The organism is Legionella sp. km535 (genome assembly GCF_003990085.1).
Lineage (GTDB): Bacteria > Pseudomonadota > Gammaproteobacteria > Legionellales > Legionellaceae > Legionella > Legionella moravica.
Window position 1 is genome coordinate 1 of the sequence record NZ_RZGU01000018.1, and the last position, 95,004, is coordinate 95,004.

Below are 95,004 nucleotides of genomic sequence, written 5' to 3' on the forward strand. Positions count from 1 at the left end.
TGCTTCATGCTCTGTGCTATCCTGCTGACACCTGGTCGCTCCTGTTTCAACAGTGCCTTCCCAAACTGCTTGAATTCATCCGCAACCGATGCAATCAGGAGCAGAACACCGCAGGCGATGCACTTTCACGAGATTCCTGGCCCGAAGCGCTGCTTGCTCAGGTTGAACGTATTGCTGCACCTGACTCGACAGGAGAACCTTCCGTTCCTGTGCTGCTCACACCCGGCACTATCACGCCCGCATCCAGCCTTGATATTGCGATACTGCTAGCGGCGTCTACCGATGTGTCCGAAACTGTTCTACGGAATATAGTCAAACATCAAGGTTTTGAGCCTAATGCTACCAGCAACGAAGGATTAGCTCCGTTTCATCTTGCCGCAACGCGAGGAAATACACGTTTTGCTGCAGCACTGCTTGAAAGAGGCGCAAACTATAAAGTGAACTACAAAAATTTCTACACCCCACTTAATCTCGCCCTCAATAACAAACACATGCTCTTTGTCCAATGGTTTCTCCAGACACTATCCGAACATGAACGAATCAACGTACTTATTACAACGAACCAATATGGCACGAACCTCATGCACCAGGTGGCATCAATACGCCCCAAACTCCTTAAACAGATTTTAGACTGCTTGCCTGAAGGAGCAAGAACAGGAACCGTGATGGAAAAAACACCATTTAATAATACCGTACTGCATTTAACTGCAAAAAAATGTCCCAAAACTCTGAAAACGCTTCTGGACCGCCTGCCCGAGGCAGAAAGAGCTGACGCATTGATGATAAAAAACGGTGATGGCCATGCAGTGCTGCACCAGGTTATGGAATATGACCCAGAACTACTGGAACAACTGTTCGATTGCCTTCCCGAAACTTCACGAATTGGTGCTGCTATGGTACAGAACAATGATGGAAATACCGTTCTGCATCGAGCCGTACAATGTAGTCCCCAAACCCTGAAACAGCTTTTGGACCGACTGCCCGAAACAGAAAGAGCTGACGCATTGATGATAAAAAACGGTGATGGCCATGCAGTGCTGCACCAGGTCTTAAAATTTTGCCCAGAGCTCTTGGAGCAACTACTCAATTGCATTCCTGAGGTAGCGCGAGCTGGTCTCGTAATGATACAAAACAATGATGGAAATACCGCGCTGCATCTGGTCGCAAACAACTTCGCATACCTGAAGCTACTTCACGATTGGTTGCCCAAGACATCAAGAGCTGACGCTTTGATGATAAGCAATAGATATGGTTATTCGGTGCTTGACTTTGTCTCAGGCCATTTCGAATCACTGAATCTGCTTCTGGATTGCCTGCCCGAAACAACAAGAGTTAACGTTATAATGAAATGCAACAAAGATGGCGATACCATCCTGCATCGAGCAGTAAAAATTAGTCCCAATATAGTGAAGCAGCTTCTGGACAAACTCTCTTTGCCAGCAAAGGCTAACGCTGTGATGGCGTGCAGCCGATATGGCTCGACCGTACTGCATCATGCAGCACATTATCCCGAATCGCTAAAACTGCTTCTGGACTGCCTACCCGAGGTAGCAAGGACAAACGCTGTGATAAAAAGAACCCATAATACCGAACCCGTGTTGCAATGGGCTGCAGGCTATCCCGAGTCTCTAAAACTGCTTCTGAACTGCCTACCCGAGGGAGTAAAAACTGATGCTGTGATGGCAAGGAACCGTAATGATGAAAACATGCTGTACCTGTCTGCAAAGTATCCCGAATCCTTAAAACTGCTAATAGACTGCCTGTCCGAGACAGCAAGGGCTGAGGCCGTAATGATACGCAACAAGAATGGCAATAGCGTGTTGCACGAGGCCGCAAATAACCCCGGTTCTCTGAATCTGCTTTTGACCTGCTTGCCCGAGACAAAGAGAGCTGGTGTCATAATGACAAAGAACGATGATGGCAATACCGTATTACACTGGGCCACAAAATCTCCAGAAGCACTGAAACTGCTTCTGGACTGCCTGCCTGAAACAACAAAAGCTGACGCCGTCATGGCAAGAAACAATTACCATGAAACCCTGTTGCACTGGGCCGTAGACTATCCAAAATCACTAAAACTTCTTCTGGACTGCCTGCCGATGACAGCACGAGCTGACGCTCTAATGACAAAGGACTGCGATGGAAATACCGTGTTGCACCATATATCAAACCAACCCGAATCTCTAAAACTGCTTCTAGATTGCCTGCCTGAGACAGCAAGGGCTGGAGCACTACTGGTAAAGAGCCGCGATGGCGATACCGTTATGGATAAAGCGAAACGCTTAGAACAGTACCAATCCGTACGTTTTCTTGAAGAAGTATTGGAACAAGCGAAACAACAAACAGCCAATCAAACTAGCCCGGATTCAACCATACCCAGCAATGATGCTGGCCCTGGTTTATCAACACCCACATCTTCATCAGATATCGGTACTTCTACCCTCCTTGGCTCATATTCAATTTTTAGCCAGGGTTCAGTAACTCGGCCAGATCCAGTCAGTTCGGGCGAAGAAAGAGTATTAAAAAGATGAGTCTTGTGAACAGGATAGCAAGGTCAGTCGCTATGCCCATATCTGGCAGGCTAAGGAATTAAAATTCACTCTCCCCCACGCTTCACGTGGAGGAGAGGTGGTATTGAGCCAGATGAAATAGGTTTAAAAAATGCCGAGATTCACTCTTCATATCTCAACGCGTTGGTAATAATTAATAGCTTATAAACACAAACTGAATTTAACAGCAATCTCAAGCAGTTCCCATTCAATTAATGATCGATTTTAGGCCGGACAATTAATACGTCACATTCAGCGCCATGCAATATTGCATTTGCAGTAGAGCCTAACAATAAAGACAAACCATGTTTACCATGACTGCCTGTTACGATTAAATCGATTTTATGTTCTTTCGCTACTCTTAATATCTCATTTTTAGTAGAACCGAATTCAATAAACCGGTGTTTCGCATCAACGCCTAATTTATCCGCCAGCTCATCCAATTCTTTCTCAGCTTGTTCACGAATGGACAACTCGACTTCAGCAAATCCAGCAAATCCAGGATATGCATAAGCCGGGATGGGTTCAACAACATGAACCAGTATCAGATCAGCGCTGTTTTCATCTGCAATTTTCTTTGCTTTCTCAGCAGCCCTGATCCCTACCTCATCAAAGTCCGTAGCAAATAGTACCCTCTTATACATCATGTTCTCCTTAAAAATCCGTTATCTGAGTTAAGATTAGCAGATCCCGACTAAATTTCCCATAATTAGACTGAATTGATTGTCCAAGATTTTAAGTTTGTACTTCATTATGATTGTTAATTTCATGGTATTTATGATATAGATCCCTGACTTATTCATGTGCTAAACACAGTCGAAGCAGAATGTAATTCGGCCTTTATCAGGGTACGTCCCATGTTATTTGATTTAGTTGGTGCTTTAACATCCCTGCTCTCAACTTATTTTTTTATTCGCCTGAATAATAAAGCTTGGCCGATTGGAATTTTAGCCACCATCCTGAATGGATGGCTCTATTGGCATAAAGGAATTTATGCCGACATGATGCTTGAAATAGGATACTTCCTCAGCATGTGTTATGGTTGGTCAATATGGTATAAGCAATCCTTAATTAAAGATAACTCAACGCAAAAACCATTAGGAACACTGACCATGACTCAATGGTTATTGTTGATGCTAACTTTGGTAGCTGTGTTTCTCTTCATTTTTTATATTTTACACACCTTAACTCACTCTACTGTTGCAATCCTTGATGCGGCAACGACATCATTGAGTCTTGTAGCGCAATGGTTAATGTGCCACAAAATCATAGCAACCTGGGTATTATGGTTTATAACGGATGCTCTTTTTGCCGTAATGTATCTCAATAAAAACCTACCCTTTCACTGTGTATTGATGCTGATTTATACCGGTTTGGCAATTGCTGGATATTTAGTATGGGCAAGAAAGTCCAAAGTATTTTCTAATAATGACAGTACTTATAAAGAACACTTTTTCTCAGTTTAAACTCATAACATCAAGATGATTCATTTAAACAGTATAAAAAAATTAAAACCTCAGAACAGTTAAGCACGCATCAATGCCCCGTCATCCCGAGTGAAACGAAGGATCTCCTGGATTGTGCGGGAAGTCGAGTGCGGTGCCACTTGAGGGGAGATCCTTCACTGCGTTCAGGATGACGTGTACATTCTGAATGACGAATAAAAAACCGTCATCCCGAGTGAAGCGAGGGATCTCCTGGATTGTGTTGGAAGTCGAGTGCGGAGCCACTTGAAGGGAGATCCTTCACTGCGTTCAGGATGACGTGCACATTCAGGATGACGTGTACATTCTGGATGACGAATGCATTCTGAATGACGAATAAAAAACCGTCATCCCGAGTGAAGCGAGGGATCTCCTGGATTTTTCTGGAAATCGAGTGCGTTGCCACTTGAAGGGAGATCCTTCACTGCGTTCAGGATGACGTGCACATTCTGGATGACGTGTACATTCTGGATGACGTGTATATTCTGAATCACGAATAAAAAACCGTCATCCCGAGTGAAGCGAGGGATCTCCTGAATGAGGCTGGAAACAGAGCTTAAGATTATACGACATTAAAGTATGCTACGTTTCAGGTTATTTCCTCTGATATTATATTTATCCCCTAATAATCATAATCAGGGTAAAAAGTCCACACCAAAAAGGAACATTTTATGCAAAACCAATCGTATATGTACTTTGTAGCAAATGCTTATAACACTGTTTTATATGTTGGTGTCACCAATAATCTGATACGTCGTATTTATGAACATAAAAATAAATTGATAAAAGGTTTTACCCAAAAATACAATGTAGATCGGCTTGTCTATTATGAAATTTTCGACACAATTGTTTTAGCTATTGAACGTGAGAAACAGATAAAAGGTTGGTCACGAAACAAAAAGAATGATCTTGTTAATTCATTCAATTCTAATTGGAACGATTTATACCAATCGATACTTTAAAAATTACGCCACTGCGTGGAGATCCCTCGCTATGCTCGGGATGACGAGTAATCCTTTAAGTGCAGGTTTAAGCGAAAAGACCCGATAAAAAGCGCAACATACATCAATATGTGAGCATTTTTCAATCTATTGATACGCCAAAGATTTAACCCAGCAAGACGGTCAGATTTGAGTGCAGGTTAAGCGAAAAAGCCCGAGAAAAAGCGCAGCATACATAAGTATTTTGAGCATTTTTCTCGGGCTTTTTCGCTTAAGATGCGCCAAATATGACCGTCTTAGGGATCAACCGATATTGGAGAGCCCAGCTACCGGCCTGATCCAGGGTTTTAATTTAGCCAACTCAGGCGGTAATTGATTAGTCGTACGTTGAGCCAATGTTCTACTGTCATATTCACCATAAGTCAGTATATACCAGCTGCCTTTTGCATTTTTAAAATGCCTTATCTTTGTATTGGCAAACAATTTATTATTTGTTCTAAAGCGATGTATATCACTTTCATTATGACTTGCTACTAATTGAATGGTATAAAGGTTACTGCCTGATTTTTGATCTTCTGGTTTGCTCGCCAGCGTTGCTGGTTCAGGCTTTTTGAACTCAACCAGTTTTGACTCTTGTACAGCAGCTACCTGCGCTACAGGAAGTTGCATTTCTATCAATTCTTTTCTTGCTTTTACAGTAGGAATAACAACAACCTTATCGACTAATGCTACAGTATTCAATTCCTGTTCGCCCTCTTCCAAATCATCCAGAATCTGCTTTTTAGGAAGAGCATAATGCATCAATTGATGTGTTGAAGAATCCTGCCATGAGGCGATATAACTTATGGGTGTTTCAATCCGGGCGACTTTAATTTCACGCACTACTGATGATATTGACGGCAAGGTTGTTAATTGCGCCATCTGTGGAAATCGTTCCTCATTAGAGATGCCACTAAAATAAACATAAGATAGTCCCGCTACTGCAACAGCACCTAAAGCCATACTGGTGCGCTTCAAGATGGCCATCTTGTTAGTGTCTTTTTGAGTTGAGCACTTATGAATGTAGGATTCAAGATTCGAGTTTATTTTTGCCAAACTGCCTTTTGTGAACTGATAAAACTGTTTAAATTGCACATCAGTAAGTGGTTTGTTAATTAAACGACCCGCCATTGCACGCTGCAACATATAGGTTCTTGTCTCACTCTCATTCAATGGACCCAATTCAATGGTATGAATTAAATTATTATATTGATCGACCGCTAATTGATTAAGCGCAGCGACCAATGAATAATCAGAAACCAGACACAGATGAAAAAAGCCAAAATCTTCCTGGCTTTTAATCGCGGTCATTGCCTCTTTGATAAAAGACTCTGGCAAATTTTGCGCATCATCGATAATCAGCAAAACATGAGCCTTACGTTCATTAATTTGGGTTACTATAGACGCAAAACTGGTCTCTGAACTTGCATTTAAATGCAATTGCGCAGCAATATCACTGATGATTTCTTGTTCATTGCATGGAGGCTTTATCGACATAAAAACAGGTTTTATCTGTTGATCCAGATTTTGTTGTAATAAAGAACTGAAGGATGTTTTTCCACCCTCTTTCTCGGAAAGTAAAGTAATCAAAACATTGTTAAAAAGAACCAAATGATTAATGAAATCGATCTTGGCTAACCATGATCCGGGTTTAAAAAGCATTCTAGGTTGATTTCCAGCACCAGTATCAGGCTGAATCTTTCCATCTATCATTTTTATTCTCCTTCTACAGCATTCATAAGCGTATTATGCAAACAGTTAGCAGTTACTTTATCATCAAGATAACAATAACCAGGCTCTTTAATCACTACAAATCGTAAACAGTTGTTTTTAATTTTTTTATCAAGACTCATTAAATCCGTTAATTGTTTCAAATCAATTGATTTAGGTATTTTGTGAGGTAAATGAGCATATTCCAGCATCTGCTCAACCAATTCAACTACTTTTGCATCAAGCAATCCCATATTGCAGGATAAAATGGAGGAGCAATACAACCCTATTGCTACAGCTTCGCCATGTAGCCACCTTTGATACTGTGTGTAAGCCTCAAGTGCATGGGCAAAAGTATGGCCAAGATTTAGAAGCGCGCGTTGGCCTGATTCCCTCTCATCTCCAGCAACAATCTCAGCCTTGATTTTACAACAATGAGCAATCAAGTCAGGAAGTTCTGAACTGTTTTGAGTTAACCCGGATTTCAAAGCATCCAAAAGACGGTATAAAAAATCACCACCTACCAATAATGAATATTTTATCATTTCCGCCAAACCCGAACGAAACTCTCTGTCCGGCAAAGTTTCAAGGGTATTTAAATCGATTAATACAGCATTAGGCTGATAAAAACTGCCTATCAAATTTTTACCAAGTGAATGGTTAATGGCTGTTTTACCCCCAACTGAAGCATCAATCTGCGCTAACAATGTAGTAGGAATCTGAGTAAAGGGTACGCCTCGCTGATACGTTGAGGCTGCAAAACCTGCGACATCACCAATTACTCCACCACCAAGAGCAACAATTGTCGTGTCTCTATGATGCTTGTTTCGAATTAATGCATCATAAATGGTAAATAAACTCTGTTGATTTTTAAACTCTTCACCGTCTTTTAAAATAACTGCATCGCATTGAATTGATGCAAAAGCAGATTGTATGAGCGACAAATAAAGCGGCGCGACGGTATCGTTAGTGACTATCAGTACCTGTTGTGAGGGAATCCAATGCCGCAATAATGAAGCGTCATTAAGACCCTTGCGACAGATGATGATAGGGTACTGATATCCCGGCAAACAGACATCAACCTGAGAATAAGCCTCAAATTTCGCCATAGATATATTTTATAATGTTATTCGCTACAGCCTTCACCGTTAATTTATCAGTTTCAAAGCTCACATCAGCTAACTCATCATAAAATGGCTCGCGTTCGTCTCTTAAGGACTCTAATCTGCCTTCCAGATCTTCAGTTTGCAATAAAGGACGCTTGGTATCACGCTTGGTTCGTTCAAATTGTTGTTGCAAAGATGTTTTTAGGTAGATAACGGTGCCTCGACCAGCCAGAGCATTTCTGTTTTCCGGAGTGATGACGACTCCACCACCAGTTGCTAATACTATGTTGGTTTTTTGAGTTAACTCATCAATAACTTTCTGCTCTCGACGTCTGAATCCTTCCTCCCCTTCAATATCAAAAATCCATGATATATCGGCACCAGCACGCTCTTCAATGACCTCATCCGAATCAAAGAATTCTAATTTGAGCTCCTTTGCCAAAGCACGGCCTATTGTGCTTTTTCCAGCACCCATGGGGCCAATGAGAAAAATATTTCGTACTTTAACTATGCTCATTTTTTCTTACATACCTCATTAACTGTTGTGTCATAATTAACAAATCCATTATAACAACAAATTAGATACACGTCTTAGTTGATTTTATGATATTAAACAAATTCCATAGGCCATTTTCAATAAAACAGCATCTGAAGTGCCTTAAATTTAACGCATATTCGTTTTGAATATGTTTTTAAAACTACTGACTACGAATTTATATGACCTATTCTACAACGAATAGATACTAAAATCCTCTATAATTATAGTTTATCAGATCTATAGACTTAATTGAGATTATTTATAGACCTCTTTTTCACGCCCTTGAATCGTTGTAATCGATAAGGAATTCGTTATTATCCTCGGAGTGATGAAAATGAGCAACTCCTCATTGTCCAATCTTATCTGTTTGTTACTGAATAAAATCCCTACAACGGGTAGCTCGCCCAGAAAAGGAATTCTTTTAATGGCTTTATTTTTATCTTGTTTGTAGATTCCACCGAGCACTATCGTCTGCCCGTTATTCACCAAGACATTGGTCTGTATCTGTTTTGTCAGAATAATAGGAACTCCAAGTACTCGCTCACCAGAATCAGCATCCTGATTAATCTGCAAATCCATCAGGATTTTATTATCTGGTGTAATTTGTGGGGTAACTTTCAAACTCAACACCGCTTTTTTGAATGCCACTGCGGTTGCTCCACTCGAAGTAGATTCCTGATAAGGTATTTCTTTACCTGATTCAATAACAGCAGCCTGTTGATTGGTAGTAATAACACTGGGACTTGAAATCAGTTCTGCTTGCCCTTGACTCTCCAAAGCGGATAACTCCAAATCCAATAAGATGTTATCTCCCAACCTTGCCAAGGCGATACCAACAGATGCAGGTATGGCATTATTTGGAGCGGCAATCAAATCCAGGTTTAAACGCTGAGCTATTGGCACGTTTGCCGGATTGGCTATACCCTGAGGCAATTGCAACTGATTTGCCCCCTCCAAAGTACCGCTTAAATGAGTTGGCTTGGAAACCCCCCATCGAATACCAAGATCCTGACTGAAATTTTTATTTACCTCTACAATTCGAGCTTCAATTTGGACCTGTTTAACAGCGACATCCAATTGCTTGATTAACTCCCGGACCTCTTCAATTTTAAGACCTGTGTCCTGAATCCAAAGGGTATTTGTCCTGGCATCAACACTGATTTTACCTCTGGGAGATAAAAGTGAGTTTGTTTTGTCTTTAATCAAGATTGCAATGTCTGAAGCTTTTGCATAATTAATTTGAATCAAATCAGATCGAATCGGTTCAAGTTTCTCGATAGTCTGTTGGCTTTTAAGCTCATCCTCTTCCATTTTATCCAAGGACGCTTTGGTATCTATCAACATGACATTACCAGTTTTACGTTTATCCAATCCCTGAGTGGTCAATATAATATCCAAAGCCTGATCCCAGGGAGTATCATTCAAGCGAAGGGTAATATCCCCCTGGACTTTATCGCTCACCACCATATTAATCCCAGTAAAATCAGCGAGTAACTGCAGAACGGCACGAATATTGATGTTCTGGAAATTCAGGGAAATCCGCTTACCAGTAAACACTTGCTTTTTAAGCTTTGCCTGCTGAACTTCTTCCGCAGTCAAAGGGAATATATCAACCATGAATTGCTTGTTCACCTGATACACAAAATGTCCATAGTCCCCTTTGTTCAGAATGGTCATACGAACATTTTTACCGTCCTGTTGCATCGTAATCACCTGAGCCGGGCTATGAAAGTCAGCAACATCAAATCGTTTCATTAAATTAGTGGGGATTTTGGTATTAATAAAATTAACAACCACTTCCTTGCCAACCTGAGTTACATCAATTGGAATACTGGCGTCGGAAACGTCTATAAGCACTCGTCCGCCCTGCTTTTCTATGCCGCGAAAATCAATGCGATTGATTTGATGCTTTGCATTCACAACCTGGTTGGTGATGAATACTTCTTTATTACCCTGATATATTTCATTACTCTTGCCGTTTAAAACCAGGCTATAAATATTCCCGGCAGAACTACCGGAATAAGAAACAGTACGTTGCAGATCCAATATTGCTCTCACTCTATCTGCCACAGCAACAACAGTGTAGGATTTTAAAGATCCCAACTCCACTTTTTTCATCTTCTGATCGGAAGGTAGTTGCATATCAGTCTTAATAAAATCGAGTACTATCCGCGCTGGTTTCTGCGTGATGAAACTTGCAGGAAGCTGCTTTAGGGGATGAGTAAATTGAAAATCGATACGTACCCTATCTTCGGGCAATGGAATTAGTTTGACTGAGGTCAACGAATTTTCCTGGGAAAATGCCACACCGAAACCAGCACCTAACATAATCAAAATAGCGATAATCTTCCGCACCCTGCGCTCCTACTTGCCAGTATCCAATTTAATTGTGGTTATTTTTTTTTCCCACGACCCTGTATCTTTTACAGTTTCTTCAAGTTTAATCAATTCTTGTGTGATAATAATTATCCGGCCGTAATTTTGTCCCATATAATCCCCAACTCTGACTCGAGTTATTTGCTGATCGGGTTGTTTTATCAAGGCCCAGATAACAGAATCTCGTTCTAATATCCCGACAAATTTTAATGCATCCAGAGGATATGCTTCCAGCGGCTGTTTTAATCTCTTTTGATCAGGAGCATACAAATCGGCATTTTTCTTCAAAACTACGGGTTTAAACGGACTGCGCCGTTGATCATTGTCAGGAAATTTAAAAACGGGCAATGGGGCGAATTTGGGTATAGGTTCTATCGGTTTGCTAGGGCGCGATTTTATGTCATTGATGTACTTCACCAAATCACTATTATCACCCGAACAGGCACTGAGCAGCAATGATAAGGCTCCTAGTAGCACTGCATGTCTACACTCTTTATATTTGATCATTGTGCTCGGTATCGATATATTTTAGCTGTGATGTTCATCACTAATTCATCCTCTGAAACGGTTTTACTGTCTTTAGAAGATTCCCCTTGAATAGTAAATTCATGCAAAGTCACAATTCTGTTCATTTCTGCTACGCGGCTTAAAAAAATGGCCAACTGCATGTAAGTACCCACTACTGTAATTTTAATCGGCAATTCAATATAGAAATCATGAACTACTTCAGCTTGCGGTGCAAATAACTCAAAATTTAATCCCGAGGTCACACCGGTTTTAGAAATTTCTTCCAACAATCCGGGCATCTCATTCTTTGCAGGTAATTGCCTCAGCATAGTACCAAAACGTTCGTTCATAAGTTGCAATTGATTTCTGTACGCTTGTAAATTGGAGGCTTGATGCTGTTTCTTTTCAAACTCTTCCCTTAAGGTTGCCTCCTGAGTCTGCAGAGTCTCATACTGTTCAAAATTAGCTTTAACTACTAACCAATAGCCTAATGCAATGATCAAAAAACTCAGTCCGGCAATTACCCCAATTTTAACCGCCGTAGGCCATTGACCTACATTTTCCAGTGTGAGTTCGCTTATATTGACTGTATTCATAATAGGGTTACCAGTCTAGTATTTAGATTTAAGCATAAAGCTTAATTTAAATTCATTATCTGCCGCTTGCTTGGTATCATCCATTTTCTTAATCTCTGTTAACACTGGTGATTGAATCCAGGCATTATTTTCTATACTTCGCATGAGAATGGAAATATTAGTATTTGATTCAGCATATCCCCATACTGTTACGATATCATATTGTCGCTCCAGTTTGGTAACATAAATCCCGGAGGGCATCACTTTAATTAATTCATCAAATAAATGAACCGTAAGAGTTCGTGTCGATTGTAAATTCTGAACAATGGACATTCGGGAGATTAATCCCTCACGGATTTGTTTTAATACTTTAATTTCCTTTATCTGTTCATCTAAACTGGAAATTTCCTTTTGTAGCATTTGATTCCGTGCTGTTTGATTGTTTACCAGATGAACCGCGTACGAATTAATTAAAAAGACAATGACTGCTGCACACACTATCCCTATCAGAGACATGGTTGTAAAGAGCTTCTTTTCTTGCTCTCGCTTGTGTTCACGCCATGGTAGCAGATTAATTTCAGTCATGGTTCACTCTAAATGCCTCAGTGCCAGCCCGCAAGCAACCATTAAGGCAGGAGCATCGTTATTTATGGATTCCAAATTGACCATTTTACCAAATGACATATGTGATAATGGATTGGCCACTGTGGTGGATACGCCTAGTTGTTCTTGAATCAGAAGAGCTAATCCCGGCTGACGAGCCAAGCCCCCTGCCAACAAAATGTGATCAACAAAACCATGTTGGCTGGTAGAATAAAAAAACTGTAGAGTTCGCTTAATTTGCAACAAAACCATGTCTTTAAATGGTTCAAGAACCTCTGTATCAAAATCAGGAGGCAATTTCCCTTCTTCTTTTGCAATTAACGCCTGTTCAGAAGACATATTATAATGTTCAGCTATTGCTTCGATTAACTGCATGCCACCAAATTTTTCTTCTCTTGAGAAGATCAGTTTCATCCCATGCAATACAAAAAGGTGAGTATAGTTAGCACCAATATCGATGATCGCGACTATCTTATCTTGTCCTCCGGCGGGTAATTCCGATGACAGTTGTTGAGCAGCCCGTTCTACTGCATAAGATTCAACATCGACAATTTTTGCTTCCAGGCCCGCACGAGTTACGGCCTCGACGCGGCTGTTCACATTTTCAGCCCGAGAAGCAACAATCAATACGTCCAACATTGCGGAATTTTTTGCAGAGTGCCCTAAAATCTCAAAATCAAGGTTAATTTCATCAATTGGATAGGGAATGTATTTATCGGCTTCAATGACCACCAGTTCTTCCATTTCCATATCAGTCAAGCCATCGTTAATTTGAACTATTTTACTGATCACGGCCGAGTCGGGAACGGCAAGAGCTACCTGTTTACAATTCAACCTGGCACTGCTAATCAATTTTTTTATAGTACTGGCGACGGCGTCTACATCCTTGATTACGTTACCATCAAGAGCGTTGGGGGGAACTAATTGTCGTCCATATCCCTGCACGCACAGTTCATCTCCAGAACCTGAAATTTCCAGTATTTTTACCGCTGAAGAACTGATATCAATGCCAAGAATCGAACGATGTTTAGGTTTAAACAGTTTGAGCACCAGATTTATCTCCCTGTATCTCCTTTGTAGCCCCAAAAGCGCTCTGATTTAACAACCTTTTACCGCCACGTTACTTCTTAAGATGTTAACGTATGCGGCTGGAAATTGGAATCGTTTAGAATCAGTTATTTTTTCTTTAGATTAAATGGGTTATGTTGATCATTCATCATCATCCTATTAAGCACCACAGGAAGTCGAAATCAGATTGGTCAAAACGCCCCAAGGTTGAGAGCCAATATTTTTTAATCCAACTATTGAACATTAGATTGATCGGTGATAGGCTGAAAGAACAAATTATAAACACCACACAAATTAAATGACCAATTCCACCACTAACAACACAATTAATTTGTTGCCTGCCTTGGTAATTGGTCTAATTTTATCTTTATTAATCGTTATCCTCTTTGAGTCTATCGCCTAGTAGGGTTTATTTCTGCGCCTGCTGGGCGTGGATCACCTGCAGAACAAACACTCAGTTTTTAATTCATTATGAGGTACGATTATGCAATCAAAAAAAGACATGTTTGAACAGCCTATCTGGAAACGATACCTACAACTTCCCTTTGTACAAGGCCCCTTGCTGGGCGCTGGAGTAATGACCCTGGTCACCCCAGGATTAAACTGGACAAATCATGTTTTGAATGGAAAAACGATGCAATGGCGATTTGCCATGTCAGGATCATTTGAATATGCAAGTTCAGCAATCCCATCCTATGCCGTAGTCTTTGTACTTAAAAGACTGATGCAACCCGAAAGCCAGCAGGTTTCTCCTTTGTATGAATTTGCCACTTCATTTACCGCAGGGGCATTTTCAGGATTAGCAAGCACACCCTTTGAAGGGATAGCCCAAAATAAACAACTGGCAAAACTTCCATCATCACGGGAAACACGACAGAAAATAATCGAACATAATGGTTATCGTGCCCTGTTTCAGGGAGGGGGTAGCATCATGATGAGAGAAGGACTTTGGTCTACTGTATACTTGACTGCCATACCTACACTTGCTCAATATTTTCAATCAAAAGGAATTAAAAAAGAACAGGCGGAAGGCATGGCATTGGTGTTAACTGCTGGATCATATGGCTTTTTTAGCACGCCCTTGTATCAACTGCGATTCAGAAAACAACAGGGACTTACTGAACCTGTTAATGAAAAAAGTTATCTGCAGCATGCCAAAGCCATCTGGAACCAGCCGAGCATTGGAGGTGCAGTTCAGCGGCTTGGATTTTTCTTCAAAGGAGCAATACCTCGGACAATAACGACGACAATCGCCGGGGCATTGTTGTACAAAGGACAGGAGGTACTGCAAGAGTTGATTAAGCCCTCTAAATCTTAGCAAGTTCATAAGATAATCTGATACCCCCTGTTTTATTCTCAATGGATGTCATGCTCTCACTCTGACATCCATTTCTTTATCTATTCAGGAAAAATAACACAAAATCATCAACGGATACACGCACACTGAACCCCTATGTGTTTATAAGAATTAAAAACTTGCACTGGGGCAAATCATTAAATATAGTGAACAATCAATGTGTATGGGATTACCACAAATACCTTGCTTTTTTGCATTTAAAGGGAGTTTTAAATGACAAGATCTGAAGATTTACTCTACTCATTAGCCACCGTAATAATAAGATATCATGACAAACAATCCGGTGTGAAAATTCTGATAAATGAAAGTGACGAATCTCTTGTAAGGAAAAAATCGCGTATTTTAGCGAAAAGAATAATCAACGACAGTAAGACCGATTTTAAAGAACGCTTTGATTCTTTAATTACAGAGTGTCCCAAACACCACCCGGATAGACGACAATTTCTCTCATTTATATTGAATGAACTTAGTTCCCTGAAACTCATCATTGATCATCAAAACTCATTCAGCCCGAGTCAGTTAGAGGAATACAAGCAGCAGATAATAGAAATGCTAAAGGGGTTTAAGGGGTTATTATCAACCTCCAAGGGAACAACGTCCATAATCACCCAGCATAAAACAGCAACAAGACCCGGAGGAAAAACCTCTCTGGAAGGATTAATTGACACCAGTTATCTAAACAGCGGGCAATTATGTAACTCCGGTATTTTTTTGAAAGAAGAACTGATGGATAGGTACAATCTGGATTTGGATTCTACTGATATGGAACTTAATGAATTTGCTCAACAACTCTGTCAAGAACATCAAAATACCTTATTAGTTACTGAGTTAACTGCCCCAAAAGAAGCACACAGTGTTCTATCAGATACTGAACATCATGAAATAAAAGTGCAACTCGAAGAATCCAAAGAGATTGAAAAAAAATTAAAATCAACCATTTCAAAACAGCAATTAGCCCTATATTTGCTCTTTCATCAATACAGCATGCTCAAATCCAGCGAATCGCATCTAAAAAAAACCATTCAGCGGCATGAAGAAACCATTGAGTACCTGACTCAAAAGGTTGATGATTTAAAGATATTGTCGTCAAATGATACCAGTAGCCCAGTGACTCCCGGATTTGGGTTTTTTGGCTTGAATTTATAATGGCTTATTGGCCTGAGGCTATTGCTGTATTTACAGTTAGTTCAGAGCGCTCAGGTGCGATGGATGACCGGGATTAATGCTAAGTCATCGGGTTTCTATTTAAGCCATTAGCATAGATTTGACTATATCCGTATCAAATAACTCGTACTGCCAACAAAAAGTACGTGATAGCAGTAAAATTACCATTCTTTTTGTATTAATTTTACTTTTAATGTACTAGCAAACAAACACTTGCGCTCAAGCAAAACATTTAATATAGTGAAAAACCAAGCTGTTATTGATTTTCACATTTAGAGTATAGATTTATGTTTTAAAAGGAGTTTTAAATGATTAGACTAGAAGAGTTGCTTTATTCTTTAACAACAGTAATTATCCGCTATCACGACAATTTAATGGGAAAAAAACTCATTGATGCTAAAGATATACCCGACGCACGATTAAAATCCAGAGCATTGGCAATAAAAATTATCCAGAATCAGGATGATCCGCTTTATTTCTCAACAAGGTTAAAAGAAATAATTACTACTTGCACTACAGGATATCCCGATCGAAGGCCATTTCTTTCCTACATTTTAAATGAGATAGTGCTAATCAAATCCTTTCTAAGCAAAAGCGAGGCTTTTTCCGAAGAAGAGTTTGCCGACTATAAAAATCAAATATTCAAATTGCTTATCGATATTAAAGGCCTTTTATCCACAAAAAAAAGCGGTAGCTATGAAGTGACTCAGCATCAGACCGATATAGCTCCTGGAGGAAAAATTGCCCTATCCGGTTGTATTAATGAACGTTATGTTGGCGATTATTTTTGTAATTCAGGTATTTTTTTAAGAGAGGAAGTTTTAGAAACGCTGAATATTTCCTATGCATTCCCTAATGAACTATATGATGAATTCGCTTATCGAATCTGTTCAGAACATCAAAATGCCTTGTTAGTCCCTGAATTACTGGCAAAAAATCGGCGTTTGGAAGAAGAAAACACTTGTTTAAGACAGATCAGCGACCAGAGTGCATTAAAAGAGGAAGAAATACAATCCAGTTCAGCGCAACAAACAGCCCTGATCAAACAACACGAGGAAACCATTCGACAACTTCTCGAAACGATTGAACAGCAAAAAGCACAGATTCAAACGCAGGAAGAAAAAATAGAGGAGCAAAGCAAAACTCTTGCCGAACCACTCCTAAGACCAAGACCATTCTTTGGTGCATTTGGCTATAGTCCTGCATTATTTGCCTTGGGAAGATTTCCAAGAGTTCTTGATAATCCGGACTCTTCAACGCCAAGCGCGCCAAGTCCGGGTGTAATTGAATAGTTCGTTATAGATTCATTGGTTTTATGACAAAGCCAATGAATCACACTCTCAGTTAGAGTACTACCACATTTCCTGAAAAATTGTTCTGGAGCTGATATCCATTGATTTATAGGCCCTGAGTGGTGCAGCTTTTAGCAGAATCTTCTACACAGCTTCGAAAATCCAGCCTAGCTCTAGTCTCTAGATCCTGCGGTCATAGCAGCGGGAACTCGAAGTTATGCCTGTTTGCTCGCAACCAGGATTTTATGCACAAACTATAAGCTTCGATTTAGAAGCTTGAGAAACCATGATCCTGTTTGCGAGCAAACAGGCTACAAGCCCTACAAGTCCTGGATCCCGCGGTCACGGCCGCGGGAATTCGAAGTCTGGCATTTAGTCATCTCTCAAAAGAATTCTCTTGGCCGTAATCGCCGAAGCCAATGCTTTAGCGCTGCTATCCTTTCAATATCAAGGCAGCGGAAATAGAAAGTAAACTATTTGCTCACACCTCAAACAAATTCCCGCGGCATTGACCGCGGGATCCACTGGCTTAGCGCTACTATCCTTGCAATATCAATACAGCGGAAATATAAGATAAACTATTTGCTCACACCTTAAACGAATTCCCGCGGCATTGACCGCGGGATCCACTGGCTTAGCGCTACTTTCCTTGCAATATCAATGCAGCGGAAATATAAGATAAACTATTTGCTCACACCTTAAACGAATTCCCGCGGCATTGACCGCGGGATCCACTGGCTTAGCGCTGCTATCCTAGCATTATCAATGCAGCGGAAATATAAGGTAAACTATTTGCTCACACCTTAAACGAATTCCCGCGGCATTAACCGCGGGATCCACTGGCTTAGCGCTACTTTCCTTGCAATATCAAGGCAGCGGAAATATAAAGTAAACTATTTGCTCACACCTTAAACGAATTCCCGCGGCATTGACCGCGGGATCCACTGGCTTAGCGCTACTATCTTGGCTCCGCATTCAAAGCTAGGGAAATCCACGGAGCCCCCCGCCATAGTTAGTGCTCACGGCAAAGAGAAACCGCTGTACGTAGGCGTTTGCAACTTATTAAACAAGTCAATTATAAACAGACCTTAAAATAAACATTGTTACGCCCGATTTTCGAATTTTTCAACGCGCCATAACCAATATTCATTGAGAATTCCAGCCATTTTGCAACAAAACTCGCAATATGATAAAGAATCGCTGTATAATGCATGATTATTCACCTTCAAAGATAACATAATTCTATGAAAAAAATGGCATACTTCTGGCGTAAAGGTCTTTGGGCGCTGATGAGCCTGTTTTTTCTTTTATTAGTGGCTGGCAGTCTTTTATATCTTTATCTTGAAAGTCAGCTCCCTAATGTAGATTCGCTCAAAACAGTTCAATTACAAGTTCCTTTGCAGATATTCAGTAAAGAAGGCTTGTTGATTCAAGAATACGGTGAAAAAAAACGTATTCCTCTAACTTATGAAGAAATCCCGCAAACCCTGGTTCATGCCCTGATTGCAACAGAAGATCAGCGGTTTTTTGAACATCCTGGCGTTGATGTAATGGGGTTGGGACGCGCTGCAGTGCGTATGCTAAAAACCGGTACAAAATCTCAAGGTGGCAGTACCATCACCATGCAGGTAGCTCGTAATTTCTTTTTAAGCCGCAAAAAAACCTTTTTGCGTAAGTTCAATGAAATCATGCTAGCGATTAAAATCGATAGAGAACTCAGTAAAGAGAAGATTTTAGAGCTTTACCTGAACCGAATATATCTGGGTAATCGTGCCTATGGTGTAGGTGCTGCTGCCATGGTGTATTTTGGCAAGCCACTTAATGAACTGAATCTAGCAGAGCTGGCAATGATAGCCGGTCTTCCACAAGCCCCTTCGACTCAAAATCCTATCGCTAATCCTTTGGCAGCTAAAAAGCGGCGAGACCATGTATTGGAACGCTTATTGGAAGAGCACTATATTAATGAAGAGCAATACCAAAATGCGATAAACCAACCCATTACTGCAAAATACCATGGTACCAACATTGAAGTAAGCGCCCCCTATGTTGCAGAAATGATCCGTCAATCCCTATATGACAATTTTGGCCCTGATGCTTATACCAAAGGGTACAAAGTATACACTACCATTGATGGCAAACTACAAAATAAGGCCAACGAAGTTGTTGAAAAGAATTTGATTGCCTATGATCATCGGCACGGTTATCGAGGCCCGGTAGCGACTATAGGGGAAAAAGACAGCCAAACCCCCGAAATGAGACAAAAATACTTAAGGCAGTACCCAGAACTGAATACTCTGGTACCTGCTGTTATTACGGAAGTCGGTGAAAAGGAAGCTACCGCGGGCCTTCTGAACGGTCAGACAATCATCATTCCATGGGAAGGCTTGTCCTGGGCACGCCCTGCCCTTAAACGAGGCTGGGTAGGTAAATCACCTGTCAAGGCGCAGCAAGTCGTTGCGGTTGGTGATATAGTTTATGTCCACTCAACTGAAAAGCACTGGGAACTGGCTCAAATTCCAGAAGCCGAATCCGCATTGGTTGCTCTTAATCCTAAAAATGGAGCAATAGAGGTTCTGGTTGGCGGCTTTAATTTCCAAAAGAGCAAATTCAACCGGGCAACACAATCCAGCAGACAACCAGGCTCCAGTTTCAAGCCTTTTGTTTATGCTGCAGCCTTAAATAATGGCTATAATCTGGCAACATTAATTAATGATGCCCCTATCGTTGTAGATGACCCAAGCCAGCCGAATCTCTGGAGACCACATAATGTCAATCTTAAATTCAATGGGCCAACTCGTCTAAAACAAGCACTGGTTCAATCTAAAAATCTGGTGTCCATCAGAATCCTTGATGATATTGGCATAGATTACACGATTGATTTCCTGACCCGATTTGGCTTTACTAAAAAATCCCTACCCAAAGGTCTATCATTAGCCTTAGGCAGCTTATCCATTAGCCCTATGGAGCTGACTACAGCCTATGCGGTCTTTGCCAATGGTGGTTATAAAGTAGAACCGTATCTCATTGATCATATTACTGATGCAGACGGTAAAATTTTACTGCAAGCAAAGCCAACAGTAGTATGTGATCCTTGCGATAAGGAACAAGTAGATACGTCGATGCTGGCACCACGTGTGATACCTGAAGACATTGCCTTTTTAATGAATTCAGCCCTCAAAGATGTCATACAACACGGTACAGCAAGGGCAGCTCGAGTACTCAATCGTCAGGATATCGCGGGTAAAACCGGAACAACCAATGATCAGGTCGATGCCTGGTTTGCAGGATTTAACTCTGATTTGGTCGTTACCACTTGGGTTGGTTTTGATAATCCCAAATCCTTGCATGAATATGCCGCAAATCTCGCCCTGCCCTTATGGATAGATTTCATGCGAGAAGCGCTAAAGGGCAAACCTGAAAGTGAATTAAGACAACCCGAAAATGTAGTTGCTGTTCGTATTGATCCTGTGAGCGGTCTCCTGGCCAAGCCCAATCAGGACAATGGTATTATCGAGTATTTCCGCGACAAGGAAGTACCTGCAGAGGAAGATCCTACTCCGGTTTATAATGCTAATAACAGCAATTCTGATGAACATCTGGCTCCAGTTGAAGAAAATTTATTTTAAACCCATTCAGTTGATCTCCTGCGCAGTCAGGAGATCCCTCATTGCATTCAAGATTAAATGCTTTTCATTTATTGTGACACTGCAATAAAAAGGTCTTCTTAATTTTCCCTTAATTTACTCTTAACTTTCTCTTAATGATTAACTGATATAATCTGATTCCAGCAAGACCAAATTGATCTAATTTCGGTCAATTAAAAAGCCATCAATATCGGGAGTGTTAAATGATCAGTAATCGTGTAATTCAAGAAATGTTAGATACAGAAAAAACATACCAAACTTCACTAGAGCAATTTAGCCAAGCTACTGAGCAAGCATTTTATGCTGAAGGCCCAGAGATCTTCCAGAAATTGGCAACTGCTACACAAAAATTTAATGAACTATCTGAAGCTCTACACTTTAATGCCAGTGTAGAAATGACACAGTCATTGGGTAACGCTGAACTTACTCAGCTTCGTGCAGAACGGATGAATTTGATTGGACAATTTTTTGCTGAATTTAAATCATATATGTCTGTTTATGAAGAATTTCTGAAAATTAAGTACGCCTCAAATGAAACCTCTGAGCAATTAGCCTTTAAACAGCTGGATACATTTCTTAGAAGAATCTCTACCCTTGACTCTGCTTCATTATTAATTCAGCCGCTACAGCGTGGCCCTCGCTATGAATTACTCATAAAAGATGTATTAAAGCGAGATGACGAGCTTTCACCGGACGCCCCTAATAAATTAAGCGATGAAGCAAGAGGGCAATTAGAAATTCTTCTAAACACCACAAAAAGTTATTTATCTGAAGCAGCCAAACGTGAAGCAACACCTGGCTATAAATTTGGGGATATAACCAGAAGCTTGGTACGTAAAGGAAGTGAACTTCTTTCTGCAGCAAAATCTGCCCCATCAGCACCTGAAAACACGAGCACTCAAGCATCTGGCTACAAATTTGGTGATATAACTCGTGGTTTTGTGAGTAAAGCGTATCATTCATTCTGGGCTCCTGCTCCAGTTGCAGAAATTAGCACTCCAGTGTTAGTGAGTTCCAGCTATAGTGATACACCCGAAGCTCAAATTCCATCAGCAGAACCAGCTGTTAGAACTCCACCTGCGATTCCTCCTCGTGACATGTCTCGAGTCAGTGTAGTTGTTTCAGAGACAAGCTTACATGATAGTGACGATGATTTTGAGAGCGACGACGAGCAAACGTTCACGTTTAAATAATTATCTTCTTTCTTGAACTGTCTAATAGATAATAAGCAGGATGTAAATTCCTGCTTATGCTGCTTATCAATAAAGGATATCGAGACAGACGCAGTAAGTCCTTCAGGAGATCCTTCATTGCATTCGGAATTACCTTATTGAACTTCCCGCAGACAACAAGTGTCGTACGGGTTGAAAAAATTTTCAAATCAACTAGTGGCTGTTGATATTTCATTATGTTCAAGCCTACTTTCCGCGACTTGTTCGCGGAATCGATAGATCGTGCGCAAAACAAGAATACATTGCGCCTATAAAGAGTGAATTGGATCCCGCGAACAAGTCGCGGGACGTCGAAACTTGAATTGTCAACAGACCCTACTTTCCAGCCAAAGCAATATTGGCAGGAACATAATCAAATCCCAAATCCCTTGCCACAGCTTCATAAGTAATTTTACCTTGATGAACATTAAGACCGTTCAACAGATGATGATCGCTTAATAATGCCAATTTGGTACCTTTAGTTACAATACTTAAAACAAAGGGTAAGGTTGCATTGTTTAAGGCAAATGTTGATGTTCTGGGCACTGCTCCTGGCATGTTTGCCACACAGTAATGCACAACATTATCAACCACGTAGGTAGGTTCCTGATGGGTAGTAGCACGACTGGTTTCAAAACATCCCCCTTGATCGATAGCCACATCAACAAGAACTGAACCTGGACGCATTGATTTCAACATCGCCCTGGTCACCAGTTTAGGCGCTGCCGCGCCAGGCACCAACACTGCCCCGATAACCAAATCAGCACTGGCCACGTATTTTTCTATGGCATCAGCTGTAGAATAAACGGTATTCAGTTTAGAGCCAAATTGAAAATCCAAATCATTCAAACATCGTAAAGAACGATCAAGAACAATAACCCGTGCCTCCATACCCATAGCCATTCGAACCGCATTGGAGCCGACTACACCGCCTCCAATCACAACGACATTAGCGGCTGCGACACCTGGAACGCCACCTAACAAGACCCCGCTGCCACCTTGTGCCATCTCAAGGCAATGAGCTCCAGCCTGAATGGACATTCGGCCTGCGACCTGAGACATAGGAGTCAATAAAGGCAAGCCGCCATCATCCTGAGTTACTGTTTCGTAAGCGATTGCGGTTACACCAGATTCTTTTAGCAAACGAGTTTGCTGTGGGTCGGGAGCCAAGTGCAAATAAGTAAATAAGGTTTGACCTTCACGTAGTCTTTTACATTCAATGGGTTGAGGTTCTTTTACTTTAACGATTAACTCGGCATTAGCAAATACTTCATCAGCGCTGTCAACGACTTCTGCGCCAGCATTTCGGTAGTCATCATCAGAAATACCAATACCAAGTCCTGCTCCGCGCTCCACTATAACAGAACTGCCTACACGAACAATTTCCCTTACACTGGAGGGAACAAGGCCTACGCGATTTTCTTGTGGTTTAATTTCTTTTGGAACACCTACTAACATAACAACTCTCCCTAACGGTTCTTTAATTGTTCAATTAATTGAGGAACCAGTTCAAACAAATCACCCACCAAGCCGTAATTAGCAATTTGGAAAATGGGGGCATCTTCATCCTTATTGATTGCAACAATTACTTTAGAGTCTTTCATACCGGCCAAATGCTGCACTGCTCCAGAAATACCTACTGCGATGTAGAGCGAAGGAGCAACTACCTTACCGGTTTGTCCTACTTGATAATCATTCGGTACAAAACCTGCGTCAACAGCTGCGCGCGAAGCACCTACTGCAGCACCCAGGCAATCAGCCAAATCTTCAATTAATTTGAATTTTTCAGCGCTTTGCAATCCTCTTCCACCAGAAACAACAATTTTGGCACTGCCCAGCTCAGGTCGTTCTGACTTACTGAGTTCATGCTTGATAAATTGACTGTTTTGGGGCAAAAACTCCTGACTCATCGTTTCAATGCAGCAAGCAGCCTGATTGCCGGTTACTGGATTAAAAGCTGTTGGCCTGATGGTCATCACTTTTTGAGCATCCAACACTCGAACCGTTTCAATCGCATTACCAGCGTAGATCGGATGTTCAAAGGTATTCGCGTCAATGATTCGGGTTACATCAGAAACCTGAGCTACATCCAAAAGAGCGGCAATTCGAGGGCTTATGTTTTTACCGTATGTGCTGGCAGGAGCCATGATTACATCAAAAGATCCTGCAAACGATACAACCAGTTCACTGATTTGTTCTGCCAGTTGATGTTCATAACAAGGATTATCAACATACCAGACAGCATGAACTCCTTCTAATTGAGCGGCTTGTTCTGCGACGGTTTTACATTGATGACCAACAACAAGAAGTGTCGGTTGACTATTCATCTCCAATGCAGCAGCCAATACATTTCGAATTGATGGATGCACAGTCTGATTGTTATGTTCCACAAGTACTAAAGTGCTCATCTCGTCTCCTTATCAAAGCACTTTGGCTTCATGTTGTAATTTATCCAACAATGCGGCTACTGACTCAACCTTGACTCCGCCACTGCGAACAGCAGGCGCATTGACTTTTAAGATTTCAATATGTTGCTTCAGGGAAAGCCCTAATGAATCAAGCTCTCGCACGTCCAGGGGTTTGCGCTTTGCTTTCATGATATTAGGAAGGCTTGCATATCTGGGCTCATTAAGACGCAGATCAGTACTTACGACTGCTGGTAATTGCACTTTTATCGTTTCCAATCCACCATCAATTTCCCGAGTTACTTCAAGACTGTCACTATTGGAATTCAAGTTGGAAGCATAGGTCGCTTGAGGCCAACCCAGCAATGCAGCCAACATTTGCGGTGTTTGATTATTATCACCATCTATGGCTTGTTTACCCATCAAGATTAAATCGGGCTGTTCTTCGTCGACAATTTTTTTCAGAATTTTTGCTACATTCAGGCTTTCCAATGCCTGTTCGCTTCGCACCAGAATGGCTCTGTCTGCGCCTAAAGCAAGAGCATGGCGCAAGGTTTCCTGAGAACTGTCGTCGCCTATACTGACCGCAACCACTTCAGTCGCCCAATTGTTCTCACGCAAGCGTAAGGCTTCTTCAACAGCGATTTCATCAAAGGGATTCATCGCCATTTTTATGTTTTGCGTTTCGACTCCTGAATTATCCGATTTGACACGAATTTTTACATAAGGGTCTATCACACGCTTCACTGCCACGAGTATTTTCATGGTTCCTCACTGGAAAAATCAAAACAATCCGCATCTTGCCAGAGATACGGGTGTAAATTCAAGAGGTTAATTTCATTTTCAATTTCGTTAAAAAAACCTCTATGTATCATATGCTATCTTGGTGTATATAAAACCAACTGCCGGTCTGAAACATCGGAATCCTTTAACAAATCAATTATTCGACTTGCACGATCTACAGCAGTGGCGGTTTTGCTGTTATAAACCTCTGGGTTATCTTTAATTTTACGTAGCTCTTCTTCTGCCTGGGTTAGTTTTGCCTCAATAGGATCTGAGCACTCATCCAATATTCTCATCCGAAATAAAAAGGCCTCTAATGCTCGAAATTTCGCTTGACCTGACCGTAGGCCACGGAAAAATTGCTGTTCATTTAATCCCATATAAGACTCAAGGGGGGCTGAAATAACCTTTAACTCAGGCGTCTTGAATTGCATGCCATCTTGCATGTTCTGACTTGCGATAATCATCTCCCTGCACAACTCGGCATCAACATCTTCTGGACTATCCTGTCTTGATGAAGCAGCAAGTACGGGTGTGAAAAGAGAAGTACCTATTTGTAAACTCATATCCAGGCATTGGTGGGAAGCCCAAAATATCATCTCAAGCAAACGCACCATAAACGTTGTAGTCGCTGTGGCGGTGATAGTACTCAACTCCTGCAGCGTTTTACCTATACTTTTTAATTCTGATGAATGACAGCTCTCCAAGTATTGGCCACTCTTTAACACAATCAAATAAAGCGCGTAAACGGCAAATAATTCTTCAGCAAATATAAAGGTTCCATAGGTAGCAAAAATAACCGGAATGGATTTGATTAATACTCTTAAACCAGTTGGTTTAATCTTTCCGGCATGATCAAAAAAATCACCGGATTGATCAAGCAAGTCTTGTAAACTTTCATATAAGCTGCGCCCAGAATAAGTGGTCGATTGATTTTTTAAATCATCCAGCCATGCCTTACAGTCTTCTTTGGTTTTAATATCAGCAAATTTAGGTTCTTTAAATTTCTCCGGATTAATAAATTTATCATGGCAAAAATTCAAAACCTTGAAGCAGGCACCATCATTTTTTCCTTCAGATAGAATCTGTTCAAGCCAACTGATTTCAGGGGAGTAATTCAAATGTCGGTCAGGATGAAATTTTACACTGATTTTTCTGTACTGACTGGTTATGCTCTCTTTGGATGGTCCATTTTCCAGGAGCTGTTGATTCACCACTTTAACAAAATCACGCTCTAAACGTAATACAATTTGTTTATCCAGTTGCGGTACATAGCAATTGTGCTCTGAATCAAATATCGCGTAGAACTTTACCAGTCGTTTCAATTCCGCTTCTATCGTCATAATTACTCCTTTAATCAGACTGACTCATCAGGCTCATCTCATTTTACTAAGATAATGCTTCCCTTTAAGAAATTCAGTAAAATAACCAACTATTAAAATACTCAAATAACATCCGGTCATGACATCACTTAAGTAGTGATGGTATAGAAATACACGGGAAAGCACCACAAGCACAGCAAAACCCAGGAATGAAAAGAAATACTTTGGAAACAGGACCCCTAAGCCGGAAGCCAGGCCAATTACAGTAAGTGAATGGCCAGAAGGAAACGACCAGTACAAATCTTTAGTCTGAAACCAGTAGAAACCGAACAGATTGTCAGAAAAGAATAAATCGGGGCGAGCTCGACTCACACAGACTTTCACTATAAAACCAATGAGATTAGGGATAAAAACACAACCTAAAAGATACCAGACGCGGGCCTCAAAACGATCATTTTTATGAATGTATCGAGAATAAAAGCCCAGAAACACAAACAGTATGATATAGGCTTTCCATTGCCCGAAAGCAGTCAACACATTCAGGGCAGGAAACGTATTTCGGAGCTCTAGTTGATGAAAATAAATAGCAACAGGAATATCTACATAGAAGTAACTTAACACCACTAGAACAACGTAAAGCACTATTACCCAAGGTTTTTTCATTAAATTAAAAGTTCGTTCAAATTGAGTCATTCACAAAATCCATTAAAAATAATACGTGATAAAGCATCATATAAGATGGAACTGCTTTAGCCAAGACCAATGCATAAAATCAACAGTGAAGTTTAACTCATGCATATTATCAAGGGGAATTTATCCAATACTATTTATCGCACGGCTGTCCCATTAAAAATATGACGTCTTTCCGAGCTAGCGAGGAATCTCCTGCAAGGTTGCACCATCCCATTATAATGCGACCATTAAAATCATATCCAGAGTTGAGTCTGCCCAGCCAGCCTTTTTCTGCAGGCGCCTAATGCTCATATCCTTAAATTTCTTTTTGGTATTTTGTAACCTGTTCAAAATAATAGTTCCGTTAAAGGATACAATTTCTTTCTATCAATTCTTGGATCTTCGAGCCTGTCGAAATGATATAAAAATCCAGGTACATCTTCTGATGACATCATTAAATTCCTTGTAAAAAAAAAGAGTTTAAAAGGTAATGATAATTAATGTATTAATTCAGATTGTGCCAATTTGTAGGAGATTCCTCGCTACGCTCGGAAAGACGTCACATTTTTAATGGGACAGCCGTGCTATTTATCGGCTTATGCCTTGTTAATCACATGAAGAATTGGATAGAATCAAATCCTGAATTTTATATATAGAACGATTAATGCACCAATTTACCCTAATCCAACAAATCTGTATTTGGGCTCTCCCTGTTTTATTGGCAATTACCTTGCATGAAGCAGCTCATGCCTATATAGCGTTCAAATGTGGTGATAATACAGCAAAAATGTTCGGTCGATTAAGTTTAAATCCCGTCAGACACATTGACCCCATAGGCACAATTCTGTTACCCATTCTGGCAGGAGTGCTCACTCATTTTAATTTTGTCATAGGTTATGCGAAACCTGTACCGATAAACTGGAATCAATTACGCAACCCCAGAAGAGATATGATTCTGGTTACTTTGGCAGGTCCGTTTTCTAATTTTCTTATGGCTTTTTTATGGGCTGGATGCTTTAAAATCGCCACATTTTTGCATCCTGAATCCTCCATGCCAGGGCTCTTCTTGTTAGTTACTGCCCGAGCCGGCATGATGATCAATCTGGTGTTGGCATTTTTAAATCTCATACCCATCCCCCCTCTTGATGGCAGCAGGGTAGTCAGCAGTTTATTGCCTCCCAGACAAGCCATGGTCTATGAAAAAATTGAACCTTATGGATTCTTGATTCTTGTCATTTTGATATTCACTAATATCCTAGGCTATGTCTTGCTTCCCTTGATAAACGGTGGATTATATTTACTCAGTCTCATATTTAATTTATGAATATTCTTGCCGATGCCTCTCTCCCTGGTTTGGAAGCAGCCTTTCCTTCACCGTTCATTCTGACCCTTTATGAAAAGCAAGAAGACATTCCTTTATTGCTGAATCAACAAGACATTCTGCTTTGCCGAGCTACACTGAAAGTGAATCATCATTTGCTCAAAAACCATCAATTAAAATATGTTGCTACGGCCAGCAGTGGCACGGATCACATCGATCACGCCTATTTAAAAAGCAACAACATTATACTCATTGACGCCAAAGGATGTAATGCAACCGCAGTAGCTGATTATGTCGTTTCTTCCCTGGCCTATCTCGAGCAAAACACAATGATGAATGGCAAGAAGGCTGGTATTATCGGGACGGGGGCAGTAGGCAGCAAAGTTTACCGTCGTCTGAGCGCATTAAATTTTCAAACTTATACTTATGATCCTCTTAAAGCAGATACGAATAACTCATTTAAAAGTTGCATTCTTGAAGATTTGTATGAATGCGATCTCCTGTGCATTCATGCCGAACTACACAATACCAACCCTCACCCCAGCAAAAATTTAATTGATCAGAATTTTTTGAGTCAATTAAATGCAGGTTGCACGATTATCAATGCTTCACGAGGTGGAATTGTCAACGAACATGCTTTGATAAACAATCAAAAGGCACTGATCTATTGTACCGATGTCTATCTGAATGAGCCTGCACTGGATCAGAGGATCGTTGATCGAGCTACTTTATGCACCCCACACATCGCAGGTCATAGTATGGAAGCTAAATATGGGGCAGTCGCAATGATTAGTCAGCAATTACACAAAATGATGAACTTGCCTGAACCAGTTTTTGCTCAACCGGACTTATCAACTAAACCTTCATTGGGTACACATCAATCATGGCAGGAACTGATACTTTCCCTATACAATCCATCAATAGAAACCAAAATCCTCAAAGAAGCTAAAAATAAAGAACAAACATTTCAGATACTGCGCAAACAACACCAGAACCGCCATAATTTTTCACTGTATAGCACTTTCGTACCTGAAGAACTCTCTTCGTTTTTTAATGCAATTGCAGACTCCTGAGTACCTTCAGTGACAGACACTCCATCGTGCTGTTTGTTTTATCAACCACCCATCTATCCCACTGTACATGATAAAAAAACTGTCTTCCCGCACAGGCGCACTTATGTCAAGGAAAGTGATCTTCTTTCGATCAAATTTAACATCTGTACCTGGATAGACTTATTTACTATGAAGCCTGTCGAAGTGACGTGGGTAGTTACATCAATTAATATTTGCTTAATATTAATGCTTTATCATAGAGCCTTTATCTATTATCTAGAGAATCGAATAAATGCCAGGTGAAATTTACTATTGGGATGGTCTAATCATTGATGAATCGGTAGCCAAGAAGTACATGGAAGTCATCATGCAATTAAAAAACCGAGAGTTGCAAGAAGCTGGTTTAGATTTAAAACAAATGCGCTCTCATCAAATATTCAGTGTCCGCACCAGTCGTAAAGGCAGGATTTTATTTACCATAAGTGAAATTGATAAAAAAAGATGCCTGATTTTTCTGGAAGATCTGTCTAATCACGAGTATAAAAAATCCCGATTTTTGAATCACCCCAAGACGTTGAGTCATTTTCTTGATAAAAATCAGGGTGAATTTAGGAAGATAGTTAACCTTGAAGATGAATTCATTGATGTGGATGCATCGGTTCTGCCTTTGGATGACATAGGGGATGAGCAGCTCGTTTACACTCCAGTGGAGTATTATAATCAGGAATTCATCAAATTAAACGATTCGCAAAAAGAAGCGAAATACGCTAAAGGACCGGCTATTATTGAAGGCCCTCCTGGCTCTGGAAAGTCCTGCGCTGCGCTGTCATTAGTTGCTAATGCACCTACTGAACTCAACAAAGTGCTGTACGTGACTTCTTCTGCTGCCTTAGTGAGCCACATGGAAGGATTGTATCAGAGTTTGCCTGCTGAGCTGGAAAGCCCTCCTGGCCGGGTCGTGTTTAAGTCTTATGCGCAATTGGTTCATGAATCAGATCCGGCGACTGTATCTAAAAGAAGTGTAGGCCTGGAACATTTTAGCGAATGGTTTGGTTCTTATTGCACCAGAAAACAACAGCAGCTAAAAACTGCAAAAACCGATCAAGTCAGAGGAAAAGGAAAAGGAAAGAGGGTGTTCAGTAAAGTACCTCTTTTGCCAAAAGAATTATTAGATGCCGCAACGGTATACCAGGAGTTCAGAACAGTTGCGGCCTATGTGGATTATGTTGATACTCGCTACGGCACCAGTAAAGCATATACCCAATCGAGTTATGAAGGTTTGGGTGAAAAACACCAGTCTTTATTTAAAAAAGAACACCGTTCCTGGCTCTATCAAGCCTATCAGGATTATGCGGCCTATTTGAGGCATCATGAATGCATTGATTTGTCTTTTTATCACCTGCAATCCACTGAAGTATACGATATGGTGGTAGCTGACGAAGCTCAGGATTTTTCTAAAGCCCAGATTCAGCAACTCATCGCTCTAACCCCCTCTTTGCAAATTTATTTTTGTCGAGATTCTCATCAAAGTTTGACAGACAGCCAATCCTCAGGCCCTTTCATCAAAGAGCATTTGTATCAACTGGGTCATAAAACAGGCATTGAAGTGCAACACATTCAACTTCCGAGTTCGTACCGAGTGTTTCCTAATGCCCAACCTTTAGTCGACAAGTTATTGGATTTGCGTCTGAAACTCATAGGCGGTCGTGCCGATAATCTTGAATACGTGCAACTGCCTTTGACGGTAGAAGAAAACAGCACATTAGGCTCTGTTCATTGGTTTGAACAAGTACCCGAAGACGCACACAGGGCGTTGCAAGATGCGACACAAAGCAGTGACCTGGTCATCATCACGTTACCTGAATGGATAGAAGAAGCCAAGGCATTTTTCAATACGGATGTTGTGTATACGGTCGATCAAGTCAAAGGCCTGCAGTTTCCAGTAGTAGTTCTGTATCGCATGGCCGAGGATGAGGCGTTGATAGAAGCCAATAAACTACTGGCTCATCCTGAGCGCTCTTATGTAGCCAGCAGTTCTACCGCACATCGTCCTGCGGCAGGAGTGGGTAATCCCAAATTTGGACCTCCGTTAAATCGCTTTTTTACTGCTGTAACTCGAGCTCAGCAGCAAATCATCGTGATTCAGCCTTCCCAGCATCAGTACAGTTATATCATTGATGCGATTAGATCAACCGAACGATTCGGTGATGATTTTAAAATTGAATTAACCAAACAAAGTTACTCGGAAGACAATTGGTTGCAGCTGGTGCAAAAACTGATTCACAAAAAGGAACTGTCGCTGGCTCAAACCATTTACGTGAAACATTTAAAAAAAACAACGGCTGAGTTTAAGGAGTTTCTCCAGATAACAACAGCTCCGCCAAGTGTTGTGGCCACTTCATCTGTGACCATTTCTCCTGTGAGCACTGTTATTGCTCCCCAACAAGCTACTTACAGCTCATCCAGTTCTACGGATGCAGCCTCTGTCAGTGCGGCGGGTATTTTTTCCGCTAAAACATCCTCAGAAAATACTTCTCGATATCACAAAAGAAGAGGTGGACGTCGTGCGCAACAAGCCAGTAGTTCCAATGCGTCATCGACTATGTTAAGTACAAAATCTGCTTTGGCTACAGCCAAGACTGCTGCACTCAAAAGCAGAACTTCGGGAGTGGCTGATACTTCGAAGGCAAGGCTATCTGCCTCAGGAGATGATTCTTTGGTTGGTATGCAGTTTCTTGCAAAGCCACCTATGGAAGAACTGTTGAGCAACGTATTAGCAAATCCTAATCCAGGATTGTATTTATCCACGCTTTTATCCTGTGGCGCTATAGATTCACATAAATTGCGAGAACTATTTTTCTATTATCCGCAGTCAAAAGAAGTGATTGACGTGTGTCAACTGTGTCTTACAGTATCAGAAAAAGAACCTCATACGTCACTGCTCAGTCAACTGTGCTCACCTTATAATGAGTCGCGACATGTTGCGTTGTTCTTTCTGTTTGAAAATGAACATGAGTTGTTTAATAGCTTTGCTTCGGGATATAAGTGTTTTCTTCTTTCATACCAGGAATCTCATATAGGAGAATCTCCCGAGGCAACCAATAAATATTTAGCCTTTTTTCAAAAAAAATCCCAGGAACTGCGAGAGTTGCAGTTTTTGCAAACAACAGAAACCGGTAAACAAATTTTGTTAAAGCTGGCTAGAAAAATGGAATGGACTGCAGAGACTCTGGCTACAAAAATGCATCACGCATTCAGGATGAATCTGGAGGCGAATTTTCCAGTTCCACTACAAAATCAACAGAAACTATTAAAAATCCTTGATCATGATGTGTTGGCATTTGATCTGAATAGAGAGAATGAAGAATCATGGGGAACAATAGTAACGCGTTATCCTACAGATGACATTTCCAGAGCTGTAGTGCGTTTGATGGTGCAAGCCAATATTGTAGGGGAAGATATATGGTGCAATATGAATTGTGTATCGCTATCTACATTTTTTCAAAACCTGTTCTACGTACCAGCTTTACAAAAAATACTGAGCGACAAAGACAAAGAAATAGCAAAGCGAGTCATAATGGTTATGAATGCCGCTCCACAGTGGACTGCTATAGAACAGAAAACTTATATATGTGGTGAGTTGAATGGGTCAGACCTAGATCGTACCAGTACTTTTTCAGGAATTCTGCGCACAGTTCGTAAGCATTTAGCACGAGAACACTCCTTAATCAACCAACTATACAAGTCAAATAAAATATTTTGGGGGAATACAGTTAAAAAACTGAGTAATTTATTTCCTAATCAACAGCGAGTTGACGCAATTTTGAATAGGCTCTCCGCTAATGATTCGGTCGCAGAAGAAGCATTCAAATCCGTTAAAATTCTGGACTTCTCAAGCATTGAACATCGTGCGTTTATCTTATGGAACTTTTTCGTAACATGCAAAAATCTGCAAGATAAAGAGGAGTTAGGACACAGTTCTCTGCTTGAGAATATTATTAGTTGGCTTAGGGAAAATCAATGTAAATCATTAAAAGAGTATTTTGCTTACATCACTACATGTTTGAACTCGGATAATTTGAGACCCTTAAGTCTGTTGGCTGCTTATTTGCGATTAGCTCAAGATATTTTGGCGAAAGAATCGCTCAGGGAACTCGAGATGCAGCGCAAAGCGCAAGTTCCTCAGGCTCTGATTGCACCTCAGATTCCTGGAAGTGAGAATTCTTTTTTCAGTACGCAGGAAGTTAGTGAAAAATCAGTTGTAGAAGAACCATCAGCTTCTTGTAGCATGAGTTCCTAATTCAGTAAAGTGTCACCTTTGTTCAGCGGGATGTTTATTAATTGGAGTTTTGGTTTATAAACATCCTTGCTAAATGGGATGGCTCAACCGCAAGTACAAAGAATTGATAGTAATGTCTGCTTGGGCATGACAGTTTTTTTATCATGTACAGAGCATCTATCCCTGGCAGAAGATCAAATATAAACCCATATTGTAAGAATTTTGACACACAGGGATCCAATTAGTTACAATAAGCACTCTTTTTGATCCAACACTTTTTAAAAAAAGGAAAGAAAACTTTAAAGGTCTGCTTATATGCCCCAAATACTCTATGATCACACTCGAATAAACGCCGCGGAATTGCTTCAACACTCTGATTTAATTAATAACATCCTTTCAAGAACTCTTCGTTATCCCAATGTAAAAAAATTAGCTGGTTCTAAATACAATAACGAAGATGTCTTTCGGGCAAAAACAGATAAAAAAAATCGTCTGATTTATACCTACATACTTCATAACGAGAACAAAACCTTGTTGATATTAGCCCTTAACGATCATAATTACGGGCAGGTTAAACGGCAACTTCGCAGTAAAAATCCAGGGAATATTAGGTTAATCACTATAGAAGAGGATCCCTATAAGGATGCACCAGAACCCACATCCGACAAGCTATCTGTGATTCCTGCTGTATCCTACAATAGATTAACCTTGGCTTTGGATAACTCCCAACAAAAAGCCATGTTGCAAAAAACACCATTAATACTGAATGGGCCACCGGGTGCGGGTAAAACGGTAATTTTGTACAATCTGATGCTCAAAATCCTTAATGCTTACTCGTTAAGTTTAAATTCTGATCTGAACACCGACACAGCAGAGCAGCCCGCCACAGCTCCAGTATTGTTCCTCTCCCAGTCCGAACATTTGATAAGCTCTTTAAAAGAACAACATCAAACCTGTCAATCTAAAGATACCTCTGGCGTTTTATTTACGACGTGGCAGTCATTGTTGATGCTCCATCATCCTGATTTAAAATTAATCGAGGATAATGAGTTTTCCCTTTGGTTAAAAGACAAACTTCCCAAAGAAGCCAGTGATGTCATTCAATATGAATTCAGTTTGATTGTTGCCCTGGGAACCAAAAGCTACATGAATCTTGGTAATCGACAATGTTATTACTCAAAAAATTCAGGCATGCAAAATAAATTAATTGATTTACTTGCACGTTGGCAACAGCATCTGAAGGAACATCAGCTTCTCGATCCAATGGTCACTAGATTAAATCTCCCCCAAAATCACCAATTCCTCAGTGTTTTTTGTGATGAGGCACAAAATCTGCCGCCCGTAGCACTGTGTGATTTAATCTTATCAGCAAAAGATCAGCGTTTTGTGGCCTGTCTCGACAGTGAGCAATGCCTGATTTCCTCTCCCTACATTCTCAGTTGCCTTAAAGAACTCATGCATCAACACTACGGTGCTTATTCAGAACAACCCTTACCTAAAACCTGGCGTTGCCGTCCCAAAGTAGCTGAAGTTGCCAATACCCTCATGCAAGTAAAATACACTTTAGATGGTGGAGGAAAACGGCGTAACTACCACAGCATTGAATCAATGCACTCCAGCGGAGGAATGGTAAGCTGGATAAATTCCTGTGGCATGGCAAAAATTCGTGAATTTGGCACATTAACAGGAACTGTTGTGATTGCCGAACATCTGGAATCCGGTGATAGGGAATTTATTAATAAACATTTAAATACCAATCATATTTTGACTGCCAAACAAGCTATTGGCCTTGATTTTGATCGAGTGATTTTATGGAAACCCTTTTCAGGAAATAAATGTTTTCATGAGTTGCTGCAAAAAATAAAAAAACCTGGCAACACCGAGTTAACCCTGGAGCAATGGAATACATTAAATGCCTTATACGTCTCAATTACTCGCTCTCAGTCCGATTTATTCGTCCACGAACCAAGTAAACGATGGATGGAGCTGGGAGAGCACTTTTTAGGTCAGTTGCCCCTGAATCAACTCAGTGCCTCAATACAAGAACAACACCCTGAAAATGAACAATTAAAATGGGAACACGTGATTGAACATCATTTAGCTGAAGGAAGAATAGCTGTCGCCAGAGAACTAATGCAATTTCACCTTAAGCTGGACTCGACGACCATTGAGGAAAAAATAAATACTCGGAAGAGTGTTTCGTCGTCAACTACTGTTTCTACTTCCACTTCAGGCGAAATCATTCCTAAAAAAAATGAGCTACCAAAAGAAGAGGCTCTGGACACAAATGCCTCGCCAGAAAAAACCAAATCATCATCAAAAAGAAAAAAGCACAATAAAAAAAATTCAGCAGCCCAAACTGAACAGTTATCTCCAAACAGGAATCAAATACCAAAAGACAAAAGCAGTATTCCTCATGAGAGCAGCATAGCCCTTAAACCGATTACTGCAGCTTTGAATTCGCCAAAGATATCCCCATGTGACGCTTACATCCATTCGCTATTAAATCAATTAAACGAAAAATCGATTATTAATCTTTTTAAGCACAAATCAGCAGCCAAACTTTTATTTCAACACCAACTCAAAGACGGGACTTGCTTGTTCACAAAACTCATCAATAACCCGACCTACAGAGATTTGATTTTTCAACTATTCAACAAACATTGGAGTGTCCTTTCCAAGGTGTTCACACCGGAAATCCTCTGTCAAACCAATCCCCCACAAGACATTCCATCCATTATGATCTTCGCATTACATCCAACGGGTCGTTTAATCCTGAACATGATATTAAACTGTCACAGCAATCGGGCTAAAGATATCAAACTCAGCACTTTAACTTATATTCCTAAATCGGATGCAATTGCTCATAATAATGCATCTACTTTCTATTGGCTCTTGGCTTATATTGATGGTCGAAAATTTGTAAACAAACTTTTAGATTTAAACCCTGAACTGGGAAAAAATCTTGATGATACATTTTTGAACTACTCGCCTGGACCAAAAACAACTGGTGCTGGGGAAATAATGGCACCAATATACTGGATTGCAAGTTCTACCATAGGATTGACCTTATTTACTAAATTATTAGCTCAAAATCCCAGATTAGGACAAACGATATCCGGAAAGAGTTTGTGTAGAAAACGCACTATCCCCAATAACATTGAAACCAATTCTTCAGCTTTATATTGGCTTACTTCATCAGCACTAGGACGAGAGGTATTGAATGTATTATTGGATCTCAACTCCCAATTGGCTCAACAAATAACAGCCAAAGCATTATGTCGACCACTTACTCCGCATGCAGAAATCAACGCTAATATTTCAGGACTATTCTGGTTATTTTCAACTTCTAGTGGTCGAGTAATTCTGGACCGATTATTGACTCTTAATCCCGATCTTGCCAAAGGAATCAGTGGGGAGGCTTTATGTAATCGACGAGCAGTCTCAATAGGTAACAACGCCCACCACTCCCCTTTATCCTATGCATCCAGCACTCCAGAAGGAATAGCATTAGTCAATAAATTATTAGACCTGAATTCTGAATTAGCTAAAGAAATTAGTGCGGAAAGTATTTGTTACATTCTGCAACAAAGAGAAGAAGATGACTCCAGTACATCCATTTTTTCTGTACTTGTCGGCTCTACAGCAGGTCGCCAATTACTCTTGAAATTAGTCGATGAAAACCCGGATTTAGCTAAGGGAATAACAGGAAACACTCTATGTGCTACGCTGAATTCAAACGCTCATTTTAATCCCAATACATCACCTCTATACTGGCTTTCCGGTAATATTGATGGTCGCTTGCTGCTCAAAAAATTATTAGACAATAACCCTCATCTTGCCAAAGAAATAAGAGCTAAAGAATTATGCCAGATTCTCAAGGAGCCAACTCAAGCTAAATTAGATACTTCCCCACTATTTTGGCTATGTGGACAAAAAGATGGCAGAGATATGTTAAAACGATTAATTGAAGTCAATCACGAATTAGCTCGAGCCATTACTGCCGAGGCTCTATGCCATTTTATCCGCTCTCCGGATGATCCAGACTATAACTCATCCCCATTATTCTGGCTCTCTGCTAACGTTGATGGAAGAGAATTACTGAATCAATTATTGGAGCTTAACCCCGATCTGGCCCTGTCCATTGACAGCACTGTTTTATTTCTTGAACGCCCATTAAACGCTACTGTCCCAATGCAAGGCACCTCATCTTTTTTCTGGTTATTAACCGATACAGAAGGTATACGTGCTCTCACGACGATATGCAAAACAAATCCATCTATAGCTCAATGCCTTAATAGAAAAATCCTGTGTACTCATCCCCCGTCAAATGTATCTTCATTCGCCAATATTTCACCTCTGTATTTATTTGCCAAGCACGGTAATGGGCAAATACTTTTTTACCAGATATTAAATGAAAATCCGACTTTGATACAAGCCATCACAGCCGATGACTTATCTCTGATGATCGCAACAGAAGATAATGGAGTCAGTGCTCTTTCTGCGTTGTATTGGTTGTCAACCACGGCAAACGGATGCACCATTTTACTTAAATTATTTGAAAAAAACCAAGCGCTTGCTCAAGGTATTACTGCACTCGCTTTATGTAACCAAAGAAATGCTGGTATTGGTAAATACGCCAAAACTTCCGCCTTATCCTGGCTATCTACCTCGGCTTTTGGCCACAAAATACTGAACATTATCCTGGAACAAAATCCATCAATTGCAAAAGAAATTACCGAAGAGCTCCTTTGTCAAGAATGCAGTGTATCTGTTCAAAACAACTGTAAGGCATCGCCCTTAAGTTTACTGATGAAATCGACAGATGGAGAGCAATTCCTTAATCAATTGGTTCGCAATAATCCTGACCTTGAGATTATTATCAAGAAGCAAAAATCCTTAAATGATGAGATAAAACCAGTCACTCCATTGTCCTTTTTTTCTCACCAGGATAAACAGATGAACAACACTCATTCTGATTTATACGAATCTCCATCGACTAACACCACATCGGGTATCACCTCTTGAAGAACGCTGAGCAGCAAGGATGCTATTAAAATAAAGCAAATCTGGTTCCGCTTGCCCTATGCCGGATATACCAGTTGATTCTGCTAATTTAAAGGCATCATTCTGCTCATGGATTGTTGTTCTTCGACCCCATTCTCTTCATGCTCAAGCACCACGGGTGTCGACCCGACATTACTCTGTTCGGGTATCGACACCGGTACAGAATGTGTCATTAATTGTCTGTTATTCGTTTTCTCCTGCAATAACTGCTTGCCCAGAACATCTTGTGCAAATCGCAAATATCCGGCTAAAAGACTAAATCGACCCAACTCTGAAGAATTCAAACATGCGGTAATGTAGTTAAAGCAAGCTTCTAATTCCCATGGCTTCTCGGCTTCTAACCTCGCAATAATGTTCTGAAGCAAAGTACATTTCTCAAATTCTTCTGCACTCATTGCATTTTTGCATGTTGTAAAAAACTGTAACAAGCATGATGGTGGATTATTTTTAAATTTGCTTTCTATTTCATCAATAGAATTCCAGGCTTTGATTGCTACTGAATCATTTTGTGCTAGCTGATCCATGATGTTTTTAATACGAAGACGATTAGTAAAAACCTCGCCAAATTGGGTAACGATATTATTCCAAAATATCATATTTACATTGTAGAGTTTATTAAGCAATCGGTTTTCAAGAATTAACTGTGCACGAACAGTACGCAAAATCCCTGAAAAAATACTGGTAAAATCAAAATCTGGAGCACTCAGTTCCAGATCAATATAATTTAACTCCTCTACTGTGGTCCAATGAGGATGACTTTCAAGTGTAGTTATCAATCGTCTTGCCAACTCACGTTCCTGTTCACTAAACAGATGCTGAATGTTTAAATCACAAAATGCATGAGGAAAAAAATCCGCCAAGTTGACAAAGGGAGTTTTGTTCCACAGCTCTACCCCAATGTTATTGCCCTGGTTCATAAGTCGTACAATTTTTCTTGAAGTATCGTCTAATGGATATTGGGCGATAATGTGTTGCCAAAATGTCTCTTTAAGTTCATTAAGCTGAGATGCAAACAAAGCATGCTTATTTTCTGACGTATGAATCTGTTGGCGTTGAAATGAAATCTCGAAATTAGGCTCTGGTTTCTTTCTGATTGCATTCTGCACATCATAAAGCAAATCGATTATGCTCCCATTTAATAGATATGCCAGTTTTTCAAGGATTTCTTTACCTGTTTTCGTAGTATTCAAATATTGAATGTCTCGGAAATCAGTCACTTTTTTCTGAAAAATATTCAGGAGTGATTGATCTTTTTCCGTTAGCTCTTTCAACTGGGCATCTTGAAATGAAAACAAATAACACTTTATCCCCGCGACAAGAAAACTTATTAATTTATCATCTCTTTCAAGCAAAAAATTGAGTGCAATATGTCTGGGTTCAACAAAAGGGCAGCAAAGCTGGCTTAAGAGGGATGAATAAGGTTGTTCTCCCACTTTACACAAGTGCTCGATAGTAATTAAATCACATAACTCCGGGTAGTATATAAATAGACTGATTAAATTTTGAGAATCCAGCCTCCCGTTAGATAACTCGTTGGCCAAGTATAATCCTGGATAAGCTTCGTTGCTTATGCGCTTCATAAACCCATCCCGGTGGGCTCTGCCTGAGGAACGTTTATCTGTCCGCATTCTTCTATTCTGTTGTGGTGAATGCCTGGTACTCTGAGTTGCAGGAATAGTTTTAACCTGTTGGGTCATCGTATCGGAGGCTTGAACGGATAACGAGAGGGGTTTCACAATCCTTGGTTTGTTTCTGCTACCTCTTTTTTCCCTATAGGAAGGATGCATTTCATCAGTTGTTCTGTCGGAGAAGAGACCCATGGTACTCACAGAAGCGGCACTTCCAGAGCTTGCCGAAGTAGATGAACTCGAAGCAACAGGCCCCTGAGTACTTAACATACTGGTGGCCATCAACCCTGACTCCTGGATAGAAGCAGAACATGGAGTCTTGGCTTGCTTTACAAACTCTTTGAATTCAATCGGAGTTTTCTTTAAGTACTGGATGTATATTTTCCTGGCAAGAGCGATTTCATTTTTGCTGATGAGTTTTCTAATTAAATCCAACCATTTCTCTTCAGAATAACTTTGTTTGTTAAGTTCTATTTTAAACTCATCAGCAGATTGCTCGGCAGATTTCATGGCATTGATTACATAACCGAATTTATGTTGATGAGGTTGTATAACTATAATTTGCTGCTGAGCACGCGTTGCTGCGGTAAAAAATCTATTTAATGGAGGGCCAAACTTAGGATTACCTACTCCATCAGCAGGACGATTTGTGGTAGAACTACTGGCTACATAAGAACTTTCTGGTTTACTTAGTATTTTATTAGCTTCTTCCAATGCTTTATCTTCAGCCATTCGGAATAAAACAACAACAGGAAATTGTAAGCCTTTAACCTGATCTACAGTATAGATTAAATCCGTTTTGAAAAAAATTCTTGCTTCTTCGATAAACTCAGGCAAAGTAATAATAATTAAATCACTACTGTGTGTTGCCTCCTGCAAAGCAGTCTGCACCGCTTCAGATACTCTATCAAACCAATGAACCGATCCTAAAGTGCTGTTTTGTTCCACAGTCATTGGTAATTTGACGTATTCAAGATTGTCCGCGCGGCCACCAATTAGTTTCAGACGCAAATCCAATATTCTATCCACTAAAGATTGAGCATTTGGAAACACTCTGTAGGAGCAGGGTAATTGAATGTGCTGTGCTTTGATACCAATCCTGTTGCCTAGTCGATATAAATGCTCGTGGATGAAAGGACCAGATGACTGACTGTCTTCCAAACTTTGATGAGAATCCCGGCAAAAATAGATCTGCAAGGCTGGACTTGTTAATCTGGTTATATCCTGAATTTGAGACTTTGAAAAATCCTGACTTTCATCGACAACGACCATGTCGAATACTTCATCTGATTTTAATCGATAAAAAGAAAGATCAATGTGATTAGTATGTTTCAAATAGGCGGCATAGTCTTGAAAGGCTTGATATAGCCAGGGACGATGTTCCTTTGTAAATAACGATTGATGTTTCTCACCCAGTCTCTCATAAGCTAACTGTGTATAGTTCTTCTCAGTGCCAAATTGGGTATCAACATAATCCGAGTATGCGGCTGTTGTTCTGAATTCTTGATATACATTCCTTGCATCCAAGACTTCTTGAGGCAGATGATGCATCTGTTTTTTATGTCTCTTTTGTTTTGACTTATTGTGCTTGCTGTTTTGATTTTTTAACAAGTGTTCTTTTGTGTTGCAATAACCGGCATACCATTTGGCAAAATGCTTTTGCCCAACAACTTTTTTAGACTCCGTAGCGGGATCCGATTCATGCACCAATTGTAAATAGGACTTAAAAACTACTCGGCCAGGAGGACTGTCCAGGGAAGCTGGTAAACTATTATATAAAGCCTCCATATGACTCACTAAAGCAGGAGAAGACGTTAAAAAAAGAATTTTATTTAATTCTGCCCTTGCATTGGTGATTAATGAAAGAGAGGCGCATGATTTTCCAGAGCCAGGTGGCCCTTCAATAACGGCTGGTCCTTTTGCAAATTTGGCGTGCTTTTGTGAACTGTTTAAAACGATAAATTCCTGATCATAGTACTCAACTGGGGTATACAGTCGCTTTTCCGTTAGATTAATATCCAAAGAGATTGGAAACTCATCGATGTCCATAAACTCTTCTTCAAAATCAACTATCGCTACCAAATCATTGTGATTCTTTTCTAAAAATTGATTTAACGTTGCTGGATTATTTAAAAATTTTGAATTTTTATAATCATGATTGGGAAGCTCTTCCAGAAAAATCAGACATTTCTTTTGATTGATAACCCGAGATGTAAATAATAATCGACCACTGTAGCTGGTACTAAGGCTAAAGACTCTATGATGACGCATTTTTTTCAGCGATAAACCAGCACCCTGGAGTTCGCCATTTTTTAATTGATTAATAACCTCTACATATTTATCGGCGATGGCTTCATCAATGATAAGACCATCCCAATAAAAAATTTCGGTAGTCATCAGCTGGATTCTCAAAAATTCACGGATGACTAAAATACGGTATCAATATTAAGCGATACTTAAGCAAGGCACTTAATTTTCAATACCGACTATATAAAATCCTAATCAAGTGCATATAAAATGGCCTTATAATCAGACAATCAGTTTGATGATCTATTGAAGCATCCAGGAAATTATTCCTTAATCAATCGTCTGACTACTTCCTGATCGGAAAATACCCGTTTTTCTGAACCTATTTGTTGATAGGCTTCATGGCCTTTGCCAGCAATAAGAATGATATCGTCCTTTTCTGCGCCCTGTAATGCATGTGCAATGGCTTCTTCGCGGTTAATCAATTTGATAACCGAAGCAGACGATGGAATTCCCTGTGCAACCTCTTCAATGATTACAGATGGATCTTCACTTCTGGGATTGTCACTGGTAATAACAATTTTATCCGCATAACGACTGGCCGCTTTTCCCATAACTGGTCGTTTTGATTTATCCCTGTCTCCCCCACAACCAAATATGACCCACAGCCGCCCTTTTTTTAATTGATTTAACGTCGTGAGTACGTTTTCCAGAGCATCAGGAGTATGGGCATAATCCACTAGAACGTACGGAGAATTTGCCACGATTTCCATACGTCCAGGTGCTGCGTTTAACCGGGACATAACTTGGGCGACGTTGTCCGCTGCGTAACCGCTTGCCATTAAACTGCTAAACACAGCCAAACTGTTATAAATATTAAACTGTCCGAGGGCATTAATATTCAATTCATGCATTCCCCAGGGAGAATGCACTTCTATTACTGTACCGTTCAGATCACTATGCCATTTCACTGCTTTAACATCACAAGAAGAACCCATGCCGTAGGTAGTTTTTTTAACATGCGGCATGATGGAACGGCTCATTAAATCCTGGTACTCATCATCTTGATTTATGATAGCCCATTGCAACTCTTCTCTGGCAAACAGCATAGCCTTTGCTTCGCCATATGCCTGCATGGTGTGATGATAATCCAAATGATCCAGGGTCAAATTGGTAAACAATGCCTGATTAAAATCAATACTATCCACACGATGCTGACTTAAAGCATGGGATGATACTTCCATAGACACTTGCTTTATTCCCTGTTGTTGATATTGGAATAATAATTTTTGCAAGCACAAGGCATCAGGAGTGGTATTGTCCAAGGGTTTGAGCTCGTGCACCGTTCCTTGACCTATAGTGCCAATATAAGCTGATTTTTGCCCAAGCAATTCATGTGCTTGAGCCAATTGATAGGCTATTGTCGTTTTACCATTAGTGCCAGTAACTCCAGTAACGGTTAATGATTTACCAGGTTCCTGATAAAATCGTTTGGCAATCGGTGCTAATTGAGCCGCTAAATGAGGTACAGGCACACAAGGTACTGATACAGGCAATTTAAAGGTAGCGGGCAGATTATCTGGATCATAGACTACGGCAACAGCTCCTGACTGAACTGCTTTATCAATATATAGACGACCATCCGACGCGGATCCAGGATATGCAATGAACAAATCCCCTTTCTGAATTAATCGGCTGTCATTCTTAATATCGTTCAGTTCACAGTTGCTTATTTCCTGCTGCATCCAGGGTTTTAATAATTGATTAAGTTCCATGAGCCTGCGCCTCATTCTGATAAATAGTCAAATTTAGAATAACCTGAGCATATGGAAATCTTCTACACATAATCCCGTACAAACGGCTCAAGCTGCCCAAACATCGTTTCGCGTGAACAGACAGCCTACATTATCCAACCGGATCATCAGTAGGCACATTAAATAAACGCAATGCCCCGGACATCACTTTAGCAAACAACGGAGCTGCGACTGCTGCGGCATAATAGCCCTTTCTTGTCGGCTCATGAATAATAACCACCACAACAAATTTGGGCTTGGATACAGGAGCTATACCCATAAAACTGGCGGTATATTTTCTGTCTTTATAACCATTTTTTCCGGCAATACGAGCGGTTCCGGTTTTTCCTGCAACCCTGTAACCTGGTACCCGTGCACTCTTTCCTGTACCACCTGTACCTAAAACAGCCTCCATCATGAGAAGCACTTGCTCAGCGGTCTTAGGCTTTATCACCTGCACTCCGGGTGTTGGTGTATCATTATGTATTAAAGTAACGGGAATTAATTGTCCCTTGTTAGCAAAGATTAAACTTGCTTTCGCTAGCTGAAGAGCAGTAACAGAAAGACCATATCCAAACCCCAGGGTTGCCAAAACAAAGGGATTGGCGTCTTTGGCTTTTACGATTGAACCTTCACTTTCACCGGGATAAGCACTTTCAGTTCTTTGCCCAAATCCACTGCGTTGTAATAATCCAATCAATTGCTCTGGGGGACTGGCCAATACCATTTTAGTCACCCCGACATTACTGGAGTGTTGCAATACTCCGGTTACATCCAATACACCATAATTATGAATATCACGAACAGTGCGCCCATGCACACTCATCCAGCTTGGATTGGTATCAATAATAGTATCAGGTGTAAAAAGCCCAGTTTCCAGTGCGCTGGCGATACTGAACGGCTTAATTACCGAGCCCGGCTCAAAAGTATCGGTTAAGGCTCTGTTTCTGTAAGTGTCCTTATCATAACGGCCACGAGAGTTAGGATTATAGGATGGGACATTAGCCATAGCCAAAATTTCACCATTTTCAGTATCTAGTACCACTACAGAACCCGATTTGGCTGCAAATTCCTCAACAGTTTTGTGCAATTCACTGTATGCCAGATATTGTAATCGTCTATCAATACTCAAGGATAATTCATGACCAGGGCGCGGTTCTTTTAACACCCCTAACTCTTCTATGACACGACCCAGGCGATCTTTAATAACTCTTTTCTTGCCTACAATGCCCATCAACCAATCCTGATAGGCCAGTTCTATTCCCTCCAGTCCCTGATCATCAACATTAGTAAATCCTAATAACTGGGACATACTATCGGAATCTGGATAATAGCGCTTAAATTCCTTTTGGAAGTTAACTCCAGGAATTTTTAGCGCTTCAATTTTTTTTGAAAGAGGAGGCGGTAATTGCCTCTGTAAATAGAGAAACTCTCGATTTTGAGCATCGACCACTTTTCTGCTTAAGGCTTTAGGACTAAAATTCAAGTATTTTGCCAACTGCATGAACTGCTCTTTGTCGGGAGAAAATTCTTTAGGATTAACCCATACAGATTCAACCGGTGTGCTAACTGCAAGAGGAGTACCGTTTCTGTCAGTAATCATTCCTCGATACGCGGGTATATCAACTACCCTCAAACTTCGGGCATTACCCTGTCCTTGTAAAAATTGCCTGTGTAAAACAGTCAGATCGACCATTCGCCAAATCAGGATAAGCAGGAGTACAGAAAAAAAAACAGCAACAGTAATCAGTCGAGCTAAATGATGTGTTTTTTTCATAAGTGACTACTCAAAAAAAGTATTTTGAAGCACAAATACATCCATATTGCGCGTTTTGTTATTGAGTAGGGAGTGTACATGAAGCCTTAAAATATTTCGAGGTGATTTTTCTCTTAATCTTAAGCTCATGTACGTACTCAGCTCTTCTTCACCATGAAGTGCGGTGTTCATTGCGCATGTAAAAAATAGGTGTTTTTGGGGTTTGGCAGAGTCATGCCCAGTTTTTCTATTGCCAACTCTTCAACTCGAGCAGGAGTTGCCAGACTGGCTTGCTCTAACAACAACTGCCCCCATTGTAATTGGAAAAAATGAGTTTGTTGTTCTTCCTGTTCTACCTGACTGAGCGTTGATCTATACGAGTTCGTACTATAAATCACTGCCAAGGCACTCACTAACACGGCAGCTAACAATACCATCAGCATATATATTGATTTAGACATGTGAATATCTGCCCATTGACCATTGAATAAATTACCTTGATTTATTACTTTAGCTGCAGCATTCATGCTAGTTTCTCCCCTATCCTAAGCACCGCACTTCTTGATCTGATATTGTCTTTTAATTCATTTTCTTGTGGCATTATGGCTTTACCTACGCGTTTAAATCCTGTCTTAAGTTGCTCGTATTTTACAGGTACTTCAGGCGGAGGCCTGTGCCCCTGTTCTTTATCTCTCATAAACTGCTTTACTATACGGTCCTCGAGCGAGTGGAAGCTGATCACAGCCAATCGCCCGCCGGGAGCCAGAACATCCAGACACTGTTCCAGACAACTGATCAGATCGTCCAGCTCCTGGTTTACATGAATACGAATCGCTTGAAATACTCGAGTCGCAGGATGTTTGTGCTTTTCCCATTTTGGATTTGCTTCTTTTACTATCTCTGCCAATTGCAAAGTCGTTGTAATGGGTTTAATTTTTCTCGCCTCAAGAATTGCCCGGGCAATTCTTCCTGCAAAACGTTCTTCGCCATACAACCTGAAGATTGAAGCCATCTCATCGACTTCAGCTTCATTAACAAATTTAGCCGCGCTTACTGCTTGAGTGATGTCCATACGCATGTCTAATGGACCTTGTTGCATAAAACTGAATCCTCGCTCAGGATTATCGAGCTGTGGAGAAGACACCCCCAAATCAAGCAATATGCCATTAACTGAGCCAAGCACTCCAGCTTCTGCGGCAAAATCCTTGATTCTTGCAAATGACCCGTGAAAGATATGAAAGCGTTTGTCCAAACCAAAATGATCTTTTGCATATTGAATTGCATCGGGATCTTTATCTATGGCAAACAGCCTTCCCTTATCATTTAAATGATTTAATAATTCCTGACTATGCCCCCCACGACCAAATGTTCCATCAAAATAGATTCCGTCAGCTTTAATAGCCAGACCGTTGATGGATTCGTGTAGTAATACTGATTGATGCGCTGCCATTTAGGTTTCCATTACAAAGAAAACGTTTTCATTTCATCAGGTAATCCATCGGTTCCGGAAGCTTCATCAGCCAGCCATTGTTCGCGTTTGGATTCCCAAAGTTCTTTATTCCATACTTCAAATTTATTACCCTGGCCTATCATCACTACGTCTTTTTCCAATTTTGCATAATTTCTCAAAACTGTAGGCAACAGCACACGGCCATTAGCATCGACTTCAACATCAGTAGCATGACCAATTAGCAAACGCTGTATCCTTCGAGCAGCCGCATTAAAACTTGGTAGTTTTTGCAAATTATCTTCAATCACCTGCCATTGAGCCGCAGTGTAAAGAAGCAAACACGTTTCTTCAGTATCAATAGTCACCACCAAAGGAATTTTGTCCTCTGCACCCAAAGCACTTCTGTAACGAGTTGGGATTGCCAACCGTCCTTTAGTGTCTATGGTGATGCTATTTATTCCACGAAACATGATTTAGTCCCAGGTGGTGGAATACAACTACTCCACATTTTTCCACTTTTTTATTATTTTACCCCACTTTTATACACTATAGAAACACATTTCTTCACCAGTCAAGCCGAAAACCCACTTTTTGATATATTTATTTGATATTTTAATAAACAAAAGCCGGTGATGTTCAAATTTATATGTGAAAGATAAAAATGAGAGCACAAATTAAAGTCAAAAGGAGATTGAATCAAACAAGAGTTGCTGTCGCAATCTTTATATCTCCCTATCCCTCTCCTCCACACTTCGTGTGAAGGGGAATGATAGGTTAAACAACAGGATCCTGTTTGCAAGTAGGCAAGTGCAATCTGAACAGGAAAGAATCCTTACATCAATCAAAAAGCTATACATTCATCAAAGATGCCAATCGAATCCCCTGAAGCACTAAATCAGGAACCAGATGATCATACAAATCCTGTTTATCAAATAATGAGGCAAAACCTCCTGTAGCGAGTACTAATGCTTTTTTTCCAGCAAAGGATTCCTGATTAATTCGGTGTATTAACTCTTTGCAAGCACCTAAAACACCGTAATACACTCCAGACTGAATGCTTTCGATGGTAGAACGACCAACGACACTTTCAGTTTTAATAATTTCAACTGAAGGTAATTTGGCGGTATTATTTGATAACGCATCAACAGATAATCGAACTCCTGGCAAAATAGCTCCCCCCAGATAAGCTTTTTGGGCGGTAATGACACAAAAAGTAGTTGCTGTGCCAAAATCGATCACGATAATATTTTGATTAGGATAAATGTTGGTTGCTGAAATTGCATTGGCAATCCTGTCCGCACCTACCTCTATTGGATTGCGGTATTTGATATTCAAACCTGTTTTAACCCCTGCTTGTAAAAAAAAGGGTTCTGATGAGAAATATTTGACACAAGCTGCTCGCAATGAGTAATCTAATTGAGGAACTACGGAACAAATGCCAATTTGTTTAATTCTGTCTGGAGAACAATTATTTTCACGCAGAACACTTTTTAAAAAGATCCCCAACTCATCGGAAGTGCTCACTTTAGAGGTATGTCGAAAACGAAGCTTTATCTCGTCGCCATCAAAAACTCCACCATATATGTGAGAATTTCCAACATCAATACATAAAATCATTATAGCGTTCTACCCTGAATTAAAAAATCACGATAGTATGATGTGGTTCAATTATTATCAAGTCCTGATACACTCGTATAAATACTCACTGGACTTACGAAAAACCCTGAATATAGGCAAAAGCCCAAAAAAAAGCCCTGCAAATTACAGGGCAGTAGTGGAGAAGCGTTTATATTGAATCTATTCTTAGTATGGCTTAACAATTACAGAAGTTCCAACATCAATAAAATTCTGATTCAACCATTTTGCAGCGCTGGGTAACACCCTGATGCATCCATGGCTTGCATTATAATTAGGTACTTCATATGCTGCATGTATCGAATATCCGCCACTAAAGTGCATGCAATAAGGCATTTTCGCACCGCCGCCTGTTTCTATAGGATAGATGCTGGATTTGCAATCTTCCCCTTTTTTCGAATAAACCTTAAAGCTACCTGTTACCGTTCGACACGATCTGCCCACGTCTTCACAGAAATCCTTTCCCCCTGAAGCGCTTCCCGTTTTCACCCTGTTACCCTGAGCATCATAGGCTGCCCATGCTGTAGCTTTAGGATCAAACACAAACACTTTTTTCCCGGTAGGCTCTCTTTTCTCAGGAAAATAACTAGCGCCCTTATGATCTGATTCCATACTCATAGTGTAATGAGTATACCCCGCATCATCGACAATAGCAGTCGACCTATCCATGGAAGCACAAGAGGCCGCCAAAGCACAAACAGGTACTAACAGTAGTTGTTTTTTCACTTTATATCTCCCTCTTTTTTTTTATTGTATCGGGAGATTTTGAAATAGGTTTAGCTTTTTTGATAAAATATTTTAACTATTTGTATTTTTTGTGATCTCGAAGCTCACTTAGTAGGCTTTTTTGTGCTTCTTTAGGGACCATACTGATCAGGACTAGAGCCAACTGCCTATCTGAACACTCAAAGCAACCACCGCGTGGAGGCATTGCATTAAAACCTTCATCAGTGTGCATAAAAAGAACGTCAAACCCTTGCTTCAATCTTATTTTCCAATCGGCTTCCTCACCGATTCGTGGAGCACCGAGTGAAATCAAGGGTTTTTGAGCATGGCAGTTGGCGCAATAATGGCTATAAATCTGTTCGCCCTCATCTTTTGCCCCTTCAACTGACTTTAAAAAATCTTGTGGATGATGGCTCTCAGAATAAGCCGTTCCAGTAAACATGCATAAAATCAACAGGTAGACAGTGAAATAGTCTCTCATGTTATACTCCTGAAAATTGGCGTAAATATTGCTAGGGATTCAGTACTCATAATAAATGAGTCAATAAATAGAAAAAGGATTCATGTTGTGAAAAAGAGCATACTAAGTGTTTTAACATTTTTTGCAAGCTTCTGTTTGTATGCAGATCTGAGCCAATCGCTCGATTTAATAAAAAATAAAATTGAATCACATGTTTTAAATGAACTGACCACCTATACCGAAGGAAAAATTGAAGTACAAGCAGATCAACTGGATCCACGCTTAAACCTCAGGGCTTGTGCAGAAAACAAACTTGAGATTTTTAACCCGTATAAAACTCCCATGCTCAATACTAATACAATGGGGATTAAATGTTTAGAAGAAGACAATCATTGGTCCTTATACGTCCCCGTAAAAATTAGCGTTTTAAAAACAGTATTAGTTGCAAAGCGGGCATTGGTTAAAGGCAGTCGAATCACGAGCAATGATATTTACCCAATGGAGATGGATGCCCAAAAATTAAAACAAGGATATTTTACTGACCCTAAAGAATTAATTGGACTTATCTGTAAGCATGATATAACCCCGGATAGTCCCCTTAACTCGTTTAATATTGAATTGGCAAAGCTGGTTCATAGAGGTGATCAAGTGACTATCGTGGCAACGAATGACTTTTTAACAGTGAGTATGGATGGGATTGCATTGGATGAAGGCGTACTTGGTGATTCGATTAAAGTAAAAAATCTGTCCTCGAAACGAGTTATAGATGCACAGGTAACTGGGGAAAAAAAAGTAGCCGTTGTTTTATAGTTGAGATACTACAGCTTTAATCTCTCTGCTCAGCAAGGGAAATAGAGATTATCGTAAACTCAATTATAACACGCCCCTGAATAACTTAGGTTTGTGTGAAAGAAGGCAGTACTGTGTTAATGATGTCGAAATCACTTAAAAAACAGCTTTTAATGGCTGAAGTGATTATAAAGATTAAAAATTAACCGAAATTTACTAAAGAAATCGCAAAAGGAGCCGATAACTATGTTAAACATGAATGAGGATATTAGTATGGTTAACCATATCAACGATTCGGCCAATATGAAATCCATTGATTCAGATAGTCGTCTTAAAGCCAAATCTCATGACGCACAACGTTCTGCGCCTGAGAATACAGCAGTATCTACTGACAGCGTCAATCTCAGTGATACGTCAAAGCAATTAGAAGCTCTTAAAGCGTCACTCAAGGATGTACCTGAAATTAATGAAGCACGCGTTTTATATTTTAAAGCAGAAATTAATTCAGGCAGCTATCAAATCAACAGCAGCCAAATTGCGATGAACATGTTGAACTCTGTAGAAATGGCTTAAATATTAGGATGATTTAATGAATAATAATAACAATGCAACCAAGCTGATCGGGCATTTAGAGCAAGAAATTAACTGGATCGAAGCGCTTAATATACTATTGGCCGAAGAAAAAAATGTTCTGAGCACACGGCAATTTAATCAACTGGAGGAACTGGCAGAAAAAAAACAGGTTCTCTCTACAAAACTGGAAGAAAGTGCCAAGCAAAGAATAGATCTAATTAACGACACTCATCCTGAGTCTTCCCCCAGCCTCTCCCTACAAGTGTTTTTAAAAAATTGCTCTGTAATTGAAGCAAATAAAATAAACACATTAAACACAAAACTGATAGAACAGCTATCCATCTGCCGTGACTTAAATACGATAAATGGCCAAGTAATTGCGAGCAACATTCACACGCGTCAACAAATTGTCAGCGCTCTGTCAGGAAATAAAGTAGAGGCCACAAGTATTTACACTTCTAACGGTGACATGACCTCATCAAACAGTGCAAATCATCATCAAAAAGCCTGATAATAATCTGAACGTCTGGCTTTGAGTACAGGTTGCACGATCTCGCGACTAAAAAAAGCGGAATGTACATCAGGTACATGAGCATTTTTTCTCAGGAGATCGAAACCAACTGAACGGCTGGCTTTGAGTGCAGGTTGCACGATCTCGCGACTAAAAAAAGCGGAATGTACATCAGGTACATGAGCATTTTTTCTCAGGAGATCGAAACCAAATGAACGGCTGGCTTTGAGTGCAGGTTGCACGATCTCGCGAGTAAAAAAAGCGGAATGTACATCAGGTACATGAGCATTTTTTCTCAGGAGATCGAAACCAACTGAACGGCTGGCTTTGAGTGCAGGTTGCACGATCTCGCGACTAAAAAAAGCGGAGTGTACATCAGGTACATGAGCATTTTTTCTCAGGAGATCGAAACCAACTGAACGGTTGGCTTTGAGTGCAGGTTGCACGATCTCGCGACTAAAAAAAGCGGAGTGTACATCAAGTACATGAGCATTTTTTTAGTCGCGAGATCGTGCAAGATGCGCCAAAGACAGCCGTTCAGCGCATACGGAGAGCACCGTCGAGCCGCACCACCTCCCCATTAATCATCCCATTCTCAATAATATGCCCAACCAAGGAAGCAAACTCCTCAGGTCGTCCCAGGCGCTTTGGAAAAGTAACTGAAGCTGCGAGATTATCCTGCACTTCCTGGGGCATGTTTAATAACATCGGAGTTGCGATTAAGCCAGGAGCTATAGTATTGACTCTGATGGCAAACTGGGCCAGCTCTCGGGCTGCTGGCAAGGTCATTGCGACCACCCCACCCTTTGATGCACTGTATGCTGCCTGACCTATCTGGCCTTCAAAAGCGGCTATGGAAGCGGTATTAATGATTACGCCTCGTTCCTGAGATTTACTCTCGATTTCAAGACCTGACATGGCGTGTGCGGCGACTCTCATTACATTGAATGTACCGATGAGATTTACATCGATTACTTGTTTAAACGCAGCCAAGGGCATAGCACCCTCTTTACCGACTATTCGTTTGGCCGGAGCAATTCCTGCACAATTAATGCAGACTCTGGGCGTCCCCAGGTGAGCAATAGTCTCTTTCATGGCCTTTTCTACTGATTCATCACTGGTCACATCACAACTGACATAGAAATTGGCTGAGATATCACTTACTTCCTGCTTGTCCCAGATGACAACTTTCATACCGTGTTTTTGTAAATACTCGGCACATGCTTTCCCCATTCCTGAGGCACCACCGGTAATTAATGCAATTTGATTATCAAAATTCACTATCATGCTCCATCTGATTTAATTACTGTAAAAACTCTTTGCTTAATGCTTTAAATTCTGGAGTACCCGCCACCCTGATCCATTCAAAAAAAACCATTTCAGAGGTTACCAAATGAATGCCCTCTTGTTTCATGCGCTTTAATGCATATTTCTTATCCAATTCATTACGGCTGCTTACGGCATCTACAACTACATAAACTTCATAGCCTGCCTCTTTCATTTCCATGGCAGTCTGCAAAACACAAACATGAGATTCAATGCCAATCAGAATTAATTGTGTTTTTTTAAATGAACTTAATCGCTGAACATAATCTGGTTGCTGCATGCAAGAAAAGTGTACTTTTTCAACACAATCATCTGATGCAACATAACTATTGAGTGGTTCTATAGTTGCTCCTAAACCTTTAGGATATTGCTCACTGGATAGAATAGGTACATCCATTTTTTTTGCCAATTTTAACAACCATTCACAGCGTGCAACCAAATCTTCGTTATTTGAAATCGAGGGTAGTAGTTTTTGCTGTACATCGACAAGTGCCAGGAGCGAGTCATTTTTGTTAAGTAACATCCTTTTGTCCTTAGAATTAAATCATCATCTTATCCTAAGTAGCGCAAATGAATCCACTGCTCTTCAGATTAGACGGCTCCTTGTAGATTTAAAAATCAAGGCAAGCGGCTATCGCAAAGAGATGAACATTTAACCTGGAGTCCACTTAGGGTCTGCTGAGAATTGCCTCCTAAGCCTACGTTCCGCGCTTTATGCGCAGAATCCACAGCTGTCCCATTAAAAATGTGACGTCTTTCTGAGCGTAGCGAGGAATCTCCTGCAAATTGGCACAATCTGAATTAATGCATTAATTATCATTGGACGTTACATTACGTGAAGAGGATTCTCGCGTACGCAACGATCATGCTCCTGAAAATAGGGCGATGGTTCGGCATATTATTTTGAACAGGTTACAAAATACCAAAAAGAAATTTAAGGATATGAGCATTAGGCGCCTGCAGAAAAAGGCTGGCTGGGGAGACTCAACTCTTGATATGATTTTAATGGCCCCATTTTAATGGGATCGTGCAACCTTTCAGGAGATTCCTCGCTACGCTCGGAAAGACGTCATATTTTTAATGGGACAGCCGTGGCGCAGAATCTAGGGTCTGTTAACATATTCAAGTTTCGACGTCCCGCGACTTGTTCGCGGGATCCAATTCAATCTTTATAGGCGCAATATATTCTTGTTTTGCGCACGATCTATCGATTCCGCGAACAAGTCGCGGAAAGTACGCTTGAAAACAATGAAATGTCAACAGCCCCTAGAAATAATCTCATTAAAAGTAGGTTCATTTTAGTGAGACCATCTCTCAGGCATAAAGAGCGGAAAGTAGGAGTAAATAGATGAAATGTCCTCAGCCCCTGGTAAACTGCGGGTAATAGGAAATAAAATCCCTGTCTTTACCGCTATTTGTTTAAACCCGATGAACACATTTCCTGTGCTCGTCAAGATTGGATCTTCGGACTGAGAACTGGCTTATAAAAAAGCCGGAGTATTACTCCGGCCTCGGATTTTCAAATTTGATACTTGATCATCCTAATTATAGAGCAGCGATGTCTATGGTTTTCATTTTAACATCCATCTGCTTATTGCCTCTTTGAATGGATAGCGTCACTTCCTCACCGACTTTAATTTCAGTCAGTAAATTATATAACACATCATAATTGGGCACTGGATGAGCATTCAGAGCGACAATTACATCCCCCATGACGATATGCCCCCATGGATCTCGATGCGTTCCGCGCAATTTCACGTGAGCAGCTGGGGTATTAGGCAAAACATCAGCAATTAATATCCCTTTACTCACCCCCAATCTTTGAGCAAGATTAGGTTCAACACGTTGGATACCAATACCGGACAAAACCACGCGTCCATGTTTAATTATCTGAGTAGCAATTCGATCAATGTCATCAGCAGGGACTGCAAAACCAATTCCAGCTGAAGATCCGGAGCGCGAATAAATCATAGTATTCAGACCAATTAACTGACCTGCACTATTGAGTAAAGGGCCACCTGAATTTCCTGGATTGATGGGGGTATCCGTTTGAATCATATTATGAATGGTAACACCGCCTATACCAGGAACTTTTCGTCCTAATGCTGAAATCACCCCTTTAGATAAACTGTGATCCAAGCCAAAAGGATTCCCAATAGCGATCGCTTTCTGACCGACAATCAAATCATTGACATGTACTATTTCAAAGGGCTTATATGATTTTAAATAAGATAATGCCTGAGGATTTTTTATTTCAAGAACAGCGATATCTTTACGAGGTTCTGTACCAATTACCTTGGCTGGAACAGTCATATTTCCCAAAGTAATGGCCAAATCATCCGCGCCTTTTATAACATGATAATTAGTTACTATATGTCCTCTATCATCCCAGATAATTCCGGAGCCTGCGCCATCGGGAACATGCATTTTTTGCAGAGAATGATTTTTTGCTACTGTAGTCAGGCGATGAACGTATACCACTTTAGGGGCAGATTTTTGAAATATATCCACAGTATTTCGTTCATCAGGCAGAAGTGTATCTAAATTTAAACTAAATCCTGGACTTACAAGGGTAAAACTCAAAATACACGCTTTAAAAATTAAATTACTTATCTTCTTCATCTTCGTTATACTCCATACCAGCAGCACCAGCATATCGCTTACGAAAGGCCTGGCGTGCTAATAACTTATCGATTACTGGTTGCGGAAAGTCCGTAATAGTAATGATATTTTTATCCATTAAAATGTCAATTACGTCTTCAAGCACACGAATTAATTGCAAATCTGATTGGATAAACTTCAATTGAAGATCTTTGTCACAATGAATTAAAAATTGAACTACTTCAGGATCATCAATATCGAGTTCTTCCAACTTCTCTGCATTATCTTGATTATATATGGCACAAACTTGACCATCCTTATCACGTTTTATATAAACCACGAGTCATTCCTTAAGCAACCAAGGGATTAAAGTCTTTAAATTTTAAGCATGAAGCTGATTTAAAATTCAGACCCTTATAAATTCCCATGCAAACTACAAGTTCACATGGGTGCCATATTGTAATATACAACATCATTAATGTCATCAAATAACTCAAAAGAATGATTTTTAAACAAACATAAGCCTTGAATCTTTTTCTGAATCAGCATCTTCATCGGAGTCAACATTTGAATCATCGCTACTTGAAAGTTCAGCCTCATCATCACTGTTTAGTTCATCATCGCTTTTAACGTCATCATCACTATTTTCAGAATCATTAACATCGGTTTCAGCTTTCTCAACATTATCTCTCGCCGCTTTTTCAATTTTGGAGCGATCGAAAGAAATGCCTGTTGAGATATTAAAATATTGCAATAAAAATTGAATGGGAGCCAGAATCATCATCTTAAAAGACGTAGTCCCTGCTTCAATGGTTTGTTTTGCAATATGTTCACTGTCATCAGTATGGCGAATGTAAATCTTTTCAAGAAGTCCGGAATGTTGTTTGTAAATGTAATCCAGACTTTCATTGCGAGATTTTTCCTGACCCAATAAATATTCCTGCAAATCAGTACGCGTATCCCATAAGGAAGTTCTTCTCTTCTGCAAGTGCTCCAGCTCACTATCATAAAATTTGATTTCTTCATCAATTTCTTTTTTTAATCGGTCGCAAGCTGCTTTTCGTTCTGCAGAGATTTCACCATCGACTATCGCACCAGATTCTTTTAATGAAACCTGTGCATAACGATCAATCAATTGTGTTTTTTTATGAAGGACATCCTCAATTTTAGTATCTAAATAAATAATAGCGTCCTTATTAGCGCCCAGAACCTGATAATGAGAATCGAAACGTTTATTACTTTGCATTTGTTCACGCATCTTCTCTAATTCACCCGCCTCCTGGGATATTGCCTTTCTTTGTGCCTCATCATTTAAATTCTTATCTCTACTAAGCAATAATTGCCTGACAAATACAGATAATGCCACTACTGCTCCAAACGCAGCCGCACATATGAGGGCTATAGTCACTGGTTCCATAGTCGACTCCTTATTGGTGCAAATGAATCAATTGAGTATGTATTTCGACTTCAAAATACTGACTGAACGATTGAAATGAATTAACCTCAGGCCACTCATCAGGTTGATTAGACATCCGACTCATCGCCGTTTCGAAAATTGGCTTATAGTACTGTTCCAAAAAGGGTTTGATTTTACTTAAATTCGTAAAATTTTTAACCATAACAGTGGAGTTCTCGGCCAACTGAGATAAATTAACCCGTTCCATTACAGTCATAAGTTCTTCTTGGTCTTCGACAGCAGTTTTCATCCATTTTAAAAGCATAGTGCGTGGCTTAATATTCAATACTTGATGACCATCAGACAATTTTGGTTCCATTAAAATAATATGAGAATGTAACTCAAACTTAAAACAGCATAAAAAATCCAAAAAACTGGTTTCAATTTCATTTCGAGCCTCAGCTCCTAACCAACGACAAATTTCATGTCGAAACATGGTTGGAAAATGCTTTTCAATTTCATAAAGGGTTGCTTCATCTGAATTCTGTTTTGCAATAACATATGCCGTATTATCAGTGTGTAAGGTTTTCAAACTGGGCAAATCATTTTCTGGTAATTGTGAGGCAAGGAAGGATAAAAAGACCGTGGTCGGTTTTAATACCACAATCTCAGATTGATTTTGATGCATGACGTTCTCCCTGATTTAGTAAACTCATCCTGAGTACATACCCTGAAAAGAAATCTACATCTTATCTTTTAGTTGGTTAGATACAGCGAGTAAATTACCGTTGAATTCATTAATTAATTCCATTCAAGTATATGAAACAAAAAAGCGTCTCTTATTCAGTCTAATTTGCCCTTGGGATTCTTTCAAGAGGATAAGAGAGTTTTTCTCAAAACAGGACAATGTCAACAGCCCCTGGTTACAAGCGCTTTATACCCCCCTAAGTGATGCCGCTTGAAAGCAAAGAAAGAAACTTCAAATTTTATCACCATTAAATGCGGGCTTTGAGAATTAAAGAAATGATATAACTGCAATATACCAAGACCAGTATGCCGCCATGCCATGGAGACAGCTTCTTCTTGTAATGATAATTTAAAAATATTAACAGGACAGTTAATGCAATCAATACCGGCATATCCCTCCATAAAACGATAGTACTGATTTTTGAAGGATTGATTAATGCAGGAAAAGCTAATATCAGCAGGAAATTATAAATATTGGAGCCAAGAATAGTACCGATGGCAATTTCTTCTTCCCCTTTTAACGCCGCAGTGATTGATGTTGCCAATTCAGGTAATGTGGTTCCAAAAGCAATAATGGTTAATCCAATTGTGACTTCATTAACACCACACCATTGCGCAATGGTAGTAGAACACAGAATAATGTATTTTGCACTCACCGGCAGAATGATCAAACCGAGAAATGTACTTAACAAATTGGTTCCGATCGAGCGATTCGAATTAACTGCTGCTTTAAATTCGTTAAAGAACGGATCTCTTTTAGGGGCATGATTTGCCAGATAAATAAAAAAAGATATTGCGCCTATACAGGCGATAAGTAATAAACAGCCGTCCGTTTTCCCTAGAAAACCATCAAGTATCAAGCTATAGGCGAAGAGCATGGTGATAATTAAAATGGGGTACGCCTTTTTAAGCGTGGCGAAATTCATAGTGTTTGGTTTAATCAGTATAGTAATCCCTAAAACCAAACCAATATTAGCAATATTCGATCCAATGGCATTACCTATAGCCAAATCATTCTTATCCTTAAGAGCAGACAGAATGGAAATGGCAATCTCAGGTGCAGTGGTTCCTATAGCAACAATAGTTAATCCAATGATCAGAGGCGACAGGTTAAAACGAACAGCTAATCCAGAAACGCCAGTTACCAAGTGATTTGCAGCCCACAAGAGAGCAATGAAACTAACGATTAATATCAGGATGGTATTCATTGGGTAACTCAAAAATACAATTTATTTGATGATAATACGAGTTTGAGTAATAGGATATAGCCCAACCCAAATTTGGTTCACTGAAATTCATCAAGATCGAATAACTTATCCAGGATAAGGCTGGTGGGTTTGGCTAAACCAAGTGAAGTCAACTGTTCTCTGGGAAACCACGAACCAGTACCTTCTGCAATCTGTTGATTTGAGGATTGAGTTTGAATACTAAGAGCATTAATTTCCAGATGAAAATGACTGAATCGGTGCTTGAAGGACATCAATGGCTTTGGAGTCGAGCCCTTTAATGCATAATGGTGCTGGATGTATTCCAAAGGGCTCTCTTCAACACCCAGACTTGGAAAACACCATAAACCACCCCATAAACCTGTGGGAGGTCTTTTTTCCAAATAAATGCACTTGTTTTTATTATGGAGAACCAGAAACTGCTGATACTGAAGTGGTGCAGGTTTTTTAACTTTCCTGCCAGGGTATTGGCTTTGCTCTTCGTGTTTATAAGCCAGACAGGTTGCGTTAAGCGGACAACGAAAACAATCGGGGTTTCTGGAAGTACAACAGATTGCCCCCAAATCCATTATTGCCTGGGTATAGTCTGCACAGCGCTCTGTTGGCATGCATAAATTCGTATGCTCCCATAGAGTTTTTTTTACCTGAGCCTGTTCCGGCCAGCCTTTAATTAAGAAATAGCGGGCTAACACTCGCTTCACATTACCATCTAAAATGGCTGCTGGTTCATTAAATGCCTGTGAGACAATTGCCGCTGCGGTTGAAGGACCAATTCCAGGTAAGGTGATCAAGATCTGTAAATCCCCTGGAATTATCCCTTGAAAGCGCTCGCTGATTATTTTTGCGGCCGAATGAAGATTTCTGGCCCTGCTGTAATAACCAAGACCTGACCATAATGAGAGCACCTCATCCTCAGGAGTTAGTGCCAAGTCATCAACGGTAGGAAATCGCTGCATAAAACGATTAAAATAGGGAATAACTGTTTGCACCTGTGTCTGTTGAAGCATGATTTCAGAAACCCAAACCCGATAGGGGTGCCTTGGAGATTGCCAAGGCAAATCTTTACGCCCATTAAGGTCATACCAAGCAAGCAGAGGACGACTAAATTGTTCCTGAATGAATTGATTGCTCAACGTACTAACTCTTTTAATGTACCCTCAATGTGCTTCAAAGGGTGTTCTAGTGTCGTTTTAATCAATAACTGACTTAAAAGAGGATTTATCATTTTTAGATCAGGTAACACGGTTGGTTGATCTAATGTTCCTGATACGTCAAAGGGAAAATATCCTCCAAGTGCCTTTTGAATCTTTTGCATGGAACTGTCTGTTGAATTACTGTTTAAAGATGCTTTTAGTTTGCCGTTTAATTCACGCGTTGATAAATTGATGGTTCCTTCGCCATTTACTTGCAATTTATCGGTTTGCAAGAGCATGGATTCGCTCGTAATCAGCTCATTGTGTATTTGATACTGAATATTGGCCAATTTGAACGGAGTATTACCGGATCCTAATTTATCCCATCCTGATAAGGACAATTTTTTTGGAAGTTTTGATGGATCGCCTTTCATCAGATTATCCAACTGTTCTTTTATATTACTGATCATTTGATTCAGGTTGATATGATAGATTTCTCCATCTTTAAGTGTAATTGCACCTTTGCCACTAATGCTCTCAAAGCCGGGTTTATTCAATGGGATGGTTGCATGAATGGAGTAATCGAGATTACCACTGATTGCTTCATGCCCCACTAAAGCAGTCATTAATTGTTTACCATCAAGATTAGTCGCTGTCTGATTCAAGGAAAACTGTTGGCTGGCGATTCTATAATCCATATCCCCTATAGATTCCCCGCCATATAACGAGAGAGTGAAGGGATTGAATGACAGGCCGCTCTTATGAGTTTTAAGGGTAGTATTGAGTTTATTGATTGCAAATTGATTGATTAAAATATTTTGAATAGACAGTTGGCCTTCAACTGAGGAGTGTTCGATTCCACTTTGTAGTTCATTGATAAATGAGGGGGCAAGACTTAGCCTGCCTTTAAAATTGATGCTTGCTTTAGCAATTGAAAATGGAGCGGCTTCGGTAAGTCTGGCTTTAATTTGAACTGGAAAAGGAGTTTTCTGGGTATTAAATTGTTCAATACCTACTTGAATGTTTTTAAATACCGTGGCGCGTCCATTTTTATTAATAACAATTTGACCATGATTTACGGATAAACTTTGAATGGCGAATTGATGGCTCGCAGTTTCTTGTTTATTTTGAACCGGTGCCGTCTGAGATTGTGATGACTGAGGAGTATCCTGGTTAATATGTACTTTCAATCCATCGACATTGATTTCACTAAAAACAAAATCTCCCTTAAGCAATGGGGTAATTTGTAAGTTTAACAACATACTGTTTATAGATAGGGAATAATTCTCTTTGGTTTGTTCATCACCTATTTGAATTTGGCTGAATTTTAACCCGGGTCTGGGGAAGACTTGCCAGAAAATATCCCCATTAATTTGGCTTTTTTTATGAGTAAGTGTGGTGATTTGCTTGCTAACTAATTGCTTGATGGTTTCAGGTTTTATATTTTTAGCGAGTATCCACAGGGTGATAAACGCAAATAATAATAAAAACAATATGGCAATTAGAAATTTTCCCAGAATTTTCATAGCACAGAGCCTGGAGTTAAAAAATGAAGCATATAGATATAGAAATGTCTGTCAAGTTGTACTTTTAAAAAATCCACGCAAATGTCATAAAAATCGCCTCCCCTCATTGAACGTTAACAAATAAATTACAGTTAACTCAATTTTTTTTTGCAAACCAGTAATACTGGCATGTTATTATTTAACCAAATTGAATTTATTTTCAGCGCTTGATTAATTATGGGAGATGAAGAATGACTCAACCACAAAAGACATTAAGAAAAAAAGATGGGCAATGGCATATGGACGGATTCCTGTTTGATAAACAAAAAATTGCCAATCAAATGGCTTATTTATTTTCTGGAATTGAAGGACAAAAAAGAGCCAGGGCAATTCGAGAAGAAGCGGAAAAAATCCAGGACCCTACTCAAAGAAAAGTGTTTATAGAAGAAGAAGTTAAGAAAAAAGGAAAAGAAGTCGAAGAGGGGCTCTTTAAAGGCATTGTAAAACACATGGACACTCTCCCAAGATCAGGGAAAGATTTAAGTGGTCCAGATGCAGGAAAAGATCTTGTTGTAGATCTGATGAAATCTCTTGGTTTAAATGTTGATCCTGATAATGTCCAAACCCACTATACTCCCGGACCACCGCAAACCTTTCACATTTCATGGATTAATCGACCATCTGCTGAACTTAAAAATGAACATTCAGAAATCAATCAATTGAGTTCATGTTATGCAAACACGTTGAGTCCTGAGGAACGAACAGAATTTGATGCAGATTGGGGTAATCATGTTGCCCAAGCCAAGAATGACGGTCCCAAGGTACCAAAAACCACTTTTGAAATGAATGCCGCAAAATCCTGGGCTGATTTCAAGAACAGTGAGAGCAAAGAAAAGACTGAATCTGCAGAGATGACTGATGAGCATGATCTGAAAGATGAGCTAAGTGCAGCTTTCAAGATATAAGCACGTGTTCTTTGTTCGTATTAGGACGTCCAGAGAACACCTCACGGATTGTTCTGCGCATCGTTAAATCACTTCAGTTCGATAACAAGTACCCGTAGCATGTGCTGCGGGATACTGGAACAATTGGGTAGACAGGGTATCTTAGGAAAATTCCTCAACGCTAATCACTATTTATTCCCCCTTGCGAAAGTGGGTATCTATGCAAGAATGAGGCATAGTGGCGCATTAATGCCTTGCCTAGAACATGATTTTTTCTACTGGATAATTTTGCAGTTTTTTACTCTGGAATATTTTTTTCTTCTCAAGACTACCGTGCTCAAGGATTTTCGCTGCGACCAGAGCATCCGGTTGGCCAGCCTCAGCTGCCATATTAATCCAGTACCATGCTTTTTTTCTGTCCTCAACGACGCCTTGACCATAATAATACATATAGCCTATCGCGTATTGCGCATCAGGTTGACCTTTTGCCGCTTCTGGTTTTAAACGAATAAATGCTCTTCTATAATCTTGAGCCTTAAAACTCTGAATCCCTTCATGCAAATTATAGGCACCCGAAATACAAGCAGCCAACAGTGGAATAAAAATTACAATTAATAACAACCTGGTTAACGATCTCATACTGTTTATTCCTCTTTCAACGGCTTTGCTACAGGCTCAAAGATTAAATCATTTTTAGGTAAACTTAAACTCTCCAGATTGCCATCCCTTTCTACCAAAACGGCTCCCGCCATAATTCGTTTAATTGCTGCTCCGCCAGGGATTTTATCACCGATTTTATAAGTTTTTTCCTCGCCGCTGGAAGAGCGGATAATAACCTGCGATTCATCCATTTTATCGGCGAAAAGGATCCCTACCAGTTCGACATTCAACATCGATTTTTTCACACTGCCTTCGTTCAAATCATTAGGAACATAAACACCGAACAAGGAAGAGTTCAAAATATCGCGAAATGAATCCTGCTTTTCCCCTCCAAGAGGGACTGTTTCTTTTTCTGAAGTAACGCTGGTTTTCGAATAGGGAAGCAAAATACTGGCAAATTCGATAATGATTAATAATGAAAAAAGGGAAATTAAACTCATGATGATCCATTTTGCATACCTGGCGGAAAGTAAATAATGAATATCAAATTTCATATGTCCATAACCCTTTAATTTTTAAAGATGCAAACTCATTTGTTCTATGCTAAAAATTAATATACACCCAAGACACTTGGGTAGGTACCCATCCTAGCATAAATTATTGGATCTTTATCTAAAGTGGGTATAAACCATCCAATAATAACTGAATTTTTTCAAGGACGACGCATGAACACCAAATTGCTCCCTCCTCACATTCAATTGGCTATGATGTCGCGTGAATATGTAGTTTCAAGGACACTGCATGTTATTGCTCAGCTGGGATTAGCCGATCATATGTCCGACCAACCCAAATCAGTTACAGAACTGGCTCAATTAACCGGTACGATACCAGATCTTCTGGATCGAGTTTTAACTTTTCTCACGGATTATGGATTATTTATCAAAGAAGGAGAAGCCTATGCGCTTACACCTTTATCCTACCCTTTAAAACAGGATAACGCCTGTTCAATAAAAGATATTTTGGGAATGTTTGATGACTGTTGGTGGCAAGCATTTTCCCAATTAGAAACCAGTTTAAAGTCAGGTATTCCAGCATTTAAACACCAACACGGCACTGATTTTTATGAATTTATGAACAATCATCCGAATAAAAAAAACCACTATGAAAAAGGCATGGCAGCACTGTCAAAACTGGATGATGACCTGATTGCCCAACATTTTAATTTTGGCCAATTTTCGCAAGTACTGGATCTGGGTTATGGCAGAGCAGGATTAGCTGAGGCGATAGTGAAACATCATCCGGGAGTACACATCGACCTTCATCCATTCGATCCGGAATTGATTAAAAATGAAAATGACCCATCCTTGTTAAACCTTCCTGATGCGGATGCCTATATTTTTAAAGGAATATTACATGATTTTAATGATCAGATTATTATCAAGCGACTTAAAGAGCTACGTAATACCATGAAACACAGGAGTTCACTGATTATTGCTGAACAAGTCATTCCCGATAATGATCTGCCTCATACCAACAAAACCATGGACATTATCATGATGGTTTTAGTAGGCGGCAGACAAAGAACCGCCACAAACTGGATCGAACTGATTGAACCAATTGGATTTAAATTGGTATCGATTACTCCAACTCAAGGCATGTTTACCCTGATGCAATTCACATAACCCACTCTTTACTGAGGATGCAAGAACGATTGAAAAATACCTGCCGGATCACATTTATTTTTTAATTCTATCCATGCAGCATGTTGCTCACCAAAATGATGCTTCCAATAATCATCTGACACCCCATTCCCCAAGAAACCCGATAAATAACGCTTACCGCCTAACTGTATCAACCGACGGTCCAGATCCTGGATGGCCTGTAAACAACTATCCTTCAATGGCAAAGGTACGCCTGGATTTAAAATCATAAAGGAACAGATCGAATCCTCATCAGGGAGCATCAAAAAGCCTTCCTTCTTTTTAGCCATTGGCACGATATGAACAAGATTGGCATAATGTACAGGTAATTCCTGTAATATTGATGAAAGATGTTCTTTTAAAACTGCTGTAGAGATAAAACATTCATACCAGGGATGATAAAGTTCCCATTGTCCCAGCATTTTCATCATTTCAAATCGGGAATTATGCCTTAAAAGATAAGCGGAATTCCGCTCCTCTTGAGTATTAATGACATGCCAGGGATCCAGATGAGCAATAACTTCCCCAAGATCCGGACTGTTTTTTTCATATTCTACAGAAAGATGCAAACCGAAAAGCCACTGCACCAGCGGAACACGTCTATCCCCAACAGATTTAGCACCCTGGATCGAAGGAGAACAAAAGGTCTCCATATAATCTACCCGTCCTTGTGCTTTTTCTATATCGCGAAACCATTGTTCCTGATCAGTATAAACCAGACACACTGTTTTAACCTGCGCTTTAATCGGGCGTAACTGTATGCACACTTTTGTAATGACGGCAAACCGCCCCTGCCCTGAAAGGCATGCTTGAAATAATGGCGAATGACGTTCAACACGATGTTTTTCCCCCTTCCCATCGACTACTTCCAATGCTTTAACATGAGCATTGATTGCCCCATGTTTAAAAGAAGAAGCCCCTACTCCACCTGCTGACAAAACACCAGCTACCGACAAATTACAATTATAGGGCAGTACATAAGGCGCCTGATTTTTCTCTAAGGCTACCTCGAGTAAACTTGCCCAAGTGGTATTTGCCTCAACCCAGATGGAATCATCGGTAAGCTCCAGGGGTTTATTAAACTGCTGCATGGAAAGTGTTAATCCACCCGGAACGGGTAAAGACTGCCCACATTGACTTAATCCATTACCACGAATGGTCACTGGTAACTGATGCTGACTCGCATACACAATCAAAGCTTGTAATTCATCGGTAGTCTGGGGTATGAACACCGCGGAAGGAGAAGATTGAATTAATTTACCAAAATCCTGACTGAAAAAAACAAGCGTTTGCTCATCACTGAGCAACGCTTGTCCTGTCTCATCTTCATATTGCTTGATTCTCTCTGTATTCCACTGGTTGAATGACATGTTGATTCCTTTCTTGTGCTTGACCTAATCGTTTGTTACATGCAAGAACCAATCCATCGAACATCTTGTTAAATGCGTCATAGCAGCGATCTATCATTTTTAAAGCCTCACGACGGGTGCTGATTGGTAATTGCACTTCGAATATTTTTTTCTCCATTTCTTCTTCGAACAAAGCATGTGCCAACTCCACTTCCAAATGTGAACTTGAGAAATATTTCAAATTTCTATCCTCTCCTGTTTTCTTAACTTGTTTCACTACTTTTTCGAAAAATACATGTCCAGATGATTCCAAAGTCAAGAGCAGCGCGACATTTAACCTTTCATCGTCCAGTTTGTAAATTTCCGACATGATGGCATAAGCTGCATCTCGGATTAGTTGTGAATCTTTGCTGTACAACCAGGCAACATCATCACGATCGCAGAATTTATCGCTGCAAAATTCACTCATGTATTTTTTATCACTCAAAAACCATTTTTCGTGGCCAGCATCTTCCAGACGATGGTGGCGAGCCACTTTCTTTAAATAGGGATCTTTAACTCGTTCCTCGTTAATACGTAATATATCTTGAAAGGTCATTGCCCAAAAAGTTAGTTCTGGTACAAAATAACTGATTTCCTCCAAACTGTTTAAGTCTTCTAGCACACTAAAGAATGGATGATTTACAAATTCATTTTGTTTTGAATCGATATATGCTTGTATAGTTTTCATGATTGACTCCATGTATTAAATTGTTTGACAATTATACATGTGCAGCCGGCGTGCCAACATTTTATTCAAAATGAGTAAAAATTAACCTCAAAACCAGGCTTTTTTTGTTTTTCCCGCAATAAATTCTCAGGAAGCGACAAAATAATGTCCCTGAATCTCAACTGGGCGACATTTTTTTGACCAACAATTCGTTTTAAAATGAATGGCCTATTGTAAATTAAATAAATTTCGCCAATTTTTTGTCATAATCAAGCATCAAATTATCCACATCATGCCAATTAAGCTCCTTTATATCAGTTATTGAACAACAAATTTGGTCTAAAAGACATTTTTGAATCTCACCCAGTGCCTGCGCTCGCGAATAAGGGGTATTTGTAAACATAACCAACACATGTTTCGAGATATAGCGTTCTGGGTATCGAGCCATTAATTCACGCTCCACCTGTTTCTTTAAAATAAACTCCGGGTGACGAATGTCAGAATGAATTTCATGGTAGTTATCCATCGACATTTGAGCAACAGCATCCGTATTCACTTTTCTTTGTTCATAAAATAGGGGCATAACTTTTGACCAGTCGTCATGGTGCTGTTCTAATAATTCATCTAAAATACGACAATCCTCAAAAGCGCTATTCATTCCTTGGCCAAAAAAGGGAATAATGCCATGGGCAGCATCCCCTATTAGCAAACATTCATCGCGGTAATACCAGGGAGTACACTTTATAGTACTCATAAATCCAGTTGGATTTCCGAAAAACTCACTGGCCAAATTGGGCATAACTTTAAAAGCATCAGGAAATTCCTTCTTAAAAAAAGCGAATAAACGCTCTTCATTATCCAAAGTAGCGAAACTGTCTTTGCCTTCATTCGCTAAAAATAAAGACCCTGTAATAGAATCATCAGGATTAGGATTACCCAAAAGCATAAATGAATCACGCGGCCATAGGTGTAAATGCTCCCTGGCCATTCCTATAGTATGTGTTTTACTGATAGATAATTCTTTATAGCTGTGTGAAAGATAATCCCTGCTTGCAACTACAATCCCCTCGCTTTTCATCGCCTCTCTTACATGTGACGGAGCTCCGTCCGCCCCAATCAATCGATGATAACGGTGCTCAACAGGATGTCCATCTTTAGTTTCAAATTTCAGCTTTTTATTCTGAACATCCATTTGCAACAGTTTCATTTCAAAGTGCAGATGAATATTAGGCGATTGATCAGCTTGATTTAAAAGCAGTGCATTTAAATCAGTGCGAGATATAGCGTTAATGTATTCATTTTCATGACGACCAAATGGCTGAAAATGAACCTCTCCATTTGCTTCATGTATCGCTCGTGCGCGCATGGGAACCATAATCTGTTTCACTTCGTCCATTAAATCCATTGCATCCAAACCTGTAATTCCCCTGCATGATAAAGCAAGATTAATAGAGCGACCGTAATCAATGGGGCTTTCACGTACATCAGAACGTGACTCAAACAACTCTACCTTGTAGCCTCGCCTGGCCAAATATAATGAGCAAAGAGTTCCCGCCAGCCCTGCTCCAATAATGGTAATTTCTTTCATGTGTTCTCCCTGTCAACTCATCACTCCATCCAACGTCCAGTGTTTGGGCAAGCCTCTGATGGAGATGCTTTAAATTCATTATCCGTGCCTTGGATATGTAGTCCCTTCATCCATTTAGTTCCAACGTCCATGTCTTCTTCACGGGGTCCAGAGTACAGTATCATTTATTAAGATGATGCATTTACCATAATCAAGCAGGAACCCGCTAACAAGTCGCGCAAAGTCGAACTCTGTATTCTCAACAAACCATAGTACTACTCCAATAAAATCACTATGCACACTATTCCAATTTTTTTCGGTACATAAATTTATTCATTGACGGCCTGTGCTGATTATCAAGCACTTAATGCCTCAATCATAAAATGAATGTACTTAAGCCATCACCACCTTAGAATGGAATAAACTATTCTATAAATTGCAGCCATTCATTTAAAAAATTCTGTTTTAACTACTCCTTATCCCTTTTGGATAGAACGATTACTTCGTCACGAATCCATTTTATCAAGGCCCGAAACAAAGCCATCCACCGTCCTCAGCCGAAGTGGAACGAAGCGAAAGCCCAACATGGGCAGAAAGTCCATAACCCGCTTCCTGCATTAAACCAGTTTTATTATTTACTGGATGCAAGAAATATACCGAACTGCTTAAACTATAGATTGACCAAGCGAAGGTCTATGCTGTAAGCACGGCTGTTCCATTAAAAATATGACGTCTTTCCGAGCGTAGCGAGGAATCTCCTGCAAATTGGCACAATCTGAATTAATGCATTAATTATCATTGGACGTTACATTACGTGAAGAGGATTCTCACGTACACAAAGATCATGCTCCTGAAAATAGGACGATGGTTCGGCATATTATTTTGAACAGGTTACAAAATACCAAAAAAAATTTAAGGATATGAGCATTAGGCGCCTGCAGAAAAAGGCTGGCTGGGGAGACTCAACTCTTGATATGATTTTAATGGCCGCATTGTAATGGAATCGTGCAACCTTGCAGGAGATTCCTCGCTACGCTCGGAAAGACGTCATATTTTTAATGGGACAGCCGTGATGCTGTAAGCAATTAATCTACGATTTCCGAAAACTACCTGTATAATCCATTCATCGTTCTACACAACAAAGGATTCACTCTTGAATCACGAAAATCAAACTCCCTATGAGCAACTAAATCCAGATATGATTTGGGACGCGATAGAAAGCACTGGCTGCAAGTGCACAGGAAGCCTCCTCGCCCTTAACAGTTACGAAAACCGTGTTTATCAAATCGGTATCGAAAATGCAGAACCTCTCATAGTGAAGTTTTACAGACCACATCGCTGGAGCTCAGAAGCGATTTTAGAAGAACATCAATTCGCACTGGAGTTAGCTCAGCATGAAATTCCCGTTATTGCACCCCTGCTGATAAACAATAAAACACTCCACTATTATGATGAATTCAGATTTGCGCTTTTCCCAAGGCGCGGAGGCCGCCCTCTTGAGCTAGACAATGATGAACACCTGGAATGGATGGGGCGTTTTATAGGACGCTTGCATGGTGTTAGTGCCTGCAAGTCGTTTCAGCATCGCATCCAACTGCAAACCCGAAATTATGGCCATGAGCCTTATGAGTTTCTCATAAAAAACCACTTTATTCCGGAGTACATGTCATCTAATTATTGCAGAACTGTCGAAACAGCCTTACAAAAAATCGATCAGATAATGAGCTCAATTGGCCCAATAGAGCTAATTCGCTTACACGGTGATTGTCATGCTGGCAACGTATTATGGAACGAATCAGGCCCTCATATTGTTGACCTGGACGATTGCCTCATGGGGCCTGCGGTTCAGGATATTTGGATGTTACTTTCAGGTGATCAAAAACAAATGGAGGTGCAACTGACGAAAATACTGGAAGGATATTATGAGTTTTATGACTTTAATCCACGGGAACGCCATTTAATCGAAGTGTTGCGTACACTGCGCATGCTGCATTATTCCGGATGGTTAGCAAAACGCTGGACTGATCCAGCATTCCCGCAAAGTTTCCCATGGTTTAATACTCCTGTGTATTGGCAAAATCAGTTGATGAATCTGAATGAGCAGATTGAACTACTTGAACAAATTGAATGTTAACAATACAAGAAAATAAATATGCATTGGTATTCAATACGAATTAGATATAATAATTCAATTGCTTTGGTTTCGCCTGCTTTGATAGATGATCAATAGCCTATATAATTGCCCAAACCAATTCCTATCCATGTTTGGGTGAAGGATCAACCGAGTTATAAGGAATACCCATGTTTCGATCAGCATTAATAACTGCGCTAATCACCTTTAGCGTCATCACTCAAGCAGCCCTTCCTGCCGATCCAATTCAGCGCTGTCTGGATGTCAGGCGATTCGCGGACTTCACCACAAGGCAGAAAATGGCCGCGAAAGAGCCTGGGGTGATGCGTTTCAGATTTCACAAAGTTTCAGCCTCTGAATTGCCATTAAATAATCCTGTTGGATCGATGAATGAAGTAATTGCCGCCTTAAAAAATCAAATTGAAAACTGTAATAAAAGCCGTGGTGAATTTCAAAGCCTCACCATAGCCGGCCGCAAATTGACGCGCCAGGAATGGTGTCATAAAACTAATACCAAAATGCTTGCTCTTGCAAAAGCAGCTCGTGGGAATTTTCAAAAATATTTATCCAGCATTAAAACAGAGTTTGACTGGTATAAAAGCGATGGGTGGCCTGAAAATCATGCGGGATTCAAGAAAGGTGAATTTCAATTTACGGCTTATTACGCTCCAGCGGCTATAGAGGCTCGAACTCAACGCGGCGGTGCGTTTTTATATCCTATCTATAGGAACCCCGGTGTTGTTAATGCGTCTTTAGAATGCAAAAAAATTCATTGCAAAGCTCCTCTTTGCGGAGTTGACCCTCTGACTAAGATGCCGCGCGGATTTTGCATGAAAAATGCCGATGGCACCTACTCCATAGCACCAGACCGAAGCGAAATTGATCACGGAGCATTAAATCCCAAATACATCATTGGTTATGTTAAAGATCCCAATGATCCTTCTTTCTTAATGGTTGAAGGCTCCGGCTCATTAATATTGGATGGGCAATTATTTCATCTTAATTACGATGGCTTTAATGGCAGACCACGGACCATGCTGGGTCGAATAGTTCAATGCGCCCAAGATCCAACCTGTGGTGGGAATTTGGATAACATTGAACGTTGTTCCAAAGATCCTAAATGTCATGATGAAGCAAAACTACGCTGTAATGTATCTCAAAAAATCAGGCAAAGCGCTGCATCTGAGAAACAAATACGACAATACCTTGATTCGTTAGACACCACTACAGCCGCAAATCTTCGCAATCGAGATCAAAGTTTCGTATTTTTTGCCAAAGAAGATGGTGGACCGTATGGCTCCGAAAACATTACGTTGACACCCCATGCATCCTGCGCAACAGATCACAAGGTAATACCTGTGGGCATGAGCTTTATCTATAATTGCAAAAAAGCTACTTCATGGTGTGTTGCTCAAGACACAGGCGGAGCCATTGTAGGCGCTCACGTTGACTGCTACAAAGGTGAGGGAGATCAAGCTGGCATCGAAGCAAATAATCTCAATCACACGGGCGAATTATTTGTTGCTCTACCAAAGCATTAGGGTTTATTGACATTTCATCTATTTACCCCTGCTTCCTGCGCTTTCCCCCTACTTCCCGCGCTTTATGCGCGTGATCTAAGACTTCAATGCCACATTCATGGATCCCGCGGTCATCGCCGCGGGATTTCGATTGAGACGTGAGCATTTTTTAGGAACTGTAGCCTGGTTGCTCGCAACTGAATCTTATACACATCTTCACAAACCAGTCCGGTTCTACTTTATGGATCCCGTGGTCTTCGCCGAGGGATTTCGAAATGCAGCATGTACTCACATATCATGCGAATTCCCGCGGCTGTGACCGCGGGATCCCATGTTTTAGCACAGCCATCCTGGTTCTGCGATCAAATCCGCTGGTCGTGGACAAGATATGATCAATAGACAGTTGCTCGCAACCAGGACCATGGTTTCTCAAGCTTCTAAATCGAAGCTTATAGTTTGTGCATAAAATCCTGGTTGCGAGCAACCAGGCTACAGTTCCTGGATCAACTATGTCTCAGTATCAGGTGGCTTCCGTTGTATAAATCCAGGCCGAATTCCTGCGGCGAAGACCGCGGGATCCAATACTTCAATGCCACATTCATGGATCCCGCGGTCATCGCGGCGGAATTTCGATTGAGATATGATCATTTTTTAATGGGTGAGATCGACCACAATACACCAAATCGTTCTGTTAGCAATTGCTCTATCCCCTGGAGTTTGTGTTACTCAGAATATTCTAGAGAAATGGTTCTAATAATATCTTCAATCGGCAATCCCATAACATTGTAATAAGAACCCTTTATTTCTTTCACAAATGCATTGTATACACTCTGAATACCATACGCCCCAGCTTTATCGAAAGGATCGCCTGTATTAATATAATCACGTATTTGTTGTTCAGAAAGGGGATGAAAAGTAATATGGGTTGTCACATAATCCACGTGCAAACGTTTCTCTGGAAGAAAAATCAGAGCATATCCAGTGTATACTTCGTGTGATTTGCCACTCAACATGCTCAACATTCTGTAGGCATCTTCGTAATCGCCTGGTTTTTCTAAAATGTGATTCTGATAAGATACAGTAGTATCTGCAGCCAAAATTAAATCAATAGAGTCGGTCGCAACCTGAGACAAAACAGTTTGAGCTTTTTCTTTTGCCAATCGGGTTACATAGGCTTTTGCATCTTCTCCTGCTTGTTGAATTTCTTCAATGTTAGCAGGTCTGACCATTGCAGCCAACCCATGCTCTTGCAAGATTTGCAATCGTCGTGGCGATGCACTGGCTAAAATAATTTTTAATTGGTTAACAGAGTTCATAAAACAAGTGATTTGCTAGTGTCTAGCGGAGGTATTATAGGCTGAGCTATAAAGCTCAGCCTTAATTAGTTCAGTGTATTACTTGGCTGCAGCAGCTTTCTTTTCTTTTTCTTTAGCAATTACTGCTTCAGCAACACTGGCTGGACATGGAGCATAGTGAGAAAACTCCATTGAGAATTGACCACGACCAGAAGTTAGTGTACGCAACGTACTGATGTAACCAAACATTTCTGATAAAGGAACATCAGCCTTGATACGAACACCAGCTGCACTGGGTTCTTGTCCAGATATCATACCGCGACGACGGTTCAAGTCACCAATCACGTTACCTACATCTTCCTCTGTACTGTACACATCAACCTTCATGATGGGCTCAAGCAACTGAGGAGCTGCTTTTGGAATGGATTGACGAAACGCACCTTTAGCAGCAATTTCAAAAGCGATTGCTGACGAGTCAACTGGATGGTAGGCACCATCGGTCAGGTTTACTGAAACATCCAAAACAGGGAAACCAGCTAAAGTACCTGCTCCCATCATTGAACGGAAGCCTTTTTCAATTGCAGGGAAAAATTCTTTAGGAACGTTACCACCCACAACAGACGTCACAAAAGTAAATCCAGTGTTTGGCTCACCTGGCTCAATAGTGTAATCAATTTTACCGTACTGACCGGCACCACCTGATTGTTTCTTGTGTGTGTAACTGTCCTGAATCGATTTGGTAATGGTTTCACGGTAAGCAACCTGTGGTTGACCTACGATTAACTCAACATCATAAGTACGTTTCAGAATATCCACCTTAATATCAAGGTGTAACTCACCCATACCACGAAGGATGGTTTCGCCTGAATCTTCATCTGTTTCAACTCGGAATGTTGGATCTTCCGCCACCATTTTACCGATAGCAATAGCCATTTTTTCAGTAGCGCCTTTATCTTTAGGCGTCACGGCAATTGAGATTACCGGTTCAGGAAATACCATTGCTTCAAGAGTGCACTCGTGATTCGGATCACAAAGAGTATGGCCGGTACGAACGTTTTTCATGCCTACAATAGCGATAATGTCGCCAGCTTCAGCATGTTGTAATTCGTTACGTTCATTTGCCTGCATTTCCACCATACGACCGATACGTTCTGTTTTACCAGTAAACGAGTTTAGGATGGTGTCCCCTTTATTCAATTTTCCTGAATAGATACGAACGAAGGTTAAAGCACCGAAACGGTCGTCCATGATTTTAAATGCCAAAGCACGGAATGGCTCATCAGGAGAAACAATAGCGAACTGGCCATTTGGCTCACCTTCAGCATTGGTCAAAGGCTGTGGATTAACTTCATGAGGTGCAGGCAAATAATCAACTACGGCATCCAATAACAGTTGCATCCCTTTATTCTTGAAGGCAGAACCGCAATAAGTCGGGAAGAAAGCTAATTCAAGAGTACCTTTACGAATGCAACGCTTGATGTCTTCAATTGAAGGCTCTTCTCCATCCAGGTAAGCCATCAATAAATCATCATCCATTTCCAGCGCTGTTTCGATCAATTGTGCCCGGTACGTTTCAACATCGTCAGCCATGTTAGCTGGAACATCGGTAACGGTGAAATTTTCTGGCTGACCGGATTCGTCCCAAACGTAAGCTTTACGAGTTAATAAGTCAACAACACCAACAAAGCTGTCTTCAAACCCAATAGGCAGAGTCATAATTAGAGGATTTGCCCCTAATACTTTTTTAATCTGCTCAGTGACTTTCAGGAAGTTAGCACCGATTCTGTCAAGTTTGTTTACGAAGATCAAACGAGATACTTTAGAGTTATTCGCATAACGCCAGTTGGTTTCTGACTGAGGCTCAACACCGCCAGAACCACAGAATACGCCGATACCGCCGTCGAGTACTTTCAATGAACGATAAACCTCAACAGTAAAGTCCACGTGTCCTGGGGTATCGATAACGTTGAAACGTGTACCTTTCCAGAAACAACTTACTGCTGCTGACTGGATAGTAATACCCCGCTCCGCTTCCTGCTCCATAAAATCGGTTGTTGATTGACCATCGTGAACTTCACCTATTTTGTGAATTCTGCCAGTGAGCTTTAAAATACGCTCGGTAGTAGTGGTCTTTCCGGCATCTACGTGAGCGAAGATACCAATGTTTCTATAAAGGTTTAAGTCAGTCATAGCGCTCTTATAATTTTAAATGGAATAAAAATAGTGGCACAGTATACAGTATATAATATGAATTTGCAGCAGTTCCGTGCATCGATATAAAGAAATTATTCTGAATCCAGACCCTCATCGGAAATTGCTCTGACAATCAGCAGAAACTCAGTTAAGTATGTGGGTAGTTAGGTTCAAATTACCAATTGACCTAATTTTATACTAGAATAATATTTATACAATCTAGAGATCAGGTGTGCTATGAAAAATCAAGATCCTGCGCTTGACTGTCCTAACCCAAGATTAATATCAGCCATATATTTTGGCTTACTGTCTGTGGTTGGTACTATTTTAATTAACGCCATGCTGACGTCTCTTGGAGTTAAACAAATCATTCCGATTTTTGAAGCCGTGATTTTAGGGATGGTTGTTGCTTCATGTACCGGAGCCTTAATGGGTGAACGAATTATTCACTGTCCTAAACCTTACAAAGCAAAGACCTTTCTGATCGGGTTTACCATGGTTATAGCCTCATTACCCATATTCGATCTGGGACTTTTATTGTTTATGATTAAAGAACAATCTAATTTGCTGCCTGTTGCACAAGTTTATAACATGATTCATTTCTATTTGTTTATCCTGGCCTACAGCTATATTATTTTTGGCATCCTACTGGCCATAGGGTCAGGATTTGCAGCTCTTTTTTTAAGGGGGCAATTGGTCTACGATATTCTAACTACCTATCTACCTCAAGAAAAAATATCTACATTGCCAGACTCACCATTAGAGAAAAGCAAAATTGAACATTCTGACCGGGTAAGTATTCGACATCGGTAAAATAGTGAACACGGAACATCGGTATTCCTGTATAAATATTCCCGTTATACCAATAAATTGAGACTCAATCCTCCATACTGCATGGAATATCCTGGTGAATCAATAAAGGCTGATGCTTGATGCGTATTGACATAATAAACGGTGAGAAACAGCGTTTTAAACAGCGGACCATTAATACCCATACCCCATTGATAGGTCGGACTGGAATTGGTTTCTGAATCTGGAAGATTTTTAATGTATTGTCTGCCGAAGCCTCCATCCAGATAATAGTGCCAGGTAGGTCCCAACTTTCTGCCTAACTTGACTAATACCTTTTTTTCCTGATATTGAGCTGGACTAAAATAATTACGTGATCGGAACTGATTGGTAAATCCTCTAGCTATTGCTGTTAATGTCAATCCTAAATCCGGATTAACAATAAAAGAAGGAGCAAGATAATAGCCATTTCGCTCATTTCTATCACTTATCCTCATATGAGAATAGGAACCATCAAAGGACAAATAAGGTAGCGGACTCAGAGCAAGGCTAGCTCCGTATAGTCTGTTGGTAATTCGATTAGCAAAGGCCGGAAACGTTTCCAGAACTTCCTTCTGAGCCAACCATCTTATATTGATGTAATCATTGGGAGTAAATAATAAGGAAGTATTCCACAAAAACGGAGACCAGGTATCATGTTGCCCAAAAGTACCATTACGGTACTCAGTAGGTTCAACCTTTCCATCTAAAATCAGATATCGGCCCGAGCGTATACTTTGGCCTACATAAAATCCTTTTGCATCCATCACTCTTAAACCATTCTGAGTGTATTTAATGTGTTCAGGCCCCAATACCGTTTGACTTTGTTGACTCCAATAATGTCTGTAATCCAGAGTTGTTTTGTTCTTGGTAAATGTTTCCGAATCCACTGACCTGTAGTAAGACGGGCTGATGACATTCGGCCAGGTAGCCAGGTTGGTTTGCCATTCCAAATCCCTGAGATCTCGACCCAGTCCTGATTTTAAATCAACCGTCGCTATTATCTCACGATTGTTATCCAGCGTTTTTTGGGTCAAATCAGACCAATCAGACCAGGAACTTGCCTGAGATGAAGCAATCACCATTTCAGGTGTTGTATATTCCTGTTTAGATGGAATCTGACTGTAAGCCAAGCGCGGCCTGTCATAGTAAGCAAGACTTTTAACCAATCCAGCCAAGGCTAGCTCATGTTGTTTTTTTGATAAATTATAAGTGAGTATTTTTTTATATAAATTTTTTGCCCTCACGTAACGAGCCATCCAGAATTGCATCTTCCCCATGCCAAACAATGCAATAATTTGATCTTTGGGTTTGCTGGAGCTATTGAACATCAACTGATAATAGTCGAATGCAAATTGAGGCTGATTCATCAGAGCCATACTTTCTGCGGCCAAGCGATATAAAAGAGGTGATTTTTCAGCGTCAAGATACCATTTAATCGACTCATACATATGCGGCCCATTATTTAACTCAAGATAATGTTCTGCCTTCTTGATTTGATCGCCGATCTTTAATTGATTCAATTGCTCTATAAATTCTTGTTCTTTTTGCTCTATGCCCGGTAGATTTTTAATAGAGGACAGTTTATCAAGGCGAAATAAATAGTGCTCTGCGGCTGTTCTATTATTTAAGGCAAGTTGCATTTTGATCATGCCCATTAACGCGATAGACTGATTCGTTGCCTTCTTGCTGATTGCATAGGCTTTTTGATAATAAACGAAGGATTGTTTGGGATTATCCATAATTGCCATACATTGACCAGCAATTATCAAGAGTTGAAATGACTCTTCTGAGCGTAAATAAGGATGGATGATACGAAAAGCTTCCTGGCCCTGATTTTTATCAATTAATTCACGCGCCTCTTGGATTAGAGCATCTTTTTTAAGTTCTTCAGCTTGTTTTAAGCCATTTTTTGCTTCAGAAGCATCCTGCTCATTCAGCGGCATAGACACGAGTTGTTGATATAACTTGATTGCGTCTTCATAATCCATCAACCAGAGTTGAGTACGAGCGACTTTAAACAGCGCTATCTTCTGAAGAAGATCATTTTTGAAGAACAGAGCTTTTCCATAGGCTTGTTTGTAAGCCTTGAGAGCTTCGACTGGCTTTTCCTTGTCAGCAAACTGATTCCCTGTTTTAATCAAACCGTCAATCAAGGTATTGATTTGATCCTGAGCGGTATCAAACCCTGATTTTGCAATAGAATAGTCTTCTTTATCCAATTTGAAGGACAGTAAGGTTTGATAGGTTTCATACGCTGTCTCATACTCTTTAAGCTGAGTTTGTAATTTACCTATTTTAAATAAAGCAACACGTTCGATAACAATATTATTGATTAATTTTCCATGGTACAGAGCAGATTTGTAACTATCCAATGCTTTCTGTAAATAACCCAATGCTGAATAGGTATCACCCAAGGTCAGTTCAATATTATAATTCTTTTGCTTTTGTTCGAGCTGTTCCAGAATGCTCAATGCCTCTGAAAATTTATTTTGATTATATAATTCCTTAGCCTTGGAGTATTCTTGCCAATAGTTATTACCCACAGTATCGGCATAAGAGCAATTCATAATGTAATGCGCCAGTAAAATTACAAGCAGCTTGCGAATCAACAATTCAATCTCCATATTCCTGGATCGGTAATCGACACAACAGGCTAATTAACCCTATTCTTTCTTGGTGCCCCATGTTTTTTTACGTCGCAATAATTCTGAAACATACCCGTAAATCACTGCCGGATTCATCAAAAATTGATAAAAAAGAACATAAAGCACAAATCCCAATATATTTTTCCTGACTTTAAAGTTACTTCGTTGAAATAAACTGCGTTGCCCTACATAAAAAATTAAATTACTTAATATTCCCAAGGGTAAAACTGCAAGAGTCATAGGACCAGCAATATAAAAATACCCGAAAAATGCGGCAATTACACCTGGAACAAATACGAAAAGAAATACATTATCAAATAATATAAAAAATAAATTCCAGTATACATAAAATGTCGAGAGACGAGGACGCAACAATATTCCCGGATATTGACGAAAGGCTTCAAACAAACCTCTTGCCCATCGACTTCGTTGAAAGAAAAACTGTTTGTATGTTTCCGGTACGTTAGTAAATGATATTGCCTCCTCCGCAAAATCAATTCTATAGCCTTTATTTAGCAAAGACCAGGTAAGCACAATATCCTCTCCGACAACTTCCGGCCACCCGTTTACTTCTTGCAAGGATGCTTTGGTATAAACAGAAAAACATCCCTGAGCAACCAAAGTGCCTTGGTAGAAACTTTGAGTACGTTTAATCACTGCAATTGCATGAAAATAATCCCATTCCTGAATACGAGTCATTAAAGTAGCACGGGAGTTTTTCACATAAACTGATCCTGCACATGCAACGGTTCCTTTGGGGCCGGTCAACAGTTTGGTCATGAGATTTTTAATTGCTGAAGACTGCAAATAGGTATCTGCATCAATGGTAATGACATAATCAGTCGTTACATGCGGAAATGCAAAATTCAGTGCTGCAGCCTTACCTTTATGATTGGCTTCCAATATGCGCAAATTACCTAATTTCAGTATTTTTGCTTTTTCAACAGTTTTATCAACTGACCCATCGTCTATTAAAAAGATCTCGATTTTAGCTGGGTATTCCTGTTTTTTAATCGAGTTCAAAGTGAATTCGATAGAATGCTCTTCATTGTATGCGGCAATGAGAACCGATACAGCAGGATATTCATGTTTATAAATTTTGTTTTTACGTGAATCAGTTAAATAACTGGTCAATAAAAACATATACATAAAGCCAGGAATCAAGGCAATTGACAGAACAATGATTACCGAAGGGATAAATGTTACAAGACCTGCCAAATCATAGATCCACGTAATGGATAAATAAAAGCATAATAAAAACCACATTAAAGAAATAATGAGGTTGAATAAAAATTTTGTCCTAACGTTTATGTACATAAATCAGCCAGGGGGAGCATGTCTTAAATAGAAGGAATCAATAGGAGTCATATCTAAAAGCTTATAAAACTGTGCGACAAAAGTCCATTCAATAAATAGAAAATTGACTGCACTGGTCAAAAAAGAGTAACAATACCTGTGAGATGGATTAATAGTACTCAATACAGCAAAACTCAGGAATTCTTGATTTTGGCTTGTGGCAGACCGATTAGAAACTCATAAATTTTATCTGGAAGATCCGGGGCCTTATAGAAATATCCTTGAGCAAAATCGCATCCATGAGATACAACAAAATCTCTTTGGAACTCAGTTTCTATTCCTTCGGCTAATACCTGAATATTAAGACTATGGCCTAAGTTGATAATTGCTTTGGCGATAGCCGCATCATTAGGATTCGATGCCATTTCATTGATAAATGAACGATCAATCTTCAACTTATCGACCGGGAATTGTTTGAGATAAGATAAACTGGAATAGCCTGTACCAAAATCATCAATAACTAATTTGGTTCCCATGTCTTTTAAGGAGTACATGGTTTCAACCACAAGATCGATGTCCTCAATCAATAAACTTTCAGTTAATTCAAGCTCAAGATACTTTGCTTGTAATCCGCTGGATTTTAGAGCTCTGGAAACCATATCAGGCAAATTGGTTTGCCTGAACTGTCTTCCTGAGATATTAACCGCAATACTTAAATCCTTTAATCCCCTTGTTTGCCATTCCTTCATTTGCCTGCATGCTTCATGCATGGCCCATTCGCCCAACTCAAGAATTAACCCATTTTCTTCAGCCATGGGAATAAAATCAACTGGACTAACTAAACCTAAAATCTTGCTATGCCAACGCATTAACGCCTCAAAACCAATCACCTTGGATTGCTTTAAATCAATTAATGGCTGATAAACCAGGAACAATTCATTATTTTTTATAGCATCTCTCAATGCAGAATCTAATTGCATGTGATTAATAACGCGCCTGTTCATTTCAGGTTCATAAACGCGATAGGTATTTCTTCCACTGTCTTTTGCATGATACATGGACAAATCCGCACTCTTCATCAAGGACTCGTAATCTCCACCATCACGAGGATAATAACTAATCCCCAGGCTAGCAGTAATTTTTAAGCTGTGCTGATCGATTTGTATTGGCTTTTCAATGGAACGTAATATACCCTCAGCCATAATCTCAGCCTGCTGATATGAATCAATTTCTGAAAGTAAGATTACAAACTCATCACCACCAAGTCTGGCAACCGTATCAAAATCATCCGTTGCGATTAAGAGCCTGTTGGAGATGGCCTGCAATAATTTATCACCCATATTATGGCCCAAAGTATCATTGGTCATCTTGAATCGATCCAAATCTAAAAACATAAATGCCAGGATGGATTTTTTCTTTTTGGCAAGAAGTATGGCCTGATCAACCCGGTCCATTAATAAAACCCGGTTGGGCAAATGAGTCAGTGAATCATAGGTAGCTTGCATGACCAATTGATTTTCCATATCTCTGCGCTGGGTAATATCATTTAAAATACATACGTAATGTTTCACATTACCCAAAGAGTCTTTTACAGGAGCAACACTGATTTCACACCAGTAAACCGTCCCGTTTCTTTTAATGCTTTCCATCTCAACCATTTCTTCACGCAATTCCCTTATAGCCAGCTCAATCCTTTTATTATTAACCTCTTCCGAGTTAGAACCGAGTAAACTAACCAAACTTTTTCCTAAAGCTTGTTGTTCTGTATATTCCGTCGTTCGTTCAAAAGCGCGGTTGACATAAATTACTTTATTTTCATTTTTGGAAATATCGATAATTGCAATGCCATGTGTACTTGCTTCTATGGCTCGCTCGCGTATTCGTAATTCATCTTGCGCAAGACGTTTTTGAGTTACATCACGAAAACTGTACACCCTCCCAACAATCTGCGAGCCAACACGTTGAGGTTGAGTGAAGCGTTCGTATATTCGCCCGTCTTTGAATATTAATTCAGGTAATTCCCCCTGCCACTCCGGATTTTGGTAAAGATATTGAACGTCTGAAATTAACGATTGAGGATCAATTAACTGCTCCAATATATACTCAAAGCTCATGCTTTCCTTGCCGGATTCCAACATATAAGAAGGTATGCGCCACATTTCCACAAACTTTTGGTTCCAGTCAACTACAGCTCCATGACCATTGACCATCATGATTCCATCGGCAGTGGATTCCAAAGTGGCCCGCAGTAACGATAAGGATTTTTCAAGCTCGATATTTTTCTCAAGGATTTCATCAGTTTTAACGGAAATGTTCTCGGTCAAAGGAGATTTGCTTGAACGCTGAAATTCGGGTTGAGTGTGGTACCATTGCTCCAACAGATCGGATAAACCAGGATGATTACCCAATACTCCCAATTCGTCTCTGATATCTGTTACAGACGGCTCTTTGCCTCTTTTTTTTATTTTTTCTGCGGCAGCGGCAACTTTTTCGTAATTGATTTCTTGCCTACGCATGCATCCCTCACTAGAATGTCCTTCATGATGATTAACGGCATCTTCTGTATTTACTTTAGCAAATAAAGAACTAGAAGTACAGTTAATGAACAAATAAGTCTCATTACTCAGGAAGAATAATTAGTCTGAATTTTTTAAAAGGATTACATTAAAATGAAAAAAACTCACTTTGATACACGGGCAATTCATGCAGGTCAAGAACCTTGTCCAAGCACTGGTGCGGTAATGACGCCTATATATGCAACATCAACCTACAAACAAATTGCCCCGGGTGAGCATCTTGGTTATGAATATTCCCGTACAAAAAACCCGACCCGTTCCGCTTATGAGGCCTGTATCGCGAGTCTGGAATCAGGTCAATATGGATTTGCCTTTGGTTCAGGTATGGCAGCCATCAATACCGTGATCGATCTTCTCGATGCTGGAGATCATGTCATAGCAATGGATGATCTATACGGGGGTACGTTCAGATTATTTGATAAAGTAAAAACCCGCACTTCTCATTTATCTTTTTCCTTTATTGATATGACCAATCCGGCCACCATAGAGGCCGCTATTACCCCCAAAACCAAACTGCTATGGATAGAAACGCCTTCTAATCCCATGCTAAAATTAGCCAATTTACGTGATATAGCCGCCATAGCTAAAAAACATGGGCTGATCACTGTTGCCGACAATACATTTGCAACGCCCTGGATTCAACGGCCCATAGAATTGGGATTTGATATCGTTATTCATTCTGCAACAAAATACCTGAACGGTCATTCAGATGTGGTCAGTGGTGTTGTGGTTGTTGGAGATAATCCTGAATTAGCCGAGCGATTAGGATATTTGCAAAATTCCTGTGGAGGAATTGCGGGACCTTTTGACAGTTTTCTGGTTTTAAGAAGTTTAAAAACCTTATCCATTCGCATGGAGCGACACTGCAAAAATGCCAATGAACTGGCACAATGGCTAAGCAGTCATCAGAAAATCAAAAAGGTGATTTACCCTGGTTTAACAAGCCATCCACAGCATTCATTGGCTAAAGAGCAAATGCATGATTTTGGAGGTATGATCTCCATGGTAATCGATGGCAATCTGGAGCAAGCCAAAAGATTTTTAGGCCGTTGTGAACTCTTTACCCTGGCTGAAAGTCTTGGAGGAGTTGAGAGCTTGATAGAACATCCGGCCATTATGACGCATGCTTCCGTACCAGCCAATCAGCGTAAAGCCTTGGGTATCGACGATGGTTTGATTAGACTGTCTGTTGGAATTGAACATATAGACGATTTACGTGCTGATCTGGAATATGCCTTAAGTTAAAAACATCATTAAATATCAGGAGTAGTGATACATGCAAAAACCAAATAAATTTCAGGGGTACATTAAAGCAGTAATGGCAACCCTGCTTCTTATTTTTTCTACCACCTTTTGCTTTATCCCTATCCTGTTTATTGGACTATTTAAATTATTTCCCAATAAATCATGGCAAGCACTCTGCACTCGCTGTGTGGATGGCATTGCCACCTTTTGGTGCGGCATTAATAATTACTATGTCAATAATGTGCAAAAAATCAAATGGGACATAACCGGGTTAAATAACCTGAATCGGAAAGACTGGTATCTGGTTATTGCCAATCATCAAAGCTGGCTTGATATTGTCATTCTTCAACGCTTATTTAACAGAAAAATTCCCGTATTGAAATTTTTTATAAAAGATCAACTAAAATGGGTACCCTTGCTTGGATTTTCCTGGTGGGCAATGGGCTGCCCTTTTATGAAAAGATACAGCAAAGAATATCTGGCAAAAAAACCACACAAACAAGGTAAAGATGTAATCTCCACATTCAAAGCGATAGAAACATTTAAAAGAACTCCGGCATCGATTATGAATTTTGTTGAAGGAACTCGTTTTACTTTATCCAAGAAAGAACAACAACAATCACCTTATAATCATCTGCTCAAACCCAAAGCAGGTGGTATCAGTTTTATTATCAGTTCTATGGGATCGCAACTCACCAGCATTCTGGATGTAACCATAGTCTATTCAGAAAAAAATCACTCACTTTGGGATTTTCTTTGCAATCGAATAAAATCCATTAAAGTAAATATCAGACAGATTCCCATTCCAACTCAATTTACCTCTTTAAATCTCATTAATGACAAGGCAACTCAAGATGAATTTAAAGACTGGTTAAACAAGCAATGGGCTGAAAAAGATACTCTAATTGCCTCATTACAGGAATAACTTATGAACTCACTTCAAACTATAATTGAACAAGCATTTGAACATCGTCAAAACCTGTCCATGGATACCGCGTCACCCGAATTGATTGCGGCCATTGACGAAGTCCTTTCCTGTCTTGATAATGGACAATATCGAGTTGCCGAAAAAATTAATGATGAATGGATCGTTCATCAATGGATAAAAAAGGCAGTACTTTTATCATTTAAACTCTTCCCCAACCAAGTGATTGATTCCGGTTTTTGTCAGTTTTATGACAAAGTCCCTCTAAAATATACTGGCTATAGCAAGGAGCAATTTCAACAATCAGGAGTTCGAGTTGTGCCTCACGCCATGGTTCGGCGAGGAGCCTATATTGCAAAAAACTCAGTATTAATGCCCTCTTATGTGAATGTTGGTGCTTATATTGACGAAGGTGTTATGGTAGATACCTGGGCAACAGTTGGTTCCTGTGCCCAAATAGGCAAAAACGTTCATTTATCTGGTGGAGCTGGTATCGGTGGCGTTCTGGAACCGCTGCAAGCCAATCCAACCATTATTGAAGACAATTGTTTTATCGGGGCACGCTCGGAAGTGGTTGAAGGAGTCATTGTAGAACGAAACTCAGTCATATCAATGGGTGTGTTTCTAGGTCAAAGCACCAAAATATACAATCGCATGACGGGAAGCATTACCTATGGCAGAATTCCAGCGGGATCTGTTGTCGTTGCAGGAAATCTGCCAAGTGACGATGGCAGCCATAGCCTTTATTGTGCTGTTATTGTGAAGCAGGTCGACGAAAAAACACGCGCAAAAGTAAGTATCAATGAATTACTCAGAGCGAATTAAAATGAATGACATAAAAAACATCCTGGCTAAACTCATTAGTTTTCCGTCCATCACCCCCGAGGATGCGGGGTGCCAGGATTTTATGATCCAGTTCCTCAAAAATTTGGGATTTAATTGCCAAATAATGAATCAAGGGCCGGTAACTAATTTTTTTGCCTGTTATGGCTCTATCGGGCCTTTATTAGTCTTCGCAGGGCATACAGACGTAGTTCCGGTTGGCGAGATCACAAAATGGGGCTCAGATCCATTTGAACTGCAGGCTAAAGGCGATATGCTTTACGGCCGTGGAGTTGCTGATATGAAAGGTAGTTTGGCCAGCATGCTAGTCATGGCTGAACGATTTATCAAAACCTATCCTTCATTTCCGGGAAGGTTAGGTTTTTTGATAACCAGCGGCGAAGAAGGTGATGATTTTGATTTTGGAACTCCTTATGTTATGGAGCAATTACAAAAACAGGACATCCATATTGATTATTGTATTGTAGGTGAGCCATCCAGTACCAGCCGGGTAGGTGATGTAATCAAAATCGGCAGACGAGGTTCATTGAGTGCGAAAATCAGCTTGCATGGTAAACAAGGTCATGTGGCGTATCCTCATTTAGCAGATAATCCAATTCATAGAATTAGCCCGGTTCTTGCTGAATTAACCTCTATTCAGTGGGATAATGGCAACGCCTTTTTTCCACCTACGTCCATGCAGATTACCCACATTCAATCAGGAGGCCAGGCGAATAACATTATACCTGGAGAGTTGAATCTGCATCTTAATTTCAGATACTCTACGGAACAAACAGACCACTCATTAATAGAAAAGGTAATGAGTACATTCAATCACTATGATCTGGCTCCAATTGTAGAATGGCGACTCAATGGGGAACCGTTCCTGACGGATAAGGGCGAGCTTCTTGAAAGTTGCAAACAGGCTATTACCAAAATTACCGGATTAACTCCAGATTTATCGACCAACGGCGGCACTTCAGATGGTCGTTTCATTGCTCCTTACGGGATTGAGGTCATCGAACTGGGTCCATGCAATGCAACGATACACCAGGTCAATGAATGTGTTTCACTAAAGGATCTTCAATTATTGGAGGCCATGTATTTTTCGATTTGCGAGCAACTGATACTTGGTTAGCATCGATTCATTAGCATGCAGGTGAATATTGTACTGCAAATCATAAAAAACCTGTCCTGGAACATATGACTTTAATCCCGTAGTGGGTTCTGCCAATACGGGATTAAGCTGTTTGGCACATCCTCTGATAATGTCTTTTCCTAACCCAGCTCAAGCTCCAGAGAGGATTGCTTTTTAGGGTTCAATTTTAATTCTTCGTCAGCTACCGCTTTATCATTAACTACTTTAGTGACACAGGCATCAGACCAGACGTTTAAAGACGTTTCCAGCATATCTATCATGGCATAGAACGGTAAAATAACGCCCATTAAGGTAATAGGAACATTCATGCTGGATAATAAACTGATGCTAAGAAAAAAGCAGCCCATTGGAACTCCCGCATTTCCTATAGCAGCGATTGTTGAAACCAGAATCCACAAACCCATAGCAGGATAAGAGATTGGCATTCCATGACTTTGCATCAAATAAATCACTGTAGCAAATATAAACGCAGCACAACCATTCATGTTAATGCTGGTGCATAAAGGCAAAACAAAACGGCTGATTTTCGGTTTGACCTGCAAATTGGTTTCAATCGTATTCATGGTTATCGGCAAGGTTCCTACCGATGATTTAGAGAAAAAAGCAACGGATAATGCGGGTATCATTGCACGCATCGAGGCAAAGGGTTTAATCCCATTCATTTTCAGCCACAGAGGTAGAATAATAAATCCCTGAATCAAATTAGCCAGTACGATAATCAATAAATACTGGCCTATACCTTTAATGTCCATTCCCGAGCGCAACTGCACTACCGTGGAGGTAATAAATCCAAACAGCCCCAGAGGAATCAGCGTAATAATCCAACGAGTCATGACTAAAAACATGCCATGAGCACCGCGGAAAAATTGGGAAATGGTTTCCCTTGGACCATCTTCTGGAATTTGACGTATGGCAAATCCAATAACAATACTCAGTAATAAAACCCCCATGACTTGCTGCTCAAGGAATGGAGATAATAAATTAGTAGGAATGATATTTGCCAAATAACCCAGATATCCCAGATTATTCATTGAATTTGAAGCAGTTTCCTGCAAATTGACCTGTACAGTATTGGGATTAATGATGATATAAAGCAAGCAGCTAATGGTTGCGGCAACCAATGTAGTCAAGAACGTGTATTTAATGGTTCGTTGCCAAATTCGTTTCATCACCGCATCAGTTTTATAATTAGCCAAGGTGACAATGATTGAGAGCGAAATAATGGGTAAACTTATGCACTTGAATATTTTTATGAACAATTCAGAAATAAGCAGTCCCAATCCCTTTAATATAGCAATATCAGACAGACCACTTAGAATTCCCAAACCAATCATGAGTACATAGATTAAAGGAGTGGTTAAAAATTTTTTTTTGCTTTGTTGATGTGCTGCACACATATTTAAATCCTTAATTCTTAGAATAAAAAACAAGAGAAACCAGAGATTTAACAGCAGCAACAGCAATACAGTAACTTGATGTCTGAGTGAGATAAAAGGCGGGTAAAATGTAGCGGTTGAATTGACATAAACACCATTACCTTGGTAAAAATTTGAACATATCGTGTATATTCTAACATAATGTGAGTATACGTCAATACTATACATTAAAAATAGGCCCTGTACATGACAAAAAAACCTGTCTTGCCCGCGCAGGCGGGCAACCACTCATCAAAATAAACCGATGCCAAAAAGCCAGTCGGGATTATTTTTCTCCACGATTAAACTATCCTTCAACTCGCTGATCCACTCCATATCACCTCCTTTTGGCGTTCGAGATGATATGATTTTTAGTGTATGTCAGCGAGTTATCTCAATGTACTGTAGTGCCAAAATGCCAAATAGTTGCCCGCCTGCGCGGGCAAGACAGGTTTTTTGGTCATGTACAGAGAAAAGTAGGCAAAATAATACCAGGGCGTGTTTACAATTCAACTCCGCAGACTACAGGCCGTCAAACGAGCCTCGCCGTTTTCGAAAGCGCCGACCAGGGATTAGGGAAGATGAACAAGACTCAGCATTGATATTCTCGAGTTGATTAAACAACCCTATCTTCTCACATCCCGAATAAATTACTAAAAATCGACCAGTTCGATACTGTTTATTTGTTGCTTGAAACGCATGATGCGTCTGAATGCGTCGTCTATACGTTTAAGTTCTATCGTATTGTTTTGCACTAATTGTTCAATGCAATCGATAACCTCGGTTGCCGTAATACTGCCTAGTTGATTTGCAAATATCATCATATCTGCACCTGCATTAATTGTAAGGGCAAGTGACTCTTCCAGGGTATAATGTTTTGAAATGGCCTGCATTTGTAAATCATCACTGATTATAACGCCATCATATGCCATAGTCTCTCTTAAAAGGCCAGTTAAAACTTCATGAGACAGGGTTGCTGGAAGCCCTTGACTGTCCAATTTCTTGTTAACCACATGCGCAGTCATCACCATAACCGGTTTATCACTGTCTCTTAACAAATGGCGATAGGGTACTAATTCATCAAAGTGAAAGGTATCAGTAACATCGACAAATCCTTCATGCGTGTCACCAACAGCACTTCCGTGTCCAGGAAAATGTTTATAGCAACACCCTATTCCATAACGGCTGAACACGCTAACAAATTGTCTGGCCGCCTGTGCTACGGCATCAGGATTATTTGAAAAACTACGGCCTAATCTTCCTATAATACCTTGTTGCTCATTTAAATTTAAATCGACCACTGGAGCAAAATTAAGGTTAAAACCCAGAGATTTTAATGTAGATGCCATTTGCCCTGCTTCTTCATTAAAATCATTTGGTGACAATTTTGCCAAATCGCAAGGTCTCATTGTCGTCATGCATCCATCAATTTTTGCCAATCGATCAACAACGCCACCCTCATAATCCAGAGCGATGAGCAATGATGGCGCCTCGTCGTTTATGTACAACGGTGCAGGGCAATGATTTAACTGATGGATCAAATGTTTGATTTGAGTCTTGCTCTTTAGATTTTTACCGTAGGTATTAGTAGCGAGGTCTTTATCAAATAACAAAACACCGCCAAGGCCATCATTGGATAACCATTGAGCTATAGGGCTATGCTCATGCAGTTCACATCCATTAAACCCCATAATCAACATTTGTCCAATTTTATTTCTAAGAGTAATCATTTGCTTGCCTCATCCTAACTGATGGACGAAATAATACACAAAGATGTGATGCAAGGCTATGTGTTACCCTTAGAAGGTTTAAAAAACACATGTTTTGCTTCTACTACCCTGTTTAGGGTTCAGGAATGGAACCAAAATCACACTTACAATTTCCTTTCGCATCCGGTGGTAAAGGAACCTGTGAAAAATCTGCAGTAAAACACACCGGGATAGTCCAGGCTATATGTTCTGGATTACTGGTACGAGGTAAAGTCCAGCTTTTCAGTGCGGGATAAGATTTACCCACCTCACTTTGCCAAAAAACAGGGGCATATCGAGAATAATAGAGTAAACGCTGGCCAGCAGTACAAGCAAACTCAGTACGCCCCCAGGATTTTCCCTTTGGTACAGTTATAGTGAATAATTTAGTATTATTAGTTGCATCAAAAACATCTACTGATACGTCATAATTTGTCCAACAATTGTCCTTAGCCAAGGTATAGTAGCAAGTAAAAGACCATATTGAACTGCTAAAAGAAATCAGCCAGGAAAGAGCTAATAGTCGAATTATCATGATAAGACCCTGCCGAGAACCTGATCGATGAATATATATTCAGTATATACAACTCGTGATAAAAATGTATTGTGTTCCTTATAGAGCACGAAAAAAAACAGTATCCTGAGTGAGTGTTCAAAAATACTTGCCCTGCCCCTACTGCGGAGGTTTGGGTTCAGGAATAGATCTAAAATCACACTTGCAATTGCCCTTGGCATCCGGCGGTAAAGGAACCTGTGAAAAATCAGCAGGAAAACAAACGGGAATAGTCCAGGCAAGATCCCCTGGATTTATTTTACCTGGTAAAGTCCAATTTCTTAGGGCTGGATATGTTTTGCCTTTTTCACTTTGCCAAAAAACGGGAGAATATCGAGAATAATAAAGTAAACTTTGAGCAGGAGTGCATGAAAACTCTACCCGTCCCCAGGATTTTCCTTTTGGGACAGTAAGGCTAAATACTTTATTTGTATTTGATGCATCAATGACGTCTACAGACACATCATAATTAGTCCAGCAGTTGTCCTTAACCAAGGTATAATAACACGTGAAGGACCAGATAGGTTGACAGAACACTATTATCCCAAATAGAGCAAAAATACGAACTATCATCATAATAAGACCGTTATTGGAAGCTGAGCTATGAGTAATATAATCAGTATATACAATTCGTCGCAAAATGGTATGAAGAAGTTACGAAGATACGGTGTTCCACAATTAAGAATGAGTTGAACTCCCTTTCAACTCGCGGTCACTTTAATCTACTACACCCTAAATCAGGGACAGAAACAACAACTGTCTTCATAATCTTCGTCTTGCTGAGATTCAGCGTGCATTTCCGGTCTCATAGCCTGTCCAAGTGCAATAAAACCAAAACCAACAGCCAATACTGTAGCAGCCAAAGCCCAACCTGCCAAAATTGCAGCCCCTACCGCTGGTACTCCGAGAGCGACAGATAAACCTACCGCAATGATTGAAGTAATTGGAGAAACTATAAGTAAAGGAAGAGGATCAAACCTTGGTCCCCAAAACATTGTTCCCAATATATATCCTGTTAAAAAGCTATTATGATGTTTTTCTGCATATGCAAGAAGGACTAGATCAATTGAAATAGTACCGACTGCCGCCATAATCAATAAACCGGCTCCGCCCCCGTACATTAAGCCTTTACCTATAATTAAACTGAAGTCAGCAACTCCTTTTTGCATGGCATTCTCTAAAGACATAATAAATTCCTCATCCAGTAAAAAATAACGCAAAATACATCATATTTAAACCATAATCAATAAATTTTAATCAAATTCAGTGTGTCCATATACCCTACAATTACTTAATACCCTCCTGATAGGGTCATAAAAAATCTTATCTAATGAGTAAAAAGCTCTCTTTCTTAATTAAATTACAGCTCATTTCACATATAGTCTTGCATTTATTTTCTGACAAGTATAAGCTTGGCCGGTTGGAGAGGTGGCCGAGTGGTTGAAGGCGCACGCCTGGAAAGTGTGTATACGGCAACGTATCGAGGGTTCGAATCCCTCTCTCTCCGCCAAAATTATGTCTCACCCCCGTGCACTGTAAAATAAGCTTCAAAAAATAAGCTTCGCTTTCTGAATGAACTAATTTAATCAGGGATATGACAGATGAAAATGAAATTACAAATAAGCGCATTAGGAATTTTATTATCAGTCAACGTATTCGCAGATGGATACTACCCCGAATTAACATCACAAGATCAACCATGGACCATCACAGCGAGTGTAGGCAATGGAAGATATCAGGACATATACTCTAAAGATGGAAAATCTGTCATGGGGCGTCTTGCGCTAGGAAATGAACTGATGCTTTCTGGAGATTTTGCTCTCGGACTTGAATTAGGTATACAAAACGGCCATCAGATGCGTCTTAATATTCCCAATGAGACATTAGCGGTTCTGGAATGGCTTCCTGTTAAAACAACACTTGGCCCCATGCTTGATTTATTACTTACTACTAAAAGTGATCCTTTATTTGGTAGCTCCTTCTTTGCTCAGTTAAAAGGCGGTGTTGCTTACCGCTATTGGCAAATGGAACATCGGCCAATTAAAGAAAAATCACAACTGGCAGGAGAATTCCAAGCGGGAATTGGTTATCCAATTACAGCTTTAGCCAGTTTAAATGTCTTATACCAGGGGGTATACGGTAACGATCCCAAACCCAAAATTTATACGGCTACAAAAACTGCAAGAATATCTAATATACCTATTTTGCACGCGGTACTTTTAGGCCTGACGGTGAACCTTTAAATTAAATGCTCCCAATTCTCTGAATTTGCTATCGATTACAGGATATCAGTTCAATATTGCTCATCTTTATTTTCCACAAAATGCACTCAAATCGATATAAAAGACTATAATTTAATCTTCAAGGGTGAATATAAACGCTATAAATCGAGTGCAGTATCGAAATTGGAATGATGAATTCAATGGAGTAGTACCATGAAAGAAAAACATTATGCCTATAAGATTAATCAATCCCCTTCAGATCTGATTTGTGCTCATGCTGAAATTGAAGAAGATAAAATGTTGGACTTGCTAATTGAAATTCAGAATGATCATACAGAAGGTATCTTCTGGATATTTAAACAATTTGGAGATTTACCCAAAGAACCCTTGAGCATTATCGATTGTACTCATAACAGAATTTACTATCATTACTCTGGAGAAGTTGAACAATTGAAAGATGTAATAAAAAAATTAACTCATTAACTGGTGGCTTACAGCGCAAACATAGTATTGTCCCTCAAATTATAATAAAGCTTTAAAGACGTTAACTCAGGTCAACACATTATATTTGGATGAGCATATTAATTAAATTACGCTCTATCAATGAATAACATGCACCACGAAATTCCCGCAACAATTCCTTTGAGTTTTTTTTGGTATAATTTAAATTTAATACTAGGCTCTGTGAACAAATTTGATTAATTACTTGAAAAATAGGCAGCTGGCGTAGCCTGGGAGCAGGCCCAAAGGGCCGTATCCCAGGGTTTCTTTTAAGTTGTAAATGGATTATTGCCATAAAATTAATTAAAAAGATTGGTCTAAGTGAGTTTGGAGAGTAAATGAGTGGTGAACTTAAGCTGGCATAACAATGAAAACCTGGGATACGGCCCTTTGGGCCTACTCCCAGGCTTGTATCTTTAAATTGTAAGCAAGAAAGCTTAATCTCAAGGGCACTTGGGATGGGAGAAGAGATCTTGAATCCAGGCAAGGCA

At 40.1% G+C, this 95,004-nt stretch carries 74 protein-coding genes and 1 tRNA gene; 27 read left to right on the forward strand and 48 right to left on the reverse strand.

Annotated elements, in window-relative coordinates; translation table 11 throughout:
- Positions 1–2,531, forward strand: a 2,531-nt coding sequence (locus ELY21_RS11110) for an ankyrin repeat domain-containing protein (protein WP_199741700.1), incomplete at its 5' end; no start/stop codon positions are given.
- 230 nt (positions 2,532–2,761) lie between these two features.
- Here ELY21_RS11110 and ELY21_RS11115 read toward each other — a convergent pair.
- Positions 2,762–3,193: a universal stress protein gene (locus tag ELY21_RS11115; protein ID WP_127109641.1), complete on the reverse strand. Its 432-nt coding sequence runs from the start codon at positions 3,191–3,193 to the stop codon at positions 2,762–2,764.
- Positions 3,194–3,406: 213 nt separating this feature from the next.
- Between ELY21_RS11115 and pnuC the strand changes: the two genes are divergently transcribed.
- Together pnuC and ELY21_RS11125 are read left to right on the forward strand one after the other, a co-directional pair.
- Positions 3,407–4,015, forward strand: a complete 609-nt coding sequence (gene pnuC / locus ELY21_RS11120) for a nicotinamide riboside transporter PnuC (protein WP_127109515.1) — start codon at positions 3,407–3,409, stop codon at positions 4,013–4,015.
- 689 nt (positions 4,016–4,704) lie between these two features.
- A complete protein-coding gene (locus tag ELY21_RS11125) occupies positions 4,705–4,995 on the forward strand; it encodes a GIY-YIG nuclease family protein (RefSeq protein ID WP_028384358.1) in 291 nt (96 codons plus the stop codon).
- A 282-nt stretch (positions 4,996–5,277) separates the two neighbouring features.
- Here the strand turns inward: ELY21_RS11125 and ELY21_RS11130 are convergent, their stop codons facing one another.
- The 8 genes from ELY21_RS11130 to pilM form a co-directional block, all read right to left on the reverse strand.
- A complete protein-coding gene (locus ELY21_RS11130) occupies positions 5,278–6,726 on the reverse strand; it encodes an SPOR domain-containing protein (RefSeq protein WP_127109517.1) in 1,449 nt (482 codons plus the stop codon).
- A 2-nt stretch (positions 6,727–6,728) separates the two neighbouring features.
- Positions 6,729–7,832, reverse strand: coding sequence for a 3-dehydroquinate synthase (gene aroB, locus ELY21_RS11135; RefSeq protein WP_127109519.1), 1,104 nt, complete (start codon positions 7,830–7,832; stop codon positions 6,729–6,731).
- Positions 7,819–8,346 (reverse strand): shikimate kinase AroK, encoded by a 528-nt coding sequence (aroK, locus tag ELY21_RS11140; protein ID WP_127109521.1) that lies wholly within the window; start codon positions 8,344–8,346, stop codon positions 7,819–7,821. The genes aroB and aroK overlap by 14 nt, the downstream gene beginning before the upstream one ends.
- 276 nt (positions 8,347–8,622) lie before the next feature.
- Positions 8,623–10,722, reverse strand: a complete 2,100-nt coding sequence (pilQ, locus tag ELY21_RS11145) for a type IV pilus secretin PilQ (protein ID WP_127109523.1) — start codon at positions 10,720–10,722, stop codon at positions 8,623–8,625.
- Positions 10,723–10,731: 9 nt separating this feature from the next.
- On the reverse strand, positions 10,732–11,250 hold the full coding sequence (locus ELY21_RS11150) for a pilus assembly protein PilP (RefSeq protein ID WP_127109525.1): 519 nt from the start codon (positions 11,248–11,250) through the stop codon (positions 10,732–10,734).
- Positions 11,247–11,846: a type 4a pilus biogenesis protein PilO gene (locus tag ELY21_RS11155; protein ID WP_127109527.1), complete on the reverse strand. Its 600-nt coding sequence runs from the start codon at positions 11,844–11,846 to the stop codon at positions 11,247–11,249. The genes ELY21_RS11150 and ELY21_RS11155 overlap by 4 nt, the downstream gene beginning before the upstream one ends.
- Positions 11,847–11,861: 15 nt before the next feature.
- Entirely contained in the window at positions 11,862–12,410 is a 549-nt protein-coding gene (locus ELY21_RS11160; protein ID WP_127109529.1) for a PilN domain-containing protein, read from the reverse strand.
- Between the two features lie 3 nt (positions 12,411–12,413).
- The gene (gene pilM, locus ELY21_RS11165; protein ID WP_028384365.1) at positions 12,414–13,478 is read right to left on the reverse strand and encodes a type IV pilus assembly protein PilM; all 1,065 of its coding nucleotides are present in this window, start codon (positions 13,476–13,478) and stop codon (positions 12,414–12,416) included.
- Between the two features lie 502 nt (positions 13,479–13,980).
- Here pilM and ELY21_RS11170 point away from each other — a divergent pair.
- From ELY21_RS11170 to ELY21_RS11190, 5 genes are all read left to right on the forward strand, one after another.
- Positions 13,981–14,814 (forward strand): MC/SLC25 family protein, encoded by an 834-nt coding sequence (locus ELY21_RS11170; RefSeq protein WP_127109532.1) that lies wholly within the window; start codon positions 13,981–13,983, stop codon positions 14,812–14,814.
- 252 nt (positions 14,815–15,066) lie between these two features.
- Complete coding sequence (locus ELY21_RS11175; protein ID WP_127109534.1) at positions 15,067–15,999, forward strand: hypothetical protein; 933 nt, start codon at positions 15,067–15,069, stop codon at positions 15,997–15,999.
- 326 nt (positions 16,000–16,325) lie between these two features.
- Entirely contained in the window at positions 16,326–17,309 is a 984-nt protein-coding gene (locus ELY21_RS11180; protein WP_127109536.1) for a hypothetical protein, read from the forward strand.
- Positions 17,310–18,553: 1,244 nt separating this feature from the next.
- Entirely contained in the window at positions 18,554–20,935 is a 2,382-nt protein-coding gene (locus ELY21_RS11185; protein ID WP_127109538.1) for a penicillin-binding protein 1A, read from the forward strand.
- 221 nt (positions 20,936–21,156) lie between these two features.
- Positions 21,157–22,146 carry a RhoGEF domain-containing protein gene (locus ELY21_RS11190; RefSeq protein WP_127109540.1) on the forward strand — a complete coding sequence of 330 codons (990 nt, stop codon included), beginning with the start codon at positions 21,157–21,159 and terminating at the stop codon, positions 22,144–22,146.
- A 354-nt stretch (positions 22,147–22,500) separates the two neighbouring features.
- On the opposite strand, the gene ald is transcribed toward ELY21_RS11190, so the two are convergent.
- The 5 genes from ald to ELY21_RS11215 form a co-directional block, all read right to left on the reverse strand.
- Positions 22,501–23,622: an alanine dehydrogenase gene (gene ald, locus ELY21_RS11195; RefSeq protein ID WP_127109542.1), complete on the reverse strand. Its 1,122-nt coding sequence runs from the start codon at positions 23,620–23,622 to the stop codon at positions 22,501–22,503.
- An 11-nt stretch (positions 23,623–23,633) separates the two neighbouring features.
- A complete protein-coding gene (locus tag ELY21_RS11200; protein ID WP_127109544.1) occupies positions 23,634–24,572 on the reverse strand; it encodes an electron transfer flavoprotein subunit alpha/FixB family protein in 939 nt (312 codons plus the stop codon).
- A gap of 12 nt (positions 24,573–24,584) precedes the next feature.
- The gene (locus ELY21_RS11205) at positions 24,585–25,334 is read right to left on the reverse strand and encodes an electron transfer flavoprotein subunit beta/FixA family protein (RefSeq protein WP_127109546.1); all 750 of its coding nucleotides are present in this window, start codon (positions 25,332–25,334) and stop codon (positions 24,585–24,587) included.
- 113 nt (positions 25,335–25,447) lie between these two features.
- Entirely contained in the window at positions 25,448–26,695 is a 1,248-nt protein-coding gene (locus tag ELY21_RS11210; RefSeq protein ID WP_127109548.1) for a J domain-containing protein, read from the reverse strand.
- A gap of 33 nt (positions 26,696–26,728) precedes the next feature.
- On the reverse strand, positions 26,729–27,367 hold the full coding sequence (locus tag ELY21_RS11215; RefSeq protein ID WP_127109550.1) for a phosphatase PAP2 family protein: 639 nt from the start codon (positions 27,365–27,367) through the stop codon (positions 26,729–26,731).
- Between the two features lie 643 nt (positions 27,368–28,010).
- Here ELY21_RS11215 and ELY21_RS11220 point away from each other — a divergent pair.
- The 4 genes from ELY21_RS11220 to ELY21_RS11235 all read left to right on the forward strand — a co-directional run bounded on the left by ELY21_RS11220 (position 28,011) and on the right by ELY21_RS11235 (position 39,026).
- Positions 28,011–28,670: a site-2 protease family protein gene (locus tag ELY21_RS11220; RefSeq protein ID WP_127109552.1), complete on the forward strand. Its 660-nt coding sequence runs from the start codon at positions 28,011–28,013 to the stop codon at positions 28,668–28,670.
- Positions 28,667–29,740, forward strand: coding sequence for a 4-phosphoerythronate dehydrogenase (locus ELY21_RS11225; protein ID WP_127109554.1), 1,074 nt, complete (start codon positions 28,667–28,669; stop codon positions 29,738–29,740). Before ELY21_RS11220 ends, ELY21_RS11225 begins: the two co-directional genes overlap by 4 nt.
- Positions 29,741–30,011: 271 nt before the next feature.
- Positions 30,012–34,019: a hypothetical protein gene (locus tag ELY21_RS11230; RefSeq protein WP_127109556.1), complete on the forward strand. Its 4,008-nt coding sequence runs from the start codon at positions 30,012–30,014 to the stop codon at positions 34,017–34,019.
- A gap of 294 nt (positions 34,020–34,313) precedes the next feature.
- Positions 34,314–39,026 carry a hypothetical protein gene (locus tag ELY21_RS11235; RefSeq protein ID WP_127109558.1) on the forward strand — a complete coding sequence of 1,571 codons (4,713 nt, stop codon included), beginning with the start codon at positions 34,314–34,316 and terminating at the stop codon, positions 39,024–39,026.
- 83 nt (positions 39,027–39,109) lie between these two features.
- On the opposite strand, the gene ELY21_RS11240 is transcribed toward ELY21_RS11235, so the two are convergent.
- From ELY21_RS11240 to ELY21_RS11280, 9 genes are all read right to left on the reverse strand, one after another.
- On the reverse strand, positions 39,110–43,090 hold the full coding sequence (locus ELY21_RS11240) for a hypothetical protein (protein WP_127109560.1): 3,981 nt from the start codon (positions 43,088–43,090) through the stop codon (positions 39,110–39,112).
- 173 nt (positions 43,091–43,263) lie between these two features.
- Positions 43,264–44,715, reverse strand: a complete 1,452-nt coding sequence (locus ELY21_RS11245; protein ID WP_127109562.1) for a UDP-N-acetylmuramoyl-L-alanyl-D-glutamate--2,6-diaminopimelate ligase — start codon at positions 44,713–44,715, stop codon at positions 43,264–43,266.
- 130 nt (positions 44,716–44,845) lie between these two features.
- Positions 44,846–46,510 carry a penicillin-binding protein 2 gene (locus tag ELY21_RS11250; protein WP_127109564.1) on the reverse strand — a complete coding sequence of 555 codons (1,665 nt, stop codon included), beginning with the start codon at positions 46,508–46,510 and terminating at the stop codon, positions 44,846–44,848.
- Between the two features lie 167 nt (positions 46,511–46,677).
- Positions 46,678–47,016 (reverse strand): cell division protein FtsL, encoded by a 339-nt coding sequence (ftsL, locus tag ELY21_RS11255; protein WP_028384219.1) that lies wholly within the window; start codon positions 47,014–47,016, stop codon positions 46,678–46,680.
- Entirely contained in the window at positions 47,013–47,939 is a 927-nt protein-coding gene (gene rsmH / locus ELY21_RS11260; RefSeq protein WP_028384220.1) for a 16S rRNA (cytosine(1402)-N(4))-methyltransferase RsmH, read from the reverse strand. The genes ftsL and rsmH overlap by 4 nt, the downstream gene beginning before the upstream one ends.
- 11 nt (positions 47,940–47,950) lie before the next feature.
- A complete protein-coding gene (gene mraZ / locus ELY21_RS11265; protein ID WP_127109566.1) occupies positions 47,951–48,409 on the reverse strand; it encodes a division/cell wall cluster transcriptional repressor MraZ in 459 nt (152 codons plus the stop codon).
- A gap of 379 nt (positions 48,410–48,788) precedes the next feature.
- Positions 48,789–49,556 (reverse strand): type III pantothenate kinase, encoded by a 768-nt coding sequence (locus ELY21_RS11270; protein ID WP_127109568.1) that lies wholly within the window; start codon positions 49,554–49,556, stop codon positions 48,789–48,791.
- Between the two features lie 186 nt (positions 49,557–49,742).
- Positions 49,743–50,300, reverse strand: coding sequence for a L,D-transpeptidase (locus ELY21_RS11275; protein ID WP_127109570.1), 558 nt, complete (start codon positions 50,298–50,300; stop codon positions 49,743–49,745).
- A gap of 76 nt (positions 50,301–50,376) precedes the next feature.
- Positions 50,377–50,781, reverse strand: a complete 405-nt coding sequence (locus ELY21_RS11280; RefSeq protein WP_127109572.1) for a cytochrome c5 family protein — start codon at positions 50,779–50,781, stop codon at positions 50,377–50,379.
- A gap of 87 nt (positions 50,782–50,868) precedes the next feature.
- Here ELY21_RS11280 and flgA point away from each other — a divergent pair, with 87 nt between their 5' ends.
- The 3 genes from flgA (at position 50,869) to ELY21_RS11295 (ending at position 52,633) form a co-directional block, all read left to right on the forward strand.
- Positions 50,869–51,570, forward strand: a complete 702-nt coding sequence (gene flgA, locus ELY21_RS11285) for a flagellar basal body P-ring formation chaperone FlgA (RefSeq protein WP_127109574.1) — start codon at positions 50,869–50,871, stop codon at positions 51,568–51,570.
- Between the two features lie 225 nt (positions 51,571–51,795).
- A complete protein-coding gene (gene flgM / locus ELY21_RS11290; protein WP_127109576.1) occupies positions 51,796–52,122 on the forward strand; it encodes a flagellar biosynthesis anti-sigma factor FlgM in 327 nt (108 codons plus the stop codon).
- A gap of 16 nt (positions 52,123–52,138) precedes the next feature.
- Positions 52,139–52,633, forward strand: a complete 495-nt coding sequence (locus tag ELY21_RS11295) for a flagella synthesis protein FlgN (protein WP_127109578.1) — start codon at positions 52,139–52,141, stop codon at positions 52,631–52,633.
- Here ELY21_RS11295 and ELY21_RS11300 read toward each other — a convergent pair.
- The 10 genes from ELY21_RS11300 to ELY21_RS11350 form a co-directional block, all read right to left on the reverse strand.
- Positions 52,621–53,079 carry a hypothetical protein gene (locus ELY21_RS11300; protein ID WP_127109580.1) on the reverse strand — a complete coding sequence of 153 codons (459 nt, stop codon included), beginning with the start codon at positions 53,077–53,079 and terminating at the stop codon, positions 52,621–52,623. The genes ELY21_RS11295 and ELY21_RS11300 overlap by 13 nt on opposite strands.
- A 91-nt stretch (positions 53,080–53,170) precedes the next feature.
- On the reverse strand, positions 53,171–53,914 hold the full coding sequence (locus ELY21_RS11305; RefSeq protein WP_127109582.1) for an SDR family NAD(P)-dependent oxidoreductase: 744 nt from the start codon (positions 53,912–53,914) through the stop codon (positions 53,171–53,173).
- A 22-nt stretch (positions 53,915–53,936) separates the two neighbouring features.
- Positions 53,937–54,482: a hydrolase gene (locus ELY21_RS11310; RefSeq protein ID WP_127109584.1), complete on the reverse strand. Its 546-nt coding sequence runs from the start codon at positions 54,480–54,482 to the stop codon at positions 53,937–53,939.
- 1,022 nt (positions 54,483–55,504) lie between these two features.
- On the reverse strand, positions 55,505–56,581 hold the full coding sequence (locus ELY21_RS11320; protein WP_199741701.1) for a S1C family serine protease: 1,077 nt from the start codon (positions 56,579–56,581) through the stop codon (positions 55,505–55,507).
- Positions 56,565–56,900, reverse strand: coding sequence for a hypothetical protein (locus ELY21_RS11325; RefSeq protein ID WP_028385207.1), 336 nt, complete (start codon positions 56,898–56,900; stop codon positions 56,565–56,567). The genes ELY21_RS11320 and ELY21_RS11325 overlap by 17 nt, the downstream gene beginning before the upstream one ends.
- A 168-nt stretch (positions 56,901–57,068) precedes the next feature.
- Complete coding sequence (locus tag ELY21_RS11330) at positions 57,069–57,977, reverse strand: hypothetical protein (protein WP_028385206.1); 909 nt, start codon at positions 57,975–57,977, stop codon at positions 57,069–57,071.
- A 10-nt stretch (positions 57,978–57,987) separates the two neighbouring features.
- Positions 57,988–58,644 carry a hypothetical protein gene (locus ELY21_RS11335; protein WP_127109588.1) on the reverse strand — a complete coding sequence of 219 codons (657 nt, stop codon included), beginning with the start codon at positions 58,642–58,644 and terminating at the stop codon, positions 57,988–57,990.
- Between the two features lie 307 nt (positions 58,645–58,951).
- Positions 58,952–59,911, reverse strand: a complete 960-nt coding sequence (locus ELY21_RS11340; protein WP_127109589.1) for a calcium/sodium antiporter — start codon at positions 59,909–59,911, stop codon at positions 58,952–58,954.
- 77 nt (positions 59,912–59,988) lie between these two features.
- Entirely contained in the window at positions 59,989–61,062 is a 1,074-nt protein-coding gene (mutY, locus tag ELY21_RS11345; protein WP_127109591.1) for an A/G-specific adenine glycosylase, read from the reverse strand.
- Positions 61,059–62,588 (reverse strand): AsmA family protein, encoded by a 1,530-nt coding sequence (locus ELY21_RS11350; RefSeq protein ID WP_127109593.1) that lies wholly within the window; start codon positions 62,586–62,588, stop codon positions 61,059–61,061. Before ELY21_RS11350 ends, mutY begins: the two co-directional genes overlap by 4 nt.
- 230 nt (positions 62,589–62,818) lie before the next feature.
- Here ELY21_RS11350 and ELY21_RS11355 point away from each other — a divergent pair, with 230 nt between their 5' ends.
- Positions 62,819–63,532 (forward strand): hypothetical protein, encoded by a 714-nt coding sequence (locus ELY21_RS11355; RefSeq protein WP_127109595.1) that lies wholly within the window; start codon positions 62,819–62,821, stop codon positions 63,530–63,532.
- A 237-nt stretch (positions 63,533–63,769) separates the two neighbouring features.
- Here ELY21_RS11355 and ELY21_RS11360 read toward each other — a convergent pair whose 3' ends face one another.
- Together ELY21_RS11360 and ELY21_RS11365 are read right to left on the reverse strand one after the other, a co-directional pair.
- Positions 63,770–64,150, reverse strand: coding sequence for a tetratricopeptide repeat protein (locus tag ELY21_RS11360; protein ID WP_127109597.1), 381 nt, complete (start codon positions 64,148–64,150; stop codon positions 63,770–63,772).
- A 5-nt stretch (positions 64,151–64,155) separates the two neighbouring features.
- A complete protein-coding gene (locus tag ELY21_RS11365; RefSeq protein WP_127109599.1) occupies positions 64,156–64,665 on the reverse strand; it encodes a type II secretion system protein N in 510 nt (169 codons plus the stop codon).
- Positions 64,666–64,836: 171 nt separating this feature from the next.
- On the opposite strand from ELY21_RS11365, the gene ELY21_RS11370 reads away from it, so the two are divergent.
- Positions 64,837–65,793 (forward strand): methyltransferase, encoded by a 957-nt coding sequence (locus ELY21_RS11370; RefSeq protein ID WP_127109601.1) that lies wholly within the window; start codon positions 64,837–64,839, stop codon positions 65,791–65,793.
- 8 nt (positions 65,794–65,801) lie between these two features.
- Here the strand turns inward: ELY21_RS11370 and ELY21_RS11375 are convergent, their stop codons facing one another.
- The 3 genes from ELY21_RS11375 to ELY21_RS11385 all read right to left on the reverse strand — a co-directional run bounded on the left by ELY21_RS11375 (position 65,802) and on the right by ELY21_RS11385 (position 69,457).
- Positions 65,802–67,181 carry an FAD-binding oxidoreductase gene (locus ELY21_RS11375; protein ID WP_127109603.1) on the reverse strand — a complete coding sequence of 460 codons (1,380 nt, stop codon included), beginning with the start codon at positions 67,179–67,181 and terminating at the stop codon, positions 65,802–65,804.
- The gene (locus ELY21_RS11380; RefSeq protein WP_028385196.1) at positions 67,138–67,890 is read right to left on the reverse strand and encodes a hypothetical protein; all 753 of its coding nucleotides are present in this window, start codon (positions 67,888–67,890) and stop codon (positions 67,138–67,140) included. Before ELY21_RS11380 ends, ELY21_RS11375 begins: the two co-directional genes overlap by 44 nt.
- Positions 67,891–68,107: 217 nt before the next feature.
- Positions 68,108–69,457 (reverse strand): NAD(P)/FAD-dependent oxidoreductase, encoded by a 1,350-nt coding sequence (locus ELY21_RS11385; protein WP_127109607.1) that lies wholly within the window; start codon positions 69,455–69,457, stop codon positions 68,108–68,110.
- 1,132 nt (positions 69,458–70,589) lie between these two features.
- On the opposite strand from ELY21_RS11385, the gene ELY21_RS11390 reads away from it, so the two are divergent.
- Positions 70,590–71,570, forward strand: a complete 981-nt coding sequence (locus ELY21_RS11390) for a serine/threonine protein kinase (RefSeq protein ID WP_127109609.1) — start codon at positions 70,590–70,592, stop codon at positions 71,568–71,570.
- Positions 71,571–71,737: 167 nt separating this feature from the next.
- Positions 71,738–73,108, forward strand: coding sequence for an MltA domain-containing protein (locus ELY21_RS11395; protein WP_127109611.1), 1,371 nt, complete (start codon positions 71,738–71,740; stop codon positions 73,106–73,108).
- Between the two features lie 701 nt (positions 73,109–73,809).
- Here ELY21_RS11395 and ELY21_RS11400 read toward each other — a convergent pair.
- The gene (locus ELY21_RS11400) at positions 73,810–74,403 is read right to left on the reverse strand and encodes a nucleoside triphosphate pyrophosphatase (RefSeq protein ID WP_127109613.1); all 594 of its coding nucleotides are present in this window, start codon (positions 74,401–74,403) and stop codon (positions 73,810–73,812) included.
- 78 nt (positions 74,404–74,481) lie between these two features.
- Positions 74,482–76,572 (reverse strand): elongation factor G, encoded by a 2,091-nt coding sequence (fusA, locus tag ELY21_RS11405; protein WP_127109615.1) that lies wholly within the window; start codon positions 76,570–76,572, stop codon positions 74,482–74,484.
- Between the two features lie 240 nt (positions 76,573–76,812).
- On the opposite strand from fusA, the gene ELY21_RS11410 reads away from it, so the two are divergent.
- Positions 76,813–77,388, forward strand: coding sequence for a hypothetical protein (locus ELY21_RS11410; protein ID WP_199741702.1), 576 nt, complete (start codon positions 76,813–76,815; stop codon positions 77,386–77,388).
- 44 nt (positions 77,389–77,432) lie between these two features.
- On the opposite strand, the gene ELY21_RS11415 is transcribed toward ELY21_RS11410, so the two are convergent.
- From ELY21_RS11415 to ELY21_RS11425, 3 genes are all read right to left on the reverse strand, one after another.
- A complete protein-coding gene (locus ELY21_RS11415; RefSeq protein ID WP_127109617.1) occupies positions 77,433–80,018 on the reverse strand; it encodes a tetratricopeptide repeat protein in 2,586 nt (861 codons plus the stop codon).
- 51 nt (positions 80,019–80,069) lie between these two features.
- On the reverse strand, positions 80,070–81,368 hold the full coding sequence (locus ELY21_RS11420) for a glycosyltransferase family 2 protein (protein ID WP_127109619.1): 1,299 nt from the start codon (positions 81,366–81,368) through the stop codon (positions 80,070–80,072).
- Between the two features lie 173 nt (positions 81,369–81,541).
- Positions 81,542–83,863, reverse strand: a complete 2,322-nt coding sequence (locus ELY21_RS11425) for a bifunctional diguanylate cyclase/phosphodiesterase (RefSeq protein WP_127109621.1) — start codon at positions 83,861–83,863, stop codon at positions 81,542–81,544.
- A gap of 153 nt (positions 83,864–84,016) precedes the next feature.
- On the opposite strand from ELY21_RS11425, the gene ELY21_RS11430 reads away from it, so the two are divergent.
- Genes ELY21_RS11430 through dapE form a run of 4 tightly spaced genes read left to right on the forward strand, consistent with a single transcriptional unit; the run spans position 84,017 to position 88,053 of the window.
- Positions 84,017–85,168, forward strand: a complete 1,152-nt coding sequence (locus tag ELY21_RS11430; RefSeq protein ID WP_127109623.1) for a PLP-dependent aspartate aminotransferase family protein — start codon at positions 84,017–84,019, stop codon at positions 85,166–85,168.
- 31 nt (positions 85,169–85,199) lie between these two features.
- Positions 85,200–86,093: an acyltransferase gene (locus ELY21_RS11435; RefSeq protein ID WP_127109625.1), complete on the forward strand. Its 894-nt coding sequence runs from the start codon at positions 85,200–85,202 to the stop codon at positions 86,091–86,093.
- Between the two features lie 3 nt (positions 86,094–86,096).
- Positions 86,097–86,918 (forward strand): 2,3,4,5-tetrahydropyridine-2,6-dicarboxylate N-succinyltransferase, encoded by an 822-nt coding sequence (gene dapD / locus ELY21_RS11440; protein WP_127109627.1) that lies wholly within the window; start codon positions 86,097–86,099, stop codon positions 86,916–86,918.
- A 1-nt stretch (position 86,919) separates the two neighbouring features.
- Entirely contained in the window at positions 86,920–88,053 is a 1,134-nt protein-coding gene (gene dapE / locus ELY21_RS11445) for a succinyl-diaminopimelate desuccinylase (protein ID WP_127109629.1), read from the forward strand.
- A 140-nt stretch (positions 88,054–88,193) separates the two neighbouring features.
- Here dapE and ELY21_RS11450 read toward each other — a convergent pair whose 3' ends face one another.
- The 5 genes from ELY21_RS11450 to ELY21_RS11470 all read right to left on the reverse strand — a co-directional run bounded on the left by ELY21_RS11450 (position 88,194) and on the right by ELY21_RS11470 (position 92,977).
- Positions 88,194–89,471 carry a dicarboxylate/amino acid:cation symporter gene (locus ELY21_RS11450; RefSeq protein ID WP_127109631.1) on the reverse strand — a complete coding sequence of 426 codons (1,278 nt, stop codon included), beginning with the start codon at positions 89,469–89,471 and terminating at the stop codon, positions 88,194–88,196.
- 671 nt (positions 89,472–90,142) lie between these two features.
- Positions 90,143–91,219: a glycoside hydrolase family 3 protein gene (locus tag ELY21_RS11455; protein WP_127109633.1), complete on the reverse strand. Its 1,077-nt coding sequence runs from the start codon at positions 91,217–91,219 to the stop codon at positions 90,143–90,145.
- A gap of 112 nt (positions 91,220–91,331) precedes the next feature.
- Complete coding sequence (locus ELY21_RS11460; RefSeq protein ID WP_127109635.1) at positions 91,332–91,772, reverse strand: hypothetical protein; 441 nt, start codon at positions 91,770–91,772, stop codon at positions 91,332–91,334.
- Positions 91,773–91,910: 138 nt separating this feature from the next.
- Positions 91,911–92,363 carry a hypothetical protein gene (locus tag ELY21_RS11465; protein ID WP_127109645.1) on the reverse strand — a complete coding sequence of 151 codons (453 nt, stop codon included), beginning with the start codon at positions 92,361–92,363 and terminating at the stop codon, positions 91,911–91,913.
- Positions 92,364–92,527: 164 nt separating this feature from the next.
- Complete coding sequence (locus tag ELY21_RS11470; protein ID WP_127109637.1) at positions 92,528–92,977, reverse strand: hypothetical protein; 450 nt, start codon at positions 92,975–92,977, stop codon at positions 92,528–92,530.
- Positions 92,978–93,212: 235 nt separating this feature from the next.
- On the opposite strand from ELY21_RS11470, the gene ELY21_RS11475 reads away from it, so the two are divergent.
- The 3 genes from ELY21_RS11475 (at position 93,213) to ELY21_RS11485 (ending at position 94,495) form a co-directional block, all read left to right on the forward strand.
- Positions 93,213–93,300: transfer RNA gene (locus ELY21_RS11475), tRNA-Ser, on the forward strand.
- Between the two features lie 91 nt (positions 93,301–93,391).
- Positions 93,392–94,033: a hypothetical protein gene (locus tag ELY21_RS11480; protein WP_127109639.1), complete on the forward strand. Its 642-nt coding sequence runs from the start codon at positions 93,392–93,394 to the stop codon at positions 94,031–94,033.
- A gap of 192 nt (positions 94,034–94,225) precedes the next feature.
- The gene (locus ELY21_RS11485) at positions 94,226–94,495 is read left to right on the forward strand and encodes a hypothetical protein (protein WP_028385177.1); all 270 of its coding nucleotides are present in this window, start codon (positions 94,226–94,228) and stop codon (positions 94,493–94,495) included.
- The last annotated feature ends 509 nt before the right edge of the window (positions 94,496–95,004 follow it).

Bases quoted from the DNA above. Each gene is read 5' to 3' on its own strand.
- ELY21_RS11115 (WP_127109641.1), bottom strand. From the start codon at position 3,193: ATGTATAAGAGGGTACTATTTGCTACGGACTTTGATGAGGTAGGGATC.
- pnuC (WP_127109515.1), top strand. From the start codon at position 3,407: ATGTTATTTGATTTAGTTGGTGCTTTAACATCCCTGCTCTCAACTTAT.
- ELY21_RS11125 (WP_028384358.1), top strand. From the start codon at position 4,705: ATGCAAAACCAATCGTATATGTACTTTGTAGCAAATGCTTATAACACT.
- ELY21_RS11130 (WP_127109517.1), bottom strand. From the start codon at position 6,726: ATGATAGATGGAAAGATTCAGCCTGATACTGGTGCTGGAAATCAACCT.
- aroB (WP_127109519.1), bottom strand. From the start codon at position 7,832: ATGGCGAAATTTGAGGCTTATTCTCAGGTTGATGTCTGTTTGCCGGGA.
- aroK (WP_127109521.1), bottom strand. From the start codon at position 8,346: ATGAGCATAGTTAAAGTACGAAATATTTTTCTCATTGGCCCCATGGGT.
- ELY21_RS11150 (WP_127109525.1), bottom strand. From the start codon at position 11,250: ATGATCAAATATAAAGAGTGTAGACATGCAGTGCTACTAGGAGCCTTA.
- ELY21_RS11155 (WP_127109527.1), bottom strand. From the start codon at position 11,846: ATGAATACAGTCAATATAAGCGAACTCACACTGGAAAATGTAGGTCAA.
- ELY21_RS11160 (WP_127109529.1), bottom strand. From the start codon at position 12,410: ATGACTGAAATTAATCTGCTACCATGGCGTGAACACAAGCGAGAGCAA.
- ELY21_RS11170 (WP_127109532.1), top strand. From the start codon at position 13,981: ATGCAATCAAAAAAAGACATGTTTGAACAGCCTATCTGGAAACGATAC.
- ELY21_RS11175 (WP_127109534.1), top strand. From the start codon at position 15,067: ATGACAAGATCTGAAGATTTACTCTACTCATTAGCCACCGTAATAATA.
- ELY21_RS11180 (WP_127109536.1), top strand. From the start codon at position 16,326: ATGATTAGACTAGAAGAGTTGCTTTATTCTTTAACAACAGTAATTATC.
- ELY21_RS11185 (WP_127109538.1), top strand. From the start codon at position 18,554: ATGAAAAAAATGGCATACTTCTGGCGTAAAGGTCTTTGGGCGCTGATG.
- ELY21_RS11190 (WP_127109540.1), top strand. From the start codon at position 21,157: ATGATCAGTAATCGTGTAATTCAAGAAATGTTAGATACAGAAAAAACA.
- ald (WP_127109542.1), bottom strand. From the start codon at position 23,622: ATGTTAGTAGGTGTTCCAAAAGAAATTAAACCACAAGAAAATCGCGTA.
- ELY21_RS11200 (WP_127109544.1), bottom strand. From the start codon at position 24,572: ATGAGCACTTTAGTACTTGTGGAACATAACAATCAGACTGTGCATCCA.
- ELY21_RS11205 (WP_127109546.1), bottom strand. From the start codon at position 25,334: ATGAAAATACTCGTGGCAGTGAAGCGTGTGATAGACCCTTATGTAAAA.
- ELY21_RS11210 (WP_127109548.1), bottom strand. From the start codon at position 26,695: ATGACGATAGAAGCGGAATTGAAACGACTGGTAAAGTTCTACGCGATA.
- ELY21_RS11215 (WP_127109550.1), bottom strand. From the start codon at position 27,367: ATGACTCAATTTGAACGAACTTTTAATTTAATGAAAAAACCTTGGGTA.
- ELY21_RS11220 (WP_127109552.1), top strand. From the start codon at position 28,011: ATGCACCAATTTACCCTAATCCAACAAATCTGTATTTGGGCTCTCCCT.
- ELY21_RS11225 (WP_127109554.1), top strand. From the start codon at position 28,667: ATGAATATTCTTGCCGATGCCTCTCTCCCTGGTTTGGAAGCAGCCTTT.
- ELY21_RS11230 (WP_127109556.1), top strand. From the start codon at position 30,012: ATGCCAGGTGAAATTTACTATTGGGATGGTCTAATCATTGATGAATCG.
- ELY21_RS11235 (WP_127109558.1), top strand. From the start codon at position 34,314: ATGCCCCAAATACTCTATGATCACACTCGAATAAACGCCGCGGAATTG.
- ELY21_RS11240 (WP_127109560.1), bottom strand. From the start codon at position 43,090: ATGACTACCGAAATTTTTTATTGGGATGGTCTTATCATTGATGAAGCC.
- ELY21_RS11245 (WP_127109562.1), bottom strand. From the start codon at position 44,715: ATGGAACTTAATCAATTATTAAAACCCTGGATGCAGCAGGAAATAAGC.
- ELY21_RS11250 (WP_127109564.1), bottom strand. From the start codon at position 46,510: ATGAAAAAAACACATCATTTAGCTCGACTGATTACTGTTGCTGTTTTT.
- ftsL (WP_028384219.1), bottom strand. From the start codon at position 47,016: ATGAATGCTGCAGCTAAAGTAATAAATCAAGGTAATTTATTCAATGGT.
- rsmH (WP_028384220.1), bottom strand. From the start codon at position 47,939: ATGGCAGCGCATCAATCAGTATTACTACACGAATCCATCAACGGTCTG.
- mraZ (WP_127109566.1), bottom strand. From the start codon at position 48,409: ATGTTTCGTGGAATAAATAGCATCACCATAGACACTAAAGGACGGTTG.
- ELY21_RS11270 (WP_127109568.1), bottom strand. From the start codon at position 49,556: ATGATTTTATGTATTGATGTTGGAAATTCTCACATATATGGTGGAGTT.
- ELY21_RS11280 (WP_127109572.1), bottom strand. From the start codon at position 50,781: ATGAGAGACTATTTCACTGTCTACCTGTTGATTTTATGCATGTTTACT.
- flgM (WP_127109576.1), top strand. From the start codon at position 51,796: ATGTTAAACATGAATGAGGATATTAGTATGGTTAACCATATCAACGAT.
- ELY21_RS11295 (WP_127109578.1), top strand. From the start codon at position 52,139: ATGAATAATAATAACAATGCAACCAAGCTGATCGGGCATTTAGAGCAA.
- ELY21_RS11310 (WP_127109584.1), bottom strand. From the start codon at position 54,482: ATGTTACTTAACAAAAATGACTCGCTCCTGGCACTTGTCGATGTACAG.
- ELY21_RS11320 (WP_199741701.1), bottom strand. From the start codon at position 56,581: ATGAAGAAGATAAGTAATTTAATTTTTAAAGCGTGTATTTTGAGTTTT.
- ELY21_RS11330 (WP_028385206.1), bottom strand. From the start codon at position 57,977: ATGGAACCAGTGACTATAGCCCTCATATGTGCGGCTGCGTTTGGAGCA.
- ELY21_RS11335 (WP_127109588.1), bottom strand. From the start codon at position 58,644: ATGCATCAAAATCAATCTGAGATTGTGGTATTAAAACCGACCACGGTC.
- ELY21_RS11340 (WP_127109589.1), bottom strand. From the start codon at position 59,911: ATGAATACCATCCTGATATTAATCGTTAGTTTCATTGCTCTCTTGTGG.
- ELY21_RS11350 (WP_127109593.1), bottom strand. From the start codon at position 62,588: ATGAAAATTCTGGGAAAATTTCTAATTGCCATATTGTTTTTATTATTA.
- ELY21_RS11355 (WP_127109595.1), top strand. From the start codon at position 62,819: ATGACTCAACCACAAAAGACATTAAGAAAAAAAGATGGGCAATGGCAT.
- ELY21_RS11360 (WP_127109597.1), bottom strand. From the start codon at position 64,150: ATGAGATCGTTAACCAGGTTGTTATTAATTGTAATTTTTATTCCACTG.
- ELY21_RS11365 (WP_127109599.1), bottom strand. From the start codon at position 64,665: ATGAAATTTGATATTCATTATTTACTTTCCGCCAGGTATGCAAAATGG.
- ELY21_RS11370 (WP_127109601.1), top strand. From the start codon at position 64,837: ATGAACACCAAATTGCTCCCTCCTCACATTCAATTGGCTATGATGTCG.
- ELY21_RS11375 (WP_127109603.1), bottom strand. From the start codon at position 67,181: ATGTCATTCAACCAGTGGAATACAGAGAGAATCAAGCAATATGAAGAT.
- ELY21_RS11380 (WP_028385196.1), bottom strand. From the start codon at position 67,890: ATGAAAACTATACAAGCATATATCGATTCAAAACAAAATGAATTTGTA.
- ELY21_RS11385 (WP_127109607.1), bottom strand. From the start codon at position 69,457: ATGAAAGAAATTACCATTATTGGAGCAGGGCTGGCGGGAACTCTTTGC.
- ELY21_RS11395 (WP_127109611.1), top strand. From the start codon at position 71,738: ATGTTTCGATCAGCATTAATAACTGCGCTAATCACCTTTAGCGTCATC.
- ELY21_RS11400 (WP_127109613.1), bottom strand. From the start codon at position 74,403: ATGAACTCTGTTAACCAATTAAAAATTATTTTAGCCAGTGCATCGCCA.
- fusA (WP_127109615.1), bottom strand. From the start codon at position 76,572: ATGACTGACTTAAACCTTTATAGAAACATTGGTATCTTCGCTCACGTA.
- ELY21_RS11410 (WP_199741702.1), top strand. From the start codon at position 76,813: ATGAAAAATCAAGATCCTGCGCTTGACTGTCCTAACCCAAGATTAATA.
- ELY21_RS11420 (WP_127109619.1), bottom strand. From the start codon at position 81,368: ATGTACATAAACGTTAGGACAAAATTTTTATTCAACCTCATTATTTCT.
- ELY21_RS11425 (WP_127109621.1), bottom strand. From the start codon at position 83,863: ATGCGTAGGCAAGAAATCAATTACGAAAAAGTTGCCGCTGCCGCAGAA.
- ELY21_RS11430 (WP_127109623.1), top strand. From the start codon at position 84,017: ATGAAAAAAACTCACTTTGATACACGGGCAATTCATGCAGGTCAAGAA.
- ELY21_RS11435 (WP_127109625.1), top strand. From the start codon at position 85,200: ATGCAAAAACCAAATAAATTTCAGGGGTACATTAAAGCAGTAATGGCA.
- dapD (WP_127109627.1), top strand. From the start codon at position 86,097: ATGAACTCACTTCAAACTATAATTGAACAAGCATTTGAACATCGTCAA.
- dapE (WP_127109629.1), top strand. From the start codon at position 86,920: ATGAATGACATAAAAAACATCCTGGCTAAACTCATTAGTTTTCCGTCC.
- ELY21_RS11450 (WP_127109631.1), bottom strand. From the start codon at position 89,471: ATGTGTGCAGCACATCAACAAAGCAAAAAAAAATTTTTAACCACTCCT.
- ELY21_RS11455 (WP_127109633.1), bottom strand. From the start codon at position 91,219: ATGATTACTCTTAGAAATAAAATTGGACAAATGTTGATTATGGGGTTT.
- ELY21_RS11460 (WP_127109635.1), bottom strand. From the start codon at position 91,772: ATGATAATTCGACTATTAGCTCTTTCCTGGCTGATTTCTTTTAGCAGT.
- ELY21_RS11465 (WP_127109645.1), bottom strand. From the start codon at position 92,363: ATGATAGTTCGTATTTTTGCTCTATTTGGGATAATAGTGTTCTGTCAA.
- ELY21_RS11470 (WP_127109637.1), bottom strand. From the start codon at position 92,977: ATGTCTTTAGAGAATGCCATGCAAAAAGGAGTTGCTGACTTCAGTTTA.
- ELY21_RS11480 (WP_127109639.1), top strand. From the start codon at position 93,392: ATGAAAATGAAATTACAAATAAGCGCATTAGGAATTTTATTATCAGTC.
- ELY21_RS11485 (WP_028385177.1), top strand. From the start codon at position 94,226: ATGAAAGAAAAACATTATGCCTATAAGATTAATCAATCCCCTTCAGAT.